The sequence below is a fragment of the Streptomyces sp. NPDC039424 genome (assembly GCF_055639495.1).
The window spans coordinates 1-113,085 of sequence record NZ_JBVKAI010000006.1; the positions used below are offsets into that span (position 1 = coordinate 1).

Sequence of the window (113,085 nt, forward strand, 5' to 3'; positions counted from 1 at the left end):
ACAACTCCCACAGGTCTTCCGGCACCATCCGCTCGACAAGCACAGCAGCCATCACCCCAGACTGCCGCAAGATCACGCCAACTGAAATGACGTCTAAGGACCCAAACGCGAGTACGTTTCGGCAGGGGCACCCGGCGCCGGTGCCGTGACGGCGTCCTGGGCGGGGACCCGGTCGCTGACGACGCGGTCTGGATCTTGCGCCCCGGTCTGAGGCCGGCAAGCCGCGGAGCCCACCGCGACCGGCTGGCCGCGTCGGCCGACGTCTTTGTTGCGGAGGCGGAAACGAACTGGTCAGCCTGCCCTTCATCGGCCGCAGGGTCCGGATCGTCGTTCAGTACCTCTTCGATGGTTTCCAGGGCCGCATCGATGACGGCCTTCTCGTTCTGCTCGCGCTGTTGCTGCGTGCGCAGACCTACCATTTCTTCCCTCAGGGCGGCGATCTGGAGCCGGAGGTCGTTGCGCTCGTCCTTGAGGTCCGTCATCTCCTGCTGCGCGCGGCGCAGCTCTTCCTCGATCTCGCGAATGCGGGACCGCTGCCGGCTGTCCTGCTCGCGCAGGCGGCCGACCTCGGCGCGCAGGCCGGTCGTCTCCTTGTGCAGGCGGGCCGCCTCCTGGACGCCGTTGCTCCTGAGCTTCCTGTGCTTTCTGGTGTGCCTGTTCCCGCTCTTCCTGCGCCTCGTCACGTATCCGCTTCAGCTCACTGTCAGCGGTGCGGCGCGTGGTGGCGTGGGCCTTCTTTTCCGCAGCAAGGCCAGCCTCCAGCCTCTCCAGAGCTTGTTCACGCTCCTTCAGCTGTTTCTCGGTCTGGTCGAGCACCTGGCGTGTGCGCTCATGAGAGGCCTTCACCTCGTCGTAGGCGGTGACTTTGCTGCGGTAGTCACTCTTCAACTCGTCCAGTCGCCCGACCACCTCCTGATGCCGGGGAAGCAGATCCTCGTATTTATCGGCCAGCTCCAGGCGGCCGGCGAACTCCGGATGGGCCTCCCCCACCGCAGCCGTGTGCGCGTCCAGCAGCAACTGCCGGACCTCGTCCGTCACCCCGCACACCTGGGCGATCTTCTCTATCTCCGGGCGCCTGAGAAGCCGTTCACCCGACAGGAACTTCGACAGCGTCGATGTACTCACCGGCACCGCCGTGGCGATCTGGGCGCTCGTACGGCCACTGGCTACCACCACGTCCCGGGCCCGCTCAATCAGCGCCAGCCTCTTCGGTAACTCCTCAAACCGCGCCAGCTTCAGCTCGCCCAGCCCCCGGCGCGCTGGCACCTCCTGGCCGCTTTCGCCCGAACTCCCGTCAGCAACTCCCGCCAAGACCAGGCCCCCTGATTGACAGTCACGGAAAGACGATCGTTTCCCGTGGTGCAGCATCTTCCGGGGCTGCGAAGGTCGAGGAACGCGCCGCCCCCGGCAACTGCGGGTGCACTTCATGCGGCGTGGCATCCACCAGACGTTCGCGAATCCCGAAGGATCCATCATGCTGACTCTGCCCGCACCGCGTGAGGTGTTCACCACCGACACCCTCGCCTTCCTCGCCGTACTCGTCACCGGCTGCATCCTCATCCTCGTCGGACGCCTGACCCCGCAAGCCCTGGCCGGCTTTACCACCGCCCTGGCCAGCCTCCACACCGCCTGGCGCACCCTCCCCCACCCCCAGCCCATCCAGCGCAATGCCGTGAGCCGTCCGACCGACGGTCGTTGAAAGAGCGTCGCGCCATGAACATCCGCTCCCCCACGGGCACGCGACCCTACGAGGGGCCGTGATGCCAGTCTCCTGATGCGCGCCCTGACCGACCGGCCGCCGCTGCCAGCGGCGGCCACCGGCAGGCGAACCCGGCTGGCAGCACGCCGTGACCGAGGCCCGCGCCCTGTACGAGCACGGCCAGGAGCAGGACGACACGGGACCCGGCCCCGCAGGCGGCAAAGCCCTCGCCCTGGCGTCTGTCCGGCAGCTGCGCCCAGCTGGCGCCCGGATCCTTCCGGTGGGCCAACTCGTCCGGCGCGGAGCGCGGAGGCCCCACCGACGCGCAACAGACACAAAACCGCCCCGATCCCCCGGCCGTACGCCCCTACCGCCGCCCGACCCTCCCCTTTCCTCTTTTTCTGTCTGGGTGAGGCGGAGGTGTGCAGAGGGGGATGTCGGGCTCCCGACCACGCCGGGAAGGCGCGTTGAACTGCGGATACACCGTCAGGCACCCAGTGGGGCGGACGTTGTCGGCCGAGTTGCCAGAGGCGTCCCCGGCGGGGTTTCCGGCTGGTCGGGGGCGGGGTTTTCGCATCGTGACGCTGGTCGGGCCGTCGTGGTTGTGGTCTGGTCGGGGTTGCCTGCTGGCCTGGACGTACGCGCGGCGCCGGACAAGTCCGGGGCTGCACCGTACTCGAAGGGCAGCAGTGGCGATGCTGAACGTGGACGCCGACGGCGGGGACCGGCCTGGCGGTACTGGCGCAGTACCGGATGGCGACGACCGAGCAGATGCATCTGGTGATCGCGCCCGGGGGTGCGGATCGAGCAGACGCGGCGCCGCCTGGCCAAGCTGCGCGGCGAGGGCCTCATCGACCGCGTCACCCTGTCGCAGGCCAGCCGCACGCGAGTGTGGTTCACCACCCAGTACGGCGTGGACGTCGTCTCCGAGTGGCCCGAGCTGCGCCAGCGGCGGCCGCCGCGGCTGATCGCTGATCGCTGACCGCACCGCGGCCCGGCTCCGGGCAGGGCATGCGCTGACGGTGACGGAGACCGGGCTTGCCTTCCTGCAGGACGCCGCTGGACTGGATCCCCGTGGTCCACCACCCCCTCGGCAGCGGCGAGGCCGTCATCCCCGACGCCCTCATGTACTACCGCTCCTCCGCCAACGGCGGGTCGATGCTGCGGGCCTTCATCGAGGTCGACCGGGCCACCATGGGGCCGGAGCGCCTGGCCGCGAAACTCACCGCCTACGCCCACCTCCACGACTACGTACCCGCCCCCGTCCCCGGACGACCACGGCCGGCCGCCGGGCAACAGCCCCTGGAAGAGGACTGGAGACGCCGCTACCCCCTCTTCCCGCGACTGCTGTTCGTCCTGGCCGGCACCGGCCCCACAGGCATCGAGAACCGCATCCGCGCCCTGCGCGCCGCCACCTCAGAACCGTCAATGACCGGCTTCCTGCGCCACGTCCCCGTCCTGGCAGTACCCATGACCGACATGCTCCAGCATGGGCCCTCCGCACCCGTGTGATGCCCCATCCACGACCCCGGCCGACGCGTCCCCTGGAGCCAGACCCGGCACCCGTAGGCACCCTGCGCCGTCGCTGCGCGTCAGCTACTGGGCAGCGGCCGCGCACCACCACACCACCCGTATACGATATCCACCACCCGACCATGAGCTGCGGCGAGGACGCTCGGTCGGGCGCGGGCTTCGCCCGTGACGCGGCGAAGGAAGTGCTCTTCCGGCTGCGGTTGATGCACCCCGAGATCACCATCGTCTGGGCCGACTCCGAATATGCCGGACAGCTCGTGACCTGGGCGAAGACCCACCTCGATCTGACGCTCAAGACCGTCAGCCGTCCAAAAGACGCTGTCGGGTTCGTCATCCTGCCCCGCCGCTGGGTGGTCGAACGCTCGCTCGCCTGGATCATGCACGCCCGCCGTCATGCCCGGGACTACGAGCGGCTCATCCAGTACTCGGAATCTCTGATCACCTGGGCCGCGATCACCCTGATGACCAGGCGCATTACCCGCCGATCCTCCCGCCGGAGCGGACAGCCCGCCTTCCGCGAGGCCAACCGGGACTGATTGTTCTCAAGTTCACGGTCGGCAATTCCACCCAGAGACCGGCCCCGAGAACCCGCACAAAACCCACTCTCCCACGAACTCCCATGATCCCGAGGACGGTTCATCCGCCAGTTGGTCCTGCGCTACGAGGAGCGCGCCATCCTGGCCCAAGTACCTCCGTGCGCACTACGAGCAGCAGGCAGTCGAGGAGAACAGGCGCCGCCGCGGCCTGCCCCGGGGGCAGCCCATCACCCCGAGACCAGGCCCGGACAGCTCACCCTCCAGCGGTTGTCCGGCGCCCGCAGCCGGGCCCCGCGCTCCGGCCGGTCCTCGAATTCCCCACTCGGCGGAAGCCGGTCGTGGTCGGCCAGCAGCGACCATCAGATGGCGGGCCCATCGAGATAGGTGTAACTGCTCTGGGAGCTGCCGCCGGGGGTGCTGACCGTGATGGCGATTCCTCCGGCGGGGTGGGGCGGGGCGGCTGCGGTGATCGTCTGGCCGGAGATGACGACGAAGGCCACGGGGGTGTTGTCGAAGGTGACTTCCTGGGTGGTGTCGAGGTTGCCGCCGGTGATGGTGACGTCGGTGCCGCCGCTGGTTGGTCCGGTGTCGGGGCTGACGGCAGTCAGGGAGGGTGTGTCGAGGTAGGTGAAGGTCAGGCCGTCGGCGTTACCGACGGGGGTAATGACGGTGACGGACACCGGGCCGGAGGAGGGAGCGCCGGGGACGGCGACGGTGACGGCGGTGTCGGTGACGGACTGGATGGTGGCCACTCTGGAGCCGAAGCGCACCGAGGTGGTTCCGGCCAGGTTGGCTCCGGTGATGAGCGCGGTGCCTCCGCCAGTGACGGGGCCCATGGTGGTGGTGATCCCGGTCAGCAGCGGGGCGGGGCGGTAGTAGAAGGTGCCGAAGGAGCTGGTGCCGCCGGGGGTGGTGACGGTCACAAGGACCGCGCCCTGTCCGGCGGGGGCGCGGACGGTGACCGAAGTCGCGGTGTTGGCCAGGATGGTGGCGAGGCTGTCGCCGAAGCGCACGGCGGTCGCACCGGCCAGGCCGTGACCCCGGATGGTCACGATGGTGCCGCCGGCGGTGGTGCCCTGACTGGGCGCGAGCGTCAGAGAGATCACGCTGACGGCGTTGTCGGCGTTGTCCGTCACGTACAGCCGGGTCCCCTGGGGGGTGAACGCGATGCAGACCGGGCCGTTGCCCACGGGAATGGTGCCGGTGACGGTGTTGGTGGCGGTGTCGATCACGCTGACGCTGTTGTCAACGTAGTCGGCCGTGTAGGCGGCGGTCCCGTCCGGGCTCACGGCCACGAAGCGAGGCATGGTGCCCACCCCGATGGTGGCGATGACGGTAGTGGTGGCGGTGTCGATCACGCTGACACTGTCTCCGCCCGCATTGCAGACGTAGGCGCGGGCGCCGTTTGGGCTGAAGGCGATGATCACCGGCACGTCGCCGGCGGTGAAGCTGCCGGTGACGGTGGTGGTCGCGGCGTCGATCACGCTGACGGAGCTGTCGCCGACGTTGCCGACGTAGGCGCGGGTGCCATCGGGGGAGACGGCGACGCCGATCGGGACGGGGCCGGTGTTCACCGTGGCGATCACAGTGTTGGCGGTAGTGTCGATCACGCTGAGGGTGTTGGCGTTCTGTCCGGTCACGTAGGCGCGGGTGCCGTCCGGCGAGAGCGCCACCCCGAGGGCTCCGGCACCGACCGCGATGGTGGCCGTGAGGGTGTTGGTGGCGGTGTCGATCACGCCGAGGACACCGTCGTCGAACAGGGTCACGTAGGCGCGGGTGCCGTCCGGCGAGACCGCCACGAGGGTCGGGCCGCCGACGGCCGCGATGGTCGCGGTGACGGTGTTGGTGGCGGTGTCGATCACGCTGACGGTGTTCGACGCCCGGTTCGCCACGTAGCCGCGTCCCCCGTCCGGGGTCAGCGCCACCCCCAGGGGGGAGCTGCCGACGGGGATGGTGGCGTCAGCCAGTGGCAGCACCGTGGAACGTTGCCGTGGCAGCGCGACGGCGGCCAGCAGCGGATCAAGTCGGGTCAAGACGGTCACGACGCAGCCCTTCTGAGCACGTATCCGGAGAACCGCAGCCACTGCCCGGACGGAGACGCACTCCGGGACAGGGACGTCGGTTGATGCCGCTGCGGGGTTCCGCCTGCGGCAGGGCGGCCCGCGCTGCGGGCGGCCGATGGTCCTCACTGGTCGTCATGGCCGAACGACCACGTCACAAGGACCGCGGCAGCCACCTCCAGCGCGCCCCCGGCAAGGGATGGGCGTCCCACCGGTTCCACTACTCAAAGTGACCCACAATGTCAAACGGGTAACAAGAGGCGGTTGCGCGATATCACCCGAACAGCCCAACGTACGACGCTTCGGGCTGCCTGATCTCCCGCATCCCAGCGCCATGACATGTCCGGATCAGGAACAGGCACTACCTTGTCTTTCAACCTCGGTGTGAGACGAGACGGGCAAGTGACTCTGTGGGCCAGCAGAGCCATTTGAGAAGAGGGTTGGTGACCACGAACCAGTGGATGCTGATTCGGCCCTGCTTCTTGTCCAGGATGGGTGGGGCCTCGTCCCGGTAGACGTAGCGGTGGTATCGGTGGCGGATCGGCGCTCCGGCGATCAGCAACACCGGTGAGGAGATGAGGATGGCCACGGGGACCAGTGCTCTCGCGATGGTGAGCTTCACTTTCTCCTCATATTGCATGCGTTCAGTGTGCTGACGCCTATGCCACTTGTCAGCCAGTCCTGCGGGGTTTGGTGCCGACCTTGTGGTGGGTGGGGCGGCTGTAGGCCTGGCCGGTGGCGAGGACGCGTCCCACCTCGTGGCGGGTGGCGGGGCGACGGTTCTTCGAACCAGGTGGTCGACCACGGCTGGGCTTGGACGGTTTCGGTGCACTGGCTGGGAGCCGGTCTTCGTGCGCACGTTCCTGAACCCTCTGCGGACGCGGGAAGGTGTCAGCTTGTTCGGCGGGACCGGCTTCGCCCAGGGCCGCCGGAAATCTGTAGCCAGTGGTCGGGCGAGTCGGAGCTGGGCATAAGCGGCGATCACCAGCCAGGTCCACCGGTCGGCCGCCTCCGAGCTGCGAAGCCGGGGCTTTGTCCAACCGAGTGCCTGCTTGAACAGGCGGAAGGTGTGCTCCAGGTCGAAGCGGCGAAGGAAGGACTGCCGGCAGCGGTCCACGTCGTCCGCGGTGGCGGCAGTGCCTGACCACCACAGCCAGACCGGCTTGTTCGCCCCGCCACTGGGCAGCTTCTCCACGGTCAGGCGGATGACGGTTCCCTCGATGACGGGCAGCGGTCCGTCGTGGTCGATCCAGGCCGCTCGCCGGGTCAGCCGTGGGTGCAGCCGGTCCCAGGCCTGAGCGGTCGCCTTCCCATACAGGCGTGTGTCGGTGACGGTCACGGCCTGCTCGGTGCCCCAGGTGACAGGGTCGCCAAAGACGAACTCGCCGCCGTGCTTGGGCGGTCGGCCGCCCTTGGGGTATCCGCGGCGGTGTCGGCCGTCGCATGACGCGGTCGGAGCGGAGCCGACCAAGGATCTCCACGGGCAGGTCGCTCAGCAGGTGGGCGATGCGGGGTGCGTCGTATCCGGCGTCCAGCCAAGAAGGTACGGGTACGCGGGCCCGTCGGCCGACCCCGCATCCGGCCGGACGCGGTCGCCGGGGACAAGGCGTACTCGTCCCGCGGAAACCGCGCCCACCCGCGCAAACGCCGTATCAAGGCGGTCATCCCGGAGAAGAAGGACCAGGCCGCCAACCGGAAGAAGAAGGGCTCCAGAGGTGGCCGACCCGTCAGCCACGACGCCGATCTCTACAAGGAGCGGAACACCGTCGAACGCCTGATCAACAAAATCAAAGCATGGCGAGGCATCGCCGCCCGATACGACAAGACTCCCGACAGCTACCTCGCCGGCCTCCACCTGCGCGCCTCGATGATCTGGATCAAGGACCTCACCAGGACCACCGATGATCACGACTCGATATGCCCCTAGGTGACGCGCTGAGGGTGCCGGACGCCAAGGGCGGGCAGGAGTTGAGTCAACGGTCAAGCAGCCGTGGACGCGGGGCCTCACCCGTGGACTTCGCGTCGGTGTCGTCGGTGCCGACCGGGCCGCGGGGAAGCATCCAGTCTAGCCACTTCGGCAGCCACCAGTTGGTCCGGCCGAGGAGTGTCATGGTCGCCGGTACCAGCACCATGCGTACGACCGTGGCGTCGATGAAGATCGCGGTGGCCAGGCCGAGCCCGAACATTTTGGTGGAGGGGTCCTCGGCGACGGCGAAGGACAGGAAGACCGCCACCATGATGAGGGCGGCCGAGGTGATGATCCGGGCGGTGCGCGAGACGCCCTCAACGATCGCCGTGCCGTTGTCGCCGGTGCGCAGGTACTCCTCGCGTACGCGGGAGAGGAGGAACACCTCGTAGTCCATCGACAGGCCGAACAGGATGGCGAAGAGGAACATCGGGATGAACGACACGATCGGAACCGTCGCTTCCAGCCCGATGAGTGCGCCTCCCCAGCCCCACTGGAAGACCGCGACCATGATGCCGTAGGCCGCGCCGATGCTCAGCAGGTTCAGCAGTACCGCCTTAAGTGGTACGAGTATCGAGCGGAAGACCAGCATCAGCAGCAGGAACGACATCGCCAGCACGGCGGCGACGAACACCGGCAGGCGTTGGCTGGTGCGTTGGCCCACATCGGACAGGCTCGCGGCGGCGCCGCCGACGTGGGCCCTGGCCGGGCCGTGCCCGATCGCCGTGGGCAGCACGTCGGTGCGCAGCCGGGCGATGGTGTCGGCCGTGGCCTTGTCCTGAGGGCTGGTGGTCGGGAACACCACGAGGGTCGCGATGCCGGTGGCCCGATCGATGTGCGTCGGCGCGACGGATGCGATGCCCGGATCCGCCGCGACCGTTGCGACGAGTCGGTCCAGCACTCCCGGATCACCGGTGGGGTCCGCGGCGATGACGAGGGGACCGTTGGTGCCCGGGCCGAACCCCTCGGCGACGAGGTCGTAGGCCCGGCGCTCGGTACGGCTGTGGGGCAGTGAGCCGTCGTCGGGCAGGCCGACGCGCAGGCCGAGCACGGGCAGCGTCGCGGTCAGCAGCAGCCCCGCCGCGCCGACCGCGTACGGCACCGGGTGCCGGCTGACGTGCCCGATCCAGCGACGCCACCCGGCGGCGTGGGCGGCGCCTGCCGCCGGGTCCCGCCGCCGTGCGAGTCGGCCCAGCTTCCTGGTCTGCAGAGCCCGGCCGATTCGGCCGGCCCGGGCCAGGCGCGGGCCCGCCGCGCCGAGGAAGGCCGGCAGCAGCGTCACCGACGCGAGCACCATCGTCAGGACGACGATCGAGACGGCAACCCCGCCCACCGTCATGAACGGCACGTTCGCGACCGCCAGGCCGAGGATCGACACGACGACGGTGCCGCCGGCGAAGACCACCGGCCGCCCCGCCGTTGCCACCGCTCGTCCGGCCGCCGCCTGCGGATCGAGACCGCACGCGAGGTACTCCCGGTGCCTGGCGAGCACGAACAGCGCGTAGTCGATGCCCACTCCGAGCCCGACCATGCTGCCCAGGACCGGTGCGAAGGTGGGGACGTCCGTGACCCCCGCCAGTACCGTCATCGTGGCGACCCCGACGGTCAGTCCGAAGACCGCCATGCCGATCGGCAGCGCGGCGGCGACGAGTGAACCGAACGCCAGGAACAGGATCGTGGCCGCGGCGAGGAGGCCGATCAACTCGCTCGCGCCGCCGTCGGGGTCGGAGAAGGCGTAGAAGAGGTTCCCGCCCATCTCGATGCGCAGGGGCAGTTCGGCGCGCAGCCGGTCGCCGAGATCGACGAGGGCGTCGAGGTCTTCGGCCGACAGCCGGCTCTGGTCGGGGTACTGCACCCGGACGACCGCGATCCGCCCGTCGGCCGAGACGAGGCCGCCGCGCACGGCGGTGTCCCCGCCTGCGTCGAGTGCCCCCGCCGGGTCGCTCGTGCCGAGCACGTGCGGCAGCCGCTTCACCTCGGTCTGCAGCCGCGTGAGAGCGGTGCGCGCGCTGTCGTGGTCGAAGAACGTCGCAGCGCCGTCGAGGGGGGTGACGACCACTTGGGCGGTCATCCCCTCCTGGCCGGTGCCGGCCCGCTCGATCAGTTCCGCGGCCCGCTGGGAGTCCAGTCCCGGAGCGGTCATCGAATCCGCATTCCGCCCGCCGAAGGCGACGGCGGCGAGGACGGCGAGCGTGGCGGCGACCAGCCATGCCGCGATCACCCGCCAGGGATGGCGGGCGGCGCTTGCGCCCAGGCGCAACAGGGCTTTCGAGAGCATCGGGTCCTCCAACCACCTCGTCGGCCGTCCTTGTACGGCCGCCGATGCCGAGGCTCGTCGCCACGGCGCTCCGCGGCATCGGCCCGCGGGCCGCGGATCCGTCGGCCCCGGGGCGGAGTGACGACCCGTCCTTTCGGCCGATGCGCGGCACGCCGCAGTCCCTAGGCTGAGAACCGTGCTGCGAGACGACCTGCGAACCCTGTGGACCGAACCCCGGCCGCCCGACGCGCCCGCCCGGGTGCGGCGGGACTGGGCGCTGCTCGCCGCGGGCCTTGCCGGTGTGGCGCTGGAGGCCACCCTGCGCGAGAACGTCGTGTGGCGGCCGGTGGCGGTGGTGTTCACCGTATGGCTGTGCCTGCTGCCCCTGTGGCGCCGGACCCGCCCGCTGGCGATGGTGACGCTGGCGTTCGGCTCGGTGATCCTGCTTCAGGTGGCCTCGCTCGTCGCCGCACCGCGCGAGCCCGTCGGCCTGTACACCGGCGCGGTCGTGCTCGTGCTGGTGTACGCGCTGCCCCGGTGGGGATCGGGACGCGAGATCGTGCTGGGCGGCGCGGTGATCCTCGCGGCCAGCGCGCTGTGTTCCGTCACGGACGAGACCCCGGTCGTCGAAAATGTCGTGGGCTTCGTCTTCCTGCTGCTGCCCGGCGTGGTCGGGGCTGCCGTGCGGTTCCGGGTGACCGCTCGCGAGCGGCAGTTGGAGCAGGTGCGCTCCCGCGAACGCGAGCAGCTCGCCCGGGAACTGCACGACACGGTGGCCCACCACGTGTCGGCCATGGTGATCATCGCCCAGGCGGGCCGGGTGCTCGCGGGCACCGACCCGTCCGCCGCCGTCGAGGCGCTGGAGGGGGTCGAGGAGGAAGGGGCACGCACGCTGGAGGAAATGCGCGCCATGGTCGCCGCGCTGCGCGACCGCGGGGTCGGCGCCGAGCTGGCGCCCCCTGCCGGAGTCGCGGATCTGGAGCGCCTGGTTCGCACCCCGGGTGGCCGCCTCAGGGTCGACCTGGGGCTCGACGGCGAACTGGACGCGCTGCCCCCGGCCGTGGACGCGGCCGTCTACCGCATCGTGCAGGAGTCGGTGACCAACGCGCTGCGCCATGCGGTCGACGCGACCGAGCTCGTCGTTCGGGTCGCCGCGGAACCGCACACGGTACGGGTGAGCGTGCGAGACAACGGGCGGCGCACCGGCCGGGGTCGCGACGGATACGGACTTACCGGACTGCGCGAGCGCGCGACCCTGCTCGGCGGCACACTACGAGCCGGCCCGGGTACCGACCGGGGCTGGCATGTCGAAGCCGAACTGCCGAGAGCGAGGAGCGAGAGCGGTGTCCATTCGCGTCCTCGTCGCTGACGACCAGACGATCATCCGCACCGGGTTGCGGATCATGCTGAACGCCCAGCCCGGCATCGAGGTGGTCGGCGAGGCCGTCGACGGGCGGGAAGCGGTACGTTTGGCCCGCGAGCTACGCCCCGACGTCTGCCTGTTCGACATCCGCATGCCCGTACTCGACGGGCTCGAGGCCACCCGGCTGGTCGCCGGCCCGGGCGTCGCCGACCCGCTGGCCGTGGTCGTCATCACCACGTTCGACCTCGACGAGTACGTCTACGGCTCACTGCGTGCCGGCGCCCGCGGATTCCTCCTCAAAGACACGGGACCAGACCTTCTGGCGCAGGCCGTACGGTCGGCGTCCGACGGTGAGGCGCTCATTGCCCCCAGCGTCACCGTCCGTCTGCTCCAGGCATTCGCGGACCTGCCCGCCGGCCGGCCCGTGGCCCAGCCGGTCTCCCCCGTCACCGCCCGCGAGGAGCAGGTGCTCCTCGCCGTCGCTCGCGGGCTGACCAACACCGAGATCGCCGATGCACTGCACATCAGCCTCAGCACGGTGAAGACGCATCTGGCCAGCCTGATGGCCAAACTCGGCGCCCGCAACCGGGTCGAGATCGCGATGTGGGCCTACGAAACGCGCCGTATCCTCCCCGGAACCTGAGCCGGGTGCCGGGCCATGTCCCATGAGTCCCCGCCCGGACATCAGTGCACCGGTCGGCTCACGTCGGCTCCACGTGCCTCACCCGCCCCAGAGCGTGACGTACCAGGAGGCCGGAACTGGGACGGTGAGACACCCGATACGACAAGACTCCCGACAGCTACCTCGCCAGTCTCCACCTGCACGCCTCGATGATCTGGATCAAAGACCTCACCAGGACCACCCGATGATCACGACTCGATACGCGCCCTAGTACTGCAACGGTGCTTGCGGTGACTGATGGCCAGGTCAGGGGTTGTGTCCGTGTCGCTTGTAGTGGCTGGTGCGGGCTTGGTGTTGTCGTCGGCGGCGCCAGGTTGACCAGTGCAGGATGTGCTCGACGGGTGTGGGTCTGCGGTTGGTCACACGCGTGAACAGTCGTCTGATTTCGGCGAGGCTGAGGTGGATGAGCTGGGAGGATCCGTTTCTGCTTTATCGGTGTCCAGTTCGCGGGCGCGCAGGACGGTCAGGCAGGCGTGGGCGGCCATGGCCAGGGTCATGTGGCGGTGCCAGCCGGGGTAGCGGCGGACCTGGTAGTCGTCCAGGCCGCATTCCTGCTTCGCGGTCTGGAAGCACTCCTCGATGGCCCACCGGCTGCCCGCGATGCGGATCAGGTCATCGAGTGTGGTCTCGGTGGGGCAGTAGGCGATGTAGTACGAGATGTCGTCGGGCCGGTGGACGCTGCGGCGGGCGATGACCCAGTGACGGCGGTCGGGCCGGTGCCAGGGCCGCACCTCGACGCGAGCCCAGTCGTAAATGCGAAGGCCGTGGGCTCCCGGAGCCGTAGGCGGCGTCCGCGGTCACCCAACGGAGGCAAGGTCCCCACCCATAACCACACCAACGACCAACCTGGCCATCAGTCACAGCAAGCACCGTTGCAGTACTAGGGGTGCAAGTGCGTGCATTTCCCGTACGGATGCCTTCGGGGCTCCGGTACTGGACCGTGGTGGATGACATTTTGAGGTCGTCGGAGACGCTGACCTTTTCCTGCGGGAGATTCGACTGGCGCGAGGGCGGGCGGAGCTGACGACGAAGGCGTACGCCGAGGGTCTTGTCCTGTTCTTGCGCCGGTGTGTGAGCACGGGGCGGGACTGGCGGACGGCGGCTCGCGAGATGGGGCTGTTCATCCTCTGGCTGAGGTGGATGCCCGGCAACGGCGAGCAGCGCCAGGGAGGTTTTGTTGCGCACCGGGTCCGCGACCGATCTGCTGGCGCATCTATCCACCCTGTTGTCCGACGTCGAGACGCAGGCACGCGACCTGACCGGACGGCTCCAGGCACAGGCATCGAGCGCGACGGTGAGGACCACGGCCGCCCGCCTGGAACGCGCGGTCAGAAGCCTGCGCCAGGTGCTGCAGGGCGCGTTGGAGCTGCAGGAAGAACCTGGTGCCCCGCACGCCCTCACGCAGCGCCACCTCGGTCTGAAGAACGAATTCTACGCCAAGGTCAAAGAGCGCGGACAGCCCACCGACGCCGAAACCGCCTACCCGCAGGCGCCTTTGCCGCTTGGGCCGACACCGATTCGCGCGACGACGGCCCCGTGGCGGGCGCGGCGGGCGGCGGGGCCCGCGTCCGGTGGATCGCCCTCTGGGGCCCGGCAGCGAACCCGGCTCCGAAACCGACCGGCCCGCGGCAACTGCGCCCACCACGCCTCCGACAACGAGAAACCGCCCCGGCGCGGCGCGGCCGCGGCGCGGGGCTGACAGGCGGCCGTGGCCTCCGTCTGCGCTCCGAACCGTCCGACGCCAGCCTCACCCCGGGGTCGGCAAAGCGGTCGGTGCCTCGGATGTCAGCGGGCTGGGGAGTGGGCAGGCCGGGTCCCGGGTCCTGGCGTGCACCGCCTTCCAGAAGTCGCTCCAGTCCGTCGGGCAGGGACCGGACGGTGTCGGCACAGCCTGCGAAGTCACCGTGGCGGAGCCGGTACCCTCCGTCGGCGGCCAGTGCACCGGATGGCACTCCGCTTCGTACGCGCCGCCGGTGCACTCAACTTCCGACCTGCCGGAACACGCCGACAGAGTGGCCAGGGCCAGCGCTGCCCCGACCACGGCTCCGACGGTCCTGCCCGCGACGGCCAAGACACTCGCCCCCTCCTGATGCGGTCCTCACCTGATGACGAACGGGTGGCCATCATGACGCCGGAGGCAGCGGTTCAGTATCCGTGGAACTGCGCTGCCGTGTGCGGCAGAGCCCTCAGATACGGGGGTGCGCCCGCCGGAGCTCGGCGAGAGTGTCGACCTCCACGGGCGAGGTGGTTTCGGCGGAACCAGCCGATTCGGCCCTCTCCCCTGCCCTTCTCGTGGGCGCCACGGATTCCGGGCTGGCAGTAGAGAGCTGCCAGGCCGATCTTCCGTGGGTTCAGGAAATCTGAAGGCTCCGTAGCGCAAAACTCAGGGGCTCGAAGGTGACTCTGCCGAGTGAAAGGGGCCGGTTACCACAGCGGAGCCCCGGTAGTGGGCGACGGACCTGTATCCGGCTCAAGTGGAGGATGGCTGGGCGCCTACTCATGACCGCCATCCGGCGGCATCTGCGGGAGACTGTGGGGTGCCTACTTCCAGATCGCTTGCAGCTTCCAACGAGATACGCGCGTATCTCGTCGATCAGTTGAATCACGCCCTGCGTCGTCCCGGATTGTTCGGGAGGGAGTCGGAGCTGGCCTTGCGCATGCTGATGGATCACTTGCTGTTCGTGGAGTGCCAGCCCGAGGCATTGGCTGACCAACAGCGCATCTGGGAAGACCACGGGGCCTGGTCCAGCACCGGCGTCGCTGGCGTGTTCCGCGATCTGATCCCGGAGCGCTACTACGAGTACGGCGTTGCCTCGGTGTATGCCGAGTTCGCGCACCGCCACGGCTGGCTCAAGCCTGACCGCGTACTGGACCGAGACGAATACGCAGCCCTGCAGGGGGTGGTCCGCCAATGGGCAGGAGAGGACCGCGTGTGGACGGACATCGTCGACGCGTTCGGTACCCCGTCCATGCTGTTCGGCAGCAACAACCCCTACTACGGCAAGACCCTGGGCTACTTGACTGAGAACCCGGAGGAACCGATGGTGTCCTTCCATCTCTGGAACGGCAGCGCTCCGGGAGCCGAGCAATCATGGCCACCTGAGCACGAAGAGCCCCTCCTGCTTGCAGTGCGCTTCGGAACTGGGCCCTTCCGCCAGACCTTTACCTTCACCCCGGAGGGCCGGCGGCGGCTCCCTGTGGAGTAAAAGCTCAAGGTCAGCGGGTGCTCGGTGCCTGCTCGGTGCTTGCTCTGCTTCCGATTCGGTCACTGCGCTGGTGTAGCGCAGGCTGGCCTTGGCACCGAGGGAGAAGACGCGCGCGAGATGGAGGGGGTCCGCGCCATTGGTGAGGGCTTCTTCGAGGATGCGGTCCTGCCTCAGCCGGTCGATGCCCACGGGCAATTCCTTGACCAGTCTGTCCATCCAGAACGTGCCCACCGACGTCGTCGTGGTGGCAGTGTTCCTGGTGATCAGCAAATGTGGGTTGGTCTGTTCGGCCATCGGCGCTGACGGTAAGCGAGGTACCGGCTGATCGCCTCGGCGGTGTAGTCGTCCAGGATGGCAGCCTTGTGCCGTAGTTCGAGGAACTCGAAGAACACGGCGAAGTCCGCGGCCTGGCGGACCTTGGTGCCCGAGGCTGAGTCGCGACGGTGCCGCCCGAAGTACCGGTCGAGGTCGTGGGCCTCCATCTCCCACAGAGGCCGACCGAACCATTCCCGCAGGCCAAGGGCGGGGCCAACGTCACCGCGGATGATGTCGTCGAGGACTCCGGCAGAGGCCCCCGGGCGAGGACGAACTCAGCCACCAGATCCCGCTCGAAGGCCGCGACCTCCTCGGACGTCTCCAGCCGGAGCTCCGGCCGCAGATCGCGCACGACGGCCAGTGACATCCCGTTCCTCCTCTTCAGCTATCCAGCGACTCCGCTATGACAGCTGAGGAGACTTCAGGAATTCTGAGAAACGAGCAGCCATCACCCGATCGTGTCCAAGAGGCCGGAAGCCCCAGATCAGGCAGCCATCGAGGTCGCCGACGCAGTCGGGAGGCGGCGGGAACCCACGGGAACATGGACAAAGTACGAGCGGAACGCGGTCCACCGCTCGGCCTGCAGCCGCTGCCGCGAGAGGCACAGAACCTGGGCGACCGCAGCCCGATGTTGATGCCCCTATGACTGGTGCCGCATAGGACGGCGAAGGACGCTTCGTTGATGAGGCGCTCGGGGTTGTCGCCGGCCGCGCTCGTCGTACTCGGTGCCGATGCAGCAGCGGGAGGGCGTCGGCGCACTCCGCGAACCGGTCCAGGGCGGCCTCCTCGGTCGGTGCCGTATAGACAGGCTTGAGAAGCCGGGCAATCTTGTCCCAGTCTTGGCGGGCGGCATAGCGGAAGCAGTTCCGCAGCAGGTGGACCACGCAGGTTTGCACGATCGTCTTGGGCCAGACCGTCTCCACCGCCTCAGGCAGGCGTCACGCCGCGGTTCTTGATCTCGGTGACTCGCAAGGCACGCCGTGAACTTCTCGGAGCGGTTGCTCCCCTGGACGACCGCTTCTTGACACGGACCCTGCCAGATCCCTTCTCGCCGCCCACAGATCCCTGGTGGAAGCGCCGCCTCGCAGAGTGATCCTCCCGACAATTCAGACACACAGAAGAGGGCCTCCGTGGCCGTGTGGAAGACCAAGCCGTCCTGGGCCCTGGTGGCCTGTGCGGAGGCGATCAACCCCGAGGTCGAGCGGTTCGGCGCTGAACGCGCGGCGGCGACCGTCGTCGAGATCGAGGGCGCGTCGCACGCGGTCGCCGTCTCACGGCCGAAGGACGTCGCCGACCTGATCCGCGACGCGGTACGCGCCACGAGCTGACGACGAGCTGTCAACTGCGCGGACGAACTGCCTTCGTCCGCGCAGCTGTGTTTCCACCTCAATGCCGCGCACGCTCGGTCCGGTCCGCCACCGTGACCACGACGACCAGGGCCGCCGCCAGGAGCCCGGCGATCAGGGCCGGCGCCGGGGAATGAGCGGCCGCCAGGACCTGGTCGTTCACGGCGAGCGTGACCGCCTCTGACCGCGCTGTCCCGCAGGGTCCGTTCCGGCCCGCCGGGTTCCATCCGGGCCGTCCAAGAAGAGCGCCGTTGCTGATGACGACCGAGCCAGACGGCGAGGAGTCGTGTGGCTCAATCGCCGACGGTGAAGGGTGATGACGTGGTCGCGGTGCACTAGACGACGGCGATCCCACTCGGGACGTCGCCGACGGTGACGGTGGCGATGACGGTGTTGGTGTTGGTGTTGATCACCGACACCGTGTCGTTGAGCTGGTTGGCCACGTATGCGCGGGCCCGGGACGGGGCCACTGCCACGCCCACCGGGCCGTTGCCGACGGGAATGGTGGCGGTCACCGTGTTGGTGTTGGTGTTGATCACCGACACCGTGTTGGCGAACTGGTTGGCCACGTAGGCGCGGGCGAGGGCGAGGGCGGGGGACGGGGCCACCGCCACCCCGATCGGGCCGTCGTCGACGTGGATGCTGGCGATGACGGTGTTAGCGGTGGTGTTGATCACCGACACCGTGTCCAGCCCGGCATTGGTTACGTAGGCGCGGGCGCGGGTCGGATCTTCCGCCACTCCGGCCGGGGCGTCGCCGACGGGAACGGTGGCACTCACGGCATTGGTGTTCGTATTGATCACCGTCACGTTGTCCGAGTTGAAGTTGGCCACGTCAGCGCGGGCCCGGATTGCGTCCACCGCCACGTCGAACGGGGCGTCGCCGACGGGAATGGTGTCAGTCACGGAGTTGGTGTTGGTGTTGATCACCGTCAGGTTGTCCGAGTTGACGTTGGCCACGTATGCGCGGGCCCGGGACGGGTCCACCGCCACCCCGCGCGGGCCGTCGCCGACGGGAATGGTGGCGATCACGGTGTTGTCGGTGGTGTTGATCACCGACACGTTGTCCGAGCTGAAGTTGGCCACATATGCGCGGGCCCGGGACGGGTCCACCGCTACCCCGAACGGTCCATCGCCGACTGCGAGGGTGGCGATCACCGCGTTGGTTTGGGTGTTAATCACTGACACGGTGTCGTCGAACTGGTTGGTCACGTAAGCGCGGTTGCCGGGCTGTTCCTGTGCTGTGGCCTGCGGGGTGACGCCGGGCAGCAGTCCGGTGCACAGTGCGGCCAAGCCACCGACGACCCATGCGCGTCGCCCACGCCGGGCCCGCTTCGAACTCTTGCGCTCATGTCTTTCCGGGCCGTGGGTGTACTCGTCTGGAGGGGTGCGCATGGGCATCTCCTGTCTGCTGCGTCGCGTCCCGCAAAGGAATTGGGGCGGATGTGGCCGCTGGGCCGTGCTGGGCTGTGGTTGATCGGCTGCTGGCAACATCTTTTGAGCCGTTTCTGTGCGCGGCCATGCAGCTTCGGCCGATCAGAGCAAGCGCGGCCCTGCACAGAGGTGGTCCCCGTGTCGGCGCTGCTGAGGGCGCCGATCAGTGGCGCACCACCCGCGGCGGGGCGGCGAGGCAGTTTTGGCAAACCGGCTCACCGAAGCAGAAACGACGGCTGACCGGCTACTTCGGCGGCGTGCGGAACCGGCTGTGCGCGGAGTGGCGGCGGCTGCGGTGGCGACGGCGGATGCTACGACGGTGGGTCCCTCCTGGGTCTCAACCTCAACGGCATCATCCCGATGTTCAACAGTGCAGTCCCTGGATCAGCAGGGCGTCGCCGAGCGGGCGGAGCAGTCCGAGCCGCTCGCGGCCGCGCAGCGCGTACCTGGCGACCGTGACCCGCTCGGTTCGGTCCAGGGCCTGCCGCAGGAGGGCGTACGGCTTGTTGGCGACGTCGTCAGGCAGGTGCTCCAGAGCCGCGATCATGTGCTCGAGCTCGGGGCCGCGGCGGGGCTTGGACTCCTCGACCAGGAGCACACGCAGATCGTGGGGAGTCATGGGATCTTGCTGCCGCGACGGCCGCCGTTCACTAAAACATGCGTTCGAATGTTGGCAGGGTCGTTCGGGCATGATGAGGGGGTGCCATCGGCGTCTTTCCGAAGGGAGCGGGGATGAGCGAGAGTCCGGCAGAGGAGCGCAGGAGCGGTCCGGTGGCACCTCAGTTGCGGCTGGATGAACTACTGGACGGCCTGCAGGCGCAGATCACGCAGGTCCGCGCGACCCGGGACCGGGTCCACACGCTCCTGGACGCGGTCCTCGCGATCGGCTCCGACCTGGATCTCGATGTGGTGCTGCGGCGCATCACCGAGTCTGCCGTCACCCTGGTGGACGCCCAGTACGGTGCCTTGGGAGTGGTCGGCGAGGAAGGGAAGATCCGGCAGTTCATCACGGTCGGTATGGACGAGGCCACCATCCAGACGATCGGCCACTATCCCGAGGGTCAGGGCATCCTCGGGCTGCTGATCCGCGAACCGGAGCCGCTGCGGCTTTCCGACCTGGGCCGCCATCCCGACTCGGTGGGCTTCCCCGCGGGACATCCGCCGATGACCACCTTCCTGGGGGCGCCGGTGCGGGTGCGCGACCAGATCTTCGGAAACCTTTACCTGACCGACAAGCGGGGCGGGGCCGAGTTCGACGACGAGGACGAGGCCGTGCTGCGCACGCTCGCGGCCGCGGCCGGTGTCGCGATCGACAACGCCCGCCTCTACGAGGACAGCCGACGCCGGGAGCAGTGGCTGGCGGCGAGCAGCGAACTGACCCGCAGCCTGCTGTCGGGCACCGACCCCGACCAGGTCCTGCACCGGGTCGCCGCCACGGTAAGGATGCTGTCCGGCGCCGATCTGGTGACGCTGGCGGTGCCCTTCGACGGCGGCGAGCTGGTGATCGAGGCCGCCGACGGCGCAGGCGCCGAGCAGGTGCACGGACTGGTCCTGCCGGCCACCACCCTGGCCGCGAAGGTCTACCAATCAGGCGAGCGGATCATCAGCAGCGCGCTGTCCGACGAGCCGCAGGCCGGGGGCGGCTCCGCGGCTCACCTCGACCTGGGGCCCGGATTCCTGCTCCCCCTGGGCGGTGCCGCCCACGTGCGCGGAATCCTGCAAGTCGCCAACCTTCCCGGCGGCACGGAGTTCTCCGACGCCACCATGGCCCTGATCGACGGATTCGCCGACCAGGCCGCACTGGCCCTGGAGATCGCCGAGCACCGGCGCGAGGCAGAGCAACTCATGGTCCTCTCCGACCGCGACCGCATCGCCCGCGACCTGCACGACCTGGCCATCCAACGGCTGTTCGCCTCCGGGCTGACCCTGAACTCGGTCCTCGGCCGCATCTCCGACCGGCCCCAGGTGGCCGAGCGCGTCCAGCGGGTCGTCGACGACCTCGACGACACCATCAAGACCGTGCGGGGCACCATTTACGCACTGCGCGAGCGCGACCGCTCCGACGGGCGCGGCGGGCTGCGCGCGAAGCTCCTGGCCGAGACCGACCAGGCCGCCGAGACGCTCGGCTTCGCTCCCGCCCTGCGCATGACCGGCCTGCTCGACACCGATGTCCCCGCCGACCATGCCGAACACCTGCTCGCGGTGCTGCGCGAGACACTGTCGAACGCCGCCCGGCACGCACACGCCACCAGCGTCGAGATCACCGCCGAGACGGACGGCACCCGGCTGCGATTGCGTGTGGCCGACAACGGAGTCGGCATCGATCCGGCGGTCACCCGCCGCAGCGGCCTGGACAACCTCCGCCAGCGCGCCGCCGGCCTCGGCGGCAGCTTCACCCTCACCCCGAACGAGCCCACCGGCAGTGTCGCCGAATGGACTGTGCCCCTTCCGCCACGTGTGGAAGCCTGAGCTCCTTGTCGGCGCGCCGTCCACGAAAGAGCACCCTCGCTGGCTCTCTGCACGCCGCTCATGAACCCGTACGTTCCCAGCCACGATGCGGGGCCCGGGCGCCGAGTTGGACGTCGCGGCTGTGATAGACGATGTACGGCCGCGTCAGATATACCAGCGGTGCGGTCAGCATGTGGACAAGCCGGGTGAACGGCCAGAACGCGAACAGCAGCAGGGCGCTGATCGCGTGGAGCTGGAACAGCACAGGGGCGCCGGTCATCAGGTGCGGGTCGGGCTGGAAGTATGCGTCAGGTAGCGCACGGTCACGCCGAGTTTGCCCGTCTCTCCGATACGGGGCTCATCGAAGAGCGCATGCATGTTCAACGGAGGCCGGTATACGGGCAGCTGTTCGCCGAGCGCGGTCATCCAGTCGTGGTCGAGGTAGAAGTGCTGGCGGCCGGTGAGCGTGTGCCAGGGCTTGAGGCGCTCGACGTTGACGCTGAACGGGGAGTAGTGGCGCCCTCCGGTCTCCGACCCGGACCACTCCGGGGAGGTGATGACCGGCACCGGGGCGGCCTGGGTGTCGGCGAAGGTGATCTGCTTGCCCTCGTGCTCGGCAGCCAGGTCCGCGAGCTGCGTGCCGGTGCGGGCTTCGAGGTTGTGGAAGCCCTGCGTGGCGAGATGGCCGTTGGTGGTGCCGGACAGCGCGAGGATCGCCTCACAGGCGTGCACGTCCCGGGCGATCGAGGGCCGCCCGTCGGCCGCTCCGCCGCGCACGGTGCCGTTCTTGTGCCGCAGGTACTCCAGCTCACGCTCAACCCTGAAGGTGACGCCCTTGGTGGTCGCGCCCAGAGTGTCCAGCAGGGGGCCGAGGGCACCCATCTTGTCGGCGACGGCGGCGTAGTCGCGCTCCACCGTCACCAGTTTCGGCATCGTGCGGCCGGGCACCGGCTCGCACTCCCCTGCCTTTCAGTCGAGTACCCGGCCGTGCCGACCGGTGCCCGAGCCGATCGTGGCGGAGATGGCGACGGCCGCGCACGCCGCAGGCGCACGCCTGTATGTGCCCGACATCGCCGGAACCCGGCGGCTGCTGCGCCTGACCGCCACAGCCGAGGCACGCAACCAGACTCACCCGGACCGCATCGCTGAAACACGTAACTGGATCACCGCCCCGAGCTCTCACGCCTCCTACGGCATACCCGTCACCGCCCTCGGCCCGCCCGACGCGGCAGATCGGATGCCGATGCGGGACTTCACCGGGGCGCTGCCCGCTCTCCGGCTCCCCGCCCTGTGGTTCGAACGCCACGTTCAAATGGCCATGCTGTGGACCGGCCACGACCGGCGGGAGGACTGGCTGCGAGCCGGCCAGGCCCTGCAGTACGTGCTGCTCACGGCGACCGCCCGAGGGCTGCGCACCTCGTTCCTGCACCAGGCCATGGAATGGCCCGACCTGCGGGCAGCGATGGCCCTCCCCGGGCACAAACGGTGCCATCCACAGCTGCTGATCCGCTTCGGCTACGGCCCCGACGGCGCCCGCACACCACGAGCACCGGGGTACTCCGCTACTCGTCCGGCTGGGCCCGCAACCGCTACCGAAACGGCCTGAGCGCGGCGGTCTCCCGGTCTTCGTCTACCTGCGGCCGGTGGTCACCTGGGGCGCCGTGATCAACATGGCGCTGATGGGCTACCAGGCGGTCCAGGTCGTGTTCCTGGTGCGCACCGTCGGGCTGAACCCGGCCGTGGTCGGGCTGCTGCTGACCAGCTTGGGGGTTTGCCACTGAAGGCCGACCGGGTGTTGTGGCGTCATGAGTACAAGTACTCATGACGTCCACCGAGCTGCGGGAAAGGATCGGAGGATGACGACGCCAAGGAAGACGGGAGCCCAGCTCGGGATGCTGCCGTTGGCGGTGATGGTCCTGCTGGCGGCGGGGTGCGGAACGCAGCGGGCCGGGGATACCGCCGACGCGTACCGGCGGTCGTATCCAACGCCGACCGGCATATCGACGCCGAGTACGCCAGCGGACTTCCCCTGCCCCGGCGAGAGCCCCAAGCCGACGGCGCCCACGGCCGCCACCACCCCCAGCTCAACCGTGCCGCCGACCGACCACTACGCCGAAAACCACGGCTTCACAGTTCCCATCCCGCTCCACGGCCAGAGCCGCTGCGACGGACTCACCGCCGTCGGACGCGTCAAGAGTGCACTCGAACCGCTGCGCCGGCGCGGCGACTTCGCCCCCGACAACGTCCGCAACGCGCTCACCAGCCTCGGTTACTCCGCCGGGAAGGTGCAGGCGTACCAGGACGGATCCGCCGGGGTCGGCTTCCTCATCGACATCGGCGTCTCTCCCTGGTGTGTGGAGGGCACGATGAGCAGTGACTCCACCAAGGCGGATGCCTTCGGCGGCTACCCCGACGGCACCGACTGCGAGCCCCCGAGCGGCGGCCACTGACCACAGCATCCGCCAGTGAAGAGAGGTCGCTGCGACGTAGCCGATGCCGGCTTCCGCTGCGGCCCACAGGCAGGCGATGAAGTCGACGATGCCGATCATCCCGGACCCGCACGGCCGCATCGACACCGAAGTCGTCGGCGTCGGCGACCATCCGGCCGAACAGGGCGATGTCGACGGAATGGCGGCTGTCCGCGATCTCCTCGACCCGCTCCTTGTTCTTCTTCTCCTTCAAACGCCGTGATGCCGCCGGCGCCGACGACCGCCAGGTGGGCCAGGCGGTCGAGTTGCCGGGCGCTGAGGAAGACCAGGTACTTCGCTTCCGGCGCCGGAGCGGGCTCGGACTCCTTGGCCGCGTCGGCCTTCCTCTTGGGCACCTCGGCCTTCAGCCCAGTCGCTTTGATCGTCTCGTCGGCGATCGCGAGGGCCGCCTCGCCGCTGAGGGAGGGATCGAGCGCGGTGATCCGCTTGGCGAGGACCTCCACGACCTTCTTCGTCCGCACGCCAAGCTCGCTCGGCTCCAGCAGATGCTCATCGCCTACCGAGCTCGTGCACGTTAGGAGCGGCCCTCTGCTGCTACAAACTGCTCTTCAAACTGGCGAATGAGCAGCCCCGTACGACGGACCGGAAGGTAGGCGCGGCTCTACCCACGCCGACCCAACGGTGGGGAACCGACGCAATGCGGTACTCGGGGTGACGGAATACGTGGGGCGCAAGGTCAGTCGGCTGGGCGGCTTCGACTCTCGCGGGACTCGCAGTGATGCGTCGGTGCCCCGCTAGCCGAGCTTCCGCAGCACCTCGGCGATGCTGGCCCGGTACGTCCCCAGCGCCTGCAGCCCGGCGGCGTAGCGGTCACGGTGCCTGGAGATGTCCACGGCCTGTTTCCGCGCCCGGACAGCGTGCCAGAGCTCGGCCGTGTGGTGGCGGCGCTTGCAGATGACGTCCGCGGCGGCGGTGGCCCGCTCCCGCGGTGTATGCCGGGTGTTACCGTCACTGCCCCGCTGCCAGGCGGTGTCCGTGTACGCCGCCACGGGGTCGGGATAGCGCGTGAATCCTTGTTCTGCCACACAGCGGGACCACACATCCCACGCCGCACGGAGGCGCGGGTCGCGCTTGACGGCCTTGTCGACCTCGATAGCCCGTGTACTTGCGTAAAGCCAGTCCCGCTTGACGTCGATGCCGCGCATCAGCCGCCGGTTCGACTCCGCGTTGCAGGCGGGGAAGTCCGCATACTCGGCGTTGGTCATGCGGCGGCCCTTCGGCCGCAGAGCCCGGGACTTTGCCGGGTCCCAGCCGTAGCCCCAGCGACGGGCGGCGTCGAGATCCAGAGCACCGTAGTCGGTGCCGACCGCGGTGGCGACAATGGGATCGCTGGGGTAGCGGGGGTCGAGCGGGAAGTCCGGGTGGCCGTGCTCCGCCATGCACTGCCGGACCAGCAACGCCGATGCCCGCTGCGATCGCTGGTAGTCCTGCGGCGTGTAGTCGTAGCGGTCGGCCGGGAGGGGGCCGAGGTCCGACGCCGTACGGATGACCTCCGGCTGTCCTGGACCGGAGACACAGACCGCCGCCAGCACCGCCACGACACCCAGTCGCCACCCCCGCATTGTCATGCCCAGGGATGGTAGCGAACAGCGTGCAACGGTCGACCATGGCCCCAGCAACTCATCCACGCCCGCCAGGACTCCAAGCGACAGAAGGCTCGATCAGGCGACAGCTACCGAGCCGCTCTGCAGACCGACATGCCGCGATTCTGGGGGAAGTGCCCACTCCGTCGCGGGACTCACACTCCGCCCTAGCCACGATTCAGCAGGTCAGCGAATACGGCACCGCCTTCGGCCTCTCCGACGAAGACCTGACCACCGCCGCCAATCAGTACAACGGACTGCTCGCCTCCTTCGCCGCCTGACCGCACGCCCACGACAACAGCCGCCTCCCGATAGCGTCCACGTCCGCGTTTTCCGTAGGGGTTGGGGAGCATGTGGATGTCCGTTCGGCCCGGGGCAAGGGCGTGGGTGACCATGAGGAGGCGCCAGCAGTCGTTGCCCGCGTGTTGCTGCGCCGCGCGTACCTTGCTCTCTCCCAGCTCGAAGCGCCTGCCGTCGCCCTGGGTCGCCTCTACTTCGAACATGTAGGGCCGCCGGCCGGAGCCGATCCGGAGTCAGGAGCAGAGTCCAACCGCGTGAGCCCGGGGCGAACTCGAAAGGCCACCTCGCCACATGGGGCTGCCCACCATGAGCACCCCGTCCGTCCGACCGGCCCGGGACGGCCGGATACAGTGCGCGTGACGGCAGCCTGATCGCTCAAGGAGGGGAAGCGTGACCGACACCAGCGAAACCCGATCCGCCGACAGTGCGGCGCACGCTACTCAGCAGAGCCGACTGCACCGCCTGATGCGCTACCTCCCCCTGATCGCCCCCGTCCTGCTGTGGACCGTGCCCTGCTGGCTGCTGCTGCACACCGGCCAGCACTGGCCGCCCCCTGTCACGCTCACCGGCACCGCCCTGTTCGCCCTCGGCCTGATCGGCATGCCGCTCGCGATGGTGCGCGGCCACGGCCGACGCCAGCAGGACTGGGCGGCGGTCATCGGGGACACCTTGCTGGGCACCATCTGGGTCCTGTTCACCTGGTCCGTTCTGCTCGGCGTCCTGCTGCGGCTCACCCTGACCGTGAGTGGCGTCGGCGACAGCCAGGACCGGGCCCGGATCGTCACCTGGGCGGTCCTCGGCGCAGCCGCCGTGCTGCTCACCTGGGGGTACGCCGAGGCCCGCCGAGTACCACGGGTACGCCGCCTCGACGTGCAACTTCCGCGCCTGGGAGCCGGGTTGGACGGCACGCGCGTCGTCCTCATCACCGACACCCATTACGGCCCGCTCGACCGCGCCCGCTGGTCGGCGCGGGTCTGCGAGACGGTCAACACGCTGAAGGCCGACCTGGTCTGCCACACCGGCGACATCGCGGACGGCACGGCCGAACGCCGCCGCGCCCAGGCCGCCCCACTCGGCACCGTGCAGGCCACCCGGGCCCGGGTCTACGTCACCGGCAACCACGAGTACTACAGCGAGGCCCAGGGCTGGGTCGACCTGATGGACGAGCTGGGCTGGGAGCCGCTGCGCAACCGCCATCTGCTGCTCGAACGCGGTGGCGACACCCTCGTGGTCGCCGGCGTGGATGACGTCACCGCCGAATCCTCCGGCCTCGCCGGCCACGGCGCCCACCTCGCCGGAGCCCTGCACGGCGCCGACCCCGACCACCCCGTCCTGCTCCTGGCCCACCAGCCCAAGTTCGTCGACCGGGCGGCAGCCGGCGGCGTCGACCTCCAGCTCTCCGGCCACACCCATGGCGGCCAGATCTGGCCCTTCCACCACCTGGTCCGCATCGACCAGCCCGCCCTCGCCGGCCTCAGCCGCCACGGCACCCGCACTCTCCTCTACACCAGCCGCGGCACCGGCTTCTGGGGCCCGCCCTTCCGCGTCTTCGCCCCGAGCGAGATCACCCTGCTCGTACTCCGCTCCCCGCAGCGGCCTCCCACGCCGTAGCGCCGGGCGGGCCGGCGGTTCCGCCTGGAGATGCTGCAGTGCGCCGGCACCCCGAAGAAGGGCTACGCATCCTGCAACGCCCTGCGCGGCACCAGCGGCACCACCGCCTTCCAGGAAGAGCAGGCGGCGAAGAAGGGCATCGCACCCCAGACCGTCCGGCCGAACTCCGCCGCGGACTCCCCACCGGCTACGGCCCAAGCGACCTGCAGTCGGCCTACGGCCTGACCTCCGCCGCCTTTGCCAGCGGCTCCGACAGGACCATCGCCATCGTCGACGCCTACGACGACCCGAACGCCGAGTCGGACCTGGCCAACACCCACCACAGTCAGGCTCTGATGCCCCTGTCCGGAGCCTCCCGCCGATCCGCTTCACCGCAGGCCTCACCGACGCCGTCCGGCCAAGCTCCACGGGGCAAGGGCTATGACTACTTCCACCTGCGCTGATGGCTGCACTGGCAACGCCTCACCCCCTACAGCGCTGGCGGTGGACCGAGGCGAGGGAGTCGCCGGGAGAGGCCGCTGGCGCAGGCGATCCCCGCCAGGCAGAAGCCGGTGCCCTGCGAACCGGCACACCGCGTCATTCCTAAGGAATGCGAAACTCGAATTCGGGACGGTCCCACGGCACGGCGGGCGGGTTCGCGAGCGCGGTCCCGGTCCGCACTGCACCGACGCGGTGGTAGAAGTCCTCGGCGGGAAGATGCGACACGACCTTGACACGGTCGAGCCCGGCGGCACGAGCCTCGGACTGCATGTGCGCGACGAGCAGCCGTCCAATACCACGTCCTTGCGCTTCGTCGGCGACGAACAGCAGGTCGAGCTCCGGTGGAGCCAGGACGAGCGAGTAGAACCCGATGACCCGGCCTCCATGCTCGTCGGCGCCGACGGCCACAAAGGCGCGGTGGGCTTCGATGTAATCAGGACCGACCCGGTAGCCCGCCACCGCGGATGCGTACTTACCCTCGTAGGCGCTTGAGCCACGCACGAGCCGCGTGAGCCGTTTGGCATCCCGCGCGACTGCCCTCCGTATCGTGATCGGCTGGCTGATCGGGGAAGTGCGTGAACTCATCGGGAGAGTATCTCGCACCGGGGAGTGCCTTCCTGCGGCGGGTCGGCTGCTCGGGCAGGCGTTCCTGCACCGCTCCCGGGAACCACTCGTGCGAGCGCCACCGATCTCACGCCGAAGCCGCGCCGGAGCGCTTCGGTGCGGCTTCGGCGTCTTACGGAAGTCCCCGCCGGAACCGTGTCTGGCGGGTCTCGCCGTGTCACAAGCGATCACACTGCCCCTATACCGGGGGTTATGCCTGTGTGCGCCTGACCAGGTGGAAGACCTCCCGGGCAGCGTAGCGTTTGAGGCATGGGACGATTTCGCGTCAGGTCTTGCCCTCCTTGCTGCGGCGTTCGTAGTAGTCCCGGGCGCGCGGGTCGACGCGCAGGCGGGCCTGCACGATCCGGTGCAGGGCGGCGTTTGCCTGCCTGTCGCCGCCACGGTCGAGGCGACGATAGTGCCGACTGCCCGAGGAACACTCGACAGGGCTGACCCCGCACAGCGCGGCGAAGGACGCCTCACTGTCCAGGCGCTCCGGGTTGTCCCGGTACATCCGGGCGATCTCCACGGCCCATCGCCTGACTAGGCCCGGTCGGGCCAGTACAAGATCAACGCGCTGGCGGCGCCGGCCACGAGGCGCAGCAGGAACCAGACGCTGCTGTCGTGGGTGACCGGCATGAGCGCCAGCGTCGCCACCAGCACGCCGAAGGAGCAACGCAGCACTGCGGCCGACCGTACGACGGCGGGTACGGCGATGCCGACCAGGGCGCCGGCGAGGTAGCCGATGAAGTTCGCGGTCGCGAGGTCGGCCCCGAGTGCCTAGGAGAGTCCGGCCTGGGTGTGCGTGAGGGGAAGGATCGGGGTGTAGACGAACCTGCCGATCCCCTGTCCCGCGGCGAGCGCTGCCGCCACCTGGGCAACGATCGTCCAGGGGGACCGCGATCGCGGACGGGGCGGGGCTGATGACTGCACGATCCTGTGCACCTTCCTGGTGGCGTTCCGTGGCCTACTCGCACGCTAGGCAGCGCGTGTACACCTGTGAAATGCCGGTTAGGCTGCCGCTATGCATGGCAGGCATGGATGCAGCGAAAGGGCGCATGGAGTATGGACGTCGAACTGCGTCACCTGCGAGCCTTCGCGTCCGTTGCGCGTCATCGGTCCTTCTCCCGGGCCGCAGGAGAGTTGCTGATCACGCAGCCGGCGCTCAGTCGCACAGTCGCGCAGCTGGAGGGCAACCTGAGCGTCCGCCTGCTCGACCGGTCCTCGCGGCACGTCGAACTGACCGATACCGGGGCGGAGTTCCTCATCCACGTCGAGCGGGTCCTCGCGACCCTCGACCAGGCCCTCGCCGTCGTGAGCCACCGAGTCACTCTGCGACTCGGATTCAGCTGGCTGCTGCCCGACCCCTGGACACAGCGGACCGTCAGCCGCTTCGAGGAGAGCACGGGAGCGACAGTCTCCCTGACCCGGAGCGACAATCCCCTCCAGGCGCTGCGTCAGCGCACCCTCGACATCGCGGTGGTCCGAGGCGAGGTCGACGCGCCACGAGGAGCGCGCATCTTGCACCTGTTCGACGAGCCGCGCACCGCCGTCTGCTCCGAGCACTCCGACCTGACCCGCTTCGACCATCTGGACTGGACTGACGTCCAGCACTGGACCCTCGTCGTCAACACGGTCAGCGGTACGACCGGCCCCTGGTCGTGGACGGCGGACCAGCGCCCGGACCGGATCATCGAAACGGCCAACTACGACGAGTGGCTGGAGACGGTGGCCGCCAACCGCGGCATCGGCATCGTCCCCGAAGTCGCGATGCGCCGTACGCAGCACCCCGCCGTCCGCTTCGTGCCCCTCACCAATGCACCACCGAGCCCGGTCAGTCTCGTCCACTTCCCCGACGCCCAGCGGACGCTGATCCGGCGGTTCCTGGACGCCGCCGTACCGGCCGACGCCCCGGATTGATCGCACCCTCCCTTCCGGCGAGCAGAATCTATGCCCGACACACATAGCTGGGTCGCCACCGGCATTTCTGCCGAGAGCGGGAAATCACTAGCGTCGATGACATGAGCGAAGCCCTGACCACAGTTCTGCCCCGACAGGAATCCGCGATCACCGTCCTGGGCGGCCCCACGGCCGTGATCGACCTCGGCGGCCTGCGCATCGTCAGCGATCCGACCTTCGACAACGCCGGCCCGCACGGGTACCTCACCAAGACGGCAGACCCCGTCGCCGACGAGGACGCCGTGGGGCAGGTCGACCTCGTTCTGGTCAGCCACGACACGCATCCGGACAACCTCGACGAGCGTGGCCGCGCCTTCGCGAAGGCCGCCCCGCTGGTCCTCACCGGGCCCCTGGCCGCCGGACGGCTGGGCTCGCCGGCCGCCGGCCTCGCACCGTGGACCAGCCATTCCCTGCCCCGCCCGGACGGCGGCGGCGACCTGACCGTGCTGGCGGTCCCCGCGGTCCACGGCCCCGAGGACGGCGAGCGCGACGCCGACGGGAACGTCAACTGCGAAGTCACCGGGTTCGTGCTGTCCGGGCAGGGACTTCCCACCGTGTATGTGAGTGGCGACAACGCCTCGATCCGTACGGTCGCGGAGATCTCCCGCCAGGTGCCCGACATCGACGCGGCCGTCCTGCACGTGGGAGCGGCACGCGTCCCGGCGAAGTTCGACGGGCGCCCCCTCTCACTGGACAGCCGCGCCGCCGCTGCCGCAGCAGCTGTCCTGGGCACGGACACCGTCATCCCGGCCCACTACGACGCCTGGGCCCACTTCACCGAGGGACTGCCGGAGATCGAGCTGGCCTTCCACGAGGCAGGGCTGTCCTCCGTACTGCAGGCCGCACCCCATGGAACCTGGGTGCAACTGAACCACTGATCCGCCCTCACCGACACACGCATCAGCAACAGGACGAGCAAGGAAGGACACACATGCCATTCGTACGGATCGATCTCATCCGCGGACGGCGTCCCGACGAGGTGAGGGCAATCGCCGACGCGACGCACCAGTCGCTCCTGGATGTGCTGGACATCCCCGAGCGGGACAGGTTCCAGGTCATCACCGAGCACGACGCGGATCACGTCATCGCCCTCGACGCCGGCCTCGGCTTCGAGCGAAGCGACAAGCTGGTGATGATCCAGATCTTCACCCAGTCCGGACGCACCACCGAAGTCAAGCAACGCCTCTTCCACACCATCGCCGAACAGCTGGAACCCCTCGGCATCAGCGGTGAGGACGTCTTCATCGGCATGGTCGAAAACGGTCCTCAGGACTGGTCGTTCGGCTTCGGTCGCGCCCAGTACACCGAGGGCGACCTGGCCGTACCCGGCCGCTGACACCATTCACCCTGTAACCGGCCGCAGGTACGCTCCTGCCCACGGGCCCATGTGGAGGTCGACGTGGAGCTCGCCTGCGAACCTCAATTCCGAAACGATCAATTAGAGGACGCGCATGGACGGCATGCGACGTAAGCGGGACAGCAGCAGGCGACGGTGGGGACAGCCCTTGCCGAGGAGCGCCGATGAGTCAGGACGGGTAGCGGCACCTGCCCGTCCCGAATGACAGCGGACGGCTGACACGCAAGGAAGTTGCCCGGCTGAATCCATGTCTTCGACGCGATCGACGAGCGCCGCACTCGCGCGGACTACCTCCAGGTCGCCGGCAACTGACGAGCGGCCGATCGCGGTCGACCCGCGCCGCCAGGAAAGCGGCCACCTCCGACCCCCTCCTGAAGACCTGGCCGCCCCAGTACGCCGGGACCGCCACAGGTGTGAGGCGCACCTCGGTGCCGTGGACGCGCGCGGCGTCACAGAGGGCCCGCCATAGCTCGTAGGTCCAGGTCCAGGTCCGCAACCTCGGCGACCTGCTCGACAATGCGTGGCCTTCACCACAATTTACCCATTTATGAACAAAGACAGCCTTGAGTGGTTTCAAGGCTAGTTGCACTCATTCGGCGATCAGCACAGGGATGCAAAGACCAGTGGCATGGAGAAGCGCTTGATCACGCTCTATAAACGACGCACCGGGCTGGTGGCTACGGCCGGCGCACTCGGGGGCGTACTCGCACTCACGGCCCTCGGCGGTACAAGCAACGCTGCCACCAGCGACAACGATCCCGGGAACCACCCGAAATCGCAGGAGCAGGTAAATCAGGCGGGCGCCCAGGAAACCTCCGACGCCCGAATAGAGATCAAGCCCGGGCAAGGTGCCTACGACGTCGGGCTCAACGCCCCGGTCGGTGTCACCGTCAGTAACGGCAAGCTCACCAAGGTGACCATGACCGCCGTCGCGACCGGTGCCGAGATCCCGGGCACTCTGTCCGCGGACGGCACCTCCTGGAAGCCGAAGGGCCGACTGGAGCGTGCCACCAAGTATCAGATCGCCGCAGAGGCCGAGGACGCCAAGGGCCGCTCCGCCACCGGCAACGCCACGATCACCACAGTCTCCCCGGCCAACGACTTCGTCGGGCATGTCTCCCCCGGGGACGGCTCGACCGTCGGCGTGGGCATGCCGGTGACGGTCAACTTCGACATGGCGATCAGCGACAAGGCCGCCGTGGAGTCGGCGATCCAGGTCAGCTCCAGCAGCGGCCAGCGGGTCGTCGGGCACTGGTTCAACGATCACCGCTTGGACTTCCGCCCCAAGAATTACTGGAAGCCCGGCTCCACCGTCACCGTCAAGCTCAACCGCCACGGCATCCAGAAGACGGTCACGTTCAAGATCGGCCGGAGTCAGATCAGCACCGTGGACGCAAAGACGAAGCGGATGACCGTCGTCCGGGACGGCAAGACGATCAAGACGATCCCGATCTCGTCAGGCAGCCCCGAGCACCCGACGTACAACGGTCAGATGGTGATCTCCGAGAAGTTCAGGCAGATCCATATGAACGGTGCGAGCGTCGGCCTCACGGAGAAGGACGGCAAGCCCTCGTACGACATCAAGGCCGTACCGCACGCCATGCGCCTGACCGACTCGGGCACGTTCATCCACGGCAACTACTGGGGTACCGACTCGGTCTTCGGCAAGGTCAACACCAGCCACGGCTGCGTAGGCCTGAAGGATGTCAGGGGCGGCGGCGACGGCAGGCAGCCCGCCGCGTGGTTCTTCGACCACTCGATGATCGGTGACGTCGTGATCGTCAAAAACTCTGCGGACAAGACCATGTTGGCCCCGGACAACGGCCTCAGCGATTGGAACATGTCGTGGAGCGAGTGGGTCGCGGGCAGACCGACCACCTGACACCACGCCACTCTCCACGCAGCCGAACCGGCATCCCTTCCACCAGGCGGTGGCCGACACCATGTCGGCCACCGCCTGCGGCTTCAGGACACTCGGACAGCCCTCGGCCTGGGGGCCCCGCACCCGGTACGCGGGGGCCGGATTTCGCGACGCCGATGCAGGCGGTGTTCACCACAGTGTGGGCAATGCTGTCCAGTCCCTGGCGGGCGAGGTCCTGCTCCAGTCGTGTGGTTCCGTTGGAGGCCAGGGTCGCGGAGGCGACGTCGCGGATGCGGGTGAGCAGGTACACATGCTCCAGGTCGACGAGCGGGAGGGGTTCGCTGCAGGCGGCTACGGCGGCGCGGGCCCGCTCCTTCGAGCCGCAGTTGTCGGCGAGGTCGGCCGCCACAGCGGATCTCCACTGTTCATGGCGGGGTGGACACGGGCCGGGGCGAAAGCCGCGGCCGCGAGTGCGCCGGAGGGCAGCCCGTGGGCGTGTTCGATCTCGTTTCGGCGGGCCGGTGCCGCAGGAGGCCGTCGACGTCGCAGAGGACGGCGGCATACGGCCGGAGCCGACGGGTTCCTGCTCAAGGACACCGACCCGGCCGAGATCCTCCGTGCCGTCCACCTGGTGGCCGCCGGATCGGCGATGCTCCACCCCACCGCGGCCCGTCGCCTCATCGACCGCTACCACGCAACCAACCAGCCCCAGGCCACCGCGCGGCCCAGGCCAGCCTCGACCGGCTCACCCCCCGCGAACGCGACGTGCTCGCCCTCCTCGCCCGCGGCGACACCAACGCCGACATCGCCACCCGTCTCGCCATGCGCGAGAGCACCGTCAAAGCCCACGTCAGCCGCATCCTGACCGCCCTGCACGTCACCAACCGCGTCCAGGCCGCCCTCCTCGCCCGCGACGCAGGACTCGCCAGCTGACGCCGGCCCTGCCAGGACGGATGGATCTCGCGGACCGGATCGACCAGCTGCAGCGGGAGCTCGGCCGCCTGTAAAGCGTGACAAGCACCACCGGAACCCGCGCGCCGAAGCGGCAACACCACTGCTCTTCCACTCGGGGCCGCGCCGCCCCACGGGGAACATGGGTCCCTGCTCTACTTCATTCACGCTGGTTCAAGGCCCTGGTCAGCTGTCGGTTGGCTTCCCTGGCAGCCTCCAGTTCGGCTCCGCGCTCCTCCAAAGCCGCGGTCAGGTCGACGGTTTGCTGTTCGAGGCGAGTGATCGCTCGCTGGAGTTCCTCTACGTCGACTTTCGGGCGAACTTCAGTGGTCGTAGGCGGTCAGTGCGCGCATGACTGGCTGACCGCGCATGAAGCTACCTCCACTCATCAGGCCCCCTTGGCATCGATCATCCAGGGAACCGGGAGGCGCTCTACCGGCGGACCGCCGAGATCAGTCCGCCGGGCCGCTCCTCGCGCTGCGGCGGGGTGCTGATCGGGCGGCCGTAGGCGGCAGCGCGCTCGCGCAGGGTGTGGCTGTCGGCCTCCCAGCCGTGCCCGGCCAGCCAGCCGACCGGGTCGTCGGGCATCTCCGAGATCCACATGGACGCCGCCGATCCCGGCGCGGCGTCCGCGCCGAAGCGCTCGATCACGCCGCGCGAGCCCAATGTCAGCCCCATCCGACTGCCTGCCGCCGACTGCGTGCTGATCCGAGCCAGCAGTAGCTCCACCGCATCCTCGGGCAGATAGATCAGTAGTCCTTCGGCGATCCACGCGGTCGGGACGGCCGGGTCGTGCCCTGCGGCGGCCAGCGCGCCTGGCCAGTCCTCACGCAGATCCACCGCGACGGTGATCCGCTCGCAGCGCGCGACGGCCCGCTCCTGGCGCAGCACCGAAGCCTTGAAGTCCAGTGGGGCGGCGGTGTCGACCTCGAACAGCCGGGTGCCCTCGGGCCAGTCCATCCGGAAGGCCCGGCTGTCCATGCCGGCGCCGAGCAGCACGACCTGCCGGACCCCGGAGGCGGAGGCCTGCTGCAACAGGTCGTCGAGGAATTTCGTCCTGATGACGATGGAGAACGACACGGCCAGCCGGCGGCGTCGCGCGGCCTCGTCATCGGGCAGCGGCGGCGAGGAGGGCCACAGGCCGCCGGCGGTGGCGAAGGCCTGTGCCAGTGGGTCGTGGAACAGCGCGTTCTCCCGCTCGGTCTCCAGCGCCCGCACTCTGGCCACCCCCACCGCCGTGGCCCACACTCCCGACGGCTGCGCCCGCTCCTGCTCATCAGTCACCGCGCCAGCCTAGATGGTCGATTCTAAGGGGCCTGATGAGTGGAGCCAGCTTCATGCGCGGCCGGCCGATCATGCGCGCACTGACCGCCTACGACCGCTAAAACCACCATTACGCGAAGATCAACAGGAACCCTGTGTACGCGACCACACGAAGTGGACCCGAGCCTGAGTTTCGAGACCACGTGTCGGTCAGCGCCGGGAACGCCTCGGCCCTGGTCCCGTTGAGGCGTTCGTGCCGCAGTCGCACCGCCCGGGAGTCGGAGCGGAGTCCGACTTATGGGATGTGACGGGCGTCCGGACGGGCAGATGGTGGCCTGCTATCTGTTCAGCTTCCGCTTGTCGTATTCGGGCAAGGCCGTACACCGGATCTTTGCGTCCGGCGGGCAGGAAGCGTTCTTTGAGGGCCACGTGCACGCCCTTAGCGTTTGGGGTGGGGTGCCAACCGGCAAGGTCCGCCACGTCAACTTGTAGGCGCACACCGCGGCGTGCAGCTTGGACTCCCCCGAGTCCTTCTTGTTGTTGGCGCCGGAGCCCTTCTTGTGGCCGGGGTCGGCGGGCTCGACCCATAGGTTGCGGGAGTCGTTGGGGTCGCCGCCGAGCTGCAGGCTGACTGGGCGAGGCAAGCATGTTCTAGTGCCCATTCGAAGCCTTCACGGGTGATCTCGATGGCGAGGGCAGTTTTGCGCTGAGCGTTGCTGTGTTCAGGGCGGCAGGGCGGGCGGGTTCGCAGCGGTCCGTCGCCGCTCGTCGTGCCAGCGATGGTGCCCCGTACGGAGGGAGTCCGAAGGCTCGAAGTTGTTGGGCCAGGCCGGAGTGGCGGTCTCCAGGATCCCAGGTGCTCGCGCCGGAGTCCTGCCGCGCGTCGAACCGGGCGTCCGAGGTCGGCCGCGACGACGTCGACGTCCATACCCTTCGCGCAGCAGCGTACCGAGCACCGGCCGATGAGGGCGGGGTCGACCGGCTCACGGGGTGGGGTGGCACACGGGGGACCAGGACGCGGTCATGGTACGTGCGTCAGTTGGCGGGACTCACGGCGTCCGGTGGGTGCGATCGCAAGGCGGAGAAGGCACCGGGGTGCAACTGTTCGGGATCGGCAAGAGTCTAGCGATCGAAGGGTTGTTCTCCTGGAAAACACCGTCCGTTTGCCCGCTTTCCAACAGAGGTTCTCTCCATGCCAAGGCCCCCACACAACCGTCGCGCCTCCCGTGCCGCTGTTGCCGCCCTCGGCGCTGCCGGCCTGATCGCCCTGGCCGCGGCTCCCGCCGCCATCGCCGATGAAACCGCACCCGAGTTGGTCATTGGAGGCATCGAGCCGATCGACGGGGTGAAACCGGGGAGCATCTTCGATCTGCCGGTCACCGTGGCGAACAAGGGCACCGGAGCCGCCGAGAAGGTGTGGGTCTCCTACTCCGTCACCCGGGGACTCGACTTCGCGGAGGTTCCCTCCAACTGCCGAACACAGCAGGTCCGGTCCTATGACGAGATGCCCGAGAGGTGGACCGCGGTGTGCGCGTTCGACCAGGCGGTGGAACCGGGCGTCGTCTACACGCCCGAGAGTCCTCTCCGTGTCAAGGCTCTGGACCGCGCACTCAACGACGAGCTGCGCCTGCGTGTCGGGGACAACGATCCGGGGGTGGACGACAACGGCACTCCGCCGGTGGCGGGAACCGCACCGGCGGTGAAACTGGTCGAGGGACAGGCCGGGGGCGAGGGGTCCGCGCCAGTCGTCGATGTGCCTGTCACCTCCGTCAACACGGCCGACTACCAGGTGACAGGTGCCGCGTTGAAGGGGAGCGTCGGTGAAACGGTGCCGATGAAGGTGGAGTTCACCAACGCCGGGCCCGCCTGGGTCATGGCCAAGGTGGGGGAACGGTCCGTCAGGATCATGATCAGACCTCCCGCCGGAACGTCGGTCGTGAAGACTCCCGGGTTCTGCAAGGCCAAGGGTGAGGCGTACGACTGCGGCACGAGTCAGCGGGCTCTCAACGAGGGCGGCCGAGAGACCTACGCCTTCAAGCTCAAGATCGACAAGCGGGTGGCGGACGCCAAGGGCTCGGTGGCGCTGAGCACCGAGGCGCGGCCGTTCGACCCCGACAAGGCCAACGACAAGGCCGACATCACGCTGGAGGTCACGGGTGAGGGGTCGACCGGCTCGACGGGCGGTTCGACCAGTGGCTCGGGCGGATCGGCCGGCGGGTCGTCGCCGACCGGCGGCGACGGGACGACGACGGATGGCGGCAACCTGGCAGAGACCGGCTCCTCGGCGCTGCCGATGACGGGTGCGGCTGTCGCGGCGGTGGTCACGGGTGCGGGCACGCTCCTCATCGTGCGCCGCCGCCGGACCCAGGGCCTGGGCTGACGACCGTCCGACGCGAGCGGTGGTACCCGCCCCGGGCCTCTGGTCCGGGACCTCCGCGCTGCCTTGATCGGTGGCGCCTCAGGCGGTTCCTGGTTCCGAGCCCACTTTGCGGTGGGAGGGATTGTGCTCCTCCCGCCGGGAGTTCGGCCTGGAAGGGGTCGCGGCGGTGCGGAATGATCAAGCCGGTACCTCGGTAGCCGCCGTCGGCGATCACCGTGGTCTTGCCCACGGTGGCTCGGGCTCCAGCGAGCTCCCAGGCCTTGCAGTCGTTGCGGTTGCCCGGAACTGGCTGGCCAACGGGGATGACGAGTCGTGTGTCGGCGTCGATGACAACCTGGTGGTTGGTCGAGTACCTGCAGTTCTTGGACTGCTCGGCGACCGCGTGGTCACGGGTGGGGGCCGGCGTGCCGTCCACGACCGGCACGCTGTTCTTACGGAACCGCTGGCGAGGGTGCCGGGCAAGGGACGGGGCGACATGCTCGATGATGCGGCCGGCGGCCGACTTTGAGATCCCGAAGACTGGTGATCATCGCATCTGGCAGAGCCCTTAAATCGCATGCGGCTGAGATGTTGATCGTCTATACCTCGACGGCAGGGTCCCGCGCCGTCTCGCGTGTTGATCCCGCCGGCCAAGTAGTGGCGAGTCGGGTCAGCGGCCTGGTCGCCGAGCAGGCAGGAGGAGGGAAGGGACGGCGTCGTGCACCTGGTTCATGCACTCGACCGCGCTGCCTATGGAGCCTTACGTGACAAGTGACCTGATCTTCCGCCCCATTACCGGTCTGGAGGAGATCAACCTCTTCAATGCTCTGCCTGGCCCCTACAACGACCGTCTCGCAGAAGATCTCCAGAACGGACACTGCAGCGCCGACTGGATGTGGCTGGCCCTACGAGACGGCCGACCGGTGGCACGGGTCGGCTGGTGGTCCCGCGGCGGCATCAGGCCCGAAGTCATGGAGACCCTCGACATCGACGACGCCCACGGCGACCCGCTCCGGATAGACATCGGCGCGCATCTTCTGCGCACCGCCCTCACCGCGCTCTTCCCTGCGGGAACCCTGCCGCCCCCGTACGTTCTCCAGCCCCTCCCGGCGAACTGGAGAGACGACTCCACCACTGAACGTCGCATCAAAGACCGGATAGAGGTGGTGGAGCGCACCGGCGGCAAGATTTTCGTTGAGAGGCTTCGCTATCGCTGGACGTCCAGCACACCAGTGCCTTCACACCGTGGCAGCCTGACCTTCCGCCCGGTCAGCAGCGATGAAGACGCGATCGATCTTCTTACCCGCATCCTTCCGGGCACGCTGGATGCCTACAGCCAGGCCGACGTCGCCCGTTCCTCAGTCAACGACTACGCACGCGTGCAGTACCACGACGAACTGCTGAGCTATCCCAGTCCGCGCGCATGGTGGCGGATCGGGGTCCGCCCGGACGGCGAACCGATCGGCTTGGTTGTTCCGGCGCAAAGCCCGTACGGCTTCGTGATCGCCTACCTCGGCGTGATCGACGGCCACCGAGGCCAGGGCTTCGTCAACGACCTGCTCGCCGAAGGGACCCGCCTGCTGGCTGCCCAGGGCGCCGAACGCGTCACCGCAGACACCGATTTGGGAAACCAGCCGATGGCCCGGGCATTCGAGCGTGCCGGGTATGACAACTTCGCTGGACGCATCGATATGCGCTGGGACTGATCGGCCACCTCCTAACCTCCGCCCTCGCCCCTCCCCTCCCCTCCCCTCCCCTCAACCCTCTCGCCCCTGGCCACTGACCTTCGAGGGCCGAACCCGAGCTCCTGGGGAAGGTGTTCCCAGGCATCCGGCACGTAGGACGAACAGGTTGTCCTGGAACACCAGCCGGTCCGGATGCCGCTTGCGCCCCGGGTGCCGGGCCCGCCACTCCACATTCGGCAGCAGCGGCTCAATCACCGCCCACAGCTCATCGTCAACTTCCCACGGCTTCGGCCGCGCCAGTGTCGCAGCCGGCGCGCAGGCAACGGCGCGCCTCCCGCTCGGACCTGCTGCCTCGACCGCGCAGCGCAGCGGCGTCTCGTACTCCCGCTCACGGGCTTCGCACCCGCTCGCAGGCAGACGTTGTGGGCGTCGCGGCGGGACTGCCGACGACCTCCCAGGAACCTTTGACTGTGCGGCTGGCCAAGCGCCGGAAGATCGCTCAGGTGGGCCGCACTCCTTCAGCTGCCTCAGGAGAACCCGGTGGGGTGCTTGCCGTCGTACAAGTGGAAGCCGACATAGGCGCTGCCCGGCCGGACGCCTCCGGGTGCCGATCACGCCCTTCCGCTGGGCACGGCACACCGGCATCGTTCCGGCTCCCGACGCCTCCTCGTTCCGCTGTTCGCGGGCCGCCATGAAGGCGAGCGTCGCTGTGTGGCAGCTCGTCCGTCGGCCCGGTGTGCGCAGCGCTCGCCGCGTCGCCGTCCAAGCCACCGGGCATCGGGTAGCGCAGGCGGGCGGCGACAGCGAGTACCGCAACCGCCCCGGCGACGAGTAAGGGGTGTCCGACCAGCCATGTCTGGATGCCCTCGAACGGGTCGCCGGAGGTCAACGTGGCGCGTTCGAGCATCCAGGACACCGAGAACACGAGCCCGATGGCGGCCACACCGATGCGGAACGCGGGGTAGATGCTCGTGCGGTCGAGGACGAGCAGTGACGGCATGATCAAGGTTACGACCAGCAGCTGGGTCAGTTCGATGCCCAGGTTGAAGCCCAGCGGTGTGGTCACCAGCGACCCGCGGTCCAGGCCGAGGCCGCTGATGAGCGAGGCGAAGGCGAGGCCGTGGACGAGGCCGAAGCCGGCGGCGATGAGTACCTCGCCGCGCGCCACCAGCGGCCGCATCGCATGGACCGCGGAGACGGCGATGGAGAAGGCGATGAGCGTCTCGACCGGCGGTGACGGTACGTGGAGCACTCCCGAGGCCGCCAGGGCGAGGGTGAGCGAGTGGCCCACGGCGAAGGCCGACACGACGCGTACGGCACTGCGGCGCGGCGTGGTGTGTGCGGCGCGCCATCGGCCGCCGGCAGCCGCCAGCGGGGCGGGGATGAGCAGCATCAGCAGGAACAGCAGGTGGTCGGCGCCCTCTCCGACGTGTTCGATGCCGAGCTGTGCGGTGGTGGCGAAGCCCTTCAGCCAGGAGCCCTCACCGGCCGGGACCCGCAGGCTCTTGGTGTCCCAGTCGAGGACTCCGAGTGTCTTGGCGTCGTCCGTCTTGAGGATGCCGCGGTCGAAGTCGTACCGGACGGTGGCGATGACCTTGTGGGTGAGGAGTTCCTCGACGATGACGTCGTAGCGCAGACGGAAGTCGGTGACCTGTCCGTGCGGCGGGCGGATGGTGAGGGGGTAGACGAGGTGCGCCGTCCCGTCGATCGTCCGCACCGACCCCGTGCCGAGCGCGACCGTCCACGAGTTGCCGTCCTCGCCGACGGCGCTGATGTGCCGGGCCGTATAGCGCTTGAGGAAGGACCGGTCCTGGCTCAGGACAGCGGTGGGGGTGAGGTCGCGGTCAACGGCGATCGCCAGGCGGTCGATGGGCAGCTGCACCTCGCCCTCGACGCGGTCGTCACGGATGTCGAGCAGGACGGCGGAGGTGCTCATCGGATGGGCGCCGGCCGGCGACGCGAGGCCGCCGACCAGCAGGAACACCGCGAGCAGCAGAGGGGAGATGAGACGGCGCACGGATGTCATCGCCAGCCGTAGTCGGAGGTCTCGTCCCGGAAGATCGTGTGCTGGTGGATCTCGTCGGTCGAGGCGCCGGGCTGGTTGGAGAACTCGATCCAGGCGGACGGTCCGTCGAGACGGACATACGTCTGGTCGTTGTCGATGGTGGTTCCGCCGCTCCATCCGATGTACGTCTCGTCGTACTCGGAGACGTACTTGGCCAGGAGCCGTGCGGCGGCCTTCTCGTCCAGGTCGTCGACCCAGGTGCGCAGCATCGCGGTGACCTTGGCCTGCTGCTTCTTGGTGAGACTGCTGACCAGGACGCCCTCGGGCTGTTCCGGGAAGGGGCCGTCGTTGCCGGGGCCGAGGTAGAGGTCGTCGAAGCTGCCGTCGATCTCGGCGGCGGCCAGTTCGCCCGCGGTCAGTGACTGGATGGCGCCGATGGTGGCGGCCCGCTTGTCGGCGAGCGGGGCGTAGGCCTTGTCGTCGAGGACGAACTCCTCCGGCTCGACCGCGGTCAGGGTGGGTGACATGGTCACGTTATTACCGGCGTAGGTGATGTTGTACGCCGCGTGGTGGCCGTCGTACTGGACCGTGAACTCGCCGGTCCGGCTGGGCTGTCCGAAGAAGGAGATGTAGTACCACTCGGAGCCGAAGTTCGCGCCTCCGCCGCCGCCTGGGCCCCGGGACCGCCGGGCCCGCCGGTGGCGCCGTCGGTCGGAGCTCCGGAGGGGGGCGTGCGCGTGGCGGTCGGAGAGGCCGACGCGCTGTCCCCGGTGTCACCACTGTCCGACAGCGAGGCGAGGTAGTCGTCGGCCTTGCGGATCTCGACGAGCTCCTCGTAACCCTGCTTGCTGAGCGCCGCCTCCATGACCTTCATGGCCGCCGCGTCCTGTGCGTCGGTGAGGTCGCCCAGCTTGAGGCCGTTGCGCGCGACGACGGGTGTGGGGAAGTTCGACCAGCCGGTCTTCTTCGCCGCGTCGTCGAATTCGTACAGGACGGCGTCCTTCTGCTCGTCGGACAGGGTCGCGAGGAAGGCGTCGGCGGCCTTCACGACCTGGGCGGTGTTGGCGCCGCCGGCTCCGGTGCGGGCCGCGGAGGCCGGGATGGCCTGCTTGGCGACCGCCGCCGAGGCCGACCCGGGGTCGAACGCCGGATAGCCGACTGTGCCGAGCGCGACGCTGAGGCACGCGGCGAGCACCACGGGCCGGCGCAGTACGGGGCGGGAGTGGGAGGACACGGGACTCCTGTGGGGTAAGGGTGATGGACATGGCTCATCGTGGGAGAGCGGTCTCAGAGCGCGGCCGGAGCCGGTCCGGAATTGGATGAGAAGCGGCTCACAGGACGCTGTGCGTGCATGCGCGCATGCCGCAGCGTGTCCTGGTCGCAGACGACGATCGTGCAGTGCGTGAAGCCGTCGAGCGGGCACTGGAGTTGGAGGGGTACGACGTCGTCACCGCCGATGACGGTGTGCAAACCCTGGTCCTGGCCCGCAGGGACTCCTTCAGCGCACTCGTCCTGGACGTGATGGTGCCGCACATCGACGGTGTGGCCGTGTGCCGTGTGCTGCGCGCCGACGGGGATCGCACCCCCGTGCTGATGCTCACCGCGCGGGCCGCGATTGCCGACCGGGCGCACGGTCTGGATGCCGGCGCCGACGACTACCTGCCCAAACCCTTCGAAGTGCCCGAACTGCTCGCGCGCCTGAGGGCACTTATGCGTCGGGCCGTGCTGTCGGCATCGCCCGCCCTGCAGGCCGAGGAGAGCGGGGAGGGCGAGCGCCCCGGTGACGTGCTGCGGATGGCGTCACTGCGCGTCTGCCCCGGCACGCGGCGGGCGTGGTGGGGGGCGGCGGAACTGCTGTTGACCAGAACCGAGTTCGACCTGCTGGAGCTCTTGGTGCGCGAGGAGGGTCTCGTACTGGACCATGCGGTGATCTACCGAAGCGTCTGGGGTCCTGACGCCGGTGTGGACGCGAAGAACCTCGCCGGTTACATCGGCTATCTGCGGCGCAAGCTCGCCGACGCCGGAGCACCCGACCTGATCCGCACGGTGCGCGGCGTGGGTTACGCGGCGCGGCGGCCATGAGCCTGCGCTCACGGTTCGCGCTCGCCTTCGCCGCAGTCGGCGCCGTGGTGGCGGTGACGGTCGGTGCGCTGAGCTATCTCGCCGCCTCCGACCTTGTCTTCGCTGAGGTCGACCGGACACTGCGGTCGACCACCGTGGCCCTGACCCGTGGCATGGAAAAACGCAAGGAGCAGTCTCCGGCCGCCGACATGCCCGCCCAAAGCCCCGCCCCCTTTCCCGGACTGGACCTGCCCGCCCCTGGGGGCGACGAGGAACGCCAGCCCGTGCTGCAGGCCGTGGCCGGGGACGGCATACCCATCCGTTTGAGCGGCCCGCTGAAGAAGCTGCCGGTGTCCGATGCCGTGCGCTGTCTGGCCGCCTCCGGTCGGGCCGGGCAGTCGGACATCACCGAGATCGACGCGGGCGGCCACAGTTACCGCCTGCTGACGACCGCACTCGGGCAGCATCGCGGCGCCCTGCAGGTGGCCGTCCAGATCGACCAGACCCGCCACGTGCTGGCCGGCATGGCACGACAGATCGCGGTGGTCACCGCGGCGGTCATGCTCCTCGCGGCGGCCGCGGGCCGGCTGCTCGCCGGGCGCATCACCCGGCGCCTGGCCCGGCTGGCCGAGGTCGCCGAAGCGGTCAGCACCCACGGGCGGGTCGCCTGCGACGTCCCGCAACCGGTAGGCGGACGCGACGAGGTGAGGCGGCTGTCCGCGTCGCTGGGCAGGATGCTCGGCCGCATAGCCGCAGCCCGCGAGGCAGGGGAGCGGCTGGTGCACGACGCCGCCCACGAGCTGCGGACCCCGCTGACCAGCCTGCTGGCCAACGCCACCGTGCTGCACCGCGCCGGCGAGCTGTCCCCCGACTCCCGCGACCGGCTCCTTCACGATGTCCAGGACGAGACGCGCGAACTCGCTCACCTCGTCGACGAACTCGTCGAACTGGCCCTGGCCGGCGGTCACGAGGAGACCGAAGAGCCCGTGGACCTGGCCGAGGTGGCCCGCCGCGCGGCGCGGCGCGTGTATCGGCGCACCGGACGCCTGGTCCATGTGGACGCCGATGACTGCGTGGTCCGCGGCAGCTCCCAGGGCCTCGAACGGGCGGTGGGCAATCTGCTGGAGAACGCGGCCAAGTTCGACACCGACGGCGGCGAACCCATCGAGGTACACATCCGCCGGGGCGCGATCACCGTCCGCGACCGGGGCCCCGGCATCGCCGCCGACGACATCGCTCGCGTGTTCGACCGCTTCTACCGGGCCGACAGCGCTCGGGGTCTGCCCGGCTCCGGACTCGGCCTCGCCATCGTCCACGACATCGCCGAGGCCCACGGCGGAACCGTGTCGGCCAGTACGCGGCCCGGCGGTGGCGCCGAGGTGGGCTTCACCGTGAGCCGATCACGTCTGATGCCGGTCTGCGGCCCGCGCACCGGGGCTGACGGCACGGACTGACTGCCCTGCGTCGGGCGACGGCACGGCCCGCCCGCCGTCTTTCGGCCCGGACGGCAACCGTGTCCGGAGCGGCGCAAGGTGTCGGGTGCTCACGCTTGGCTCTTGACCATAGGCGACCTTCTCCTTTGCCCCTTGACTGAATGATCGAAAGAAAGGTAAGCCTTCCCTAAGTCTGCTGTGTACTGTCTGCGAGGTTCCTGTGTCCACTCTGCGCCCGGAGTCGTCGGCTCTTGCCGCCGCACCATCGCACTCCGCGAGCCATCCCGTCCGGCCGGTGGGCTGTTACGACTCCTGGTGGACCGTCACGGCAGCCTCGCTGGTCGCATGCTTGGTACTGGCAGCCGGCGCTTGGGTATCCCTGCACTTGTATGTGGATCACGCCCTCCACACGGTGGCCCTGTTCATCCACCTCGCTTCACTAGTGCTGGGTTTTGGCGCCGTTTTGGTGGCCGACTACTACGGACTGCTGTGGATAACGGGCCGGGCCACGCTGAACGAAGCCCTCGCCGGCACCGCCCGCCTGCACGGGCCTATCTGGACAGGGCTTGCCGGGCTCGTGGTCAGCGGTGTGATGCTCCACCCCGACCTGACCGCGACTCTCACTCGCACCAAGCTGGTCCTGGTCCTGGTCCTCACGCTGAACGGCCTGCAGGCTGGCCTCCTCAACAGACGCATGACCGGGCAGGCGTCATCCGTACGTCTCCCACGGCGCTTGCTGGCCTGGGGCGCATCCACCGCTCTGGTCTCCCAGATGTGCTGGTGGGGCGCTGTAGTGATCGGTTTCCTCAACAGCCAGCGCTAAAGCGCAGTCGAGGGGACGGTGGCCGACCACCAGCGAAAGGACGGCCGGAACGGCTCTCCGTCCAGCCCGAAATGGTCGAACGACGTCAAGGCCCTGTTCAGCGAGACACTGATGTCCGAAGACGGCACGATGCCGCCCCGGATCGTGGTGGACCTCAGCGAGGTGACTTCCATGGACTCCAGCGGGATCAACGTCCTCATCGCCGACCACTGCCAAGTGAGTGGCCTCCAGGGGCGGCTGCGCATCACCGAAGCCCAGAAGTCCCTCCTGCGTCCGCTGCACCTGGTCGGCGGCGGCTACACCCTCATTTCCTGCCACCCCACCGTCGAGCAGGCCTTGAACTCCTGACCTCCTCTACCCTGGCTGCTCCGTGGCGTCCTCGTAATGCGAGCGCCGCCGCACCGCCACGTCCAGCCCCTGGCCCACCGCCTCCGGTAGCGAATGGCCCAGCGCCCGGGCGATCAGGGTTTCCGCGACCGTGTGCAGCTTGATGTCTGTCTCCCCAACCCCTCCCCCGCCCAGTCGCCCTCACATCCATACTCACACTCGCTCCGTGCAGGCAACAGCCGAGTTCAAAACGCCTTCCCTCGGAACCCCGGCGAGAGGACGCACTGCTTCAGCAAGCTGTCATAGGTGATCGGTCGGCCGTTCGGCACCGTATGGCCTGAGCGTTCTTTCGGAGCGGCGGGTTCCCGCGAAGCAGACGCCCACGCCCTACCCGTCGAGCCCGGCACGGTGGACCGGGCCAAGATCGACCGAGTCCTCATGCATGTCACCGATCCGGCCAGTCTGCTGAATCACTCCGCCTGGTCACGCGGCCAGGGAAAAGCTCTGATTCTGGATCACGGCTTCCTGCCGCCCCGTCTCACCGCTCCCCGCCAGCCGGTGAAACGGCACATGGGAATCTGCGCATGAAACGTCGCGGGCCGATGGCCGCACCGGCCGCGCGTGTCCGGGCCGGAGGCCGCCATTCGGATCACCACAGGCGACCCTTGTGATGATTGTCGGACGCCTAGCGAGCGCTGGCGGTCGCTTGGGGTACGGCGTCTCAACAAAGGACGGACCCGGAGCCCATGAGGAGATCAGCCATGTACGCAGCGGTCCGAAGGTATGAAGGGGTGACCGATCCGACCGAGGCGGGTCGCCTGGTGAACGAGGGGTTCGTACCGCTCATGCGCCAGATCCCCGGTTTCGTGGCCTACTACTGGGTCGATGCCGGGAATGGAGTCATGGTCTCGACCAGCGTCTTCCAGGACCAGGCCGGTGCCGAGGAATCGGTCTCGAGAGCGGCGGACTTCGTGCGGAACAACCTCGCGTCCCTGCTCCCCAACCCTCCCCAGGTCACGGCCGGGGATGTTGTGGCTTTCGCATAGCCGCGTTCGCTTCTGCTGCACAGTTGCGCGTGCGCGGACTTCAGTATCGGCCAGGTGAGCACGCCCTCCTCCGCCCGCTGTGTCAGGGGGTGACATGTGGTTGCCGACGAGGGCAAGGAGGTCCCCGGATGGACGGCGGCGGGGTGACGTACCGGTTGGTGCGGAAGGCGGCGGACTTCGTCTGGCCGCAGCCGCGGACCGTCCCGTGCGGCATTCGCGGTTCAGGTCGGATCGCTTGTGGGCGACGCCGTCTGGGCGGTACTCGGCCTGGCGGGGGTAGAAGCGCTGTTCGCTGTGCCTGCCTTGCGGGTGCCGCTCACGGTGGCCGGGTGCTTGCTGCTTGCCTGGTTGGGGGCGGTGGCCCTACGCGACGCATCCACGCGGAAGGGGCCCGATCCGACGACGGAGCGGCAGGGAGGGCAGGACCGCAACACCATGGCTGTGGGGGCGGGCATGCCGTTGGCGAACCCATGGAACGTTGTCTACTGGTCGGGCGCGGCCGGCGGGGTGGGCGCCGTGCTGGAACGGGGCGGAGCGGCGCCGGAGCTGGGCGTGTTCTTCGCCGGGTTCATGGCCTCCTCAGTGCTGTGGTGTCTGATCTCGGCGGGGCTCATCGTGGTGCTGCGCAGGGCGCTGCCGCCACTGGCCGTACGCGTGCTTGAGGCATGCTGCGGTATCGCGCTCCTGGCCTTCGCGATCCTCCAGCTGTGTCGACTCATATGACGTGCCTGGGATGTGTATCTGACCGAGCGGCTGGCCCGTGTCTGTGGGGTTCTGTAAGCGACCATCGAGCGCCTGGGCGACGTCGGGTTGGCCCGCCTGCTGGCGCTGGTGACCGAGGACAACGAGGACGGCGCCGCCCTGCTGGCCTACCTCAAGCCTGACCCGTGCGCGGTCGGTCTGGACTCTGCCAATCGAGATCACCAAGCTGAACGACGTGCGCGAACTCGGGCTTCCCGAGGGGTTCGCGGACCGCTCGGTGAAGATGGTGGCCACGTGGCGGGCACGGACAATCAAGAGCTGAAGAAGGTCCGTGGCAAGGAGGGCATCCTCTTCAAGCTCGCCGACGCGGCGATCGGCAAGCCGGACCAGGTCGTACGGCGGGCCTGCATCCGGTGGTCGGGGAGAAGACGCTCAAGGACCCGGTGGCCGTGGCGAAGGCGAACGAGCGGATCTTCAAGGCCAAGGCCCGCACCACGCTGCGCTCCTCGTACAGCTCGTACTGCCGGCAGATGCTGCCACCGCCGCTGAGGACGCTGGGCTTCAAGTGCCACCACACCCCGTCACCGTGCCCGGACCCCGCCGGGCGGCCGACGCCCCAGCACGGTGGTTGTGTTCGACACCGTGAGGCGACCTCGGCACACATATCGACCTGCCAGTGGCCGCCCACGCGGCTGGCCGCACTCCGCCGACGCTGGGCAGAGCGTCGGCGGCCGCGTTGATTCCCAGGCCGACGGAGACTTGGCGGATGGACTCAGGAGGTGCCGACGCGTACGGCAGTCGTGGCCAGGGTGGTGTAGTTCATCGTGAAGCGTCCACCCAAGGAGTCGATGGCGCCCCCGACCGCGTCCAGTATCTCGGCCAGCTGATCGGGACGGAGTTGGGTGAGGCCGCCGGTGGTGGGTAGCAGGTCCAGCCATTGGTCGCGCGTGTAGGACTGCTCCCAGTCGAATCGCCACTGTTCAGGATCGTTGAACTCTTCGGTCTCGCGGATCTTGTCAGCGAACTTCGCGTATGCCGCCTGGTAGAGGTCGAGCGGACGTCGGGCCGGTTGGCCGTTGAGCGGGGAGTCGGGCGCCGCCCGCCGGTAGGCAGCGGCGAATGGTTCGGCCACCTCGACGGGAGGCTCGTACACGTGTCCGAAGATCGCCAGCCTTCCCCCTGGACGCAGCACATGTGCCGCCTTCACGGCGCCGGCGGCCGGATCAACCCAGTGCCACGACTGTGCGGCGATGACCGCGTCGAACGTCCTGCCGGCCGGCTGCCAGGTTTCGAAGGCAGCCACCGCGACCCGCAGGCCACGGACTCTCGCGAAGTCGGCCATCCGCGCATCGGGCTCAACACCGAGCACGGCACAACCGGCGGCCTGGAACTGGCGGGCTGCGATGCCGGTGCCGCAGCCGACGTCGAGCACGTCAGGCCCGGGGCTCCCGGCGACGATCCGCGTCACCAACGCACCGGGGTAGCCGGGCCGGGCTTGGTCGTAGCGTTGCGCGTCCACGCCGAACGACTCGGCCATCCGCCGGGCCTCATGCGGCTCCGCTGGAGACGGTTCTGGTTGCTCTCGCGGTAAGATGGGCATGCGCCCACCTTAGTGGGCGCATGCCCACTGGGCAACGGATGCCAGCGGGTTGACGCACGAGAGGATCTGCGAGTGCCGACTGGAGTGCACCTTCGCGACGCGCGGCAGCAGTTGTTCGACGCCGCCGAACGCGTGCTCCTGCGAGACGGGCCGAACGGGCTGACCAGCCGGGCCGTCACCGACGAGGCGGGGTGCGCCAAAGGCGTCCTGCACCGGCATTTCACCGACTTCGACGCCTTCCTCGCCGACCTCGTGCTCGACCGGGCCGCGCAGCTTGAGGCACAGGCGAGCGCACTGCGCGAGTCCGCCGGCACCGGCACGGTGGCCGACAACCTCACCAACGCGCTGACCACCCTGTTCGGACCGATTCCGGTGGCAATCATCCCGCTCATCACCTTCCGGGACGAGCTGCGCGCTCGGCTGCGGCAAGCCAGGCCCGGAGGCGGCATCGCGATCCTCGCCCAGGCCACGACCGCGATCTCCGCTTATCTGGCCGACGAGCGTGAACTGGGCCGCATCGCGGCCGACTCCGACATCGACTCACTCACCCTCTCCCTGGTCGGTGGCGGGCATCTCCTGTTCGCAGACCGCGACCCCGGCCCACCGGCCACGGCAGTCGTCAACAAGCTCGTGACAGCGGTCATCGCCGACGCCGTGCAACGACGACCGGCCTAGAGAAACCTGAGTGTCGGCATACGAATGGCGAGCTCAAGCGGTCAGCGCATCACCGCTGTTCAGGAGGTCAGCGTAGACCTCTGCCGCAGTGCGGTAGCCGTGGGTCTTGCGCGGACGGTGATTGAGTTCGTGAGCGATGGCGTCCAAGTCGGCCTGGCTGAACGTGCGGAGGTCGGCGCCCTTGGGGAGGTACTGCCGAAGCAGCCGGTTGGTGTTCTCGTTGGTGCCGCGCTGCCACGGGCTCCGCGGCTTGCAGAGGTAGATCGGCATCCTGGTCTCGGTGGTGATGGCCTTGTGCTCGGCGATCTCCCGGCCGCGGTCCCAGGTGAGCGTCCGCCGCAGGTGGGGCGGGATGCCGAGGAGGCTCCTGGTGAGGTGCGGGGCGACCTGCTCGGCCTTGATGCCGTCCGGAAGCGCGACGATGGTCGTGTAGCGGCTGGTGCGCTCGACGAGCGTGGCGACTGCCGAGGGCCTGGTGCCCATCACGAGGTCGCCCTCCCAATGACCGGGGACCTTCCGGTCCTCGACCTCGGCGGGGCGGGCGGTGATGGACACCATGCCGCGGATGATGCCCCGCCCGGTAGGCCGCCGGGCGATCTTCGGGCGGCGCATGGGCCGGGCTGACCGCAGGCGCTGAGTGAGGCTGCGGTCGATTGCCTGGTGGCGACGGGGGTCGTAGAGCGAGAGGTAGATCGCTTCGTGCGAGATCTGCATGGCGGTGTCACCAGGGAACTGGCGTCGCAGCCACCCTGCGATCTGATCGGGAGACCAGCACAGAGCCAGCTTCGCCTCCACCAGGGCGCGCAGAGCCGGCCGTTGGGCGAGCTTGGCCTGCTTGGGCCGGCGCCCACGCGCGTAGGCGGCCTCATCGGCGGATGTGGCACGGTAGCGGTCCCGGCCTCCGTTGCGGGCGATCTCGCGGGAGACGGTCGAAGGCGATCGGCCCAGCCGCCTGGCCAATTGCCGGCCAGATTCCCCCGCGGCGATGCCGCGGGATATCTCTTCGCGCTCGCTGCCGCTCAGATGCCGCTCTGATCGCTGCTGCGGGGTGAGGCGGACGCCGCCACTCTGGTGCAGGAACCGACGGGCGTTCTGCATCGGTGCCCCGAGCGCCCGCCCGATCAAGCTGAACGATTGCCCCTCGCGCCAGCGTCTCCAGATCTCATCCTGCTGAGCCGGCGAAAACCCGTAGTCCCGCACCTGTGCCTCCACGATCACATGATCATCCGCGGGTGGTGCGTTGATCACTTGAGGGTGCCAATCGTCTGCCGACACTCACGACCGTGATCTCGAACCCGCAGGTGGGCAGCGTCGGCAACTCGCGTCGGGATATCCCCCAGCCGGTTCCACGCCAGCCGTCGCTACGCCGGCCCAGCACGATCGCCGGAGCGTCCCCCAGTACATCCAGCAACTGACCCGTCGGCTCCGACACCCGCTCCGACACCCGCTCCGGCACCGGCCGCCGCGCCCGCTGCCTGCCTGCCCCGCACGAACCAAGTCGTGCAGGTACCGCCGCTCCGATTCCTTCAGCCGCAGCGCCCGGGCGATCGCGTCCAGCACCTCGGGTGAGGCACTCAGCGACTGCCCCTGCTCCAGCCGCGTGTAGTACGAGGCGCTCACCCCGCCAGCAGGGCCAACTCCTCGCGCCGAAGCCCCGGCACACGCCGGCGTTCCCGGGCCGACCTCCTTGACTGGACCGCCCGGTAGAGGCTAGGGAGAGTCAAGGATCTGCTCGAGAGATCTGCGGGTCTGCGGGTCGTTCTCCCTGTCTAGCTCGCGCTCCAAGGCCATGATGAGCTGTACCGAGGTGTATGGGGACCGTTTCTCGAACAGCTGCCTCACATAGACCGCCCCCTCGACGAATCCCGAGGCCCGGACCGCCTTCATGACCCTCTTCCGCACCGCGTCGACCTCGTCGTCCCCGCTGTACTCCACGATGTAGCGCGCGGCGAGGTACTGGCCGAACGGGTCCCGCACCAGCGCCCACCTGGGCTCGGACTCGGAGGGAGCGGTCGGCGCCGGACGGACGGGGTAGTCCGAGTCGGAGAACAGAGTGAAGATCTCGTTGACCGACCTGCGTGCGTACGATGTGGGGACGCACCGGCGTAGTGCCTTGCTCAGTGCCAGGTGGAACTGACGGCTCGACATGCCGAGCGTGCCGTCCGGCTGAACGACGAACTTGTAGGCCAGGCAGCACACGATGCTGCCGAGCACTTCGGGCGGAAGAGAAGAGCGCGCGATACCGCGGGACGCCTCACGGCCCACGAAGAGCAGGCGGTACGTGCTGTCGTACGGGTCGATCGGCCTGCGCGGAAGTTGGCCGTCGCGGCGGTACACGACGGCCAGTTGGGACACGAGAAGCGGGGTGGAGAGCCAGTCATCCACCTCCACCGAAGCGGTGACCTCGGTCAGCAGCCGCTCTTCCTCCGCGTCGTCCATGCCGGTCACCCTCGCCCACTGGGAGAGGTACGCGCGAACGTCACTCGGCGAGAACTCATCAACCATGTACGCGGCGAATTGGCTCGCGACCAAGCCCGAGAGGGACGCGCCCGGGCGGCTGAAGACGATGACCTTGGCTTGTGGGTACGTCCTGCAGAACCTGGCCACATCGGCCTGAACGCGGTCGCGCTCGGGGACGGGTAGTTCATCAAGTCCATCGAAGACGATCAGCGTACGGCGCTCGGTGAGGAGCAGCTCGAGCGTTTCGTACGGCATCTCCAGGTCATGGCGCAGACGGACCGAGTCCGCGACCAGACGCTCGAGGCGCTGTGGCCGGCCGCCGCCCTGACGCAGAGGAGCGGTGAAGGCGACGTCCAGCTGAGCATCGTGGTGCCCCGCGGCGACCTCGTAGCAGATCCGGTCCGCCAGGACGGTCTTGCCGGTGCCGGCACCGCCGAGGACGAGGACCTTGCGATGCTCGGCAAGGACCTCCTGCCACGGTGCGTGCCAGGCCCCGAACAGGGTGCTGTTGTCGTCAGCCGACGTCAGGCGCTGAGGGACGTAGAGGTCATCGGGTGCGGAGATCCGCCGGTCGTAGCGGGGGAACGCCGCCGGGCCGGCGCCGGACCACTGGCTGCTGAGCAGGCGGGCTCGGTAGTTCTCCAGGAAGTCGCTGGTGAAGACTTCCAGGAAGCGGGCGACGCGCGTGCCGTCGGGGTCGTCGCCCATCGACTCGCAGTACTCCTGAGCGAACAGCTTCAGCAGGTCGTGATACCGGAAGTGGATGCCATCGTTCGTCTCGACGAGTTGCGCGTCGACCAGCAGCTCCAGCAATTCCTCCGCCTCCGCTGCGGGCACCTGGAGAAAGACGCCGGCGTGCCGGGCCTCGAACCGGCTGAGCGGGAGGAGGGAGAGAACGCGGAAGGTGTGGGCCTCGGGTTCGTTCAGGCCCCGGTAGCTGACCTCAAAGCTGCTGCGGACATCGAGGGAGCCGGCGACCAGCTTGGCCAGCCTCGTGCGTTCGTCGGTGAACACTCCGACGAGTTTTCCGAGGGCCCAATGGCGCTGTTTCTTCGAAGATCACCGGCACCGTCAACTACCCGCTTCGCAGCCGCAAGCCGACCGCACCGGGCGTCGCGTTCATCGGCGACGCCGCCCTGACCGGCGATCCCCTCTGGGGAGTGGGATGCGGGTAGGCTCTGCAGTCCGCGCAATGGTTGGCAGAGGCGGTCGCCTCGGCCGCAACCGGTGGGAGCGACCTCGATAGGTCGCTCGTGGTGTACGCACGCAGACACCAGCGCCAACTGCGCGGTCACCAGTACCTGGCCGTCGACTTCGCCAAGGCCCGTCCGTTCAATCCCTTGGAGAGGCTGATGTTCTCGGCGGCAGCGCGCGACGAATCGGTGGCGCGGCACATGCATCTGTTCGCATCCCGCCTGATCGGTCCGTTGCGTTTCTTGAACCCCGCGGCACTGGCCAAGGCTTTGGCCGTCAACATCAAGCATCGCAGGGCGGCTGTGCCACCCGCGCACCTGTCACGCACAGGGTCTTGACCGGCTCCCCTACCACTCCACTCGCTCTCGGCAGCTTCCGCAGAAACATGCTGGCTGCCGAGGCCAGACCGCAGTGAAGACCGTCAGCCCTTCCGGATGAGGAACCGCTGGTCGGCCGCACCAGTACATCATTTCAACGCAGAACAGAGTCGCCTCAGCACAGTTGTGTCCCGGGGTTCAAGCATGCCAATTACCGAGCAAACTCCGTTGCAGCACCAGCGGCATCACCGACATCGTCAAGGCCATCCTGGCCTTGCAGCTCGCTACCCCAGCATGAGGCCGGGACGGCGCAGCAGGGCTGTGGGTAGGGCCGACCTCAACCGCATCCAAGGAGCGCGCTGACCATGGCGGACGTCAAAGTCACCTACGACAAGACGGCGGATGCCGCGTATGTGTACCTCGTAGAGCCACAAGCCCGCGCGAAGGCGGCACGCATGTATCCCTGTGATCCAGTAGAGGTCGGCGGCATGATCAACCTCGACTTCGATGAGCAAGGCCGCCTCGTCGGTATCGAGGTGCTGGCGGCCAGGTCAAAGCTGCCAAAGTACCTACTCGAGTCAGCGGAGCTTCTTGACACTGAAGGCGCATGAGACGGTTCGACCGCATAAGTCGCAGCCGTCTACGGCCTCGCAGGAAGGTTGGAAAAGCCTTACTCACCATCAAAATTCAAGATCGCCGAGTCGGACTCTCAGCACTGCCACGGGAACAACGCTCGGCCACAGGGCTCGGAGGCGAACGCGTAGGCACTGCCCGCGTTGCCGACATGCATGGCGGTGCTGTGGTCCGGGCCTTCCTCAAGCTCGACGATGAACGGCATCATGCGGGCGCACGAGGGACAAGACGGAGTCTCGTCTGCCTGAATCCGGGTGGGGACGTCCTCAAATCGCGATGCCAATTGGCAACGCTTGGGGCGTGAATGCCGTGGCATGGCTTGGTAGTTGGTTCACTACTGGCGGTTGATCGCCCGTGAGATGCCGGCGGCGACGGTTGTGGCCAGGATCCACCCGGCGGCGGTCAGTGCGTAGGCGAGCCATTGGCCAGTGCTTCGTGGTGCGAAGGCGATGTCCTGTCCGAAGGCAGTGATGGGGATGAGCAGGTCGAGCGTATAGACGACTGCGTTGAATGGCGGCGCCTTCTCTGCCTCGAGAGGTGCGGGAGGGTGGGCGCCGAAGAAGAGTGCGCCGCAGGCGAGCAGAGCCGTGAACCATAGGCCGGCGCGGAGTGGCCGGTAGCCGTAGCCGACGGTTGCGTCCTGGACATAGCCCCAGACGCGGGTGTGCAGGGGGAGCATGCCACGGCGATGACGTTGCTTGGCGAGGAGCACCGTGCGTGCTTCGTCCTCGTGTCCGAGCCGTCGGTAGGCGGCTGCGAGCTGCTCGTACGGCTGGGGAAGGTAAACGTCGGTGCTGCGCCGGAGCCAGTCAAGCCGTTCGGCGGCTGTCAGAGGGATGGCGAGGGCGTCGTAGGTGGTCTCGGCCAGTCGGAGGTGGGCGGGCCAGGTGTCGGGGGTGTCGTACAGGGTGCCCAGTTGGGCGTTGCTTGCGTCGACGGTGCCGTCGATCGACTGCTGGGTACGCAGATCGGTCTCCCGGGCCTGGGCCAGCCGCAGGGACAGGGCGGTGCCGCCGGGGTTCGTCAACGTGGCATCGCGGAAGCTGAGCTGCGTACCGATGCTGCTGCCGTCGAGTTTGATGTCGCCGTCGACGCGTAGCCCTTGGCCGAGGTCGAAGTTGCGGGCGACTTTGACGTCAATGGCTTCCAGCGCGACGTCGCCGGCGTTGTTCAGCCGGGCTCCACAGAATCCGATCGCCGCCGCGACCGTGGCACCGGAGAGGATGATCCGCCCTTCGGCGCTGAAGCCCGGGTGGAAGGTGAAGTCCTCGGTGATCTGGACATGGTAGGCGTCCAGGGCGTGGCCGTCGGGGTTGCGCAGGCTGGCGCCCTCCAGGTCGAACTCGCCGGAGATGGTGGCGCCGGAGCAGCGAAAGGCTCCCCGGACCGCCAGGTTGGTGCACAGCACGTCGCCGCCCGCGATGAGGTGGACAGCGGATATCGCCTCAGCTCCGGGCGCGGTGATCACGGTGTCGCGGAGGTCCAGGTCGCTGTGGATTTGGGAGCGGGTGAGTACGAGGGGCCCGGTCAGGTGGCAGCGGGACAGGACCAGTCGGCCGTCGATCTGCGCTGTGTCGGCGGCGAGACCTGGCAGGGTACATCCGGTGAGGGCCAGCTCGCGGATCCTGGTGCCCCGGAGCAAGGGCACTTCGTCGAAGCGGCACTCGTCCAGGACGACCGGCACGGGAATCTCGGCGAATCGCAGATCCAGCCTGCCCGTGATGCGTGCACCGGTCAGGCGCAGTGCCGGGCGGTCGCCCGGGGCGGGATCGGTGCCGGCACCCAGCAGCAGGGCCGCGATGACCTCGGCCCGAACTGCGGGTTCCGCGGTTGGTGGGGCGTCGCGGACATCAACAGCGCTGCCCTGGGCGAAGGAGTCCCACAACTGACGTTCATCAGCGTTGAGTTCGTCGAGTCGCATGATCGATGATCTTCCCGGTACTGGCCCTCCCAGGACAAGACCGATGCAGCGCGGCCCCGCGGACGAGGGCAGCCGTGAACATGCCGGGGCCCGCCAGTGCTCCTACACCGTGCACGTGTTTGCTCCGAGCAGGCGACGTCGGCCCTCCGTACCATGTCAAGATCCTCGTTGAAGCCGCGGCCGTCGCAAACGCCATGAGCACCGGGTCGCCCTCGCCACCCGCTGACCCGCCCGACGCCTGCGCGTGGCGGCCCGCACTTGGCGCGGCCGCCACGCCCCAACTCCTCTGGTGCGTGAGCCGAGGTCTGGTGTCCGCGGCGCAGTCTCGCGGTCACTGCTGGTCGGCTCGGGCTGCTTTCCCCTACGCTTGATGTCCGCTTCGGGGGAGGCTATGAGCTCAAGACGGAAGAGAACGCATCTAGCAGCCAGCCTCATGCTGGTCGCTTTGCTGCTGGGCGGCTGTGCCTCGCCCAAGCCTCAGCACCAAGTGCCTTCTGCCCCCGCTGACTCCAGCATGACCTCCCGCCATTCCCCGGGGTCGGGGACGCGTGAGCACGGGAGCGGCGGATCGCCTGGTGCGTCCAGCACGAGTGAACCGGACCGTGTGAGCACCGGTGATCCGGAAGTGCCGCCAGTGGCCTCGCCTCCGGCCGATTCCGGACACGACAACCCCTACGATCCCGGTGTCGAGCCCACCGAGGAACCCACTGATTCATGCGAGGGCTCCGGCTGCCAGGGAGAACCTCCCGTGGAGGAGCCCACGGCCACCTGCGAAGCGCACTCGCACTGCTCCAAGGATCCAACCACCACGGATCCGAGCAAGCCTCGAAGCCCCTCCCCGAGCATCAGCCCGTCCGCTCTAGCGTCCCCTTCCCCGATCTTCTAGAGGTACTGTGCCGTCCCCTCCTGCATCAGGCCGCTCTCCCGTCCCTCGCCCGCGCCACGGACGAGTGCAGAACTCCAGTAACGGCAGGCTTTCAAGCACAAACGAGCCGCCAAGCACGCCACAGCCGGCTTCGCCACGGGCTCGTCGCCGTCGGCAATTGAGGCCCGGCGTGCGGCGGCGGCAGTCGGCCCGGCTGAGGCGTGAAGCTCCGCCGCCGGAACCTGCCGGGACCAGCTCCGCTGAATGGATCAACACCGTCGTCGCCGCAGGGTCCATCTTCACGGCCCTGATGTTCTACGCCGGCGCGATGTACAACAACGCTTTCTACTCCTACTTCCACCTGCAGTCGTTCTCGCTTGGCTTGAGCTTCACCGAGATCGCGCTCAAGAGTCTGCAGCTGATCAGGATGCCGGTCCTCATCATCATGACCTTAGGTGTGATCGCCCCTCGGTTCCCGCAGCTGCTGACCTCCCTGGGCCTGCCTCCGCGGATCACCCGCCGTGCGCAGCGAGCGGGCGGGGCGATCGCTCGCCGGCATCTTCTGTTCGTCCTTGCCGGAGTGGGTCTCATGGCTCTGTGGCCGTTCATTCAGCCTTACGGCTGGACAGCCCCGCTCGTTGTCTCCTGTGGCCTGCTGCTTGGGCTCGCGGTACCCACCGAGCAAAAGGCCTGGCAGCGGGGTGTCAGCATCACCATGGCAACGTTGCTGCTGGTCTGGGCCGTGGGCATGGCAGGTAGCCAGCAGGGCAGAAGGGCCGCCGAGGGCACTGCCAGGCAGTTGGTGCGCCGCACCGCCGTGGTGGTCCTTAGTACCGATCGTCTGAGTATGTCGGGATCACCGGGCCCGCTGGTGGAAGACCTGGGCAGAGGCCAGCACTACCGATACCGGTACAGCCAGTTGCGTCTTCTCGTCGAGCGTGATCAGCGTTATTACCTGCTGCCCTTGGGGTGGGAGCACCGCACGGGCCCTACGTACGTCATCGACGATGATGACAGCGTGCGCGTGGAGTTGTATCCCGGAACACAGCCGCCTCTCCGGTAGCTCTAGTCAATATCGGGGCCGTTTCGGCGGTCCTCCCTCGGCAGGGGGCCCAGCCCCGTCTGCATTCGGTTCGCCGATGCCGACGGTGGACCCTGTACGGGACCTCGACCGGCTTACGCAGAAGAAGCTCAAGCGGGGCGTCCACCCTGCCCCTGAGCAGGGTGCGGATCTTCGCGGCTCCCGAGGAGTACCCCATCCTGTGCGGAAGCTGCGGAAATGCGGGGTGGCCGGAAACCCCACGTCAGCAACGACGCCGTTCTGCACCGGCGGGAAGTCCACCTCGTGGCCGGCAGGTGAGGCTGGGGTTTCCCCGCACCCGCGAGGACGGTCCTTGACAAGGCTTGCGCCCAACGGAACGTTCGTCGCCGGCACCTCCACAGGTGATCGTCACCACGATCGGCTATCAGCCGACTGCAGCCACCGCGATCGTGGGTGCCTTCCCGCTGATGTCGGCGCTCGACCAGCGCAACCACCCTGGCGCCTGACCTACAGCTCCAGACGCTGCCCCGCCAGCAAGCGGCCCCGAAGACAGCCTTCGAACGCATATGGGCGCGAACGTCCCCCCGGGACGTCCCGGGATACGGGCGGGTCACGGTCGACTTTCACCGTCATGGGGACCCGTTGGTGGGTGATTGGTATTGATGATCTTCACGTCGGTGACCTGCGTAAGCGATCAAGAGAGAAGGCCGCGGCACCTGACTGGGTGACACGTTGGGCCATTCACCAGGTTGCGGAACTGACGAACTATCGGTTGCCTCGTGAGCGGAACACAGGAGAGGCGCCGCGCAGACAGGCCGGACACTGTTCCCTTGGAGGATTCGCATGCGTTACACACACATGGGTGCGGGTATCGGCCTGGCTATCGTTGCCCTCGGACTGCAGATCCCGGCCGCTGCCGCCAATGATGACTCAGATGTCCGTATCGACCCGTGGAATGCCTACCCGGGTTCCACGGTCACGGTCAGTACGAGGGCCTGCGACCCTGACGCGGACTACGGCAAGGGCTCGTCGGAGGTGGGAGGAGAGTTCCACCTCTTCGAAGGCGACGAGGAGGGGGTACTCACCGGCCAGTTCCAGATCCCGGAAGGAACCAGGCCGGGCAGCGACACAGTCACCCTGAAATGTCCGCCACTGACCAAGGTCACGGAAACGTACCAGGTCACCGGCCGCCCTCCGAACGGCTCGGTCAGCGCCGGCTTCGGACCGGCCGAAGACACGGGTATGAGGCTCGCCCTGGGCGGTGGGCTGCTCGTCACGGCCGCCGCCGGGGGTGTGGTCTGGATGTGCCGCCGCCCGAACGACAACCGAACCTGACCGTCCGACTCTGCCGGCCAACCCCGTCCAGTTCAGCCTGTAACCGGCCCCCGAGACGGATTGGATCCGGTGGCCGCGAGCCCCGTTCACCTGAGGCCCACATCACCCGCTACAACGCACTCGCCATGAAGCAAAGGCTCAACCGCGATGGCACCCAGACACCACACCAGCGCTTCCCGAGATCCGTTCATTTCTGCAGTGCTCCTTCTGGGCTACGCAATGACGGCAGGTGCGGTGCTGCTGATCAGCGGGGTGCACGACGAGGAGCCACCGCAGCCATCGGCGGCCCAGGCCTTATCAACCTCTGCAGACCCCATCCGCCCCACGGTCCATCCGCTGCCCCCCGCGGACCCGATCCGGCTCCGGATCGCCGCCATCGGTGTGAACGCCCCGATGACACGAGTGGGCCTCGATGCGGCAGGGGCGCTACGGACTCCACCACCTGGCAATCCCGGCCTCGCCGGCTGGTATGGCGACGGCACGGCTCCAGGCTCGGCAGGAACCGCCATCGCCACCGGGCATGTGGACACACCCACCGGCGACCCCGGTGTCTTCTACAACCTCGGCGCCCTGACCGAGGGCGCCACCATCGAGATCAGCCGGGCGGACCGGCGGACAGCGGTGTTCGCCGTCCGCGCCGTCGAGCTTTACGACAGGAAGAAGTTCCCCAGTAAGAAGGTCTACGGCAGTTCCGACCGGCCCGAACTCCGATTGATCACCTGCGGTGGCGCCTACACCAAGCCCACCGGCTATCTGAGCAACGTCGTGGTCTACGCGACGCTGACCGCGGTGACGTAGCCGGCCGAACGGGCATGGCATCAAGGTCGAAGGCACGAGCCTGGGCGGGTCTCCTGCCAGACCGGCCTCGCCCAGGTGATAGGTCAGTCGTCGATTGCCTGGCAGAGGGTGGTCCAGAAGTCGTGGATGGCGCGCGCCGAATTCGGCGTGGACATCCCGGTCTGGGCGAGCAGGATGCCGACGAGCGGAGCGTCCGGGTCGGCGTATGCCTGGTGGGCCCGCGTACTCAGGAGGCGTTCGAGGACGAGCTACGGGAGCTGTTGCGTACAACCGGCCGGCACTACCCCCATGGCGGGTGTTCGGTACGGATCGGTGGGCGATCTCTCTTTCGCCGCGGGCTGCGGACAGTGGGAATTCGCGCTGGGCCGGCATGACACACCGGCCATCTGGTACGGCGACGCCCACACGTACGAGCTGTACTACTTCGCCGAGCACCCGAACGTCCCCGAGCCGCATTTCCGCTACAGCCACGCCGGCAGCGTGCGGCTGTGTTTCGACATCGACACCGGCGAAGCCCCCTACCTTTTCGACGTCGACGGCGACGATGCCGCCCTGGTCGCCGACATGGAGACGGCCGCCGAAGCCACTCCCGCACTCGAACTACTCCAACAGCGCTTCGGACTCACCCTGCCGAAAGAGCTGATCCTCACCGGCGAACTGCCCGCAGCAGTCATCAAGAGCCCTCAGCAGACCGAGGAAACACGCTCGTGAGCGATGGCATCCCCCGGGTCGCCGAAGCAAAGATCAACGATGACGGGCACTGCATCGTTCTCGGCAGTGCACTACGGCAGTGATCGAGCGCTGGGCGGGGACCGAGGTCGTGGATGATCCGGTCGGCGGTGACTTCGAAACACCGAATGGTGGGGCGAGTTCGCAGAGTCAGGTTCGTGCGTCAGTAGGCGGCGAACAGCAGTCACCTACGCGCGATGAAAGGCGGTCCTGCGACCGAACCTTCCCCTGATCCAGGCCGTCCCGCCGGTCCGGGGCAAACGCGGTCGCCCGCGTCGGCGCCCGGACCGGATCTACGCCGATCGCGGCTACGACCATGACACGTACCGTGGCCATGTCCGCGCCCTGCAGATCACCCCGCACATCGCCCGTGGCGGGCACCGGGGCCGGCTCCGGCCTGGGCGTCTACCGCTGGGTCAAGGAGGGCGCCATCGCGCTCAGTACCGGTTCCGCCGTCTGTGCATGCACTGGGAGATCCTCGCGGACATCCACCTGGCCCTCGTCACCCTTGGCTGCTCGATCGTCCGCTGGCGGCGACTCCATAACAGACTCTGCTAGGAGTTTTTCGCCGCCCGGGCCCGGTAAGCCGCGACCGTCGTCCGGCTCGCGCACGCGTTGGAGCAGAACCGGCGCGTCCGGTTCCGTGACTGGTCCACGAAGTAGTTTCCGCACCCGGCCGCGGCGCACCGCCCCAGCGTCACCGCCGGATCCCCGGCCACGACCAGGGCGAGCTTGGCGGCGATCAGTTGGCCGACCCAGCGCTTGGCCGGGGTGCCGTTGCGGCTGAAGTGGATGTGCCAGCCGCCGAGGCCGTCGTGGTCGGACAGGTGCATTTCCGGCGGATACTCGCGCAGCAGGCGGTGCACGGCTTCGGGGGCGGCGCCGTCGACCAACTGCGCCAGGGCCGTACGCACGAGGTCCGGCAGCTCGCCGTAGTCGCCGTCCGGCGGCGGAGTGACCTCGTGCTCCGCGAAGAACGCGGCGACCAACTCGCCGTGCCGATCGAGGGACCCTGTATTGGCCAGCTCGACGGCCAACCGCGTCACGTTCCCAATGTAGTCACCGTATTGCACTTGACCACCTACGTCGCCGTTTCTTATTGTAGGCGCCATGTTATCTGATGACACCTACGTGGCCCGCCGTCTGCAGCTACTCGGGGAGTGGGACGCCGCCCTCGCCGCCTTGGGCCCGGACGCCGAGCCCGAGCTGCGCGCGGAGATCGCCGTCGACCGCTGGTTCTTCCAGGTCGAGGGTCATGAGGAGGCCGAGAAAGCGGTCGCGGCGCTCGATCCCGCATCGCCGACCGCGCACTTGCTCACGGCGCGACTGGCCTACAGCCGCCTGCTGTTCCAGCGCGACCCCCGCGCCGACGATCGGGCCGTGGCCGAGGCCGGCTACCGCGCGGCGATTGAGAGCGGCGACGAGAAGATGCGCGGTTGGGCCGAGTACCACTGGGCCGTCCTGCTGGACAACATCGACGAGGACCCGGCCGGCGCCCTCCCGCGCTATGAGACTGCTCTCGAGATTGCGACGAAGTCCGGCGACAGCTACTTCGAGTCCTACATCATCCGGCACCTCGCACCGCACAAGGAGCCCGCCGAGCGGATCGCGATGCTGCGCCGCTCACTCCACCTGCGCGCCGCGCTCGGCGCCCGGCCCCAGACAATCGCCGCGCAGGCCCTCCTCGCCGACAACCTCCCCGAAAACGACCCCGAGCGCGCCGAGCTCCTGCAGACGTTCCGCCCGGGTGCGGAAGAACTGCACATCGGCTGGCTCCTGTCCGAGGACTGATCCGCCGAGCGCCCCGGCCGCGACCAAAGTGCGGCGGGGCCTGCCACCCCGGGCTTCGACCGCATCCCCCGCCCCGAGACAGAGTGATGCGAGCCTCCGGGACACCTGCAGTCGCTGACTCAGTGTCAACTCTGCCGACTGGAGGGGGATGTGCCGCTTCAAGAGCCTGCTTTCGTCATCAGGGTGGCTCGGAACGACACCCGGCGCGCTGCGGAACCGGCGACGCAAGCGACCGAGGGACATGGAGACCTTCGGCTGCGATGGGGGGGCCGTCTCCGCCCGACCTCCTCCTCACTCAATGGACTGGGGGTCGTTGGTGCCGGGACGCTCGGCGGCAACTAGGGCAGGGGGCAGCGCAACAGCCTCCGGCTTCGCTCCGCCGACCGCATACCCAGTGCTGCTGGAACCGGCCTCCCTCTCGGAATGGTGGCTGTTGAGTGAATCCCTGCCTATTGACCGGTCAATTGACTAATCGTACGGTCTAATGGTGACGATGCCACTCTACGTACAGATCAGGCGAGAGATCGAAGCGAAGATCCGGGCCGGAGAACTGCCCCCTGGTGCGCGACTGCCGACGGAGAAGGACCTCTCCGCCCAGCACGGCGTCAGCCGTGCCACGGCTCAGCGCGTCCTCAACGACCTGGCTGAGGCAGGACTGGCGATCCGTCAGCGGCGCCACGGTACGTTCGTCGCGGATGTGGCGCGGCAGATCAATCTGCTCAACTTCGTCACCCCCGCGGCAGCGGCAAAAGGCGCACCGGGCAGGCACGAAGTCGTTTCCGCGCGGATCGTCAGGGCTGCCGACGCCATCCTGCCCCTCCCCGGCGCCCGTGCCGACACAGCCGTAGTGGAACTGGTCCGCCGCAAGCTCGATGTACGCGAGGAACCACAGTCCGTCGAGCGGCACGTCGTGCTCTTCGCAGCGGCACCCGACCTGCTGAACGAGAACCTCGAAGACCTCGTCACCCTGTCGTATCTGCAGCGCAGAGGAGTAGCGATCGACGCGATCCGGCTCTACCTCGACCCGGTGACCCTCGGCCGGCAAGACGCCGCATTGCTGCATACCGAGATCGGAACGCCCGCGCTGATGAGGCGCAGGGAGTTGCGTGCGGATGACGCAAGCACCGTCGAGGTGGTCACGACCGTCGTCCGTCCGGGAACCGCCGAGTTCTTCCTGGAGCTTCCGGTCCCCGCCATGTAAGCAGCGTGTCGCTGCCAGAAAGGAGATGCGCACACCATGAAGGTCATCATCATCGGTGCCGGCGTGCTGGGCGTGAGCGTCGCGAGGCAGCTTGCCGTCGCGGGCGAGGACGTTCTCCTACTCGATCAGCGGGGAGCCGGCACCGGTACGACAGCGACCACCTTCGCCTGGACCAACTCCAGCCGGAAGCCCGACCCGGACTACCACCGACTGAACCTCGCGGGGATGGAAGAGCACGCCAGGCTCGCCGAGCAATTGCGCGGCGTGCCTTCGTACTTCCCGAGCGGGGCGCTGCAGTGGGCGGACGCGGCAAACGAGCAGCGGCTCGCCAGCAACGTGGAACGACTGCAGTCCCTCGACTACCCCGCTCACTGGGTAACGCCTGACGAGGCAACGCGGATCGCGGGCGACGACCTTCGCATCCCGGCGACCATCACGTCCATCGCGCACTTCCCCAACGAGGGATACGTTCTGCCGGACCTCTTCGTGAACAACCTGCTGACAGATGCCGAGCAGCATGGAGCCAGGTATGCGATCGGCGAGGTCGTGGCCATCGACGACAGACCGGACGGAGTGGCCGTCACTCTGGCCGGAGGCGAGGTCTGTACGGGCGATCGAGTCGTCCTGGCGGCAGGCCGCTGGACGGAACGGGTCGCCGCACGGGCCGGGATCGCCGTTCCCATGGTGACGGATGCCGGTCGCGGTGCGGCGCCCGTCGGATTGCTCGGGTACGTCAGGTCCCCGGGACTCGACTTACGTTGTGTGGTCCACAGCCCCGGCCTCAACCTCCGCCCCGCGGCCGGCGGGCATACCGTCCTGCAGGCTCTCGATCTGAACGCTGACGTCGATCCGGCAGACCCTCCGTCCGTGGACGGGGACCTGGCAAGCACACTCGCTCGGCGGTTCTCCGCGCTGCTGACCGACCCGAGCCGGGCCCCGGCCATCGACCTGCGCATCGGCTTCCGGTCACTGCCCGCAGACGGCCACACCGTCGCCGGCTATGCATCCGCGCAGTCTCGCGTCTTCTGCCTCGTCTCGCACAGCGGGGTCACCTTGGCGCCGATTCTGGGACGCCTGGTCGCGGCCGAAATCACAACCGATCAGGAGCAGGACCTCCTCCGGGCCTTCCGGCCCACACGATTCATCGGCGCACGGCGCTCGGAAATCGAGGTGGATCAACGAGCCACCAGTCTGGGTGAGCAGTAGCCGAAAGCCCTCAACCGCGATTCCCGTCACGGAAGGCCTGCCGCAACGGCCACACGGCACCCGGTCGCTGCGGGTACTTACGGGGGACGACTCCGCCGAACCGTTTCCCCCTCGCGCCGCCGGACGCCCGGCGATCCGGCGGCGCCGGCCGGACATCTGCAGGCTGCGCTTCCGCTGCTGCCAGCACTGGCAGAGCGCGTCCTGGCCGGCTCAAGTTGCTGCGGGAACTGTCCCGCCGCTGGGGCTCGCCCGGGGCACTCCATCTAGGACCTGACGACCGGAGCCGCGACCTCGTCTGCCTGAGGCATCCCAACTCCCCCGCGGGCCGACCTGGCTTCTGTCCGGGCAGTGAGACTCATGTCGCGCGACGTCCCGTGAGGCAACCGAGGGACCTGAACCGCGGGTGATCGCGCTGGCTGGGCGTCCGGTTGCCTGGTCGTATTCGGTTAGATTCAGCCAGGTTGGAAGAATGCGAGCATTTTCTGGCCGGCGTCCGGCGACGCCAGCATTTCCTGGACGTGCGCGGACTGCCGGCCGGCAGCGCTGGTGCGTTCGAACATCTCGCGCTCGTATTCTTTGACGGCGGCGGGAAAGTCGTCCGGGTGCGCGGCCAGCGCGAGACCGAGCAGGGCGCCGTCGAGCAGCGCCATGTTGGCGCCCTGCCCCACGGGCGGCATCAGGTGCGCGGCATCGCCGAGCAGTGTGACGTCCGGCGTCGACGGCCAGGTCAGGCCGACCGGGAGAGTGGTGATCGACCGCGGCACGACCGTGTCGTCGCAGGCCGCGATCAGCGCGGTGAACCGTGAGTCCCAGTCGGCGAACAGCTCGATCAGCCGCGCCCGGGCGGCGGCTGGGTCACCGAACGGGATGCCGCTGGTCGCGAACCAGTCCTCGGCGGTGTTATAGAAGCTGAGGCCGATGCGAACGCGGCCGTCGCCGTTGCGCTGCGCCGCCAGGGACAGTCCGTCGCCGAGCGCCCAGTAGTTGCCGCGCCCAACCATCGCCGCGAGGTCGGGGTGCGTGCGATCGATGTCGGGAATACCCAGCTCAACGACGTTTTGGCCAGTGTGCGCCGGGCGGGCGTCGGTGAGCAGCGTGCGGACCCGGGAGCCCGCGCCGTCCGCGCCGACCAGCAGGTCATACGTCGCACTGCTGCCGTCGGCGAAGTACAGCAGGCCATTGTCGGCAGATTCGAACGCGTGCCCCCAGTGCACCGCGTGTTCAGGGAGGGAGTCCAGCAGCAGGTTGCGCAGATCGGCACGGTCGACCTCAGGTCGTTCGAGCGGGGCGTCGTCGGGCGTATCCTCCAGCAGCAGCAGGGTGCCGTCGGGCTCCAGAAGTCGCAGGTCCTGGCCTTCACGACGGGCAATCGCGTGGAACTGGTCGATCAGGCCGGCCTCGCGCAGCGCCCGCTGCCCGGTCCCGGAGTGCAGATCAAGCATGCCGCCCTGACCGCGCGCGTCGCGCGACGATTCACGTTCGTACACGACGGCGTCGATGCCGTTCACGTGCAGCACACGGGCAAGGGCCAGGCCGCCCAGTCCGGCTCCGACGATGGTGATGGTCATGGTTGCCTCCGATTCGCCGTATTGTCTGCTCGCGGAAGATCGACCCGTGGTGGGCGCGGGCCACCACCGGGGGCGCGCCGCCGAACACGATCCCGGACTCGCCGCTCGCCTCGGCCGGGGAACCTGGTCAGCTGACGGCCTCGGCCAGCTCGGCGACCAGTTCGTTCGGCCGGGCGGTGAGCCGCTCGGCAAGCCGGGGGGAGTTGGCGAACACGATCGTCGACCGATGTTCGCCGACCAGCGCAAAGAATCCGCACCGATTTCCGGTTCGTCGGCCGCGCCCGCAGGTCGCGCTCGACGTCCACCGCCAGCGCCTTCAGCGGCGAGACATACAGCACCCGGCAGGAGAGAAACGCGGCCGGTGTCTTGCCGGAGCCGGTCGGCGCGACTAGCAGCGAGTGCCGGTCGGCGGTGACGGCCGGCCAGGTGCCCACGCGCTGCGCCTCGATGGGCGCGGCGAACGCGCCTGTGAACCGCGCCCTGGTCGTCGGCGAGAACGGCGCCGGCGCATCGTCGCTCACCACTCCCCCGTCCTCGCCTGTCCCACCGACAGGTTCCGGCCCGCTGATCAGCCGGTTCACCGGCGGAGCCGGGGCGCGAGGACCGTACGCACGACCTTGGCCACGTTGCTCGCGGCGGATCCGCCCTCTTCTTCGGGTTCCGGTTCCAGCACGCGCTGGATCTGCAGCAGCAGCTGGTTGGTGGAGCGCCAGAGCGGGACGAACATGCCGGCGACCGGCCCCACGCCCTGGATCGGGCCGCCGGACAGCTCGGTGACCTTTTTGGCGATCGTGACCGTTGTCGGGTCCCGCAGGATCAGGTGCACCTCATCGTCGACCAGCCGGATTTCCATCTTGCGCGCGGCGGCTTCCTCCGGGTTCGCGTCCGTGGTCGTCTCCGGATCCAGTTCGTCGATCTTGGCGGCGACCGCGTCCGGGTCGACCCCGAGTTCGCGCAGCACCCTGGCCGCCATGCTGTTCTCCGCCCGCAGCATCGCCTCAAGCAGGTGATGGCTGCCGACCGGTGCGTCACCGGCCAGGGCGCTGGCGGTGGACACGGTGTCCTCGGTGGCAGGTGTGCCGGCCGGCCACGGGCTGGCCGCGACGTCCTGCGATCCCTCCAATGACGCCAGCACCGCGGCACGGATCTTGCTGATCGGATTGATCCGCTCGGCAAGCACCTTCGCGCCGACGCCCTCACCTTCCCTGACCAGGGCGAGCAGGATGTGTTCCGTACCGATGTAGGTGTGGTGCAGCTGCTGCGCCTCGCGCAGGGCGAGTTCCAGCGTGTTCTTCGCGCGCGGCGCGAACGGGATATGGCCGCTCAGGTCCTCCGTGCCGGGCTTGACCACCGCGGCGATATCGGCCTGCGCCGTCTCCTTGTCGTACCCGAGTTGGTGCAGCACTTTCGCCGCCATGCTGTCCGGCACGTCGAGCAGCCCCAACAGGATGTGCTCCGTGCCGATGTAGTTGTGCTTGAGCAGCCTCGCCTGCTCCTGGGCCGTGACGACCACCCGGCGGGCTTTCACCGTGAACCTTTCAAAAGTCATGCTTCTATGGTCTCAACCATGTCAATACACTGTTATTGATAGGGTCACCGTGTCGAAGGGAGGGCGTGATGGAGACACCGTCGGACTGGGAGGACCGGCTCGCGCGCTGGCAGAATGAGCTGGAGCTGTTCGAGCAGCTGGACGAGAGCCCCTGGGTCACGCTGGCCAAGGCGGAAGCCGAGACCGGCGTTTCCCGTTCGGCCCTGCGGTCCTGGTACCGCAACGGCGAGATACAGTCCCGGCTGGTGGACGGCCCGAACGGGCCGCAGCGCCTGGTCCAGCTGGACGCGGTGATCGAGCGCGCCGCCGCGTCACCGCGCATTCAGCGCAGGGCGGAACGGGAAGTCAGCCTGGAAGCCCAGGTCACCCTGCTACGGCATCGGGTCGACCAGCTTGAGCTGCGGCTGGCCGCGCTGGAGCGGAAGTGACCGGCTGGCGCGAGCAGCACCGTGCCATCGCCCCGCAACGATGCCACCGTGGCTGGATCCGCCTGCTCATCCACGGCCAGGGTGTATAGCCGGTCCAGCGGCGCCCAGTAGGGAAACGGGCCGGCACCAGGCTTGGACAGGATCACGTGTTTCAGCTGTGTCTGCTCCCGCGTCGGCGCTGGCTGGTCGGCTTGTTCACTCGTTGGAGTGAGCCACAGGTAAGAGGGACCGACCGTCCATGCTGCCCCGCGATCCATCGGCAGATCTCTTCCACGACGTAGCCTTGCTGGGGTCAGCTGCGTTCGACCACGCCCATCACCACGGGCGCAGGTGCTCGATCGAGACGCGGTGTTGCTCGGCCAATCGCTGGGCGATCAACGAGCGGTGGCAAGCCTCTGGGTCGCGCTCGACACAGAACAGCGCTGCGACCCCGGCGCTCGACAGCGCCGACACGACCGGCGTGAGGTCGGCGCCGTCGAGGATCTCGGCAGAGTAGCGGCGGATGTACTCGCTGGCGAGTTCGTGGCGCGAGCGCTTGCCGACCCCTTGGCGATCGTCCTCGGCGTACTGGAGCCGGCGTAGCTCGGTGGTCGGGGCGAGTTCGAGATGGTGCTCGTAGGCGATCCGGACATGGGCGAGGGCCGCCTGCAGCCGGAGTGAGTTCGCCCAGGCGTACTCGGGTCCACGGACACCGCGGCGCTGACGTACGTCGAGCAGCAGGCGGACGTCTGCGTGCCGCAGTCGTTGCAGGAAGGACTCGCCGTCGAAGCCATAGACGCCGATCGTCACCATTCTGAGCACAGGAAATCACCCATCTGCAGGCTACTCGTGCCGGTTGGACCGGCACCGGTAGCAGAGGCGGCGAGGTCGTATCACGCGACAGCGGTCCCCTCGAGCTCGACCATCTGGCCGGAGATCGCCAGCCGCGTCACCCCGAGCATCGTGGTGGTCGGCGCCACCCCGGCGGCACCCAACCGCGCCGCCAGCACGCCGTAGTGCGGGAAGAGCAGATCGACGTCGGTCGTGTAGACGTTGAGCCGGATGAGGTTCGCGAGAGACATGCCGGCCTCGCCGAGCACGGCCTCCAGGTTGTCGACGCTCAGCGCCAACTGCGCCGCCATGTCACCGTCATGCTGGGGTTTGCCGTCGCCGCTCATCGCCGTCTGCCCCGAGATGTACAGGGTCCGGGTGTGCCCGGAGACGACCTCACCCTGGTTGAATCCCATCTCCACCGACCAGGTCACCGGGTTGACCGCCGTTCGTTCCATTGCCACGTCAGCTCCGTTCGATTCATTGGGAGTACGTACGGCCATCGGCTCGGTAGCCGCCGGCTTCGACGTCGTGTTGACGAGCCTCGCACCAAATCACGACATCCTTGGTCATGTATTTCGATAGAGTTGCTCGTATGCGCGCCGACCGGTTGGTCTCGCTGGTGTTGCTGCTGCGTCAGCGCGGTCGGCTGACTGCGGACACGCTGGCCCGGGAGCTGGAGGTATCCACCCGCACCGTGCTGCGCGACATCGAGGCGCTGTCCGCGGCAGGCGTTCCGGTCTACGCCGAACGCGGCCGGCACGGCGGTTTCGCGTTGTCACCCGGTTTCCGGACCGAGCTCACGGGTCTGAACCACGACGAGGCCCTCGCCTTGCTGACCGCCGGATCGGGGCGCGGCGAGCAGGTATTCGGCCTCGGCTCGGCGCTCGCTTCGGCCATGCGGAAGGTGGTCGACGCGCTGCCCGAAACCCACCGGGCCACCGCGAGCGACGCGGCCCAGCGTTTTCTCGTCGACCCGGAGACCGACCTGCTCTCACGTCGGCTGGTCGCTGAGGAGGTGCCCGACACCACAATGATCGAGGTCCGGCGCGCAGTACTCGCCGGACACAAGCTGCGCATCCACTACGCGGCCACGGGCCAGACGCCACAGTGGCGCACGGTGGACCCGATCGGCCTGGTCACCGTACGCGACCGGGGCTACTTGCTGGCCACGAGATCTGGCGCGGACCGCACCTACCGGCTGTCGCGGGTGTTGGCCGCCGAGGAACTCCCCGAAACGGCACAGCGCCCAAACCGGGTCGATCTGGACCGGATCTGGCAGGAACGCTCCGCGCAGTTCCTCTCCGGCGGCGACCACATCACCGTGCTGGTACGGGTGAACCCGGCGCGGCGGGAGGACCTGCTGGACACCGCGCTGGCCGTCCGCGCAGAAGAACCCGACGCAGACGGCTGGCTGCGGCTGAAGGTCACCTTCCAAGATTCACGACACGCCGAATGGGCGCTGTGGCAGCTGAGCACGGACGCGGAAGCCCTGGCCCCGCAGTCGTTGCGTACCTCCCTGCGCAACCGCGCCGCCGCGATTGCCACCCGCTACGGAGACTCATCCTGAGACTGACACTCCCGAATGACCGGTTTCTACGCGGATCCGCGTCAAACCCGGCTCAACAGCCTCAGTGCGCGTCTGCACGTGCGACGGCGAGGAGGGAGCAACTCCGTCCTGACTGGCGGATGGTGGTGAATGAGGTGTGGGTGGTGGTCAAGGTCACCGGCCGTCTGATCTGAGTCGTCGGCTGAAGGCCGAACTTGCCGCTCCCAGCGGCGTAGCACGGTCCAATCGCAACAACCTCGGGACTGTCGCGTAGGTACGTGACGCTGGACCATCGAACGCGAGTGACCTGAGCGCTACCCGTGACCAACGAAACCCGCCCTCACCACTCCCCTAACATGTTCGACAACGACGATCACCCCTCCGTCCAAACAACAAATCGGCCAGACAGTTGATATCTATAGCATCGCGGGTATTTTCGCGAATAAACGGCAGAATTACGTTCGCCGCGTGGCGTCAACCACGGGCGATGCTGTGGGTTGCGGCGGGCGCGGCGACCCTCGGACTCCTCATCACTCTGGAGATCACCGCACGTCGCTGCGGCGGCGTACCGGGGCCCATGACCAATCAGGCGAAAGAGGTGATATTCGCCCCAAAGCCGGGGCCGCTGTACGCCGGTATGGCGTTGATGTTGGTGGTGTTCCCCTGGCGCCAACGGTTCATCGCGGCTGGTGCCGCGATCGGCATCGACCTCGTCTTCGCACTGGTGCGGTGGGCGGTAGACGCCAAGATGACCGACGGCCATTCCTTCGGGAACGGCGCGTTTTGGGTGATGATGGGCTGTGCGGTCATCGCCGTCACCCGCCGTACCGGCCAGGAGCGGGTCCTGCTGCTGAAGGGCGTCGGGCTCGGCCTGCTGCTGGTGGCCGGCCGCAAGACGGGCGACACCTGGCTGCTCATCACGTCGAAAACGCGCCCGGCGGTGCTCGACCGATACGTGGCAACCGCCGATCACGCACTGGGCAACCCGTCGTGGGTGGCAGGCCGGATTGTCACCGCCACCGGCCCGATCGGCACCCACCTTCTCCACTTCGTCTACGCTCAGCTCGCGGTGGCCGCGGTCGTCGTCGCGCTCTACCAGCTGCGCAACGTGGCGGTCGAGCGCCGCTTCCCGCGTCATCATCTGGTGCGCACCTTCCTGGTCATCGGCCTCCTCGGACCGGGCATCTACATGCTCTTCCCGGTGGTCGGCCCGGTCTTCGCCTATGGTCCGGGCGCCTCCGGCACCGGCGGTGTGCACTGGGCGCTGGCCAACCTGTGGCCGCACACGCCGCCGCCGATCACCACCCCGCACCTGATGCCATACGACGAGATCACCCCACGCAACTGCATGCCCAGCCTGCACACAGCGTGGGCCACCGCGATCTTCATCCATACCCGTAAGAGCCCACGGATTCTGCGATTCGCAGGCACGTTCTGGCTGATCGCCACGCTCGGCGCAACCCTGGGCTTCGGCTACCACTACGGCGCGGATATCATTGCCGGCGTGGTGTTCACGCTCACCATCGAGGCAGCTCTGCGCTCACTCGACCGTGGCTGGGATCGGTCAGGAATCCAGTTGGTCGCCTACGGCGCCACGGTCTTCGCTGCGCTCTTGGTGTCGTATCGCTATCTGCCGATGGAGATGGCCGAACATCCGTGGGTGTTCGGGCCACTCCTCATTCTGGCGATGACCTCAGTGGTCCACAGCTACGTACGAACCACCAAACTCTGGGAACCGAAGGCCGCCGCAGCGTGGCAACCGGAACTGCAACCCGAGTTGGTTTGAGTCACGTTGCATCGGTTGTGACGATCGAGCCGCCGAGCTGATGGTGAGCGGGTTGTAGGGGGTCGCGGTAGTCGGTTCAGGCGAAGTTCTTGCGCCGGTCCGGAGGGGCGTCGGTGCTCGGCCGGTAGAGCAACCGGACAGCTGGCCGGGCTTACAGCAGAGCAGGGCGGCCCTGGGCTCGACCACGCCCGGTCCATCCGGACGCACCGGGTGACGTCTTAGCCATGGTGAGGCGTCTGCGCTACGTGGCTGCGTCGATCATGGGCATTCTCGATCCCGGCCCCTCCACTGTGCCCTCCCCCATGTGCGAGGAGGAGGGCGCGTGGGTCCGCGCGAACGCTCGCTGGTGCTCGTGCGAGGCCGGCACCTGCCGCCCCTGTGGCTCCGGCCACCACGACCAGTGCATCCGCCGCGATGGTCCCCGCGTCGACGAGGATGGCCCCGCCGCTGGATCTGCCCCCGCACTCACGCCCGTGACGTCGAAGTCGAAGTGGCCGACGCCGTCGACGTCCCCTAAGTGCCTTGAGTATCAGCCCGGCATCGGTGGATCGATCACCTCGCCGGTTTCTGCCGACACGGTGATCGTGGGTGTGCCACGCTTGTCCGTCGTCCAGCGAATCCGGCCTCCGGCAGTGCGCCGCTGCTGATGGAAGAGCATCAAATCCAGCAGCCCGGGCACAGCGAGGTGGTTGAGCTTCTCGATCGTCCCGAAGACCCCGAACGCCTCCTCGAGGCACCAGAGAGACTCCTCCACGCTGCCCAGGTCCTTGAGACGAAGACCTGCGTCCGTCACAGCCTTCAAGAACGGGTAGACGGATTCCTCCGGAAAGCGTTTGAAGAGATCTTTGAACAGCCTGGCGCCGAACATCAACGCGGCAACGGCCTCATCTTTGCGATCCAAAGCCGCAAGGACCACGCCGAGTTGGATCCACCCCTTGGCCCGCCCGACGCCCAAGGAGTTCGGGTACTTCTCGAGGACGCCTTCATAAAGGTGAACGGAGCTTGCTGCCACCTCCAACGCCTCATCGTGGCGGCCCAGTGCATTCAATGCCGTCGATTTTTGCTGGAGTGTGTCGGCGAGAGATATGAGATTCCCGTCCGGTGTGGCGTCCACCAGCCTGCGGAGGATGGTCTCGGACTCGCCGATCGCAGCGAGCGCCGCTTCGTGCTTGCCCCACCGGGAGAGATGCAAGAATTGGCTGACCAGGGCGTCGGCAAGCTCCGCGTCGTACGCTTTCCCGTGATTCAGCCCCCGATAGATCCCGGTGGACTCACTGACAGCAGCGAACGCCTGCTTCTCTTTGCCGAGACTGTCGAGCCGGGAGACCTGATCCTTGAGTGCCGCCGCAAGTCTGAGGCCCACCTCTACCGGTCCCCTCTCCAGAAGAGACCGGTACACGGCAATCGCCTTCTTGCCAGCTCGGACAGCTTCTGTGGGTCTGCGGAGGGTTTCAAGGTGATTGGCCTGGCTGTTGTGCGCGTCCGCGAGAGCAAGGAGCACGGAGGTAGTGGCCGGCAGCGCACGGCAGATGCGTACGGCCAGCTCGATGCAGTCCAGCGCCTCCACCTCGTACCCGAGCCGAGCGAGCCGCGCCGCGTGCTTGTTGAGCACCCGTGCCAAATCCTCGAACCCGGACGGGCATGAACGAATGGTCCGCCGATTCCCCTTCGCCCGGCCGATGGGGAAGCCGAGCCGTTGCTCCAGCAGCTCCAAGTGGCGGGTGCTCACGACAGCGGCAAAGGCCGCGAGTACGTGGGTCCGCTCCGGCACGGCAGAGCTGATCACGGCGACTGCCTCCAGCGACGCATCGGGGGCGTGCGCGTAGTCCACGAGCGGCTGGAGCAACAACTCCGATTCTTCGGTCTGAGTCGCGACGGACACCGCAGTGGTGGCGATCCGGTGTGGGTCGGCTGCGAACAGTTGTCTGAGCTGCTCTGCCGTCAATGCCCGAAACACGTCGTGTGCTGCGACCCGGACGAGGACGGTGAGTGCATGTTCGATCCCAGTGTCGTCCAAGGCGGGGACCAGCCGCCGCAAAAAGTCTGGTTCCTCCTGGAGGCACAGGCCAAGGTGATACTCGCCCAACCGGTCGGGCTGGAGGCTCCCCCAATAGGAGCTGTCTGCAGGCGGGTAGAGCACATGCAGCCAGTCGGCGGCAGACATCCGGACCGCCTCCTGGCCAAGACCGGCCACGGACTCCAGTACCTGCCGCGCTTGTCCCCTGGTCGTCGGATGGGTCACCACCGCCGTTGCGACAAGTAACTTGACGACGGCCATCGGGAGCGGACCGTAGGCGCCCTGCCCTGCCAGCAGCCCGAAAGCCTTGGCCGACTCTTGCCAGTACCGGCGTTCATGGGCGATCACCTGTTCTTCCAGTGGCCAGTGCTCGCTGTCATCGATGGCTGACCGCTGGTTGAGGAGTCTGGTGAGAGCAGCCATGTGAATGGTGAGGGAGGAGCCATCGGCATGGACGTGAACTGCTTCTGCGACCGTCCGAGCGGCCGCTCTCCAGTCAGTGCCCGCGTATCCGGGCAACCGGGAGAGCCCTTCAGCAAGAGGCTCCAGCGCGGAGCAGAACTCCGAGTGCCACTCGTCGGCGTCGACAGCCAGCGCGGGCAAGGAACATGCCATGGTCTGCCCAGGCACCTCGGCTTGCAGGTCCGTCCACCATTCTCCGGTACTCCGTGCCAGGAGCAGGACGCGAAGATGCCGCGCCTGACCGGTGGCACGGAGTAGTCTCCTGATCTGCTCCGTGCGCGTCTCGGCGTAGTCCACAACGATCAGAACGGGCGTCGTTGCTTCACCGATGACCCCGTAGGTGTTCGTTGAGCGTTCCGACAGCTCGACGAACTCTGGTCTGCGTAGAGAGATGACCGTCCAGTCAGCTGCGGCGAGTTGTGCGGAAAGCTCGGCAGCGAATCGCGTTTTCCCCCGGCCTCCCGCTCCGGACAACACCGCGACGCGCAAACGGTCCTCGTGCCCGCACCACTTGAGCATGCCGGGCAGCGTCTTCGTTGCGGCCCGCCCGCGGAACGGCACGAGGGCAGCGTCGGGGTGCAGCAGATCGGCGACGGACTGCAGCGGACGGGTTCGCGGGGCGGCAGCAACCGGCAGGAACTCAACCGCTTCCAGTACGGGACGACCTCCCAGTTCCCTGATGAAGTCGTCGTCCAGGAAAAGCTGGGTGACGGGCACGGCCTGCAGACGGCGATGGTTCCATCCGGCGGGATCCACCGTGACCACACCACAAAGGAGGCCATCAACGAAGACGGCAGCTCCGGATGCCCCGGCCCAGGGCGACCGGTCGGTGTCGGCTGGGGCGCCGCTGTCCAGAGTGAGCAGGTGGCGTCGGCTCAACAGCATGTCCGCGGGGTTGAACCGCCCGGACAGCTGGGCCACGTCGAGTTCACCTGCCGAATTCCTGTAACCGTGCGGGAACGCCAGGACCTGCCAGGCGACACCGGTTCCGAGCGTCACGGTCCGGCCCCAGCGCACTGGGTCCCACGTCGTGTCTTCACGCCAGTTCGTGTCATCGATCCGGAGTAGTGCCGCGTCCACGCGTTCGTCGTGGCGGCGCCAGACGACTCTGGCCGAGAATTCGGTGTCACTGTTCAAGAGAGTGACTTTGGGAAGTACTTCCCGGTCGACGACGTGCCCCGCCGTCAGAACCAGTCGCGGGCCGACGAGGTAGCCGGTTCCCTGAACGGGGTTCTCGACGAGGACCAAGCGGTTTTTGTCCGGACCCATGCGCCCTCTTCCATACGCCGCTCAGATACCGCCGAACCGTGCCTTCGACCCCGCCGTCCGCTCACTGATCTCGACGTCGGCTCCGTCGAGCCGGGGCACGATGGTCAGCCCTACTCGGTGGGTGCGACCCCGCTGCACGGCCGTCTTGGCGTCGGCCGACACGAGCCACGCCTTGAGGCCGGCCTGGCCTTCGGCACTGGCGCGTAGCTCGACCTCGAACTCGAGGGTGATCTCACTGACGCCGAACTTCAGGCGGTGGGACGAGCCTCCCTCCACGGCTTCCATCAGCTGGTCGCGCAGCGCTGCGATCGCGTCGGAAATTTCGATTTCCATGCCAGGCCCTTACGATGCGTTCCGTCCGGTCTACGCAATGTATCGGTGAACCGCTGTGTTGTAGACCGGTTCGGGAATGGTGAGGGGTCAGATCGCCGTGCATGGCGCCGAGGGCCTCGCGGCCGACGGGGGCAAGGGCTTCGACGGGGAGCTGGAGGAACGTGGCGTGCCGTGCGCGCACCGCGGTGCCGGATGGCGGCGGAGACGGTGTTCTGCTCGGGGCAGTGCAGCCCGCGGCGGTGGCGGAGGCTTCAGCGGACCCAGCATCGGAGAGAGCAGGTGAAGTTCCCGATGTGCGGGCGGTCGTGGGCGGTGGGGTGGGGTGGTCGAGGGCGGCGGCAGGCGCCACGGAACGGCGTTACGGACACTTCGTAGCCGAACGCTTTCGCCAGCATTTCGAACACCCTATGTGTACAGGGTAGTTGAGGGGTGTCGTTGGGTGCTTCAAGCGCCAACTCATCGGGAAGTACACGAGCGTACCGCCTACCCCGCCGACCGGCGGTCCTTCAGCCCGGGTCGAGGGGTCCTCCACATCCCCTTAGAGGATGCCCTCGCCCTACATCCGGCCTACGCTGGTAATGAACTGCGCAGGGCTGTCACGTCGCCCGCACCTCACCCCCTCGAAGCACCGAGCAAGCGGCCCTGAGCTTGATACGCAACCCGCCTCGTCACGGCCGATTCCGGCTTAAGGAGGAAGAGGTGGCCTTCGTCGAGATCACCGCGTCGGAAGAAACCGTTCAAACACTGGACGGCGTGCCCGACCTCAATATTGTCCGATCGAGCATCGAGCCCTACGGGCAAGGGAAATGGAAGGTCTCGGCCTACTGCTCGGACGAAGCGATCAAAGCGGCGACAGCTCTGGGAGCCGACGTGCAGATCGTGCTGACCACAGAGGAGGACATCCGCCAACGCCGGCAGGTCGCAAACAGCATCGCCCGCCTGAGGGCCGAACGTGGGGAAGAATAGACGATGCCTCCGCCGTACCCGCCCATCACAAAACCACTTGCACCAATGCAGATCGAGGAAGCGCTCATCGATCTGGAGGCTTCCTTCTCACCGGTGTGTACCCGGGAAGCCTTTCCGAACAGAAGCGCCGGCGACGGGCATAACGAGATCCACTTCATAAAGATCGCCAATGGGACCGGACCGCGCCGTCCGAGAGTCCTGTTCCTCGGTGGAGTACACGCCCGTGAATGGGCTCCACCGGACGCACTGATCCAATTCGCCCGAAATATCCTGACCAGCTACCACCGCCGCGCCAACATGGTGTTCGACCCTATGGCCTGCACACCGATGCCCGGTGGAGCGCCCATCGACTATCCGGCGTTCACGATCCCCGCTTCGACGATAGCCAGAATCGTAGACAACCTCGACCTCTACATCGCACCGCTGATCAATCCCGAGGGACGTCTGTACGACCTGACGACTCCACCGCCCGGCCCGAACGACCCGGGTTGGAGGGGAAATAGGCGCCGTCACGACGATCCCACGGGGATAAAAGGCGTCGACATCAACCGTAACTTCGATATCGCATGGGAGTTTAACGAGTATTACGACATGGGTGTTTACCGGCTCGATTATCCTCGCACTACGGAACCGGCGTCCGAAGACAAGGACGTGGAAACTTTTCGTGGGCCTTCCGCCGCATCCGAGCCTGAGACGCGTAATGTCCAATGGATCGTGGACACCAAACGGATCGATTATCTCATCGACATCCACACCTTTGCGCGCGACATACTTTTTCCATGGGGTATGGAGGACAACGGCAGCGATCCGACAATGACTTTCCTCGCCCCGGGCTGGAATGGCCGCCGCGACGGCCTTGGAGCAGGTTCCACATCACTGCCCGCCGGCGCCGTTGACTACAAGGAGTTCCTTCCCAACGACCCGCCGAGCTTCATTTCCGACCGTCTCCAACTCAGCGGTGCTGCCATGCGGGACGCCATACTGCGCAGCGCCGGAGTCAACCCGCACAGCACTGCAGCTGATCCCAAGAGAGACCATTCGACGTACAAGGTCGCCCAATCCGCACGGCTCTACCATCCGCGAGGCGGCCCAATCACAGGCACCAGCGACGACTACACCTTCCACCGGCAGTTTGTCGATCCCAGCCGATCGCCGATACTGGCATTCACGTTGGAAGTGGGACATACAGAGGAACAGGGCTTTCGTCCCGCGTACGCCAGCCCGCCGGGCCATTACGCCAAGATCGAAAGGGAAACACAGGCAGCCTTGATCGAACTGTGTGTCATCGCGGCGCACGGACCGGGCAGCTATTTCCGCCCAGGTATACCGGTGGCGTCCCAACGGCAGACGGACGACCAAGTTGACGTGTTCGCAATTGACTTCACGGGCGCGCTGAACCTTTCGTGGTTCATCGAAGGTGATCGCTGGCACGGACCGCAGCGGATCAGCCCGCCTGCCTATTTCCCACGGCGAGCACATGTGACGGCCTGTCGGCAGACGGAGGAAAAGCTCGACGTCTACGCGGTAGATGAGACCGGAGCGTTGAACGTCTCCTGGGTCGTCGAGACCGAAGGCTGGCACGGGCCGGCACGCATCAGCCCCGAAGGCTACTTCCCGCCGGGCGCGCCGGTGGCATGCGGTCACCAGACCGACCGCCAAGTCGACGTGTTCGCTGTCGACTCCGAGGGGGCGCTGAACGTTTCTTGGTTCATCGAAGGTGATCGCTGGCACGGGCCGCAGCGGATCAGCCCCACCGGCTACTTCCTTCCTGGTACTCCGGTGGCGTATGTCCAGCAGACAGAGGAGAAGATCGATGTCTACACAGTCGATGCGACCGGAGCGCTGAACGTCTCCTGGGTCGTCGAGACCGGAGGCTGGCACGGGCCGGCACGCATCAGCCCCGAAGGCTACTTCCCGCCGGGCGCGCCGGTGGCATGCGGTCACCAGACCGACGAGAAGGTCGACGTATACGCAGTCGATGACACAGGCGCGCTCAACGTCACGTGGTTCATCGAAGGTGACGGCTGGCACGGGCCAGCGGAGATCAGTGAACCGGGGGCTTTCCCTCAGGGAACCTGGCTTGCATTCGGCCGTCAGACGGACGAGCAAGTCGACGTGTTCGCTGTCGACTTCGACGGGGCGCTGAACGTTTCTTGGTTCATCGAAGGTGATCGCTGGCACGGGCCGCAGCGGATCAGCCCCACCGGCTACTTCCTTCCTGGTACTCCGGTGGCGTATGTCCAGCAGACAGAGGAGAAAATCGATGTCTACACAGTCGATGCGACCGGAGCGCTGAACGTCTCCTGGGCTGTCGAGACCGAAGGATGGAACGGGCCTGCACCGATCAGCCTGAGCCGCCGCGCGCTCGAACCGGACACTTCCCTGAAACTGGAGCACTCTCCAAATCCTTCCGCGCTCGGCCAACCGGTCACCCTCATTGCGACGGTCGACGGTTCAGACACCACTGCGTCGCCGACGGGTGTCATAACCTTCCTGATCGCAAACCAGAAACCGAGGCGTGCACTACTCAGCGGAGGGGTGGCAACCATCTCTGTGGCAGACCTGCCTGCAGGCGAGACTCAAGTCCTGGGTCTTTATAACGGCGATGAGGTATTCGGTCCTGCCCTCCACCGTGTTATCGCATCCGGTAGGGAGTTCGCCGCCTGGACGTCCCGCGACAGCGACCAGAAGGTCTCCGGGAAGCTGGGTGGCCGAATGGTGAGGATCACTGGGAATCTGGGCGAAGCGAACCTCAACGGGGAGCACACCGGCTTTGGGACGCCGTCCGTCTTCACGCCCCCGCTGCCGGCCTCGGACGCGATAGAACTCAGAAGCAAGCCCGCCGACAGCGAGTTCAGGATCGATTTCGGAACTGAGGTACAGGAAGTCGTCTTTCACCTGTCATCGCTCGGCTCAATCCTGACGTTTGAGCCGGGTACGGCTGTCGTCCGGCTCAGTGGTGACGAGGGTTTCGAGGTCCAGGGAAACGTGGTCACGGGCTTGGCGAAGAACGGCCCACCCAGTGATTCCAACGGCACGGTTCGCGTCAGCATGGCCCCCTCCAGTTCGATCACGTTCAAGCTGAGACTGAACTTCGTGGGCGAAGAGGAAGGCGTATACCTCCAGATTGGCATCTGACCGCCAGTAGGTGCCTTCCAACCTCCGGCGCGCAGTGGCGCGTACGTACTCTGCGTCCCCTGCGCGGTCGCCGAGAACGCCGACCGCCGGAAACACTCGCGGGGCCGGGCATCCACCCGGCCCACCGGCGAAACGAGGGAGGACACCGCCTACCCGGGAGACGCCGCAGACGGCTAGGTCGTACGCGACTGCGGCTACATCGTCAGAGCTCCCAACCCTCTTAACCCGAACAGGCGCGTCGTTCTCATCGGCGGCTGGTCCGTCTTCGGCACTGTGGCCGCAGCCCGCTGGCTGGCAGGGAACGGTGCCAGCTGGCCGGACGTGGTGGAGCTGGACGGCTTCGTCTACGGCTCCATCAATGAGGGCTTCCTCCCGTAACTAGCGGTTCTCGGCGATTGTGCAGGTCATCGTGGATGCGGAAACCCGTCTGGTGGTGCGAGCGCCCGTCCGGTGCCCGGCACCACCGCGAACGCGAAGGGCTGGCGCGACTCCGGTCTGGCCGAGCACTGCCCGGGCGCGACCATGCTCGGCGACGGCACCACATCAGCCGCTCGCGCCCGAACACCGCGTGTCGCCCTACTCCCGTGGGACCAGGCCGGCCAGGCCGTTCTCCCAGGCCCAGGCGGCGATGCCCACCCGGTTGCGGGCCTTCAGCTTCGCCTGGACGTTCGCGATGTGGGTCTTGGCGGTGCCCGCTGAGATGAAGAGTTTCCCGCCGATCTCGGCGTTGGTGAGGCCCTCGGCGACCAGACGAGTGATCTCCTGCTCCCGGGCGGTGAGAGGCGACGGGGCGGCGGGCGCTGCTGGGGCGGGGGCAGGGGCGAGGGCCTGGAGCAGACGGACCGTGATCTGGGGGCTGATGAGGATGTCCCCGGCCATCGCCGCTCTGACACCCTCGATCAGCAGCCCGGGGCCCGAGCGTTTGAGCAGGAACCCGCAGGCGCCGTCGTGCAGTGCCGTGCGTACATAGTCGTCGTGGTCGAAGGTGGTGACGACAAGGACACGCATCGGGTGGGGTACGTCGGGGCCGGCGAGGCGGCGGGTGAGTTCAAGGCCGTCCAGGCCCGGCATGCGGATATCGGCGAGGATCAGGTCCGGGTTCAGGGTGTGGGCGAGGTGGAGGGCGGTGAGGCCGTCCGCCGCCTCGCCGACCACGGTCATGTCGGGCTGGGAGCCGAGGATCAGGCGGAAGCCGCTGCGGACGTCGTCCTGGTCGTCGGCGATGAGGATGCGGGTTGGGGCGGGGGCCTTCGTCATGTTGTCTCCTTCGGGAGCGCGGCCGGGAGGACGGCGGTGAGCCGCCAGCCGCCGTTGCCGTGCGGACCCGCCGAAAGGGTTCCGCCGAGGGCCTGGGCGTGCTCGGTGAGAGCGGGGAGGCCGAGGCCGCCTCGGGTGGCGCGGCGGCGGGCCGGGGCGGGGCGGGCGCCGCGGTCGTTGGTGACCCGGATCTCCATGGTGGTGACCGTGGGGGTGAGTGCGATGGTGGCGCGAGGGGCGTCGGGGGCGTGTCGTCGGATGTTGGTCAGCGCCTCGACGACGATGCGGTACGCGGCCGCGCCTGCCTCGCGGGAGAGGGCCTCCGTGGTCCGGGGAGGCATGTCCAGATGCGCCTCGGTGGCTCCTGCGGAGTTGAAGTCCGCCACAAGGGAGGGTAGTTGGGATACGCCGGGGAGCGGCTCGGCGGCGCGAGCCTCGGGACCGTGCAGCATCTGTACGGTCCGGTCCATCGCGGCCAGGGCGCTCAGGCCCGCCTTCTCGATGCGTTCCAGGGCGAGCAACGCGTGGGAGGGGTCGGTGGCGGCGACGAAGCGGGCCGCCTGGGCCTGGACGACGATCCCGCTGATGTCATGTGCGACGAAGTCGTGCAGGTCACGGGATAGGTGCAGGCGCTGGGCGCGGCGGGCCTCCGCCACAGCACGCCGGCGACGGAGTTCCTGGCATCGGGGGTAGGCGCCGGCAGCCACCGCGGCGGCTACGGGCAGCAGCCAGAAGGTGGCGATTCCGATGGCTTCCAGGAAGGACTCAGTGGTAACCAGTGGCAGGGGCCAGAGGGTCACCGCGAGGGCGGTCAGCGGGACGGCCGACTTGAGTTCGCGCAGTGGTGACCAGCGGGTGACCGCGGCCAGGAGGAGCAGGAGGACGACGGCCTCCGCCAGCTTCCAGCCGCCAGCGTCGATACCGGCCGCCGGTACGGCGAAGCTGGTGATCAGGGAGAGGACCGCGCAGGCCGTGGTGGGGCGGGCGAGGCGGCCGAGCCGCTGACGAACTGCGGCGCGGGGGCGGGCTATGACCCACACCAGCGTGCCTACGGCCGCGAGCGACGGCAGAGCGCCAAGCGCCTTGGTGGCAGCGTCAGTTGATTCCCACATGGTGATCAGCCTACGGGCGGGCGATCCGGCGGGGCTCTCTGCCGAACGGCATAGGAGGGCCGGGGCAGCGGCGCGATCTTTGTGCCGATCGGCGGATGGGATCGCAGGGGCGCCAGGGCGAAGCTTGAGCCGTTCAACCGACCAAGGCAGCAATTCCCCTTTCCACACACGGGAGTTCATCATGCGCAACACCGCAATCGGGGCTATGGCAGCCATCACCGTCCTCGCCGGGCTGGTCGCCGCCGGGCCTGCTCCTGCAGCACCGACTACGTCCGCGGGGAAGAAACCGGCGAAGACCGCGAGCGTTCATGGGGCGGGACGAATCTCCTACATCGAGTCGATCAACGACGATATCCGCTTCACCATCCATGCCGAACAGAAGCCGTTCACAAGGCCGTTGCCCCCCAAGGCCCCTCAGGGACTGTCCACAGACGCCGAAGGCACGCTGAAGATCTCCCACACTCCCCCTGGCGGAGCCACGGGGTGGGCGGAGGCCAAGGTGGACTGCCTGGTCACCAGCCGCGGAACGGCGACCATGACCGCGATCGTGACGAAATCGAACGTCGAGGAGGTCGGCGCCCGGCTGGGCATCAGCGTCCAGCAGGGCGCCAAAGGCGAGCCGGACCGGCTCGGCTTCTCCTGGGGGGTGGTGAACGTCGACCCCGGGAACGTTGATGAGAACGGTCAGCTCGTAAGGCCGCAGGCCGGTACGTGCATGGCCCCCGCACCGTTCACTACCGTGATCAAGGGCGGCTTCAAGGTGGTCCACGCCGAGATCACGAAGCCTCCCGTGCACCCCGAGGCGGCAATCCGCCGTGGCTGACACCCTGACCGCCGGGTCGCCCGTACCGGCCGGCCGTGCCACAGATCCCCCCGGTCCGTCCGCCTGGCGGCGCACGCCGTCGCACTGACCCCGGCGCCGTGTGGGCCGTAGCGGGCTCCGGTCAGAACTGAAGGCGCGGTGTCACAGTCATCCGACCGCCCCTCGTCCCGCCTTCCGCTCTGCTGCGCGCTTTTGCGCCTCTCCGAGCGCCGCTTGCCATCGCCTGTTGACCTCCTCAGGCCTCTGGTGCCCGCACTCGATGAGGTTGCCCGCCCTGTCGACGACTTCCGCGTAGCAGTCACCGTTCTCGATCCAGACGGCGACGTTCTCGATCCCTGCCGACCGGTCGTCGTCGTCCACCCAGAAAGTTACGGAGAAGGCCAGCTCATCGCCGTTGTGATCGGATCGGACTCGGAAGGTCTCATCAGGCTTGAGCCATCGATCCTCACCAAGTGGCTCGAGCCACATCGTGAGCCACCCTTTGGAATCGTTGCGGACCTCCATGACAGCCATGCCCGCACCCTAGCCGTGTCGATAATCGAGTCAACCTACGCGACGGCCAGGCTACGAACGAAGGTCACCAAGGGGGCGAGCCGCTTGGCGGCACCCTGCCACGGCAGGGACTCACACCGGATCCGGCAGGTCCATCAGCGCGAGCTTGGACGGGTCGATCACGACCGTGATGCCGGTGATCCGGCCGCCGACGACGGTGAACACGAGGACCGAGAGCGGGGTGCCATCCTCCCGCCAGGAAATGATCCCCGGGAGGCCGTTGACGAGCACCGTCCGCCCCTGCGTGGCTGCGCCGGCGGAAAGTTGCGCGCCGGCTGCGACCTTGGTGGCGCCGAGGGTGACGACCACACCGGACGGGGTGTCGACGGTCAGTTTCACCTCGGGGTCGAGTACCCGTAGCAACTCCTCGAAGTCGCCGCGGCGCGCCGCCGCCAGGAAGGCCTGGACCACCTCTCGCTGCTCCCGTCCGACGCCGGTCGGCCGCTCAATCGCGTGCACCTTCCTGCGGGCGCGGCTGGCGAGCATCTTGGTCGCGGCGGTGGACTTGCCGAGGATCTGGCCGATCTCGTCGAACGGCACCGCGAACAGGTCGTGCAGCACGAACGCCAACCGCTCGCTCGGCTTGAGCGAGTCCAGAACGACGAGGAGCGCGAGCCCGACCGAGTCGGCGAGCACCGCGTCGTCCTCGGGAGCAGGACTGTCGGCGAGCGTCACCACGAGCTCGGACAGACCGTCGTCGTAGGACGCCTCCGGGCGGGCCTGACGTGATCGCAGGACATCGAGGCTGATCCGGCCGACCACCGTGGTCAGCCAGCCGGCGAGGTTGTGGATGGACGCCGTGTCCTGGCGGGAGAGCCGCAGCCAGACCTCCTGGACCACGTCCTCGGCGTCGGCGTGCGATCCGAGCATGCGGTGGGCGACCGAGCGCAGCCGGTCGCGCTGGGCCTCGAACATCTCGGCCATCGGGTCCATCGGGCTGCTGTCGGACATGTTGTTGCCTTCCTCGGCTCTGCTCCGTCATGGGTGATGACGGGCCCGGAGGGGCGCAGGTAACCGATGAACCACCGACGAAGGAGTAAGACTGATGGAAGCACGTGTGAAGAGCCCGGCCAATCCTGACGTGATCACAGCGATCCAGCACCTCTACAAGGCGATTCACGCCGGGGGCGTGGACAAGCACCTGCTGTCCCTGGTCCACCTGCGCACCAGCCAGATCAACGGCTGCAGCCCCTGCGTCCACGCCACGATCCAGTCGGCGAAGAAGGCCGGTGAGACAGAGGAGCGGCTGCACAACGTGGTCGCGTGGCGCGAGACGCCCTTCTACACCGATGAGGAGCGGGCGGCCCTCGCCCTGACCGAGGCCGCCACCCGGCTCCAGGACGGCGCACCGGGCGTCACCGACGAGATCTGGGACGCCGCCGCCGACCACTTCAGCGAGGAGCAGCTGGGCGCGATCACCCTGGAGATCGCGATGACCAACTTCTTCAACCGGATCAACCGCACCGTCCGGGAGCAGGCCGGCAAGACCTGGTGAGTCGGGCGGGGCGACATTCCGCCCGGCCGCCGGGCCTTCCCAACGCCTTGCCAGTGTGTGGTCGAGGAGCCGCGGTGCGCGGAATCCCTCCGTCGGCCAGTCCGGTGTAAGTAGGGTGATGCGCATGAAGGCACTTTTGTTGTCTGGTGGTTCAGGTACCCGTTTGCGCCCCATAACTCATACATCGGCGAAGCAACTTGTACCGGTCGCGAACAAACCGGTGCTCTTCTATGGTCTGGAGGCGATCGCCGAGGCCGGCATCACCCAGGTCGGGATCATCGTCGGGGACACCGCCGAGGAGATCCGGGAGGCGGTCGCCGACGGCTCCGCCTTCGGTCTCGAGGTCACCTACATTGCGCAGGCGGCGCCGCTGGGGCTGGCCCATGCAGTGCTGATCGCCCGAGAGTTCCTGGGCGACGACGACTTCGTGATGTACCTCGGCGACAACTTCATCGTCGGTGGCATCACGGCTCTGGTGGACGCCTTCCGCACCGAGCCGCCGGACGCCCAAATCCTGCTGACGAAGGTGCCGAACCCAACCGCGTTCGGTGTGGCCGAGCTGGACGCGGCGGGCCAGGTGGTCGGTCTGGAGGAGAAACCCAGGCACCCCAAGAGCGAACTGGCACTCGTGGGCGTGTATCTGTTCAGCCCGGCGATCCATGAGGCCGTACGCGCGATCGCGCCGTCCTGGCGCGGCGAGTTGGAAATCACGGATGCCATCCAGTGGCTGATCGACGCCGGACGTGATGTGCGTTCCACGACGATCTCCGGCTACTGGAAGGACACCGGGAACGTCACCGACATGCTCGAGGTCAACCGCTCGGTGCTGGAGACCCTGGAGCGCCGGATCGACGGCACGGTCGACGACGACAGCGAGATCATCGGCCGGGTACGGATCGAGCCCGGAGCCAAGGTGACCGGCAGCCGGATCATCGGTCCGGTGGTCGTCGGCGCCAACACCGTGATCACCGACTCGTACGTCGGCCCCTTCACCTCGATAGCCGCCGATTGCCGGATCGAGGACAGCGAGATCGAGTACTCGATCGTGCTGCGCGACTCCTCGATGAGCGGCGTGCGGCGGGTGGAGGCATCCCTCATCGGCCGCAATGTCGAGGTCACTCCCGCGCCCCGCAAGCCTGCCGCTCACAGATTCGTCCTCGGCGACCACAGCAAGGTGCAGATCTCATCATGACGACCAGTGTTTTGGTGACCGGCGGTGCCGGTTTCATCGGCTCGCATTACGTCCGCGCGCTGCTCGGGCCGACCGGCCCGGGTGATGTGGCGGTCACGGTGCTGGACAAGCTCACCTACGCGGGTAATCCGGCCAACCTCGACGAGGTGCGCGGTCACCCGGGGTTCGCCTTCGTCAAGGGTGACATCTGTGACGCCGCGCTGGTCGACGAGCTTCTCGCCGAGCACGACCAGGTTGTCCACTTCGCCGCCGAGTCGCATGTGGACCGCTCGATTCTGGGCGCCACCGAGTTCGTCCGGACCAACGTCCTGGGCACCCAGACACTGCTGGACGCGGCGCTGCGCCACCGAAGACCCAAAACTTTCGTGCACATCTCCACCGACGAGGTGTACGGCTCCATCGACTCCGGCTCCTGGCCGGAGACCGACCCGCTGCGCCCCAACTCCCCTTACGCCGCCTCCAAGGCGTCCAGCGACCTGATCGCCCTCTCCTACCACCGCACCCACGGCCTCGACGTGCGGGTGACCCGCTGCTCCAACAACTACGGGCACCACCACTTCCCCGAGAAGGTCATCCCGCTGTTCATCACGAACCTGCTGGACGGCAAGAAGGTTCCGCTGTACGGCGACGGCGGCAACGTCCGCGACTGGCTGCACATCGACGACCACGTCCAGGGCGTCGAACTGGTGCGCACCAAGGGCCGCGCCGGTGAGGTCTACAACATCGGCGGCGGTACCGAGTTGTCCAACAAGGACCTGACCGCTCTGCTACTGGAGGCCTGCGGGGCGGACTGGGACACCAGCGTCGAGTACGTCGCCGACCGCAAGGGCCACGACCGCCGCTACTCGGTGAACTGCGGCAAGATACGTGCGGAGCTGGGCTACGAGCCACGCAGGGACTTCGCCACCGGTCTTGCGGACACGGTCACTTGGTACCGCGAGAACCGTGCCTGGTGGGAGCCGCTGAAGGAACGCGCGGCGTTCTAGTGCCGCGCCATCGGGTTCTGCCCGTGAGGTCCGAGTCCCGGGATCCAGTTCCTCCCCTCAGCCCTCTTCCGACGACGAACAGGTAGCCATGGCCACCACTCGGCTGATCGCACGATGCGGTCGATGCGTACCGGCCCCGGATCGTCGTCTACTGCGCCGCATGGACGGCCGCCCACGACGCGGAGGCGCGGGAAGCGGATGCCCTGCGGGTGAACGGCGACGGGCCCCGATACCTCGCCGAGGCGTTCGCGAAGACGGGCGCCGGCCTGATCCAGACCGCGTGTGGTCGACGACCGGCGCGGACAGCCCGCCCCCGACGCTGGACCTCGCGGACCGGCTGGTACAGCTCGGGCAGGCCGCCGCGCATCCGGCCGACGACCAGCGCCGCCTTCGCGCGACCCACTCCCCGCCCCGCGTACAGCGTGCTGAGGCACGACCGCCGGCGCCAGGCAGGGATCCAACCGATCCGTCCCTGGCGCGAGGCGCTCAAGGCGGCGTTTCCGGCTCTGCTCGACGAAGAGAAAGGTTCAGCCCGGTGAACTTCAAGGTCCAGCCGACCGCCCAGGTCGACGAGACGGCCACGATCGGTGACGGCACGACGGTCTGGGATCTGGCCCAGATTCGGGAGGACGCCCGGCTGGGCAGCGGCTGCATCGTGGGCCGGGGAGCGTATGTCGGCCCGGGGGTGCGGATCGGCGACAACGTGAAGCTCCAGAACTACGCGCTGGTCTATGAACCCGCAGTGCTCGGTGACGGGGTGTTCGTCGGCCCCGCGGCGGTCCTCACCAACGACTACTCTCCGCGCTCGGTGGACCCGCAGGGCAAGCTCAAGCGCGGGGCCGACTGGGAGGCCGTGGCCGTGGTGGTGGCCGAGGGGGCGTCGCTGGGCGCCCGTTCGGTGTGCGTGGCGCCGGTACGCGTCGGCCGTTGGGCACTGGTCGCGGCGGGTGCCGTGGTGACCCGGGACGTGCCGGACTTCGCGCTCGTGGCCGGTGTACCGGCGCGCCGGATCGGCTGGGTGGGCCGGGCCGGCGTTCGGCTGATGGAGCGGGAGGGCGAGGCGGGCGCGTGGGAGTGCCCCGAGACGGGCGCGCTGTACGACGAGAAGGACGGAGAACTCGCCGAACGCGCATGACAGCTGTTTCCAGCTGTTTCCCTCAAAAGGCAAATCCTCGAACATCTGCAGGCATAACATGTGTGCGAACTATGCAGAGCAAGCACAATGAGCGCACAAGCCAGTAATGCCCAGGGGGGGGTTACGGGGTGGTGGGGACACCTGTGCCTGCAGCCAGGAGCGGCAACCGCTCTGACGGCTGACGGCTGACGTCTGCCTTGTTTTGTTCCGCCCGGCCGCCAACGCCGAGGCGCTCTCAAGTCTGCGCACAAAGAGGACCCACAGGGGGGTTGGTGTGCCCAAACTATGATCACCACACGTTTGACGGCGCTCGGTCATGAGGACCCGCCGCTGCTCGCACTCGCCGGGCGACTCCTCGCGGTCGCCGAGTCGGGGCTGCCGGCGATGCTGCTCCCGGGCGGTGAGGCCTTCGCCTTCACCATGGCCGGGCAGAAGGACCCCGACGGCTCCTGGACCCTGGAGCGGCGCGGGATCAGCACCCGGTACGCGGCCATCACCGTGCTGGGCGCCCGCTACCTGACAGAGGACCGCCAGCGCGCGGTGCTCGGCGGGCGTACGGCCGAGGAGTTCGCGGGTCTGCTGGTCGAGTCGCTGCCAGCGGTGACCAACCTCGGGGACGCGGCGCTCATCGCCTGGGCCGCCGCCGAGACGGAGCACCCCAAACTGTCCGACGCCCTCGCGCGTATCGAGGCGCTGGACGTGCCGGACCGGCCGCAGTACACCGTCGAGGCCGCCTGGGTGCTGTCCGCCCTCGCTGCGGCTCGCGACACGGTCGATGTGGAGAGACGTTTCACCACGGCTCGCGACCGTCTGCTGCGGGCCCGGATCGGCAACAGTCCGCTGTTCCCGCACGCCACCGCACCCGGCCTGGTGCCCTGGTACCGGGCGCATGTCAGCTGCTTCGCCGACCAGACCTACCCGCTCCAGGCCCTCGCCCGCGCCCACGCCAGCGGCGACGGGGACGGCGATCCGGAGGCCCTGGCCGCCGCCGAGGCGTGCGCGGCACGCATCTGCGAGCTGCAGGGCGAGGGCGGGCAGTGGTGGTGGCACTACGACGCGCGCACCGGCGGCGTCGTGGAGGGCTACCCCGTCTACAGCGTCCATCAGCACGCCATGGCGCCGACCGCCCTGTTCGACCTCACCGACGCCGGCGGCACCGACTTCGGCGCGGCGATCCGCAAGGGCCTGCGCTGGATGAGGGACGTACCCGAACTGGCCGGCTCGGAGCACCAGGAGCCGATGATCCTCGACGACCTCGGCGCCACCTGGCGCAAGGTGTATCGGGGCGACCCGAAGAAGGCCGTACGCGCCGCCCGGGGCCTGTCCACCCGGGTCGCCCCGCGCCTGCGGCTGAAGTCCCTGGACCGGGTGTACCGCCCGCTGTCCGTGGACCGCGAATGCCGGCCGTACGAGTTCGGCTGGATGCTCCACGCCTGGCAGGGGGGCCGGATATGAGCGGGCGTCGGACGCTGTTCGGGGTCGAGCTGGACCCGCTGACCATGGACGAGACCGTGGCGCGTTGCCTGGACGCGGTGCGGGACGGCAGACAGCTGGAGATCGGCGTGGTCAACGCCGCGAAGCTGGTGAACATGCGGCGGGACGACCGGCTCGCCGAGGCCGTGTCCGGCTGCGATCTGGTCCTCGCGGACGGGCAGGCCGTGGTGTGGGCCGGGCGGGTGCTGCGCGCCCCGCTGCCGGAACGGGTGGCCGGAATCGACCTGTTCCTGCGGCTGCTGGCCGAGGCGGAGGCCTCGGGCATCTCCGTCTACTTCCTCGGCGCCAAGCAGGACGTGCTGGAGCGGATGCTGCTCCGAGTGGCCCACCGCTTCCCCGGCCTGAAGGTGGCCGGCAGCCGCAACGGCTACTTCGACGACTTTGAGCAGGAGGCGATCGCGGACGGCATCGCCCGAAGCGGCGCCCAGATGCTCTTCCTCGGCATGACCTCCCCCAAGAAGGAGATCTTCACCGCCGCCTGCGGAACCCGCACCGGCGCCCGCGTGGTGCACGGGGTCGGCGGCTCCTTCGACGTCCTGGCCGGGGTCACCAAACGAGCCCCGGAATCCTGGCAGCGCTGGGGCCTGGAGTGGCTCTACCGCGTGCTGCAGGAGCCGCGCCGCCTGGGCCGCCGCTACCTCACCACCAACGCCTCCTTCCTCCTCATGACCGCGCGCGAGCTGATCCGGCTCACCCCACCGACCGCTCCCGCGAACAGGAGTCACTGATGCGTGTCGTCGTGGTTGGACAGGGATACGTCGGCCTGCCGCTGGCCGTTCGCGCCGCCGAGGTCGGGCACGAGGTGATCGGTTACGACGTCGACGCCCGGCGGATCAAGAGCCTCGCCGCCGGTGAGTCCTTCGTCGAGGACGTCTCCTCCGAGCGGATCCGAGCGGCGCTGGACAACGGCACCTACCGCCCCAGCGAGTCGGCCCGCGCCTGCGGCGGTTTCGACGTCGCCGTGGTGACCGTCCCGACCCCGCTGTACGAGGGCACCCCCGACCTCCGCTACATCAAGGAGTCGGCGGCCACCCTTGCCCGCTACCTGCGCCCCGGGGCCACGGTCGTCCTGGAGTCGACCACCTATCCCGGCACCACCCAGGAGCTGTTCGCCCCGATTCTGGAGGAGGGCTCGGGCCTGACCGCGGGCTCGGACTTCCACCTGGGCTACAGCCCCGAGCGGATCGACCCGGGCAACACGGTGTGGGGCTTCCAGCAGACCCCGAAGGTCGTCTCCGGTGTCGACGAAGCCTCCCTCAGGGCCGTCCGGGACTTCTACGGGCAACTCGTCGACACCGTCGTGCCGGTGGCCTCGCCCAAGGAGGCCGAGCTCGCCAAGCTGCTGGAGAACACGTTCCGGCACGTCAACATCGCGCTGGTCAACGAGATCGCGATGTTCGCCCACCACCTGGACATCGACGTCTGGCAGGCCATCGATGCCGCCTCCACCAAGCCCTTCGGCTTCATGAAGTTCACACCCGGACCGGGCGTCGGCGGCCACTGCCTGCCGATCGACCCCTCGTACCTGTCCTGGCGGGTGCAGCGCGAACTCGGGCAGAGCTTCCGCTTCGTGGAGCTGGCCAACGACATCAACAACCACATGCCCGAGTACGTGACGCGCCGGATCAGCGACCTCTTCAACGACAGACGCCGATCCGTGAACGGCTCGCGGATCCTGCTGCTCGGTCTGGCGTACAAGAAGAACACCGGCGACGCCCGCGAGTCGCCCGCCCTGCGCATCTCCCAGCTGCTGCTCGACATGGGAGCCCAGGTCAGGGCGGCGGACCCGCACGTCGTCGAGAGCCTGCCCGCGGACACCCGGCTGGTGCGGGTCGAACCGACGCCTCAGGAGCTGGCGGACGCCGACGTGGTGGTCCTGCTCACCGACCACGACGGCTTCGACTACGAACTCGTCGCCGAACACGCCCGCTTCGTCCTGGACTGCCGCCGGCGGCTGTCGCCCGGACCCACAATCGAGGTGCTCTGAACCATGCGAGTCGTCTGTGTGGCCGGGGCACGCCCCAACTACATGAAGATCAAACCGGTGATGGACGCCCTGGAACGCCGGGGAGCCGAGGTGGTCCTCGTCCACACCGGCCAGCACTACGACCCGGCGATGAACGACGTGTTCTTCGCCGACCTCGGCATCCGTCCGCCCGACCGCTTCCTCGGGGTCGGCTCCGGCACCCACGCCGAGCAGACGGGCCGCGTGATGACCGCGTTCGAGCCGCTGCTCGACGAGGTCGGCCCGGACATCGTCGTCGTGGTCGGCGACATCAACTCCACGCTGGCCTGCGCCCTGGTCACCGCCAAGGCCGGACCGCTGCTGGCCCATGTCGAGGCCGGGCTGCGCAGCCGTGACTGGAGCATGCCGGAGGAGGTCAACCGGGTCGCCACCGACCGGGTCAGCGACTACCTGCTGGCCCCCTCGTCCGACGCCGCCCGGAACCTGCGCGCGGAGGGGTACCGGGAGGACCAGATCCATCTGGTCGGCAACGTCATGATCGACACGCTGCTGGTCAACCTGGAGCGGGCCCGGGCCTCGGACATCCTTCAGCGATACGGCCTGTCCCGTGGCGAGTTCGGCCTGGTCACCCTGCACCGGCCCGCCAACGTGGACGATCCGGAGGTCCTCACCGGACTGCTGAAGGCCCTGGGCGAGATCGCCGACCGCTGCCCGCTCGTCCTGCCCGTGCACCCGCGCGCGGCCGGACGGCTGGCCGAGATCGGCGTCCCCGGGGGCATCCGGCTCGTACCGCCCGCCGGATACCTGGACTTCATCGCCCTGCAGGACTCCGCCCGGGTCGTACTCACCGACTCCGGCGGTGTGCAGGAGGAGACCACCGCGCTGGGCGTGCCGTGCGTGACCCTGCGGGACAACACAGAGCGGCCCGTCACCGTCGAGCAGGGCACCAATGTGCTGGCCGGCCGGGATCCGGCGCGGATCGTGGCCACCGTCAACCAGGTGCTGGACGCTCCGCCCGCGCCGCGCCGGCCCGAGCTGTGGGACGGCCACGCGAGCGACCGTATCGCCGAGGTGCTGCTGGCGGGAGGCACCACGAGTACCCGCGCGAGACCGACCGACCTTCCGCGACCGGCCGACCATCCGCGACCTATGGACCGAACCCTCCCCATATGATCCGCTTGCAACATATGCTCGTCGAACGTCTGGTCGCGAGGGGGGACCGTCATGGATCTCGCTGAGATCTTCCGGGTCATGCGCAGGCGCTGGTACGTCCTGCTGCCGGGACTGCTGCTGACCGTCGGCCTGATCGTCGGCGTAACCCTGCTGGTTCCGGTCACGTACCAGTCGCAGAGCACGGTGGTTCTGCTGAACTCCCAGAAGGCCACACGGGCTTACGACGGCAATCCTTTCCTCAGCACCCAGACCTCGCTCACCGGGATGGCCGACAGTCTGGCCCGCAACCTCAACTCCGACGACTCGATCCGGGAGCTCAAGTCCCGTGGCGCCAAGGGAACGTTCGGGGCCAAGCTCGCCGACAACGCGCAGGGCCCGCTGATGTGGCTCACCGTCAACGGCACCGACAAGGCCTCCGTCCTGGCCTCGGACAAGATCCTGACCGCGTACGCCAAGGAGCGGCTGGACCAGTTCCAGAAGCAGCAGTCGGTCGCCCCGAAGGCCATGATCCGTATGACGACGATCGTGCCGCCGCAGAATCCGGTGGCGCAGACCAAGACGCGGCTCGAGTACATGGTCATGGCCGGGGCCTTGGGCCTGGTGCTCACCCTGGCCGGCGCCTTCTACGTGGAGGCGCGCAAGAGGTCGTCGCCCGCGCCCGGGCCGGAGGCCGAGCCCGCGGAGCCGGAGGAGGAGACGACCGCCCCCGTCCCCTCGACCGGGGAATCGGCCGTGGACGAGACGCTCGCCATCCGGCGGGCGCCGAGCTGGTCGCAGCCCGCCGTGGACGGTCCGGCCGCCGCAGAGACCGACGCGCCACGGCCCGCCATGGCCGTGGCGTCCGCCGCAGAGCCGCTCGACGAGGAGTCGACTCATGGACATCGCCCGCGCGCCGGACAGCGGGACCGGTGAGACGAGCGACGCGCCCGCTCCTCCCGCTCCCCCACCCCCCGACCCCGTGGTCCCGGCTGCTCCCTCCCTCGGCCGGAAGGTCCGTTCGGCGGCCCGGTGGAGCCTGATCAACACCGTCGTCCTGCGCCTGGGCAACTTCGCCACCGGCATCGTGCTGGCGCGTTTCGCCCTGGGCCCCGCGGAATGGGGCGTGTACGGCATCGCCCAGACCGTGCTGCTGGTCCTGCTGTCCGCGAACGAGCTGGGTGTGGGCCTGGCCATCGTGCGCTGGGAGGGGGACGCCCGACGGTTCGCGCCGACCGTGCTGACCCTCAGCACCCTCTCCAGCGGCCTGCTGTACGTGGCACTGTTCGCGGCGGCGCCGACGGTGGCGGGTCTGCTCGGCTCGCCGGACGCCGCGGGTGTCCTGCGGGTGATGTGCCTGTGCGTGGTGATCGACGGGGTGGCACAAGTGCCCGGCGGCTTCCTCACCCGCGAGTTCGCCCAGGGCAAGCGAATGGTCATCGACGGGCTCAACTTCGTGCTCGGCACCGCGGTGACGCTGCTGCTGGCCTTCGAGGGCTGGGGCGCGATGAGCTTCGCCTGCGGAGCCGTGGTGGGGAACGTCGTCACGCTGATCGGCTGCTCGCTGGCGGCACCGGGCACCCTGAGATACGGCTGGGACCGCGAGCAGGCCCGGGCGCTGCTGAGGTTCGGGCTGCCGCTGGCGGGGGCGAGCATGCTGGCCCTGGCGGTGGTCAACGTCGACACCATGGTGGTGGGCGCGACGCTGGGCAACGTGTCTCTGGGCTTCTACGTGCTCGCCTTCAACATCTCCGGCTGGCCGGTGCGCATCATCTCCGAGGCCGCCCGCCGGGTTTCCTTCGCCGGGTTCTCCCGCCTGGCCGCCTCGCCGCAAGCACTCGCCCAGGGCTTCAGCCGTGCCCTGGGCGTACTGATCACCGGTACCGTCCCGCTGTGCGTCCTGCTGGCCGGTCTCGCGGCGCCGGTCATCCGGCTGGTCTACGGCAGCCAGTGGACCCCCGCCGCCGCGGCGCTGCCCTGGCTGATGGCCCTCGGCCTGATCCGCATCGGCAGTGAACTCGCCTACGACTGCCTGGTCGCGGTCGGGCAGCGCCGGTCGCTCTTCCTGGTGCAGGGCCTGTGGCTGGTGGCCCTGATCCCGGTGCTCCTCCTCGCCGCCCACCTGAACGGCATCGTCGGAGTCTCCCAGGGCCATGTCCTGGTCGCCGGCGGCCTGGTGGTGCCCGTGTTCCTGATCGCCCTCGGTCGTGGCGGCATCGGTCTCGGCCGGATCGCCAGGGCCTGCGCGTGGCCCTTCCTCGGCGGGGCCGTGATGGCCGCGATCATCCTCGGCCTGCAAGGCCCGTTCGGCGACGGGCGGCTCGCACTTCTCGCCACCGGCGCGATCGCCCTGGCCGGGTACACGGTGTGCGTACTGCCCAGCCGCGACTTCCTGCGCGGCGTCGACCGCGGCGACCGGCCCCACCGCGGCCGACACCGGGCGTCCGCACCGGTCCGGCCCGCCCCACAGGACATGAGGTGAACCGGATGTCACGGCGTATCAGCCGGAGCTCACTCGCGTGGTTACTGCTGGCGGCCTTGCTGGCAGTCGCGGGCGCTGCCTGCTCCGGATCGGAGAAGTCCGCGTTGCCGGACTGCCCGGACGACGCAGCGAGCTGTCCGCCCAGTGCGTCCTCGGCGTCACCGAGCGCCGGTGGGTCCACCGCGGCCGGCGCGGCGACAGAGCGCCCCGCCGCCACGCCGTCCCCGGCGCAAAAGCCCACCGCGACGGCCGGGGCGAGCGGTGCCTCCGACACCCCCGCGGCCAAACCCGCGTGCGCCTCTCCCGGCGCCTGCGGCTTTCCCGACGCCCGCACCACCGGCCCCCGCATCCCCCTCAAGCCCCACAAGACCGGGTACCGGGCCGTCCGTACCAACGGGCTCGTCATCCGGGGCCAGGACATCACCGGCTCGCTCGACATCTACGCGAACGACGTCACCGTCATCGACACGAAGATCACCTCGGACAACTGGTGGGGCATCAACCTGCGCCCCGGCTACCACGGCCTGCGGGTCCTGCACTCCACCATCACCGCCGTGCCCGGCAAGGGGCCCGACAACGGCGGCGTGGACTACGCGGTGTCGAACATGGGGACCAGCGCCATCGAGGTCGGCTGGTGCGACGTCTCGGTGTTCGGTGACGCCCTGGCCATGGGGCAGGGCAACCTGCACGACAACTACGTCCACGACCTCGCCCCGTTCATCAACCAGGGCGGCGAGTGGCAGCACACCAACGCGGTGATCAGCAGCGGCGGCAACACCGGCCACCTGATCATCCGCCACAACACCCTGCTGAACCCGACCGGCCTCAAGCAGGGAGCCTCGGGCAGCATCGGCCTGTTCGCGGACACCGGAGTGGTCCGCAACGTCACCGTCGACGACAACTGGATAGCCGGCGGCGCGTACGCCCTCTACGGCGGTGACACGGGCGCCACCGGGATCAAGGTCACGAACAACGTCTTCTCGACGGAGTACCACCCCGCCTCCGGCGGCTACGGCACCGTCGCCCACTGGAACGCGGGCGGCGCCGGAAACGTATGGCGGAACAACCGGATGTCCGACGGCCGCCCGATCCAGCCGGAGCCTTCCTCGTGAGCGCCGTCATCAAGCACCGTGTCGCCCGGGCGCCCTGGACGCTGCTCAAGGCGTTGTTCGGCTGGCTGGTGCTCTTCGAGGCCAGGAACAAGGTCCTGCTGGCCCCCACCGCGGTGCGGTTGCGGCGGATCGAGGACGCCGAGACCCGACGGCTGGCCGCCGGCCTGTCGTCGCCGCCCTCGGCGCTGGTCGCCACGGTGATCGCCACCCACCGACGTCCCGAGGCGCTGCGGGCCGCGGTGCGCTCGGCCCTGGACCAGACCGTTCGCGATCAGGTCGTCATCGTGGTCGACGACGGCGCCGGACTACCCGAACTCCCCGACGACCCACGCCTGTTCGCCGTCTCGCTGGCACGCAACACCGGTGTGGCGGGCGTCGTGCGCAACGTGGGCATCCGCCTCACCCGCTCGCGGTACGTGGCGTTCCTGGACGACGACAACCTGTGGGAACCGGACCATCTGGAACGGGCGTTGGCGGTGCTGGAGGCCCCCGGCGGGCCCGACGGCGTCTACACGGCGCTGCGCCGCGTCCTGCCCGACGGAAGCGAGAAGGACGTCCTGTCGGTGCCCTACGACCGGCGCCGGGCCGCCCGCGAGTCCTTCCTGGACACCAACGCCTTCGTCGCCGTCCGCAACCGCTCCCTGCACTTCAGCCGTCTGCGCCGGACACCGGAGGTGCTGCCCCGGGAGGACTGGGAGCTGATCCGCCGGTACGGACGCAGGCACCGGGTGCGCCATGTGCCGCACCCCACCGTCCGGTACCTGATGAACCCGGCCAGCTTCTACACGCAATGGCGACAGTCCAGTTGAGGCTTGCCCCTCTTCCGCTCCGATCACAGGTGGTTGATCCCATGCCCCGCTCCCGAGCCCTCAGAAACAGATTCGTCGACGCACCCGGCTCGCTGGGCGAACGACTCCGCATCGCCCGCTGGGAGCGGTTCAGGCGCTGCTTCCCCGGCATCGAGAACATGAGCGTCGTGGACCTGGGCGGGACGGCCGAGATGTGGCTGCGCGCACCGGTGCGCGCCAAACACGTCCACCTGATCAACCTGGAGGATCACCCCGCCGAACTGCCCGACTGGATCACCGCGGAGAACGCCGACGTCACCGACCCGGCGATCGCCGCCGAACTGAGTGCCCACGGCGGCTACGACCTGGTGTTCTCCAACTCCACCATCGAGCACGTGGGCGGCCACAGCCAGCGGCGGAAGTTCGTCGCCGCCGTCGAGCGTCTGGCGCCGCTGCACTGGATCCAGACGCCGTACCGCTACTTCCCCGTCGAGCCGCACTTCGTGGCGCCCGGCTTCCAGTTCCTGCCGCTGACCGCCAGGGCACGTCTGGTACGGCACTGGCCGCTCGTCCACAGCCGCCCCGACAGCCCGGAGTCGGCGATGAACGCCGTGATCAACATCGAGCTGCTGACCCGCGCCGAGATGCGCTACCTGTTCCCCCGGTCGGCTCTGCTCAGCGAGCGGGTGCTCGGTGCCCCTAAGTCGCTCATAGCCGTGAGAACGGAGCCCGCATGCTGAACAACCTGGTCAACAGACATGACGCGGACCGGCTGCTGCGCAAGGTGCGCAAGCTGGACCTCGACCCGGTGCTGGCCAAGCTGCGGGTGCGCGGCGGCGCCCGGGTGGTCCAGCACTGGTCCCAGGTGGACCCGTCGCTGACCGAGTGGTGGGCGATACCGGCGGTCATCGAGCGGTGGAACCTGCTGATGACCGGCGACGCGGAGACGTCCTTTCCCGAGTACGTGGCCGCCAAGCACTTCGCGCCGCGCACCGATCTGCGCGGCCTGTCGCTCGGGTGCGGCACCGGCGGGAACGAGCTGCTCTGGGCCAGGACCGGCGCGTTCTCCCTCCTGGAGGGGGTGGACGTGGCGCAGCAGCGGATCGACTTCGCCACCCGCGCCGCCGCCGAGAAGGGCCTCGCCGACGTCCTGCGCTTCCGGATCACCGACGTCAACCGGATGACCGCCGACGGGGAACGCTTCGACGTCCTGCTGGGCCTGCAGTCGCTGCACCACTTCGACAACCTCGACGAGACCCTGCCGCGGCTGTCCCGGCTGATCCAGCCCGGCGGGACGTTCGTGATCGACGAGTTCGTCGGCCCCACCCGGTTCCAGTGGACCGACCAGCAACTGGACGCGGCGAACGCCCTGCTGGCACAGCTCCCCGAGGAGCGGCGGCGGCTGGCCGACGGCCGGATCAAGCGGCGTGTCGTACGGCCCAGCAGGCTGTCGATGGTGCTGGACGACCCCTCGGAGGCGGTCGACGCGGCGGCGCTGCTGCCGGGCCTGCGGCGCCATTTCGAGGTCGTCGAGGAACGGCCGTACGGGGGCACGGTGTTGCACATCGCGTTCTCGGGGATCGCGCACAACTTCCGTGACCAGGAGCCGGAGACGCTGGCGCTGCTTGACCGCTGCTTCGCCGCGGAGGACGCGGCTCTGCCGGAGGTGGGGCACGACTTCATCGCGATGGTGTGCCGGCCGCGGAGTGCGGGCTAGTACTCCATGGGGGCGCTGGTTGGAGTCCGCACAGCCTGACGTCTCGGACCAGCCCCGCCCGGGAGGTGAGTTCCTCGGGACGGGGCTGCGCTATGTCAAGGGCGCGTTCTCCGGCGTCCGAGTCGCCGCATCGCAGGCACCTCGACGAACCGGTGCATGAGCCCCGCCAGGGCCACTGAGAGAGCGAGCGCTCCGACGGTGAGAGCCCATGCCTTCGCCGGTGCCGACCCTTGAGCGTCGAGCGCCCGCATCAGGTCCACGATCACCGACTGATGGATCAGGTAGAAGGCGAAGGAGACCTCCCCCAGCCACACCGCGGACCGGCTCCGCCACACGCTCCGCTTCCCCTCGGCGTCGGCGACGGCCACGGCAGGGATGAGCAACGCGAACGGGATCACGGTGACGGCCGACGTTTCCGCGTCCGGCGGGAAGTACGGCGTCACGGCATACGCGACGACGAGAAGTACGGCGACGGACCACACGGGAATACGCGGCCAGCGCCCGCTCTTCACGACCAGCGCCATCAGAATGCCGAGCACGAACTCCAGCAGGCGGACCGGCGGGAAGATGTAGACGAACCAGTAGTGCCGCTCCGCGGGCAGGGGCGTCGCCAGCACGGGCACCGCGAACACGGCGGCCACGCACGCAGCAGCGCTCGCCCACAGCCTCTCCGGACGGATGCGGCTCAACACGGGCAGCAGCGCCGGGAAGAGGGCGTAGAAGAACGCCTCACACGCGAGCGACCAACTCACTGAGTTCGCGCCGAAGTAGACGCCCGGGTCCGGCCACCACGCCTGAACGAGCCCCAGGTTCGCGGCTCCGACGAGGAACCCGACGGCGTGGCCGGTCGCGTACAGCCCGACGACGGATATGACGAAGGCTACGACGTAGTTCGGGTAGATCTTCGCCGCTCGACGCCGCCAGAAGGCGCGAGCGGTGTCTCCTGGCCGTGCTGACCACGTCAGGACGAAGCCACTGAGGACGAAGAAGAACGAGACGCCTACGGCGCCGGCCCCCGCCGTGCGAGCGAACGCGTGCTGCGTCGACGAGGGGGCCAACAGCCCCGATATCGAGATGTGGAAGCAGAAGACGAGGAACGCGGCGACGAACCGGAGCCCCGTCAGCGAGGGGAGCCTCGATCCGTCGGCCTGCGTTCGGGCGGGCCTGTCTGATCTGTCGGTGACCTCAACTGCACCCATGAACCCCCCTAAATGCCTTACAAGCGAACAGAGTGGCGAGTGATGGCGCCGTGGCGTGGCAGAACAGCAGGTCGCCGCCGAACCGGGTTCGCGGTCACGGCCCCGGCGTGGCGCGCAGGGCGCCCGGTCGGGCGAGGGCGGCGGCGGCCGCTCGGCCGGCCGGGCGGCCCAGGGCGGCGCGGGAGGTCTCGCGGAGCAGGACGGCGGCGCGGAAGGCGGCCGTGGCGAGAGCGCCGTGCCGGCGCCGGTACAGACGGACGCGGTTGAGGGTGAGGAGAGTCCACAGCCGGGGCGACACCTGGGAGTCGCCGCCCAGGTGAACGGCCTCGGCCGTCGGCTCCAGCTGCGTGACGTATCCCCGGTCCCGCGCACGCAGGCAGTACTCGGTCTCCTCCGAGTAGAGGAAGAAGGACTCGTCCCACGGACCGCAGGCGGCCAGGCAGTCCCCCGAGACGGCCATGAGCGCGCCGGTCGCCCAGTCCGCGCGCGTGGGCCGCTGATACGCGGCGGGGTCGGTGACGAGCTCGCTCAGGCGCGGGAAGCGCCCGGCCCGGGTGTTGCCGATGACGGCCTCGCCGAGCGCCCGGAGGACGCTCGACTCGCGGCGCAGCGAGAAGTGGGGCCGGTCCCTGCCTTCTTCGTACAGGAGGGGTACCGCGATCCCGACTCCGTCCCCGAGGCTGCCGACGAGACGTTTGGCGCAGCCCTGCCGCATCCGGATGTCGGGGTTGCAGATGAGAGCGGCCTCGTACGCGCCGGCCGCACGCAGCGCGGCGTTGATCCCGGCCGCGTACCCGGCGTTGCGGCCGGTCTGGACGACCGTGGCGTCCGGGGCCAGCGCCCGGAGCGCCTCGACGGTGTCGTCTGCGGAGTCGTTGTCGGCGACGACGAGCCGGTAGTCGAGACCGGCCATGCCATCGGGAAGTGCGGCGAGGAACCCGGGGAGCACCGAGGCGCTGTTCCAGGTGACGACGATGACGGCGACGGGACTCATCGGGACTCCGCGAGTTGGGGGAGCTTGGCTTCGGATGCTTCGGGCGCCGCTTCCCAGGTCGCGGGGACGGCGGCGTCCGCCGCCTCGCGGCGGATGAAGCCGAGGTAGCTGCCGCCTGCGCCCAGGGTCAGGAAGAACATCCCGGCGTACATGGGGAAGCTGAGCGCGTCGAAGGTGGCGCTGATGACCAGGGCGACCAGGGCCGAGGCGAGGAAGGCCTGCCCGAGCTCCCGGTCGGATTCGGTGCGGGCGAGCCGGCGGATGGCGCCGCCTTGGTGGATCCCGGTGACGAACAGGACGAGCAGCGCGAGCAGCCCCAGGGCGCCCGTCTCGGCCAGGGTGAGCATGTACTGGTTGTCCGTGAAGAAGTACAGGTCGGGGGTGAAGGTGCCGAATCCCCGTCCGGACCAGGGGCGTTCACTGAGGTAGGGGACGATCGCGCTGTACTTCACGGTGCGCGCCTGGGTGCTGCTGTCGGAGTTGGACATGAAGCTGGCGAACAGGTTGGTGATGGTTCCGATCAGCCCCGGGATGATCACCTTGAAGCCGGCCACCGAACCCAGGATCAGTCCGATCGCGGCCCAGCGCCGCTGCGGCTTCCAGCGGGGCACCATCACCAGGATCGCGATGAAGGCGCCGATGATGGACGTCCGGGACACCGTCAGTGGAAGGGCACCCGCCATGATCGCCACCGGGGCCCAGCGGCGCAGCGCGCCGGCGTGCCGGCGCACCGGGTCGAACGCCTGATGGACGGCGAAGGGAACCAGGATGGCGATCATCCCCCCGAACTCCAGCGGATGGGCGGTGGTGGAGCGTGGCCGGGTGAACGAGCCGCGGTCCATGGCGCTGATCTGGGCGGTGCTCGACTGCAGGCCGGGGATGTGGATGGAGTCGGCGATGTTGGTCGCGGCGAAGAAGTCGTAGTAGCCGATCAGGGCGACCACCGTGCCCAGGACGACGAGCCGGCGCATCAGGGTCTCCAGCCGGCTGCGCTCCTGGATGCCGGCCGAGGAGAGCACGACGAGCGCCACCCACACCCCGAGCCCGATGAGTCCCCGGTCGGCCCCGAGGACCTCCTCGTGGGAGCTTTCGCGGGTCGCGTCCGCGAGGTAGGACAGCAGCACCGCCGCGGCGAGCACGCACATCGCCACGCGCGGCAGCCTGGTGCCCTCGGCCGGCAGGATGCGGAGGCCGAGCCAGGTCGCGAGGTACCACAGAAGTCCCAGCAGGGCGAAGACGTTGGCCGGGGTGCCGACACCCCCCAGCGCGGGCAGGGTGAGGTTCGACGGGACGAAGAAGGCCAGCACCAGATAGCCGGTGAGGATCGTCGTGGCGTCCAGCCTGCGCACCAGCAGGCCCCTGGGCCGCTCAGGGGGCCGGGCGCGATGGCGCCGAGGCACGTATCCGGCCAGGGCGCGTCCCCGGCGGCGGACCACCGCGACGCCCTCGGCCAGGATGGACAGCAGGAACGCGCAGACCATCCCGACGATGAGGACCGCCGCGATGCCCTGGTACCGGCTCTTCGACTGCGAGACCGGGGTCTGCGGAAGGACGACCGGCGCGGTCTGCACCGCGTACACCGCAGGCACCTTGGAGGCGGCCTGCAGGGCTTTCAGCTGCTCCCCGGTGAACTTGGTGAGGGTGGTGGTCTCCCGGAGCACCTTCGCCCGGTCGGTTCCGGTGACGCTCAGGGTGAGCAGCGGGCTGTCCGCCTGCGGTGTGAAACCGACCGTGTACTGGTCCGTGACGCCGCGGGAGTGCAGTTCATTGGCCGAGTCGCCGGACTGGAGCGTCCTGATCAGTACGTCGGCCGTGACGACCAGCGAACCGCCCGCGTTCGACAGGGGGTTGCCGAAGGTCGGCGCCAGTTCGGCGATCGCCGTGGAGTCGAGCAGCGTGACGGAGCTGTGCGACTCGTAGGACACCGGGATGGTGCGGTACAGATATCCGCCCGCGAGCAGACTGAGCAGGGTGAGGGGCACCATGAAATACCAACGCCTGCGCATGATCGCCAAGATGTCGGCGAGGCTCATGAGAACTCCCTTCTGGTGGCGGCTCGTCCCGGCGCCTGCGAGGATCGGTGGCGACGGAAGGATTCCCTGTGTCGCCTCGTGACGTCGCCGAAGCGCTGCTCCGCCGCTGGTACGTGCTGCTGCTCGCGCTCGCGCTGACGGCCGCCGGAGCCTACAAAGTGCTGCACCCCGCCCCGCAGTACCTGAGTTCGGCGGTGGTCGTCCTCAAACCGCCCGTGACGGGAAACCAGCCGAACCAGCTGACGAATCTCCAGCCGCCGCTCGCCACACTGTCGTACGGGGTCATCCAGCAGCTCGAGTCGCCCGCCGGGCGCGAGGAGCTGGACGCCGTCGGCGTGCACGGGACGTACCAGCTGATCCCGCGCAACAGCGGCACCAGTGCGACGCCGCGCTATCTGATCCCTTCGGTACAGGTGCAGGCGCGGCGGGCCGGCGCGGTCGAGGCCGACACGGCGGTCAGCAAGGTCATCGAGGTCTACACCAAGCATGTGGCGGACGTGCAGGATGCTCAGGGGATCGCCCCCGGATCGCGGATCAGCGCGTCCGTCCTGGTCGCGCCGAGCGCCGTCCCGGTGCAGGGCACCAGGACCCGTGCACTGGCGGGTACGGCACTGCTGGGCGGGACCGCCGGGACCCTGGGTGCCCTGTGGTTCGACCAGTACGCGCTGCGGCGCAGGAAGCGCAAGGACGGCTCCCCGGACCCGGTCCGCCGCACCGCCGGAGTTCCGGTGGCCAACTGAGCTGAACTGATCGTGCATCAGATACCGCGGCGCTTCCACGACTCCCACCACAGCCACTCCCGTCCGCGCTCGGCCACGGCCGACCACACCAGGGGCTGCAGATACGGCATGGCCTTCGGCCCGATGCGTCTGCGCAGCCGCAGCGCCCGGTACTCGGGCAGCGCCGCGTATCCGGGCAGGCACTTCTCGGCGAACGCCACGCATTCGTCGACCGGTACGGCTCCGGTACGGCCCCGGTCGTAGGCCCGGTAGGCCCGGCGCAGGGCGTAGCGGGCGAGGCGGGTGTGGACCTGGTCGGCCAGTCGGTCGGCGTCGGGCAGCCGGTCTCCGCACTTGGCGAGCACCGAGTCGAAGGCGACGAGGCGTTGGCGCAGGTCGTCGAGGTGGCCGCCGAAGTCGGTGGTGGACATGTTCTTGCCGTGGACGCGGTAGAAGGCCTGGTCGGCGCCGCGTATGTAGCCGATGTCGGCGTGGGCGGCGAGCCGCATCCACATCTCGATGTCGCCGGCGTGCGGCAGAGCGGGGTCGTAACCGCCGACCTTGTGCTGAAGTCCGGTGCGGACGACGACCTCCGGCGAGGTGATGCATCCGGTGCCCTCGCGGAAGCGCCGCTCCAGCCACCACTGGCCAGGGTAGACGACCGAACCGGTGCTCTGGGTACGGGCCTTGGGCAGCGGGCCGCCGTGCTGGAAGCGCAGGGGACGTCCGTAGGCGAACCCCGCCTCGGGGTGGGCGTCCAGGAGCGCGGCGGCGCGGACCAGCGCGCCCGGGACCAGCCGGTCGTCGGCGGAGAGGAGGGCCACGTAGTCGCCGTCGGCCCATTCCAGGAGGCCTTCGTTGTACGTGGCGATGTGGCCCTTGTTGGTCTCGTGGACGTGGACCTCGATACGCGGGTCGGAGGCGGCCAGCTTGAGCGCGACCTCCGCCGAGTCGTCGGGCGAGGCGTCGTCGATGATCAGGACCCGGATGTCGACGCCGTCCTGCTCGTCCAGGACGCTGCTCACGCAGTCGGCGAGGAAATGGCCGTACTTGTAGCAGGGGATCACAACACTGACGCTGCTCATCGGTGGGGAAGCCAATCCCCGTCGGCGGTCCGCGCCCCGCTGGGCGCGGACCACCGACGGTGTGTGGGGACGGGTCAGTTCTTCTTCTTGAAGACGGTCTTGCTGGTCAGCGTCCAGCTGTGGGACTTCGCCGTGTGGCGGTGCTTGTCCTTGGCCGTGGCCGTGATCTTGAACCGGGTGCCGTCCGGCAACGGGGCGGAGAGATGGACGGTCGCCTTGTGGGTCGCCCGGTTGTAGGAGACGACGGCCGTGACGTGGAGTTTCCTGGCGGCGGCCGCGTCACGGCCCGACAGGATGGTCACGGTCGCCTTGACGGACGACACCGCCGCCTCGGCCGGCACGGCAAGGACGAGGGCGCTCGCCGCGTCGGCGGTGTGCGCCACCGAGGACGCGGTCACCTCCGAAGTGGCGGCCGTCGCCAGGGACGCTCTCGGGTCGTCGGCGGTGAAGACGGGGCCGACCCAGTAGTTCGCGGATCCGTAGGAACCGCCCGGGAAGGCCGGGTCGGTGCCGTACTTGTAGAGCCCGTTGTGGTGCGTGGTGGTGTCGGCCGTGCCCGTCAGCGGATAGGACTTGTGGGCCGCGGCGAAGTAGCCGCCGTCCACCGCGTAGTTGCCGTTCGGCGCGTGGTAGGAGACGACGTACGGGGTGTCGCCGGTGATCGCCACCGGGGTGGCGAAGGTCAGCGTCTGCCAGCCGGAGGCCGTCTCGCCCGTGAAGGTGCCGCTGGCGAGCAGCGTGCCTCCGTCGGTCCACAGGCTTCCGGTGTGGGTGCCCGTGTTGCCGTTGCCCTTGTAGAAGGTGACACCGGTGACCCAGCCGGCCGCCGACGACGTGAACCGGGTGCCCAGCTCCACGGAGTTGGGGTCGGCGGTCATGTCGGTGTTCGCCGGCACGGCGGAGGAACTCCACAGCGTGCAGGGGCAGGTGACCGCCGGCGGGGTGGAACTGGTGGTGAACGTCCAGGTCACCGGGTCCGCCATGGCGTTGCCCCACACGTCGGAAGCCTTGGCGGAGGCGGTGTAGGTGGTATGCAGCTCCAGCTCCGTGGACGGAGTGAAGGTCGCCTTGTTCGACGCGGGGATGGTGACGGCCCCCGGCACGGTGTTGCCGTCCGGGTCCTTCACGGTGAACGTCACGCTGTCGGTGTCGACGGCCGAGCTGAAGGTGGCCGACACCGGTGCCGTGATCGACGCGCCGGTCGCCCCGGAGGTCGGGGACGTCGAGGAGACGGTGGGCGGGGTCGTGCTGGCCGCCGAGGTGTCCAGCACCACGTCGACCCAGTAGTTGCTGCCCGAGGACTGCGAGGACGGGAAGGCGCTGGTCGAGCCGTAGTGGTAGACGCCGTTGCCGCCGTCGGTGCCGGTCTTCAGGGCCGTCAGCGGAGCCAGGCCGGCGTCGCTGCCCGCGAAGGAGGTGTCGTAGGAGTATCCGCCGTTGGGGGCGAAGTACGAGGCGACATAGGTGGTGTTGGCCTTGACGGTGACCGGGGTGGAGAAGTTCAGCTGCTGCCAGCCGGAGGCCGTCTCGCCGGTGAAGGTGCCGGTGGCCAGTCGGGTGCCGGAGGCGGTCCACAGGCTGCCGGTGTGGGTGCCGGTGTTGACGGGCGACTTGTAGAAGCGGACGCCGGTGACCGATCCGGCCACGGTGGTACGGAACTTGACGCCGAGCTCCACCGAGCCGCCGTCGCCGGCGTTGACCGTGCCGGGCACGGCCGAGGCCGGCCAGATGGTGCAGGGGCAGGCCTGGGGGCCGACGGTCAGCGGGATGGTGGTGACGGAGCCGATGTTGACGCTGTCGTCGCTCGCGCGGACCTTGATGGACGCGGAACCCGGGGTCGTGGGCGTCCAGCTGTAGCTCCAGGACGAAAGACCCTTGGCGGCCTGCCAGGTCGATCCGCCGTCGGTGGACACCTCCACACGGGCCACCACTCCCCCACCGGAGTCGGTGGTGGTGCCGGTGATGGTGACAGGCTTCAGCGCCGGGACGGTGGCCCCCGCGGCCGGGCTGGTCACGGTGACCGTCGGGCCGGTGGTGTCGGTGGAGGCGGTGGCGGCGACGAGGTTGCTCTGCAGGGACTTCGGCCGGACCCCCATGTCGGCCAGGATGTTCACCGTTGCCTGCTGCATACGGGAGTCCTCGGTGACCACCGTGTCATCGGGATCGTAGGTGGGCACGTTGATCAGGCCCCACGACCACTGCACGGTGCCGGTCCCGAACACCAGGGCCCCGGAGTCCTGGTCGCGGAACTCGACGAGATTGTGCGTCGCCGTGCCGTTGCCGTACAGGTTGCCCCAGTCCAGACGGTACGTGCCGTCGGTGATGTCCACCGTCGTGGACGACACGTCGATCTGCCCGGCGGGTCTGGTGCTGTTGTCGAGGTCGCTGTCCCACTCGTAACCGAGCGTGCCGGTCGGGAAGGTTGCGGTCTGGCTGGAGGTGAGGTTGGCGATGGAGGTGTTGCGCCAGATCCGGTTCTTGCCGTACGAGCCGGGGACGGTGATCGCGTCGTTGCGGTAGCCGTTCGCCTGGAACATGGAGCCGGTGAGGATGTTCGGCGGCTGGTAGGTCTGGCCGTAGTTGGTGCTGGTCGGATCCATCCAGGTACCGGTCCAGGTGCCGCTGGGGTCGGCGATGCCGTTGCTGAACGCCATCTTGGTCATCTTGTAGCAGACCAGGGTGCGGCCGGCCGTGTTCGTGCCGTCGATGCTGGGGGCGAGCCGCGTCTTCCAGAAGACCTCGTTGCCGCTGAAGAAGCCCTGCTGCACGCCGGCCTTCCGGGCCGCCAGGACGTTGGAGTACTGGCTCTGTGTCCAGTACTCGTCATGGCCGGACGACACGTACACCTTGTGCTTCTTCAGCAGGGTCGCGCCACCCGCCGACGACACGTCCACGCCGGACAGATAGCTGACGTCGTAGCCGTTGCGCTCCAGCCAGGCCAGCATCATGTACTCGGAGCCGTAGATGCCGTTGTCGCCGCCGATGTCCAGCGGCCGGTTGTAGCTGACCTCGTAGGCGCGGCCGTCCGGCGCGGGCCCGGTGCCCCCGTACAGGTCCTGGCCGCCGTAGTCGTTGTACGCCTGCCAGGTCTGGTCGCTGGTCTGCACGACGATGTCAGAGGTGCTGGAGTCGTTGCGGACGACGAAGGGGTACGGCATGAGGCCGTCGCCGTCGGTCTGCGTGATGTTCGCGATGTAGAGGCCGGACACGGCGTCGCTGGGCACGGTCCAGGTCGCGGTCACCGGCCAGTTGCCGCAGTCGACCAGTCCGGTGCTGCTCTTGGTGGTGCAACTGGCGGCCTTGGACGTGTAGTTGGCCGGGTAGGTCACGGCCGCCTGGGCCGCGGTGGACATCTGACGCGCGCCGTCGCCGCCGTACCAGCCCAACCGGTAGATCTGGATGTTGTACGAGACCGGCGACTGCACCTTGAACTGGACGGTGTCACCGGCCTGGACGCTCTCCTTGGTGGAGAAGCCCTTGATGTCGCCGTAGGCGTTGGGCGAGAACCAGTCGGCCTTGGGGCTGCCCGTCTTGGAGTTCTCGCAGAGGACGGGGTTCGAGCCCGAACCGCACGGATCGGACGCCGCCTGGGCGGACCCGGCCAGCGGGAGCACCGCCAATATCAATGCCGCTACGACGGCGAGGCGCCCGCCCCGGATCCGTCTGCTCCAATTTTGCATGTGTACCTCTCAGCGGTGCTGTGCAGGGCCGCCCCGTGGGATCGGAGGTGGAGCGTGAAGCTCTGGGGACCGGTCAGCTGCCGAGCGCGTCGGCGAACGCGTCCACGACGCGCTGCTGCTGGTCGGGGGTGATCTGCGGATAGAGCGGCAGCGACAGGATCCGGTCCGCCGCCCCCTCCGCGTTCGGGAAGTCGCCACGGCTGTGGCCGAGATGGCGGTACGCCGGGGTGAGATGGACCGGGGCGGGATAGTGCACCCCGGCGCCGATGCCCTCGGCGTTGAGCTTGCCGACGATGTCGTCACGGTCGGCGCCGGTGACCTGCACGACGTACAGGTGCCAGACATGGACGTTGCCGGGTGCCGTGGCCGGGAGGACGACGCGTCCGGCGGCGGCGAGGTCGGCGAGCAGCGCGCCGTAGCGGGCCGCGGCCGCCCGCCGGGCCGCGTTGCCGCCCGCCAGCCGCGCCAGCTTCGCCCGCAGGACGACGGCCTGCAGGCCGTCCAGACGACTGTTGAACCCGGGTACGTCGTGGCGGTACTTGGCGACTCCGCCGTGGTTGGCGATCGCGCGCACCTGGCCGGCGAGTTCCTCGTCGTCGGTGAGCACCGCGCCCGCGTCGCCGTAGGCGCCCAGGTTCTTGCCCGGATAGAAGCTGGTGGCCGCGATGCCGCCGTTGCCCGGGGTGCGGCCTTCGCGGGTCGCGCCCTGGCACTGGGCGGCGTCCTCGACGACCCGTACGCCCTCGGGCAGCCGGCCGGTCAGCGCCGTGACGTCGGCCATCTGCCCGTAGAGATGGACTGGTACGACCGCGCGTGTGGCGGGGCCGACCGCGTCCAGTGCGGCCTGGGGGTCGAGCAGGTAGCTGTCGGGCAGGCAGTCCGCGAGGACCGGGCGCGCCCCGATCCTGGCCACCGCGCCGGCTGTGGCGATGAAGGTGTTGGCGGGAATCACGACCTCGTCGCCGGGGCCGACGCCGTGTACACGCAGGGCGAGTTCGACGGCATCGGTGCCGTTGGCGACGCCGACGCAGTGCGCGACGCCGCCGAAGTCCGCGTACTCGCGCTCGAAGCGGCGCACCTCGTCGCCGCCGACGAACGCGGTGTCGGCCAGGACCCTTTCGAATCCGGCCCGTACCTCGTCGGCGATGTCCTCGTGGGCCGCCTTGAGGTTCACAAGCGGAATCTGGTTCATGTCAGCGGTCCCCCCATTGTTCGCGTCACGAGTCCTGTTCGCGACGCGAGTTCGTCGAGCGCGGGCGCGTCCGCCGCCCGCAGCCGTCGGGCCGGGCTCCCCACCCAGACCTCGCCCGGCGGCACATCGCCGAGCACGGTGCTCCCCATCCCGACCAGCGACCAGGCGCCGACCGTCGTGCCCTCCCTGACCAAAGTCCCGGAGCCCACATAGGCGCCCTGTTCCAGCCGCGCGCCCCCGCCCAGGCGGACGCCGGACGCGATCGTGGCGTAGTCCTCGATGACGTCGTCATGGGTGAGGACCACATGGGGCATCACGGCGACATGCGCCCCCACCCGCACGGCGGCGGTCAGCGCGCAGTGCGCGAGCAGGACCGAGCCGGGGCCGACCTCGGAGGTCTCCGACACCGAAACCGTCGGGTGGATCACGGTGGCGTAGCGGTCCGCGGGCAGGGCGAGCCGGCCGACCAGGCGGGCGCGGGCCGCGTAGTCCCTGGGGTTGCCCACGCATATCACCACCCGCGCTCCGGGCAGGTCGTGGACCAGGTCGCAGCCGCCGAGGACCGGCACGCCGTCCACCTCGGTGCCGTGCAGGGCGGGGTTGTCGTCGAGGTGTCCGAGCACCTTGAACTCGTCCGCGTCCTCCACGGCCTGCACGGTCTCCCGGGCGAAGCCGCCCGCGCCGATGATCACAAGTTCGTTCATCTGCGGGCCTGTTCGCGCAGTGCCGTCACGACGCGGTCCTGCTGCGCCTCGGTCATCGTGTGGAACAGGGGCAGGATCAGCGAGTCGCGGGTGATGCGCTCGGTGACCGGCAGCGATGCGCGGGGGTGGTCCGCGTAGGCGGGTTCGAGGTGGGCGGCCATGATCCCGCGCCGGGCGGAGACGCCGGCCGCGGCGAGTGCGGCGAGCAGGTCGTCCCGGGCCGCGGGGAAGTCCGGGTCCAACAGCACCCAGTAGGACTGGAAGTTGCTCTGCCCGTGCGCGGGGTCGCGTACGGGGGTGAGGCCGGGGATGTCGTGCAGCAGCGCGTCGTACCGGGCCGCCAGCTCGCGGCGGCGGGCGATCATCGCGTCGAGTTTGCCGAGCTGGACCAGGCCGATGGCGGCCTGGACGTCTGTCATCCGGTAGTTGAAGCCGACTTCCAAGTAGCTTTCCAGGACCGGCTTGTCGCTCGCGTGGCGGTCTGCCGCCGATGCGTTCATGCCGTGCTCGCGCAGCCGGCGCAGCCGGGCCGCCCACTCGGCGTCGTCGGTGGTGATCATGCCGCCCTCGCCCGTGGTGAGGAGCTTGCGGGGGTGGAAGGACCATGCGGCGAGCAGCGCGCCGTGCCCCACGGGCTTGCCGCCGACGGTCGAGCCGATGGCGCAGGCCGCGTCCTCGACCAGGGGCAGGTCCCAGTCGGCGCAGGCGGCACGCAGGGCGTGCACGTCGGCCGGGACGCCGCCCTGGTGGACGGCGAGGACGGCCTTGGTGCGGGCGGTGCGGACCGCGTCCGCGGTGACCGGGGTCAGGTTGCCGGTGGCCGGGTCGACGTCGG

General features: G+C 68.6%; 99 protein-coding genes and 19 pseudogenes (1 of these 118 only partly in view). 67 read left to right on the plus strand and 51 right to left on the minus strand.

Annotated features, from left to right (window positions below):
- The coding region (locus tag ACZ7L0_RS16840) for a hypothetical protein (RefSeq protein ID WP_471243617.1) at positions 1-683 on the minus strand (683 nt) is incomplete at its 3' end.
- Between the two features lie 340 nt (positions 684-1,023).
- A pseudogene (locus ACZ7L0_RS16845) lies at positions 1,024-1,560 on the minus strand (helix-turn-helix domain-containing protein); the annotation flags it as partial.
- Between ACZ7L0_RS16845 and ACZ7L0_RS16850 the strand changes: the two are divergent.
- The 4 genes and pseudogenes from ACZ7L0_RS16850 to ACZ7L0_RS16865 form a co-directional block, all read left to right on the plus strand.
- Entirely contained in the window at positions 1,475-1,699 is a 225-nt protein-coding gene (locus ACZ7L0_RS16850; protein WP_471243618.1) for a hypothetical protein, read from the plus strand. The pseudogene ACZ7L0_RS16845 and the gene ACZ7L0_RS16850 sit on opposite strands and share 86 nt — an antisense overlap.
- 796 nt (positions 1,700-2,495) lie before the next feature.
- Positions 2,496-2,681 (plus strand): hypothetical protein, encoded by a 186-nt coding sequence (locus tag ACZ7L0_RS16855; RefSeq protein ID WP_471243235.1) that lies wholly within the window; start codon positions 2,496-2,498, stop codon positions 2,679-2,681.
- Positions 2,682-2,737: 56 nt separating this feature from the next.
- On the plus strand, positions 2,738-3,211 hold the full coding sequence (locus ACZ7L0_RS16860) for a replication-relaxation family protein (RefSeq protein ID WP_471243236.1): 474 nt from the start codon (positions 2,738-2,740) through the stop codon (positions 3,209-3,211).
- 194 nt (positions 3,212-3,405) lie between these two features.
- Positions 3,406-3,714, plus strand: a pseudogene (locus ACZ7L0_RS16865) (transposase); the annotation flags it as partial.
- A 413-nt stretch (positions 3,715-4,127) separates the two neighbouring features.
- Here ACZ7L0_RS16865 and ACZ7L0_RS16870 read toward each other — a convergent pair.
- The 3 genes and pseudogenes from ACZ7L0_RS16870 to ACZ7L0_RS16880 all read right to left on the minus strand — a co-directional run.
- Positions 4,128-5,810, minus strand: a complete 1,683-nt coding sequence (locus ACZ7L0_RS16870) for an IPT/TIG domain-containing protein (RefSeq protein WP_471243237.1) — start codon at positions 5,808-5,810, stop codon at positions 4,128-4,130.
- Positions 5,811-6,201: 391 nt separating this feature from the next.
- The gene (locus tag ACZ7L0_RS16875; RefSeq protein ID WP_471243238.1) at positions 6,202-6,468 is read right to left on the minus strand and encodes a hypothetical protein; all 267 of its coding nucleotides are present in this window, start codon (positions 6,466-6,468) and stop codon (positions 6,202-6,204) included.
- A gap of 31 nt (positions 6,469-6,499) precedes the next feature.
- Positions 6,500-7,360: pseudogene (locus ACZ7L0_RS16880) on the minus strand (transposase); the annotation flags it as partial.
- An 8-nt stretch (positions 7,361-7,368) separates the two neighbouring features.
- Between ACZ7L0_RS16880 and ACZ7L0_RS16885 the strand changes: the two are divergent.
- Positions 7,369-7,755, plus strand: a pseudogene (locus ACZ7L0_RS16885) (transposase); the annotation flags it as partial.
- Positions 7,756-7,801: 46 nt separating this feature from the next.
- Here the strand turns inward: ACZ7L0_RS16885 and ACZ7L0_RS16890 are convergent.
- Complete coding sequence (locus tag ACZ7L0_RS16890) at positions 7,802-10,072, minus strand: MMPL family transporter (protein WP_471243239.1); 2,271 nt, start codon at positions 10,070-10,072, stop codon at positions 7,802-7,804.
- A gap of 175 nt (positions 10,073-10,247) precedes the next feature.
- On the opposite strand from ACZ7L0_RS16890, the gene ACZ7L0_RS16895 reads away from it, so the two are divergent.
- Positions 10,248-11,420: a sensor histidine kinase gene (locus ACZ7L0_RS16895; protein WP_471243240.1), complete on the plus strand. Its 1,173-nt coding sequence runs from the start codon at positions 10,248-10,250 to the stop codon at positions 11,418-11,420.
- Positions 11,395-12,057 carry a response regulator gene (locus ACZ7L0_RS16900; RefSeq protein WP_471243241.1) on the plus strand — a complete coding sequence of 221 codons (663 nt, stop codon included), beginning with the start codon at positions 11,395-11,397 and terminating at the stop codon, positions 12,055-12,057. Before ACZ7L0_RS16895 ends, ACZ7L0_RS16900 begins: the two co-directional genes overlap by 26 nt.
- A gap of 398 nt (positions 12,058-12,455) precedes the next feature.
- On the opposite strand, the pseudogene ACZ7L0_RS16905 reads toward ACZ7L0_RS16900, so the two are convergent.
- Positions 12,456-12,869: pseudogene (locus ACZ7L0_RS16905) on the minus strand (IS701 family transposase); the annotation flags it as partial.
- Positions 12,870-13,273: 404 nt separating this feature from the next.
- On the opposite strand from ACZ7L0_RS16905, the gene ACZ7L0_RS16910 reads away from it, so the two are divergent.
- Both ACZ7L0_RS16910 and ACZ7L0_RS16915 read left to right on the plus strand, forming a co-directional pair.
- Positions 13,274-13,795, plus strand: a complete 522-nt coding sequence (locus tag ACZ7L0_RS16910; protein ID WP_471243242.1) for a hypothetical protein — start codon at positions 13,274-13,276, stop codon at positions 13,793-13,795.
- Between the two features lie 838 nt (positions 13,796-14,633).
- Positions 14,634-15,302 (plus strand): hypothetical protein, encoded by a 669-nt coding sequence (locus tag ACZ7L0_RS16915; RefSeq protein WP_471243243.1) that lies wholly within the window; start codon positions 14,634-14,636, stop codon positions 15,300-15,302.
- 263 nt (positions 15,303-15,565) lie between these two features.
- Here ACZ7L0_RS16915 and ACZ7L0_RS16920 read toward each other — a convergent pair whose 3' ends face one another.
- The gene (locus ACZ7L0_RS16920; RefSeq protein ID WP_471243244.1) at positions 15,566-15,784 is read right to left on the minus strand and encodes a hypothetical protein; all 219 of its coding nucleotides are present in this window, start codon (positions 15,782-15,784) and stop codon (positions 15,566-15,568) included.
- A 609-nt stretch (positions 15,785-16,393) separates the two neighbouring features.
- Positions 16,394-16,552: pseudogene (locus tag ACZ7L0_RS16925) on the minus strand (transposase); the annotation flags it as partial.
- 180 nt (positions 16,553-16,732) lie between these two features.
- Between ACZ7L0_RS16925 and ACZ7L0_RS16930 the strand changes: the two are divergent.
- A pseudogene (locus tag ACZ7L0_RS16930) lies at positions 16,733-16,945 on the plus strand (alpha/beta fold hydrolase); the annotation flags it as partial.
- Between the two features lie 58 nt (positions 16,946-17,003).
- Here ACZ7L0_RS16930 and ACZ7L0_RS16935 read toward each other — a convergent pair.
- From ACZ7L0_RS16935 to ACZ7L0_RS16945, 3 genes are all read right to left on the minus strand, one after another.
- The gene (locus ACZ7L0_RS16935) at positions 17,004-17,126 is read right to left on the minus strand and encodes a hypothetical protein (RefSeq protein ID WP_471243245.1); all 123 of its coding nucleotides are present in this window, start codon (positions 17,124-17,126) and stop codon (positions 17,004-17,006) included.
- Positions 17,127-17,298: 172 nt separating this feature from the next.
- Entirely contained in the window at positions 17,299-18,357 is a 1,059-nt protein-coding gene (locus ACZ7L0_RS16940) for a YVTN family beta-propeller repeat protein (RefSeq protein ID WP_471243246.1), read from the minus strand.
- 403 nt (positions 18,358-18,760) lie between these two features.
- Positions 18,761-19,015, minus strand: coding sequence for a Ku protein (locus ACZ7L0_RS16945; protein ID WP_471243247.1), 255 nt, complete (start codon positions 19,013-19,015; stop codon positions 18,761-18,763).
- A gap of 113 nt (positions 19,016-19,128) precedes the next feature.
- Between ACZ7L0_RS16945 and ACZ7L0_RS16950 the strand changes: the two genes are divergently transcribed.
- Complete coding sequence (locus tag ACZ7L0_RS16950) at positions 19,129-20,865, plus strand: sensor histidine kinase (protein ID WP_471243248.1); 1,737 nt, start codon at positions 19,129-19,131, stop codon at positions 20,863-20,865.
- 58 nt (positions 20,866-20,923) lie between these two features.
- On the opposite strand, the pseudogene ACZ7L0_RS16955 reads toward ACZ7L0_RS16950, so the two are convergent.
- Both ACZ7L0_RS16955 and ACZ7L0_RS16960 read right to left on the minus strand, forming a co-directional pair.
- A pseudogene (locus ACZ7L0_RS16955) lies at positions 20,924-21,145 on the minus strand (respiratory nitrate reductase subunit gamma); the annotation flags it as partial.
- A 5-nt stretch (positions 21,146-21,150) separates the two neighbouring features.
- A pseudogene (locus tag ACZ7L0_RS16960) lies at positions 21,151-21,834 on the minus strand (nitrate reductase subunit alpha); the annotation flags it as partial.
- A gap of 7 nt (positions 21,835-21,841) precedes the next feature.
- Here ACZ7L0_RS16960 and ACZ7L0_RS16965 point away from each other — a divergent pair.
- From ACZ7L0_RS16965 to ACZ7L0_RS16980, 4 genes and pseudogenes are all read left to right on the plus strand, one after another.
- Complete coding sequence (locus ACZ7L0_RS16965; RefSeq protein WP_471243619.1) at positions 21,842-22,450, plus strand: nitroreductase family protein; 609 nt, start codon at positions 21,842-21,844, stop codon at positions 22,448-22,450.
- 25 nt (positions 22,451-22,475) lie between these two features.
- Positions 22,476-22,607: pseudogene (locus ACZ7L0_RS16970) on the plus strand (MFS transporter); the annotation flags it as partial.
- 93 nt (positions 22,608-22,700) lie between these two features.
- A complete protein-coding gene (locus tag ACZ7L0_RS16975) occupies positions 22,701-23,294 on the plus strand; it encodes a hypothetical protein (protein WP_471243249.1) in 594 nt (197 codons plus the stop codon).
- A 76-nt stretch (positions 23,295-23,370) separates the two neighbouring features.
- On the plus strand, positions 23,371-23,535 hold the full coding sequence (locus ACZ7L0_RS16980) for a hypothetical protein (protein WP_471243620.1): 165 nt from the start codon (positions 23,371-23,373) through the stop codon (positions 23,533-23,535).
- On the opposite strand, the pseudogene ACZ7L0_RS16985 reads toward ACZ7L0_RS16980, so the two are convergent.
- Both ACZ7L0_RS16985 and ACZ7L0_RS16990 read right to left on the minus strand, forming a co-directional pair.
- A pseudogene (locus ACZ7L0_RS16985) lies at positions 23,458-23,794 on the minus strand (type I-E CRISPR-associated protein Cas7/Cse4/CasC); the annotation flags it as partial. The gene ACZ7L0_RS16980 and the pseudogene ACZ7L0_RS16985 sit on opposite strands and share 78 nt — an antisense overlap.
- A gap of 273 nt (positions 23,795-24,067) precedes the next feature.
- Complete coding sequence (locus tag ACZ7L0_RS16990; protein ID WP_471243250.1) at positions 24,068-24,901, minus strand: hypothetical protein; 834 nt, start codon at positions 24,899-24,901, stop codon at positions 24,068-24,070.
- Between the two features lie 149 nt (positions 24,902-25,050).
- Between ACZ7L0_RS16990 and ACZ7L0_RS16995 the strand changes: the two genes are divergently transcribed.
- From ACZ7L0_RS16995 to ACZ7L0_RS17005, 3 genes are all read left to right on the plus strand, one after another.
- On the plus strand, positions 25,051-25,197 hold the full coding sequence (locus tag ACZ7L0_RS16995; RefSeq protein ID WP_471243251.1) for a hypothetical protein: 147 nt from the start codon (positions 25,051-25,053) through the stop codon (positions 25,195-25,197).
- Positions 25,198-25,606: 409 nt separating this feature from the next.
- The gene (locus tag ACZ7L0_RS17000) at positions 25,607-26,827 is read left to right on the plus strand and encodes a metallophosphoesterase (protein ID WP_471243252.1); all 1,221 of its coding nucleotides are present in this window, start codon (positions 25,607-25,609) and stop codon (positions 26,825-26,827) included.
- Between the two features lie 30 nt (positions 26,828-26,857).
- A complete protein-coding gene (locus tag ACZ7L0_RS17005) occupies positions 26,858-27,052 on the plus strand; it encodes a hypothetical protein (protein WP_471243253.1) in 195 nt (64 codons plus the stop codon).
- Between the two features lie 357 nt (positions 27,053-27,409).
- On the opposite strand, the gene ACZ7L0_RS17010 is transcribed toward ACZ7L0_RS17005, so the two are convergent.
- From ACZ7L0_RS17010 to ACZ7L0_RS17020, 3 genes and pseudogenes are all read right to left on the minus strand, one after another.
- Complete coding sequence (locus ACZ7L0_RS17010) at positions 27,410-27,892, minus strand: GNAT family N-acetyltransferase (protein ID WP_471243254.1); 483 nt, start codon at positions 27,890-27,892, stop codon at positions 27,410-27,412.
- A gap of 304 nt (positions 27,893-28,196) precedes the next feature.
- The gene (locus ACZ7L0_RS17015; RefSeq protein WP_471243255.1) at positions 28,197-28,439 is read right to left on the minus strand and encodes a transposase; all 243 of its coding nucleotides are present in this window, start codon (positions 28,437-28,439) and stop codon (positions 28,197-28,199) included.
- Positions 28,440-28,477: 38 nt separating this feature from the next.
- Positions 28,478-28,843: pseudogene (locus ACZ7L0_RS17020) on the minus strand (YbfB/YjiJ family MFS transporter); the annotation flags it as partial.
- 132 nt (positions 28,844-28,975) lie between these two features.
- Between ACZ7L0_RS17020 and ACZ7L0_RS17025 the strand changes: the two are divergent.
- The 5 genes and pseudogenes from ACZ7L0_RS17025 to ACZ7L0_RS17045 form a co-directional block, all read left to right on the plus strand.
- Complete coding sequence (locus ACZ7L0_RS17025) at positions 28,976-29,830, plus strand: LysR family transcriptional regulator (RefSeq protein ID WP_471243256.1); 855 nt, start codon at positions 28,976-28,978, stop codon at positions 29,828-29,830.
- 101 nt (positions 29,831-29,931) lie between these two features.
- Complete coding sequence (locus tag ACZ7L0_RS17030) at positions 29,932-30,747, plus strand: MBL fold metallo-hydrolase (protein WP_471243257.1); 816 nt, start codon at positions 29,932-29,934, stop codon at positions 30,745-30,747.
- A 53-nt stretch (positions 30,748-30,800) separates the two neighbouring features.
- Entirely contained in the window at positions 30,801-31,205 is a 405-nt protein-coding gene (locus ACZ7L0_RS17035) for a tautomerase family protein (RefSeq protein WP_471243258.1), read from the plus strand.
- Between the two features lie 649 nt (positions 31,206-31,854).
- Positions 31,855-33,108 (plus strand): L,D-transpeptidase, encoded by a 1,254-nt coding sequence (locus tag ACZ7L0_RS17040; RefSeq protein ID WP_471243259.1) that lies wholly within the window; start codon positions 31,855-31,857, stop codon positions 33,106-33,108.
- A gap of 544 nt (positions 33,109-33,652) precedes the next feature.
- Positions 33,653-34,020 (plus strand): annotated as a pseudogene (locus ACZ7L0_RS17045) (LuxR C-terminal-related transcriptional regulator); the annotation flags it as partial.
- A gap of 450 nt (positions 34,021-34,470) precedes the next feature.
- On the opposite strand, the gene ACZ7L0_RS17050 reads toward ACZ7L0_RS17045, so the two are convergent.
- Both ACZ7L0_RS17050 and ACZ7L0_RS17055 read right to left on the minus strand, forming a co-directional pair.
- Positions 34,471-35,286, minus strand: coding sequence for a class I SAM-dependent methyltransferase (locus ACZ7L0_RS17050; RefSeq protein ID WP_471243597.1), 816 nt, complete (start codon positions 35,284-35,286; stop codon positions 34,471-34,473).
- Between the two features lie 353 nt (positions 35,287-35,639).
- Positions 35,640-35,933: pseudogene (locus ACZ7L0_RS17055) on the minus strand (hypothetical protein); the annotation flags it as partial.
- Between the two features lie 560 nt (positions 35,934-36,493).
- Here ACZ7L0_RS17055 and ACZ7L0_RS17060 point away from each other — a divergent pair.
- Positions 36,494-37,681, plus strand: a complete 1,188-nt coding sequence (locus ACZ7L0_RS17060) for a hypothetical protein (protein ID WP_471243260.1) — start codon at positions 36,494-36,496, stop codon at positions 37,679-37,681.
- Here ACZ7L0_RS17060 and ACZ7L0_RS17065 read toward each other — a convergent pair.
- Positions 37,644-38,105 carry a transposase gene (locus ACZ7L0_RS17065; RefSeq protein ID WP_471243261.1) on the minus strand — a complete coding sequence of 154 codons (462 nt, stop codon included), beginning with the start codon at positions 38,103-38,105 and terminating at the stop codon, positions 37,644-37,646. The genes ACZ7L0_RS17060 and ACZ7L0_RS17065 overlap by 38 nt on opposite strands.
- A 319-nt stretch (positions 38,106-38,424) precedes the next feature.
- On the opposite strand from ACZ7L0_RS17065, the gene ACZ7L0_RS17070 reads away from it, so the two are divergent.
- A complete protein-coding gene (locus ACZ7L0_RS17070) occupies positions 38,425-39,366 on the plus strand; it encodes a GNAT family N-acetyltransferase (protein WP_471243262.1) in 942 nt (313 codons plus the stop codon).
- Between the two features lie 86 nt (positions 39,367-39,452).
- On the opposite strand, the pseudogene ACZ7L0_RS17075 reads toward ACZ7L0_RS17070, so the two are convergent.
- The 4 genes and pseudogenes from ACZ7L0_RS17075 to ACZ7L0_RS17090 all read right to left on the minus strand — a co-directional run.
- Positions 39,453-39,645: pseudogene (locus ACZ7L0_RS17075) on the minus strand (transposase); the annotation flags it as partial.
- Between the two features lie 199 nt (positions 39,646-39,844).
- Positions 39,845-41,362: a HupE/UreJ family protein gene (locus ACZ7L0_RS17080; protein WP_471243263.1), complete on the minus strand. Its 1,518-nt coding sequence runs from the start codon at positions 41,360-41,362 to the stop codon at positions 39,845-39,847.
- A gap of 5 nt (positions 41,363-41,367) precedes the next feature.
- Positions 41,368-41,979, minus strand: a complete 612-nt coding sequence (locus ACZ7L0_RS17085; protein WP_471243598.1) for a DUF3500 domain-containing protein — start codon at positions 41,977-41,979, stop codon at positions 41,368-41,370.
- Positions 41,880-42,584, minus strand: a complete 705-nt coding sequence (locus ACZ7L0_RS17090; protein ID WP_471243264.1) for a DUF3500 domain-containing protein — start codon at positions 42,582-42,584, stop codon at positions 41,880-41,882. Before ACZ7L0_RS17090 ends, ACZ7L0_RS17085 begins: the two co-directional genes overlap by 100 nt.
- A 125-nt stretch (positions 42,585-42,709) precedes the next feature.
- On the opposite strand from ACZ7L0_RS17090, the gene ACZ7L0_RS17095 reads away from it, so the two are divergent.
- The 7 genes and pseudogenes from ACZ7L0_RS17095 to ACZ7L0_RS17125 all read left to right on the plus strand — a co-directional run bounded on the left by ACZ7L0_RS17095 (position 42,710) and on the right by ACZ7L0_RS17125 (position 48,482).
- Complete coding sequence (locus ACZ7L0_RS17095; RefSeq protein ID WP_471243265.1) at positions 42,710-43,432, plus strand: response regulator transcription factor; 723 nt, start codon at positions 42,710-42,712, stop codon at positions 43,430-43,432.
- A complete protein-coding gene (locus ACZ7L0_RS17100) occupies positions 43,429-44,865 on the plus strand; it encodes a sensor histidine kinase (RefSeq protein ID WP_471243266.1) in 1,437 nt (478 codons plus the stop codon). The genes ACZ7L0_RS17095 and ACZ7L0_RS17100 overlap by 4 nt, the downstream gene beginning before the upstream one ends.
- Positions 44,866-45,256: 391 nt before the next feature.
- Positions 45,257-45,667, plus strand: a complete 411-nt coding sequence (locus ACZ7L0_RS17105; RefSeq protein WP_471243267.1) for a hypothetical protein — start codon at positions 45,257-45,259, stop codon at positions 45,665-45,667.
- Between the two features lie 18 nt (positions 45,668-45,685).
- Positions 45,686-46,015 (plus strand): STAS domain-containing protein, encoded by a 330-nt coding sequence (locus tag ACZ7L0_RS17110; protein WP_471243268.1) that lies wholly within the window; start codon positions 45,686-45,688, stop codon positions 46,013-46,015.
- A 740-nt stretch (positions 46,016-46,755) separates the two neighbouring features.
- Complete coding sequence (locus ACZ7L0_RS17115; RefSeq protein WP_471243269.1) at positions 46,756-47,040, plus strand: hypothetical protein; 285 nt, start codon at positions 46,756-46,758, stop codon at positions 47,038-47,040.
- Between the two features lie 213 nt (positions 47,041-47,253).
- Positions 47,254-47,763 (plus strand): annotated as a pseudogene (locus ACZ7L0_RS17120) (LysE family transporter); the annotation flags it as partial.
- A gap of 392 nt (positions 47,764-48,155) precedes the next feature.
- Positions 48,156-48,482, plus strand: coding sequence for a hypothetical protein (locus ACZ7L0_RS17125; protein WP_471243270.1), 327 nt, complete (start codon positions 48,156-48,158; stop codon positions 48,480-48,482).
- Positions 48,483-48,514: 32 nt separating this feature from the next.
- Here ACZ7L0_RS17125 and ACZ7L0_RS17130 read toward each other — a convergent pair whose 3' ends face one another.
- Positions 48,515-49,342, minus strand: coding sequence for a class I SAM-dependent methyltransferase (locus ACZ7L0_RS17130; protein ID WP_471243271.1), 828 nt, complete (start codon positions 49,340-49,342; stop codon positions 48,515-48,517).
- Between the two features lie 72 nt (positions 49,343-49,414).
- Between ACZ7L0_RS17130 and ACZ7L0_RS17135 the strand changes: the two genes are divergently transcribed.
- Positions 49,415-50,017 carry a TetR/AcrR family transcriptional regulator gene (locus ACZ7L0_RS17135; protein ID WP_471243272.1) on the plus strand — a complete coding sequence of 201 codons (603 nt, stop codon included), beginning with the start codon at positions 49,415-49,417 and terminating at the stop codon, positions 50,015-50,017.
- A gap of 33 nt (positions 50,018-50,050) precedes the next feature.
- On the opposite strand, the gene ACZ7L0_RS17140 is transcribed toward ACZ7L0_RS17135, so the two are convergent.
- The 3 genes from ACZ7L0_RS17140 to ACZ7L0_RS17150 all read right to left on the minus strand — a co-directional run bounded on the left by ACZ7L0_RS17140 (position 50,051) and on the right by ACZ7L0_RS17150 (position 53,491).
- Positions 50,051-51,217, minus strand: coding sequence for an IS30 family transposase (locus ACZ7L0_RS17140; protein WP_471243599.1), 1,167 nt, complete (start codon positions 51,215-51,217; stop codon positions 50,051-50,053).
- Positions 51,218-51,292: 75 nt separating this feature from the next.
- Positions 51,293-51,637 (minus strand): helix-turn-helix domain-containing protein, encoded by a 345-nt coding sequence (locus ACZ7L0_RS17145; RefSeq protein ID WP_471243273.1) that lies wholly within the window; start codon positions 51,635-51,637, stop codon positions 51,293-51,295.
- A 90-nt stretch (positions 51,638-51,727) separates the two neighbouring features.
- Positions 51,728-53,491 carry an NACHT domain-containing protein gene (locus tag ACZ7L0_RS17150; protein WP_471243274.1) on the minus strand — a complete coding sequence of 588 codons (1,764 nt, stop codon included), beginning with the start codon at positions 53,489-53,491 and terminating at the stop codon, positions 51,728-51,730.
- 242 nt (positions 53,492-53,733) lie between these two features.
- On the opposite strand from ACZ7L0_RS17150, the gene ACZ7L0_RS17155 reads away from it, so the two are divergent.
- Entirely contained in the window at positions 53,734-54,009 is a 276-nt protein-coding gene (locus tag ACZ7L0_RS17155) for a hypothetical protein (protein WP_471243275.1), read from the plus strand.
- A gap of 344 nt (positions 54,010-54,353) precedes the next feature.
- Positions 54,354-54,599: a DUF2283 domain-containing protein gene (locus ACZ7L0_RS17160; protein WP_471243276.1), complete on the plus strand. Its 246-nt coding sequence runs from the start codon at positions 54,354-54,356 to the stop codon at positions 54,597-54,599.
- A 356-nt stretch (positions 54,600-54,955) separates the two neighbouring features.
- On the opposite strand, the gene ACZ7L0_RS17165 is transcribed toward ACZ7L0_RS17160, so the two are convergent.
- A complete protein-coding gene (locus ACZ7L0_RS17165) occupies positions 54,956-56,542 on the minus strand; it encodes an oxidoreductase (RefSeq protein WP_471243277.1) in 1,587 nt (528 codons plus the stop codon).
- 1,055 nt (positions 56,543-57,597) lie between these two features.
- Between ACZ7L0_RS17165 and ACZ7L0_RS17170 the strand changes: the two genes are divergently transcribed.
- The 4 genes from ACZ7L0_RS17170 to ACZ7L0_RS17185 all read left to right on the plus strand — a co-directional run bounded on the left by ACZ7L0_RS17170 (position 57,598) and on the right by ACZ7L0_RS17185 (position 61,293).
- Positions 57,598-58,470 carry a CidA/LrgA family protein gene (locus ACZ7L0_RS17170; protein WP_471243278.1) on the plus strand — a complete coding sequence of 291 codons (873 nt, stop codon included), beginning with the start codon at positions 57,598-57,600 and terminating at the stop codon, positions 58,468-58,470.
- 822 nt (positions 58,471-59,292) lie between these two features.
- The gene (locus ACZ7L0_RS17175; RefSeq protein ID WP_471243279.1) at positions 59,293-59,784 is read left to right on the plus strand and encodes a sortase; all 492 of its coding nucleotides are present in this window, start codon (positions 59,293-59,295) and stop codon (positions 59,782-59,784) included.
- A 219-nt stretch (positions 59,785-60,003) separates the two neighbouring features.
- On the plus strand, positions 60,004-60,582 hold the full coding sequence (locus tag ACZ7L0_RS17180; RefSeq protein WP_471243600.1) for a class F sortase: 579 nt from the start codon (positions 60,004-60,006) through the stop codon (positions 60,580-60,582).
- A gap of 312 nt (positions 60,583-60,894) precedes the next feature.
- Positions 60,895-61,293 (plus strand): hypothetical protein, encoded by a 399-nt coding sequence (locus tag ACZ7L0_RS17185; protein WP_471243280.1) that lies wholly within the window; start codon positions 60,895-60,897, stop codon positions 61,291-61,293.
- A gap of 572 nt (positions 61,294-61,865) precedes the next feature.
- On the opposite strand, the gene ACZ7L0_RS17190 is transcribed toward ACZ7L0_RS17185, so the two are convergent.
- Positions 61,866-62,357, minus strand: a complete 492-nt coding sequence (locus ACZ7L0_RS17190; RefSeq protein WP_471243281.1) for a CGNR zinc finger domain-containing protein — start codon at positions 62,355-62,357, stop codon at positions 61,866-61,868.
- A 64-nt stretch (positions 62,358-62,421) separates the two neighbouring features.
- Here ACZ7L0_RS17190 and ACZ7L0_RS17195 point away from each other — a divergent pair, with 64 nt between their 5' ends.
- The 3 genes from ACZ7L0_RS17195 (at position 62,422) to ACZ7L0_RS17205 (ending at position 65,509) form a co-directional block, all read left to right on the plus strand.
- Positions 62,422-63,102, plus strand: coding sequence for a hypothetical protein (locus ACZ7L0_RS17195; RefSeq protein ID WP_471243282.1), 681 nt, complete (start codon positions 62,422-62,424; stop codon positions 63,100-63,102).
- Between the two features lie 493 nt (positions 63,103-63,595).
- The gene (locus tag ACZ7L0_RS17200) at positions 63,596-64,303 is read left to right on the plus strand and encodes a GntR family transcriptional regulator (RefSeq protein WP_471243283.1); all 708 of its coding nucleotides are present in this window, start codon (positions 63,596-63,598) and stop codon (positions 64,301-64,303) included.
- Between the two features lie 36 nt (positions 64,304-64,339).
- Positions 64,340-65,509, plus strand: a complete 1,170-nt coding sequence (locus ACZ7L0_RS17205) for an NAD(P)/FAD-dependent oxidoreductase (RefSeq protein ID WP_471243284.1) — start codon at positions 64,340-64,342, stop codon at positions 65,507-65,509.
- Between the two features lie 452 nt (positions 65,510-65,961).
- Here ACZ7L0_RS17205 and ACZ7L0_RS17210 read toward each other — a convergent pair whose 3' ends face one another.
- From ACZ7L0_RS17210 to ACZ7L0_RS17220, 3 genes and pseudogenes are all read right to left on the minus strand, one after another.
- Entirely contained in the window at positions 65,962-67,077 is a 1,116-nt protein-coding gene (locus ACZ7L0_RS17210) for an FAD-dependent oxidoreductase (RefSeq protein ID WP_471243285.1), read from the minus strand.
- 25 nt (positions 67,078-67,102) lie between these two features.
- A pseudogene (locus ACZ7L0_RS17215) lies at positions 67,103-67,601 on the minus strand (DEAD/DEAH box helicase); the annotation flags it as partial.
- Between the two features lie 53 nt (positions 67,602-67,654).
- The gene (locus ACZ7L0_RS17220; protein ID WP_471243286.1) at positions 67,655-68,626 is read right to left on the minus strand and encodes a Clp protease N-terminal domain-containing protein; all 972 of its coding nucleotides are present in this window, start codon (positions 68,624-68,626) and stop codon (positions 67,655-67,657) included.
- A 68-nt stretch (positions 68,627-68,694) separates the two neighbouring features.
- Between ACZ7L0_RS17220 and ACZ7L0_RS17225 the strand changes: the two genes are divergently transcribed.
- Entirely contained in the window at positions 68,695-69,054 is a 360-nt protein-coding gene (locus tag ACZ7L0_RS17225) for an excisionase (protein WP_471243287.1), read from the plus strand.
- Between the two features lie 315 nt (positions 69,055-69,369).
- Here ACZ7L0_RS17225 and ACZ7L0_RS17230 read toward each other — a convergent pair whose 3' ends face one another.
- A complete protein-coding gene (locus ACZ7L0_RS17230; protein ID WP_471243288.1) occupies positions 69,370-69,846 on the minus strand; it encodes a DUF488 family protein, N3 subclade in 477 nt (158 codons plus the stop codon).
- 80 nt (positions 69,847-69,926) lie between these two features.
- Positions 69,927-70,322 (minus strand): RidA family protein, encoded by a 396-nt coding sequence (locus tag ACZ7L0_RS17235; RefSeq protein WP_471243601.1) that lies wholly within the window; start codon positions 70,320-70,322, stop codon positions 69,927-69,929.
- Between the two features lie 137 nt (positions 70,323-70,459).
- Here ACZ7L0_RS17235 and ACZ7L0_RS17240 point away from each other — a divergent pair, with 137 nt between their 5' ends.
- From ACZ7L0_RS17240 to ACZ7L0_RS17250, 3 genes are all read left to right on the plus strand, one after another.
- On the plus strand, positions 70,460-71,434 hold the full coding sequence (locus ACZ7L0_RS17240) for a helix-turn-helix transcriptional regulator (protein ID WP_471243289.1): 975 nt from the start codon (positions 70,460-70,462) through the stop codon (positions 71,432-71,434).
- Positions 71,435-71,900: 466 nt separating this feature from the next.
- Complete coding sequence (locus ACZ7L0_RS17245) at positions 71,901-73,199, plus strand: phosphatase PAP2 family protein (RefSeq protein WP_471243290.1); 1,299 nt, start codon at positions 71,901-71,903, stop codon at positions 73,197-73,199.
- Positions 73,200-73,459: 260 nt separating this feature from the next.
- A complete protein-coding gene (locus ACZ7L0_RS17250; protein WP_471243602.1) occupies positions 73,460-73,846 on the plus strand; it encodes a DUF6248 family natural product biosynthesis protein in 387 nt (128 codons plus the stop codon).
- On the opposite strand, the gene ACZ7L0_RS17255 is transcribed toward ACZ7L0_RS17250, so the two are convergent.
- Together ACZ7L0_RS17255 and ACZ7L0_RS17260 are read right to left on the minus strand one after the other, a co-directional pair.
- The gene (locus ACZ7L0_RS17255) at positions 73,729-76,947 is read right to left on the minus strand and encodes a P-loop NTPase (RefSeq protein ID WP_471243291.1); all 3,219 of its coding nucleotides are present in this window, start codon (positions 76,945-76,947) and stop codon (positions 73,729-73,731) included. The two genes, ACZ7L0_RS17250 and ACZ7L0_RS17255, sit on opposite strands and share 118 nt — an antisense overlap.
- Positions 76,948-76,968: 21 nt before the next feature.
- Positions 76,969-77,280, minus strand: coding sequence for a trypco2 family protein (locus tag ACZ7L0_RS17260; protein ID WP_471243292.1), 312 nt, complete (start codon positions 77,278-77,280; stop codon positions 76,969-76,971).
- 699 nt (positions 77,281-77,979) lie between these two features.
- Between ACZ7L0_RS17260 and ACZ7L0_RS17265 the strand changes: the two genes are divergently transcribed.
- The 3 genes and pseudogenes from ACZ7L0_RS17265 to ACZ7L0_RS17275 form a co-directional block, all read left to right on the plus strand.
- The gene (locus tag ACZ7L0_RS17265; RefSeq protein WP_471243293.1) at positions 77,980-78,246 is read left to right on the plus strand and encodes a hypothetical protein; all 267 of its coding nucleotides are present in this window, start codon (positions 77,980-77,982) and stop codon (positions 78,244-78,246) included.
- A gap of 45 nt (positions 78,247-78,291) precedes the next feature.
- The gene (locus ACZ7L0_RS17270; protein ID WP_471243294.1) at positions 78,292-81,384 is read left to right on the plus strand and encodes a M14 family zinc carboxypeptidase; all 3,093 of its coding nucleotides are present in this window, start codon (positions 78,292-78,294) and stop codon (positions 81,382-81,384) included.
- Between the two features lie 382 nt (positions 81,385-81,766).
- Positions 81,767-81,921: pseudogene (locus ACZ7L0_RS17275) on the plus strand (IS5/IS1182 family transposase); the annotation flags it as partial.
- Positions 81,922-81,960: 39 nt separating this feature from the next.
- On the opposite strand, the gene ACZ7L0_RS17280 reads toward ACZ7L0_RS17275, so the two are convergent.
- Together ACZ7L0_RS17280 and ACZ7L0_RS17285 are read right to left on the minus strand one after the other, a co-directional pair.
- Positions 81,961-82,641: a response regulator gene (locus ACZ7L0_RS17280; RefSeq protein ID WP_471243295.1), complete on the minus strand. Its 681-nt coding sequence runs from the start codon at positions 82,639-82,641 to the stop codon at positions 81,961-81,963.
- Positions 82,638-83,753: a sensor histidine kinase gene (locus tag ACZ7L0_RS17285; protein ID WP_471243296.1), complete on the minus strand. Its 1,116-nt coding sequence runs from the start codon at positions 83,751-83,753 to the stop codon at positions 82,638-82,640. The genes ACZ7L0_RS17280 and ACZ7L0_RS17285 overlap by 4 nt, the downstream gene beginning before the upstream one ends.
- Positions 83,754-83,934: 181 nt before the next feature.
- On the opposite strand from ACZ7L0_RS17285, the gene ACZ7L0_RS17290 reads away from it, so the two are divergent.
- Positions 83,935-84,576 carry a hypothetical protein gene (locus tag ACZ7L0_RS17290; RefSeq protein WP_471243297.1) on the plus strand — a complete coding sequence of 214 codons (642 nt, stop codon included), beginning with the start codon at positions 83,935-83,937 and terminating at the stop codon, positions 84,574-84,576.
- Between the two features lie 147 nt (positions 84,577-84,723).
- Here the strand turns inward: ACZ7L0_RS17290 and ACZ7L0_RS17295 are convergent, their stop codons facing one another.
- Both ACZ7L0_RS17295 and ACZ7L0_RS17300 read right to left on the minus strand, forming a co-directional pair.
- Positions 84,724-85,089, minus strand: a complete 366-nt coding sequence (locus ACZ7L0_RS17295) for a hypothetical protein (RefSeq protein WP_471243298.1) — start codon at positions 85,087-85,089, stop codon at positions 84,724-84,726.
- A 111-nt stretch (positions 85,090-85,200) separates the two neighbouring features.
- Positions 85,201-86,079 carry a sigma-70 family RNA polymerase sigma factor gene (locus ACZ7L0_RS17300; RefSeq protein ID WP_471243299.1) on the minus strand — a complete coding sequence of 293 codons (879 nt, stop codon included), beginning with the start codon at positions 86,077-86,079 and terminating at the stop codon, positions 85,201-85,203.
- Between the two features lie 94 nt (positions 86,080-86,173).
- Here ACZ7L0_RS17300 and ACZ7L0_RS17305 point away from each other — a divergent pair, with 94 nt between their 5' ends.
- From ACZ7L0_RS17305 to ACZ7L0_RS17380, 16 genes and pseudogenes are all read left to right on the plus strand, one after another.
- Positions 86,174-86,623, plus strand: a complete 450-nt coding sequence (locus tag ACZ7L0_RS17305; protein ID WP_471243300.1) for a carboxymuconolactone decarboxylase family protein — start codon at positions 86,174-86,176, stop codon at positions 86,621-86,623.
- 124 nt (positions 86,624-86,747) lie between these two features.
- Complete coding sequence (locus ACZ7L0_RS17310) at positions 86,748-87,815, plus strand: glucose-1-phosphate thymidylyltransferase (protein WP_471243603.1); 1,068 nt, start codon at positions 86,748-86,750, stop codon at positions 87,813-87,815.
- Positions 87,812-88,801 (plus strand): dTDP-glucose 4,6-dehydratase, encoded by a 990-nt coding sequence (rfbB, locus tag ACZ7L0_RS17315; protein WP_471243301.1) that lies wholly within the window; start codon positions 87,812-87,814, stop codon positions 88,799-88,801. The genes ACZ7L0_RS17310 and rfbB overlap by 4 nt, the downstream gene beginning before the upstream one ends.
- 125 nt (positions 88,802-88,926) lie before the next feature.
- Positions 88,927-89,067 (plus strand): annotated as a pseudogene (locus ACZ7L0_RS17320) (sugar nucleotide-binding protein); the annotation flags it as partial.
- A gap of 99 nt (positions 89,068-89,166) precedes the next feature.
- Positions 89,167-89,340 (plus strand): sugar nucleotide-binding protein, encoded by a 174-nt coding sequence (locus tag ACZ7L0_RS17325; RefSeq protein ID WP_471243604.1) that lies wholly within the window; start codon positions 89,167-89,169, stop codon positions 89,338-89,340.
- Positions 89,337-89,936, plus strand: a complete 600-nt coding sequence (locus tag ACZ7L0_RS17330; protein WP_471243302.1) for an acyltransferase — start codon at positions 89,337-89,339, stop codon at positions 89,934-89,936. Before ACZ7L0_RS17325 ends, ACZ7L0_RS17330 begins: the two co-directional genes overlap by 4 nt.
- A 285-nt stretch (positions 89,937-90,221) precedes the next feature.
- Positions 90,222-91,391, plus strand: a complete 1,170-nt coding sequence (locus tag ACZ7L0_RS17335; RefSeq protein ID WP_471243303.1) for a hypothetical protein — start codon at positions 90,222-90,224, stop codon at positions 91,389-91,391.
- The gene (locus ACZ7L0_RS17340) at positions 91,388-92,158 is read left to right on the plus strand and encodes a WecB/TagA/CpsF family glycosyltransferase (RefSeq protein ID WP_471243304.1); all 771 of its coding nucleotides are present in this window, start codon (positions 91,388-91,390) and stop codon (positions 92,156-92,158) included. The genes ACZ7L0_RS17335 and ACZ7L0_RS17340 overlap by 4 nt, the downstream gene beginning before the upstream one ends.
- The gene (locus tag ACZ7L0_RS17345) at positions 92,158-93,417 is read left to right on the plus strand and encodes a nucleotide sugar dehydrogenase (RefSeq protein ID WP_471243305.1); all 1,260 of its coding nucleotides are present in this window, start codon (positions 92,158-92,160) and stop codon (positions 93,415-93,417) included. The genes ACZ7L0_RS17340 and ACZ7L0_RS17345 overlap by 1 nt, the downstream gene beginning before the upstream one ends.
- Positions 93,418-93,420: 3 nt before the next feature.
- Positions 93,421-94,569 (plus strand): non-hydrolyzing UDP-N-acetylglucosamine 2-epimerase, encoded by a 1,149-nt coding sequence (gene wecB / locus ACZ7L0_RS17350; protein WP_471243306.1) that lies wholly within the window; start codon positions 93,421-93,423, stop codon positions 94,567-94,569.
- A 51-nt stretch (positions 94,570-94,620) separates the two neighbouring features.
- Entirely contained in the window at positions 94,621-95,481 is an 861-nt protein-coding gene (locus tag ACZ7L0_RS17355) for a YveK family protein (RefSeq protein WP_471243307.1), read from the plus strand.
- Positions 95,444-97,027, plus strand: a complete 1,584-nt coding sequence (locus ACZ7L0_RS17360) for an oligosaccharide flippase family protein (RefSeq protein ID WP_471243308.1) — start codon at positions 95,444-95,446, stop codon at positions 97,025-97,027. The genes ACZ7L0_RS17355 and ACZ7L0_RS17360 overlap by 38 nt, the downstream gene beginning before the upstream one ends.
- 5 nt (positions 97,028-97,032) lie before the next feature.
- The gene (locus ACZ7L0_RS17365; RefSeq protein ID WP_471243309.1) at positions 97,033-98,139 is read left to right on the plus strand and encodes a right-handed parallel beta-helix repeat-containing protein; all 1,107 of its coding nucleotides are present in this window, start codon (positions 97,033-97,035) and stop codon (positions 98,137-98,139) included.
- The gene (locus tag ACZ7L0_RS17370; protein ID WP_471243310.1) at positions 98,136-98,948 is read left to right on the plus strand and encodes a glycosyltransferase family 2 protein; all 813 of its coding nucleotides are present in this window, start codon (positions 98,136-98,138) and stop codon (positions 98,946-98,948) included. Before ACZ7L0_RS17365 ends, ACZ7L0_RS17370 begins: the two co-directional genes overlap by 4 nt.
- Before the next feature lie 41 nt (positions 98,949-98,989).
- Positions 98,990-99,667 carry a class I SAM-dependent methyltransferase gene (locus tag ACZ7L0_RS17375; protein ID WP_471243311.1) on the plus strand — a complete coding sequence of 226 codons (678 nt, stop codon included), beginning with the start codon at positions 98,990-98,992 and terminating at the stop codon, positions 99,665-99,667.
- On the plus strand, positions 99,661-100,644 hold the full coding sequence (locus ACZ7L0_RS17380) for a class I SAM-dependent methyltransferase (protein ID WP_471243312.1): 984 nt from the start codon (positions 99,661-99,663) through the stop codon (positions 100,642-100,644). The genes ACZ7L0_RS17375 and ACZ7L0_RS17380 overlap by 7 nt, the downstream gene beginning before the upstream one ends.
- A gap of 95 nt (positions 100,645-100,739) precedes the next feature.
- Here ACZ7L0_RS17380 and ACZ7L0_RS17385 read toward each other — a convergent pair whose 3' ends face one another.
- From ACZ7L0_RS17385 to ACZ7L0_RS17395, 3 genes are all read right to left on the minus strand, one after another.
- Positions 100,740-101,843: an acyltransferase family protein gene (locus ACZ7L0_RS17385; RefSeq protein WP_471243313.1), complete on the minus strand. Its 1,104-nt coding sequence runs from the start codon at positions 101,841-101,843 to the stop codon at positions 100,740-100,742.
- 94 nt (positions 101,844-101,937) lie between these two features.
- The gene (locus tag ACZ7L0_RS17390) at positions 101,938-102,837 is read right to left on the minus strand and encodes a glycosyltransferase family 2 protein (protein WP_471243314.1); all 900 of its coding nucleotides are present in this window, start codon (positions 102,835-102,837) and stop codon (positions 101,938-101,940) included.
- Positions 102,834-104,870 (minus strand): O-antigen ligase family protein, encoded by a 2,037-nt coding sequence (locus tag ACZ7L0_RS17395; protein WP_471243315.1) that lies wholly within the window; start codon positions 104,868-104,870, stop codon positions 102,834-102,836. Before ACZ7L0_RS17395 ends, ACZ7L0_RS17390 begins: the two co-directional genes overlap by 4 nt.
- A gap of 68 nt (positions 104,871-104,938) precedes the next feature.
- On the opposite strand from ACZ7L0_RS17395, the gene ACZ7L0_RS17400 reads away from it, so the two are divergent.
- On the plus strand, positions 104,939-105,610 hold the full coding sequence (locus ACZ7L0_RS17400) for a hypothetical protein (protein ID WP_471243316.1): 672 nt from the start codon (positions 104,939-104,941) through the stop codon (positions 105,608-105,610).
- Between the two features lie 17 nt (positions 105,611-105,627).
- On the opposite strand, the gene ACZ7L0_RS17405 is transcribed toward ACZ7L0_RS17400, so the two are convergent.
- From ACZ7L0_RS17405 to ACZ7L0_RS17425, 5 genes are all read right to left on the minus strand, one after another.
- On the minus strand, positions 105,628-106,674 hold the full coding sequence (locus ACZ7L0_RS17405; RefSeq protein ID WP_471243317.1) for a glycosyltransferase family 2 protein: 1,047 nt from the start codon (positions 106,672-106,674) through the stop codon (positions 105,628-105,630).
- A gap of 74 nt (positions 106,675-106,748) precedes the next feature.
- The gene (locus ACZ7L0_RS17410; protein ID WP_471243318.1) at positions 106,749-110,354 is read right to left on the minus strand and encodes a DUF4082 domain-containing protein; all 3,606 of its coding nucleotides are present in this window, start codon (positions 110,352-110,354) and stop codon (positions 106,749-106,751) included.
- A gap of 73 nt (positions 110,355-110,427) precedes the next feature.
- Complete coding sequence (locus tag ACZ7L0_RS17415; protein ID WP_471243319.1) at positions 110,428-111,546, minus strand: DegT/DnrJ/EryC1/StrS family aminotransferase; 1,119 nt, start codon at positions 111,544-111,546, stop codon at positions 110,428-110,430.
- Positions 111,543-112,250 carry an acetyltransferase gene (locus ACZ7L0_RS17420; protein ID WP_471243320.1) on the minus strand — a complete coding sequence of 236 codons (708 nt, stop codon included), beginning with the start codon at positions 112,248-112,250 and terminating at the stop codon, positions 111,543-111,545. The genes ACZ7L0_RS17415 and ACZ7L0_RS17420 overlap by 4 nt, the downstream gene beginning before the upstream one ends.
- A protein-coding gene (locus tag ACZ7L0_RS17425; RefSeq protein WP_471243321.1) for a DegT/DnrJ/EryC1/StrS family aminotransferase crosses the window boundary here: on the minus strand, positions 112,247-113,085 show its 3' portion. 301 nt of this gene lie beyond the right edge of the window; 839 of the gene's 1,140 nt are visible here — the last part of the coding sequence; the start codon falls outside the window, past its right edge; the stop codon is at positions 112,247-112,249. The genes ACZ7L0_RS17420 and ACZ7L0_RS17425 overlap by 4 nt, the downstream gene beginning before the upstream one ends.

Bases quoted from the DNA above. Each gene is read 5' to 3' on its own strand.
- ACZ7L0_RS16850 (WP_471243618.1), top strand. From the start codon at position 1,475: ATGCTGACTCTGCCCGCACCGCGTGAGGTGTTCACCACCGACACCCTC.
- ACZ7L0_RS16875 (WP_471243238.1), bottom strand. From the start codon at position 6,468: ATGCAATATGAGGAGAAAGTGAAGCTCACCATCGCGAGAGCACTGGTC.
- ACZ7L0_RS16890 (WP_471243239.1), bottom strand. From the start codon at position 10,072: ATGCTCTCGAAAGCCCTGTTGCGCCTGGGCGCAAGCGCCGCCCGCCAT.
- ACZ7L0_RS16920 (WP_471243244.1), bottom strand. From the start codon at position 15,784: ATGGAGGCCCACGACCTCGACCGGTACTTCGGGCGGCACCGTCGCGAC.
- ACZ7L0_RS16940 (WP_471243246.1), bottom strand. From the start codon at position 18,357: ATGCGCACCCCTCCAGACGAGTACACCCACGGCCCGGAAAGACATGAG.
- ACZ7L0_RS16945 (WP_471243247.1), bottom strand. From the start codon at position 19,015: ATGACTCCCCACGATCTGCGTGTGCTCCTGGTCGAGGAGTCCAAGCCC.
- ACZ7L0_RS16950 (WP_471243248.1), top strand. From the start codon at position 19,129: ATGAGCGAGAGTCCGGCAGAGGAGCGCAGGAGCGGTCCGGTGGCACCT.
- ACZ7L0_RS16975 (WP_471243249.1), top strand. From the start codon at position 22,701: ATGACGACGCCAAGGAAGACGGGAGCCCAGCTCGGGATGCTGCCGTTG.
- ACZ7L0_RS16980 (WP_471243620.1), top strand. From the start codon at position 23,371: ATGAAGTCGACGATGCCGATCATCCCGGACCCGCACGGCCGCATCGAC.
- ACZ7L0_RS16990 (WP_471243250.1), bottom strand. From the start codon at position 24,901: ATGACAATGCGGGGGTGGCGACTGGGTGTCGTGGCGGTGCTGGCGGCG.
- ACZ7L0_RS17005 (WP_471243253.1), top strand. From the start codon at position 26,858: ATGCTGCAGTGCGCCGGCACCCCGAAGAAGGGCTACGCATCCTGCAAC.
- ACZ7L0_RS17010 (WP_471243254.1), bottom strand. From the start codon at position 27,892: ATGAGTTCACGCACTTCCCCGATCAGCCAGCCGATCACGATACGGAGG.
- ACZ7L0_RS17025 (WP_471243256.1), top strand. From the start codon at position 28,976: ATGGACGTCGAACTGCGTCACCTGCGAGCCTTCGCGTCCGTTGCGCGT.
- ACZ7L0_RS17030 (WP_471243257.1), top strand. From the start codon at position 29,932: ATGAGCGAAGCCCTGACCACAGTTCTGCCCCGACAGGAATCCGCGATC.
- ACZ7L0_RS17035 (WP_471243258.1), top strand. From the start codon at position 30,801: ATGCCATTCGTACGGATCGATCTCATCCGCGGACGGCGTCCCGACGAG.
- ACZ7L0_RS17040 (WP_471243259.1), top strand. From the start codon at position 31,855: ATGGAGAAGCGCTTGATCACGCTCTATAAACGACGCACCGGGCTGGTG.
- ACZ7L0_RS17060 (WP_471243260.1), top strand. From the start codon at position 36,494: ATGCCAAGGCCCCCACACAACCGTCGCGCCTCCCGTGCCGCTGTTGCC.
- ACZ7L0_RS17095 (WP_471243265.1), top strand. From the start codon at position 42,710: ATGCCGCAGCGTGTCCTGGTCGCAGACGACGATCGTGCAGTGCGTGAA.
- ACZ7L0_RS17100 (WP_471243266.1), top strand. From the start codon at position 43,429: ATGAGCCTGCGCTCACGGTTCGCGCTCGCCTTCGCCGCAGTCGGCGCC.
- ACZ7L0_RS17115 (WP_471243269.1), top strand. From the start codon at position 46,756: ATGTACGCAGCGGTCCGAAGGTATGAAGGGGTGACCGATCCGACCGAG.
- ACZ7L0_RS17130 (WP_471243271.1), bottom strand. From the start codon at position 49,342: ATGCCCATCTTACCGCGAGAGCAACCAGAACCGTCTCCAGCGGAGCCG.
- ACZ7L0_RS17160 (WP_471243276.1), top strand. From the start codon at position 54,354: ATGGCGGACGTCAAAGTCACCTACGACAAGACGGCGGATGCCGCGTAT.
- ACZ7L0_RS17165 (WP_471243277.1), bottom strand. From the start codon at position 56,542: ATGCGACTCGACGAACTCAACGCTGATGAACGTCAGTTGTGGGACTCC.
- ACZ7L0_RS17175 (WP_471243279.1), top strand. From the start codon at position 59,293: ATGCGTTACACACACATGGGTGCGGGTATCGGCCTGGCTATCGTTGCC.
- ACZ7L0_RS17180 (WP_471243600.1), top strand. From the start codon at position 60,004: ATGACGGCAGGTGCGGTGCTGCTGATCAGCGGGGTGCACGACGAGGAG.
- ACZ7L0_RS17195 (WP_471243282.1), top strand. From the start codon at position 62,422: ATGTTATCTGATGACACCTACGTGGCCCGCCGTCTGCAGCTACTCGGG.
- ACZ7L0_RS17200 (WP_471243283.1), top strand. From the start codon at position 63,596: ATGCCACTCTACGTACAGATCAGGCGAGAGATCGAAGCGAAGATCCGG.
- ACZ7L0_RS17205 (WP_471243284.1), top strand. From the start codon at position 64,340: ATGAAGGTCATCATCATCGGTGCCGGCGTGCTGGGCGTGAGCGTCGCG.
- ACZ7L0_RS17210 (WP_471243285.1), bottom strand. From the start codon at position 67,077: ATGACCATCACCATCGTCGGAGCCGGACTGGGCGGCCTGGCCCTTGCC.
- ACZ7L0_RS17220 (WP_471243286.1), bottom strand. From the start codon at position 68,626: ATGACTTTTGAAAGGTTCACGGTGAAAGCCCGCCGGGTGGTCGTCACG.
- ACZ7L0_RS17225 (WP_471243287.1), top strand. From the start codon at position 68,695: ATGGAGACACCGTCGGACTGGGAGGACCGGCTCGCGCGCTGGCAGAAT.
- ACZ7L0_RS17230 (WP_471243288.1), bottom strand. From the start codon at position 69,846: ATGGTGACGATCGGCGTCTATGGCTTCGACGGCGAGTCCTTCCTGCAA.
- ACZ7L0_RS17235 (WP_471243601.1), bottom strand. From the start codon at position 70,322: ATGGAACGAACGGCGGTCAACCCGGTGACCTGGTCGGTGGAGATGGGA.
- ACZ7L0_RS17240 (WP_471243289.1), top strand. From the start codon at position 70,460: ATGCGCGCCGACCGGTTGGTCTCGCTGGTGTTGCTGCTGCGTCAGCGC.
- ACZ7L0_RS17245 (WP_471243290.1), top strand. From the start codon at position 71,901: ATGCTGTGGGTTGCGGCGGGCGCGGCGACCCTCGGACTCCTCATCACT.
- ACZ7L0_RS17250 (WP_471243602.1), top strand. From the start codon at position 73,460: ATGGGCATTCTCGATCCCGGCCCCTCCACTGTGCCCTCCCCCATGTGC.
- ACZ7L0_RS17255 (WP_471243291.1), bottom strand. From the start codon at position 76,947: ATGGGTCCGGACAAAAACCGCTTGGTCCTCGTCGAGAACCCCGTTCAG.
- ACZ7L0_RS17260 (WP_471243292.1), bottom strand. From the start codon at position 77,280: ATGGAAATCGAAATTTCCGACGCGATCGCAGCGCTGCGCGACCAGCTG.
- ACZ7L0_RS17270 (WP_471243294.1), top strand. From the start codon at position 78,292: ATGCAGATCGAGGAAGCGCTCATCGATCTGGAGGCTTCCTTCTCACCG.
- ACZ7L0_RS17280 (WP_471243295.1), bottom strand. From the start codon at position 82,641: ATGACGAAGGCCCCCGCCCCAACCCGCATCCTCATCGCCGACGACCAG.
- ACZ7L0_RS17285 (WP_471243296.1), bottom strand. From the start codon at position 83,753: ATGTGGGAATCAACTGACGCTGCCACCAAGGCGCTTGGCGCTCTGCCG.
- ACZ7L0_RS17290 (WP_471243297.1), top strand. From the start codon at position 83,935: ATGCGCAACACCGCAATCGGGGCTATGGCAGCCATCACCGTCCTCGCC.
- ACZ7L0_RS17295 (WP_471243298.1), bottom strand. From the start codon at position 85,089: ATGGCTGTCATGGAGGTCCGCAACGATTCCAAAGGGTGGCTCACGATG.
- ACZ7L0_RS17300 (WP_471243299.1), bottom strand. From the start codon at position 86,079: ATGTCCGACAGCAGCCCGATGGACCCGATGGCCGAGATGTTCGAGGCC.
- ACZ7L0_RS17305 (WP_471243300.1), top strand. From the start codon at position 86,174: ATGGAAGCACGTGTGAAGAGCCCGGCCAATCCTGACGTGATCACAGCG.
- ACZ7L0_RS17310 (WP_471243603.1), top strand. From the start codon at position 86,748: ATGAAGGCACTTTTGTTGTCTGGTGGTTCAGGTACCCGTTTGCGCCCC.
- rfbB (WP_471243301.1), top strand. From the start codon at position 87,812: ATGACGACCAGTGTTTTGGTGACCGGCGGTGCCGGTTTCATCGGCTCG.
- ACZ7L0_RS17335 (WP_471243303.1), top strand. From the start codon at position 90,222: ATGATCACCACACGTTTGACGGCGCTCGGTCATGAGGACCCGCCGCTG.
- ACZ7L0_RS17340 (WP_471243304.1), top strand. From the start codon at position 91,388: ATGAGCGGGCGTCGGACGCTGTTCGGGGTCGAGCTGGACCCGCTGACC.
- ACZ7L0_RS17345 (WP_471243305.1), top strand. From the start codon at position 92,158: ATGCGTGTCGTCGTGGTTGGACAGGGATACGTCGGCCTGCCGCTGGCC.
- wecB (WP_471243306.1), top strand. From the start codon at position 93,421: ATGCGAGTCGTCTGTGTGGCCGGGGCACGCCCCAACTACATGAAGATC.
- ACZ7L0_RS17355 (WP_471243307.1), top strand. From the start codon at position 94,621: ATGGATCTCGCTGAGATCTTCCGGGTCATGCGCAGGCGCTGGTACGTC.
- ACZ7L0_RS17360 (WP_471243308.1), top strand. From the start codon at position 95,444: ATGGACATCGCCCGCGCGCCGGACAGCGGGACCGGTGAGACGAGCGAC.
- ACZ7L0_RS17365 (WP_471243309.1), top strand. From the start codon at position 97,033: ATGTCACGGCGTATCAGCCGGAGCTCACTCGCGTGGTTACTGCTGGCG.
- ACZ7L0_RS17375 (WP_471243311.1), top strand. From the start codon at position 98,990: ATGCCCCGCTCCCGAGCCCTCAGAAACAGATTCGTCGACGCACCCGGC.
- ACZ7L0_RS17380 (WP_471243312.1), top strand. From the start codon at position 99,661: ATGCTGAACAACCTGGTCAACAGACATGACGCGGACCGGCTGCTGCGC.
- ACZ7L0_RS17385 (WP_471243313.1), bottom strand. From the start codon at position 101,843: ATGGGTGCAGTTGAGGTCACCGACAGATCAGACAGGCCCGCCCGAACG.
- ACZ7L0_RS17390 (WP_471243314.1), bottom strand. From the start codon at position 102,837: ATGAGTCCCGTCGCCGTCATCGTCGTCACCTGGAACAGCGCCTCGGTG.
- ACZ7L0_RS17395 (WP_471243315.1), bottom strand. From the start codon at position 104,870: ATGAGCCTCGCCGACATCTTGGCGATCATGCGCAGGCGTTGGTATTTC.
- ACZ7L0_RS17405 (WP_471243317.1), bottom strand. From the start codon at position 106,674: ATGAGCAGCGTCAGTGTTGTGATCCCCTGCTACAAGTACGGCCATTTC.
- ACZ7L0_RS17410 (WP_471243318.1), bottom strand. From the start codon at position 110,354: ATGCAAAATTGGAGCAGACGGATCCGGGGCGGGCGCCTCGCCGTCGTA.
- ACZ7L0_RS17415 (WP_471243319.1), bottom strand. From the start codon at position 111,546: ATGAACCAGATTCCGCTTGTGAACCTCAAGGCGGCCCACGAGGACATC.
- ACZ7L0_RS17420 (WP_471243320.1), bottom strand. From the start codon at position 112,250: ATGAACGAACTTGTGATCATCGGCGCGGGCGGCTTCGCCCGGGAGACC.